Here is a 115,088-nt window from a genome sequence, read left to right as displayed (position 1 = left end):
CCATGATGCTGGTGCTGGCCTGGATTCTGCTGGGCCGCTATGCGATCGGCAGATACTCCGTGGAAGTGGCGGAGAATCGCAGTCCGGCCCGCCGGATGTCCCGCTTGCAGGCCGACCGCACCCTGGTGATGTGGATCGTGCCGCTGCTGTTCGCGCCGCCGCTGTTGAGCAAGGACGTCTACTCCTATCTCGCGCAGAGCGCGATCGGCTTCCGCGGGATGGATCCGTACACCTACAGCCCGATGCGCGGTCTCGGCGTCGATCACCCATTGAGTCTGTCGGTGCCGAACCTCTGGAAGGACACGCCGGCACCGTACGGGCCGCTGTTTCTGTGGATCGGTGAGCACATCACCTGGGTCACCGGCGAGAACATCACCGCGGCGATCGTCCTGCATCGCACGGTGGCCCTGTTCGGCGTGGCGCTCATCATCTGGGCGCTGCCCCGACTGGCCCGTCGCTGCGGGGTGTCGTCGGTGGCCGCCCTCTGGCTGGGCGCCCTGAATCCACTGCTGATCCTGCACCTGGTCGGCGGTATCCACAACGAGGCGCTGATGATCGGAATGATGCTGGTCGGCGTCGAATGGTGCTTCCGTGCCATCTACGACAGCGACAGTCTCTGGTCGCCGCAGCGGCGCCTGCCGTCGCGGGCGGGTTGGCTGCTGCTGGCCGGCTGCGCGGTGATCGCCGCCTCGGCGATGGTCAAGGTCACCTCCCTGCTCGCGCTCGGTTTCGTCGGCGTCGCCCTCGCGCGGCGCTGGGGCGCGACCCTGCCCGCGCTGCGCAACGCGCCGTGGCGCCAATGGTGGTCGCGCTCGCGGCAGACGGTGCGGGCATTGGGCGGCGCAGCGCTCCTCACCGGAGCGGTCGCGATCGGCGTCGTGGTGGCGATCTGCGTCGGCACCGGACTCGGCTTCGGCTGGACGTCGACCACCACCACCGGCGGCATCGTCCGCTCCTGGATGTCCATGCCCACCCTGCTGTCGGTGGTGGCCGGGCGCATCGGCTTGTGGCTAGGCCTGGGTGAACAGACCCAGGTGATCCTCGACGTGGCCCGGCCGATCGGTCAGTTCGTCGCGGTGGTGCTCGTGATCCGATGGCTGCTGGCGGTGCTCGCCGGCCGCATCCATCCGCTCGGCGGCCTGGGCATCGCGATGGCCACCGTCATCTTCTTCTTCCCGTTCGTGCAGGCCTGGTACCTGCTCTGGGCCATCATCCCGCTCGCCGCGTGGGCCACGACGCGCTGGTTCCGGGTCGGCACGGTTGTGATCTCCGCGATAATCGCCGTGGTCGTGATGCCCACCAGCTCGGATACTTCACCGATGGTGGTGGTGCAGGGACTGTCCACCGGCCTGCTGATGACCTTGGTGGCCAGCATCGTCTTCTTCATCGACCATCCGACACGTCGGTGGTGGGCCGCCCGCAGGCGGGCCTGACCCGAATACCGTGCTGCGGCGCTCGGGGCCTAGGCTGGGCTACGTGCAGTCCGCTTCTGTTTCGTCCCCGGCCGTCGAGATTCGGGGTCTTCGCAAGCAGTTCGGCGAGGTCACCGCGGTCGACGGTTTGGACCTGGTCCTGCCCCGCGGCCAGATCCTCGCCCTCCTCGGCCCCAACGGGGCCGGCAAGACAACCACCGTCGAGGCCTGTGAAGGCTTCCTCCGTCCCGATGCCGGGCAGGTCCGCGTCCTCGGTCTGGACCCGATCGCCGACAACGACCGCCTCCGCGCGCGGATCGGCGTGATGTTGCAGGGCGGTGGCGCCTACCCCGGTGCGAAGGCCGGCGAGATGCTGGCCCTCTGCGCGGCCTACAGCGCCGATCCCCTCGACCCCGATTGGCTGCTCGACATGCTGGGGCTGCGCGAGAACGTGCGGACGCCGTATCGACGGCTGTCCGGCGGGCAGCAGCAGCGTCTCGCGCTGGCCTGTGCCCTGGTGGGCCGCCCCGAACTGGTCTTCCTCGACGAACCGACCGCCGGCCTCGACGCCCACGCTCGGATCCTGGTGTGGGAGCTGATCTCCGCCCTGCGCGCCGACGGTGTCTCGGTGCTCCTCACCACGCATCTGCTCGACGAAGCCGAGCAGTTGGCCGACGAGATCGTCATCGTGGACCACGGCCGGGTGGTCGCCTCGGGTGCGCCGACCGACCTCACCGGCGCCCAGTCGCAAGACCGGTTGCGACTGGTCACCGCGACGCCGATCGACCCCGACGAGCTCGCCGCCGCCCTCGGCGCGGGGTACCGCTGCGAGCGCGGCACGAGCGGCGCGTACGCGGTGATCGGCGCGCTCACACCGCGGTTGATCGCCGACGTCGCGGCCTGGTGCGCCGAGCGCGACGTGCTCGCCACCGAACTCACGGCCGCGCAGCGCAGTCTGGAAGAAGTCTTCCTCAACCTCACCGGAGCGGAGGTCCGCCGATGAGTACGGCACGTTTCCCGGTCGGGACGTTCACCCCGCGGCCGCAACCGGCGTCGCTGCCCCGGATGCTGGGCGCCCAGACCCGACTGGAACTGACGCTGCTGCTGCGCAACGGCGAGCAGCTGCTGCTGACCATGTTCATTCCGATCACCCTGCTGATCGGCCTCTGTCTGCTCCCCATCGGCACCGCCTCCGGCGATTCGGCCGCCGACCGCGCCGCGCAGTTCGTGCCCGCCATCCTGGCGGTCTCCATCATGTCGACGGCCTTTACCGGTCAGGCCATCGCGGTGGGCTTCGACCGGCGCTACGGCGCGCTGAAACGGCTCGGCGCCACGCCGATCCCACGCTGGGGCATCATCGCGGGCAAGATCTTCGCCGTGATCATCGTGGTGGCGCTGCAGGCGCTGATCATCGGGGCGATCGGCCTGGCCTTCGGCTGGCACCCGGAGGCGGCGGGCCTGGCCATCGGCGCACTGGCTATCGCCCTGGGCACCGCGGCCTTCGCCGCGCTCGGCCTGCTGCTCGGCGGCACCCTCAAGGCCGAGGTGGTGCTAGCGCTGGGCAACCTCATCTGGTTCGTGCTGCTGGGCCTGGCCGGACTGGTGGTGTTCGACGATCAGCTGCCTGACGGGGCACGACTGCTCGTCGAGTGGTCCCCCTCCGGCGCTCTCACGCAGGCGCTCGCGCAGGCGGTGGGTCAGAACGCCTTCGACATCGGCAGTCTTCTCGTCCTTCTCGTCTGGGCCGTCGCCGGCGGTCTTCTCGCAATCAGGTGGTTCAAGTTCGAATGAGTACTTCCGTCACTCCGGCCTCCGGCTGGCTCGGTTTCCGCACGCCCTCGCTGCGGTTCCTCTACGGCTGGGCCGTGGCCAACCTCGCCGCCAACGTCCTACTCGTGGTGACCGGCGGCGCAGTACGGGTGACCGGCTCCGGTCTCGGTTGCCCCACTTGGCCGCAGTGCGGCGACGGCAAGTACACGCCGCCGATGACCTATCACGGCGTGATCGAGTTCGGCAATCGCATGCTGACCTGGCTGTTGGTGGCGATCGCGGTGGCGACCTGGGTCGCGGCCATGCGCTACCGGCCGGTCGATCACGTGGCCCGCCGCCTGGCGACGCTGGTGGCCCTCGGGGTGCCGCTGCAAGCCGTGATCGGCGGCATCACGGTGCTGACCAAACTGAACCCGTGGGTGGTGGCGTTCCACTTCCTGGCGACCATTCTGATCATCTCGCTCGCCACCTGGATGGTGTACCGCACGCGCCCGAACGTCGCGACCGACCCCGATGAGGTGCCGATTCCCCGCGACTCGGTGATCGCTCGGCTCGCCACGGCACTGGCGATCACCGTGTACGCGATCACCTGGACCACGATCTACCTCGGCACCGTGGTGACCGGATCCGGACCGCACTCGGGCGACGAGGACTCCCACCGCAACGATCTGGATCCGGTGCTGGCCACCCAGTTGCACGCGGATGCGGTGTGGGCCCTGCTCGGCACCGGTTTCGCGCTGCTGCTGCTCGCCGTGATCGCACGGTTGGCCATGCAGCGGTCGGCGTGGTGGTTCGCCGGCATTCTGCTGCTGCAGGGCGTGATCGGTTACGTGCAGTACTCCACGGGGCTGCCGGTGATCCTGGTGGTGCTGCACATGTTCGGCAGCGCCTTGCTGATGATCGGCGCGACGGTGCTGCTGCTGCAGGCCGTCGACGCCGATCGGACGCGCGAAACCGCCTGAGTCAGCGGTAGTCGACGACCTTGCGGTTGCGGGCCTTCGGGAAGCGGTGCGAACCGGCGACCCACCCGGCCATCTGACGCCAGTGCGACGGCTGCACCGTCGCCTTGTTGGTGAGGTCGCGGTCCCATTCGGCCACTTCCAGGCCCTCGATGCCGTCGACGATGCGTCGGGCTTCCTCCAGGGTGGGCACCACCCGGTCGGCGAGATCGCCGTCCTGCTCGCCCACCAGCGTGATGCGGACGCCGGCCGCACCCGCGGGCTGCAGGACGGCCTTGGCCGAGCCGCCCTCGGCGGCGACGTACTTGCTGATCGATTCGACCACGCCGTAGGCGGGCGTGGTCGGCGCTGCGGTGTTGTCGGTCATGTGGCTCATCATAACCGCGTGCCACACTGAGCTATGCGAGCGATCACTGTGACGTCCATCGGCGGTCCCGACGTGCTGACACCGGGACCGGCGCCCGATCCGAAGCCCGCTCCGGGGCAGGTCCTGGTACGTGTGGGCGCGGCCGGAGTGAACTTCATCGACACCTACTTCCGCAGCGGCCTCTACCCCATGCCCGTGCCGTACGTCCCGGGCAGCGAAGGCGCCGGCGAGGTCGTCGCGCTCGGCCCGGGCGTGACGGAGCTGTCCGTCGGCCAGCGGGTGGCCTGGTGCGACGTCCCCGGCAGCTACGCCGAGCTCGTCGCGGTGCCGGTGGCCCGCGCCCTGGTGATCCCGGACGGGGTGAGCGACGAGGCGGCCGGCTCCAGCCTGCTGCGCGGGCTCACCGCCCACTATCTGCTCGACGGCGCGGCCGCGCCGCGGTCCGGCGAGACCGTGCTGGTGCAGGCCGGTGCGGGCGGGGTCGGCCTGCTGCTGACGCAGTTGGCCACACGCGCGGGACTGCGCGTGCTGACCACCGTGTCCAGCAACGCGAAGGAGCGGCTGGCGCGGGCTGCGGGCGCCGACGAGATCCTGCGCTACGGCGACGATCTGGCGCAGCGGATCCGCGCCCTCACCGACGGGCGCGGGGTGGCGGTGGCCTACGACGGCGTCGGCGCGGACACCTTCGAGCAGTCGTTGGCGGCGACCGCGGTGCGCGGGCGCGTGGTGCTCTTCGGCGCCGCGAGCGGACCGGTGCCGCCGTTCGATCTGCAGCGACTCAATCCGCTGGGTTCACTGTCGGTGATCCGCCCGACGCTGGGCCACTACATCGCCGATCCGGCGGAACTGGCCTGGCGCGCCGGCGAATACTTCGGGGCACTCGCCGACGGTTCGGTGCAGGTGCGCGTGGGCCAGCGCTATGACCTCCAGGACGCGGCGCAGGCGCACCGGGACCTGGAGGGTCGTCGGACCACCGGGACGACGGTGCTCGTTCCGTAGGAGTACGCGAGAAGTACGAGACGCCTAGAAGTACGAGGCGCCTAGAAGTACGAGGCGATCGTGGGCCAGTCGAGCACGGCGTCGACGGCCAGGCCGCAGAACAGCAGGGCCAGGTACTCGTTGGACTTGAGGAAGATCTTGAGCGGCTTCACGTCGACGCCGCGCCGGGTCTCGATGTACAGGCGCGTCACGTACCAGAGGAACCAGCCGCCGGCGAGGATCGCGACCGCGAAGTAGATCCAGCTCGTCACCGGAATCAGGAACAACGACGTGATCACCGTGAGCCAGGTGTAGATCAGCATCTGGCGGGTGACGTGCTCGGGGGTGGCGATCACCGGGAGCATCGGCACCCCGGCGGCCTCGTAGTCGGCACGGTAGCGCCAGGCCAGCGCCCAGGTGTGCGGCGGCGTCCAGAAGAAGACCACCAGGAACAGCACGAACGGCTGCCAGCTCAGCGAACCGGTGACCGCGGCCCAGCCGACCAGCGCGGGCATGCACCCGGCGGCGCCGCCCCAGATCACGTTCTGCCAGGTCCGGCGCTTGAGGATGAGGGTGTAGACGCCCACGTAAAAGGCGATGGTGATCATCACCAGCACCGGCGGCAGCCACGGGCGGACGTTGCCGTACGCCTGGGTGCCGAAGTACAGGACCAGGAACGACGCAACGGCCAGGACCAGGCCGAAGATCAGCACGTGGCGAACCGGTACCGCGTGGCGTGCCAGCGGTCGGCGCTCGGTGCGCTTCATCTTCTGGTCGATGTCGGCGTCGGCCACCATGTTCAGGCTGTTGGCGCTCGCGGCGCCCAACCAGCCGCCGATCACGGTGATCACGATCAGCCCGATGGAGACACTTCCGCGGTCGGCCTGCAGCATCACCGGGATGGTCGACACGAGCAGGAGCTCGATGACGCGCGGCTTGGTGAGCGCGATGTAGGCGAGCAGCGTGGCCTTCATCCGGGCCGATACCGAGGTGGGCGCCTCAGCGGTGGCCGAAGCGGGCGATGCCTCGCCGCTGGCGGAAGCGCTCGAACTTACGCTTTCCCCGATCCTCAACGACTGGCTCCTTTGTTTCTGCGCAGCACAGCCACGACGACGCGATTGCAGATTCCGAATGCGCACTGGGGCTGATGATTTAAATGGTAACTCTCCCGGCGCTATGCGAAGAATCCGGCCGGTCAGGCAGTGGCGCACGACGCGGTCTCGGCCGGATGCCGGTACATGCCCTAGGCTGGTGGAATCCGCCGTTTCTACCCCACAGGAGATTGCCCGATCGTGGCCGTTACAGATGAGATCGCAGCGCTGACCAAGCCGGTGTACCCCGCTGATTGGACGGAGGTGGACACGCGCGCGGTCGACACGGCCCGCCTGCTGGCCGCGGACGCGGTGCAGCACTGCGGGAGCGGACATCCGGGCACCGCGATGAGCCTGGCGCCCCTGGCGTACACCCTGTACCAGCGCGTGATGCGCCACGATCCGACCGACCCGGAGTGGGTGGGCCGGGACCGCTTCATCCTGTCGTGCGGCCACTCCAGCCTCACCCAGTACATCCAGCTCTACCTCGGCGGTTTCGGCCTGGAACTGTCCGACATCCAGGCACTGCGCACCTGGGACTCGCTGACTCCCGGGCACCCGGAGTACCGCCACACCAAGGGCGTGGAGATCACCACCGGTCCCCTGGGCCAGGGTCTGGCGTCGGCCGTCGGCATGGCGATGGCGGCGCGCCGCGAGCGCGGCCTGTTCGATCCGAACGCCGCGACCGGGCAGAGCCCGTTCGACCATCACATCTACGTGATCGCCTCCGACGGCGACATCGAAGAGGGCGTCACGGCCGAGGCCGGTTCGCTGGCCGGCACCCAGCAGCTGGGCAACCTGATCGTCTTCTACGACCAGAACCACATCTCCATCGAGGACGACACCAAGATCGCCCTCACCGAGGACACCGCCGCGCGCTACGCGTCGTACGGCTGGGACGTCCAGGTGATCGAGGGCGGCGAAGACGTCGTCGCGATCGAGGCCGCCGTGGCCCACGCCAAGAGCGTGACCGACAAGCCGTCGATCATCCTGATCCGAACCATCATCGCCTGGCCGGCACCCACCAAGATGAACACCGGCGCCTCGCACGGCAGTGCGCTCGGCGCCGACGAGGTGGCCGCCACCAAGAAGATCCTCGGCTTCGACCCGGAACTGGACTTCGAGGTCTCCGACGCGGTGATCACCCACACCCGCGCGCTGGCCGAACGCGCCGCCGCCGACCGCGCCCAGTGGCAGGTCGGGTTCGACGCCTGGGCCGCCGACAACGCCGAGAACAAGGCCCTCTTCGACCGTCTCTCCGCCCACGAGCTTCCGGAGGGCTGGACGGATGTCCTGCCGACCTGGGCTCCCGGCGACAAGGCCGTGGCGACTCGCTCGGCGTCGGGCAAGGTGCTGTCCGCACTGGCTCCGGTGCTACCGGAACTGTGGGGCGGCTCGGCCGACCTCGCGGGCTCCAACAACACCACGATGGACGGCGCCGTGTCGTTCGGCCCCGAGTCGATCAGCACCTCCACCTGGACCGCGCACCCGTACGGTCGCACCCTGCACTTCGGTATCCGCGAGCATGCGATGGCGGCGATCCTCAACGGCATCGTGCTGCACGGCCCGACGCGCGCGTACGCGGGCACCTTCCTGCAGTTCGCCGACTACATGCGCCCCGCGGTGCGGCTGGCCGCACTCATGGAGATCGATCCGATCTACGTGTGGACGCACGACTCGATCGGCCTCGGCGAGGACGGCCCCACCCACCAGCCGGTGGAGCATCTGGCCGCGTTGCGCGCGATCCCGGGCCTGGACGTGGTGCGCCCGGCCGACGCCAACGAGACCGCCCACGCCTGGCGGCACCTGCTGACCCGCCGCAGTCAGCCGGTCGGCCTGGCCCTGACCCGCCAGAACGTCCCGGTCCTGGAGGGCACGTCCTACGAGGGCGTCGCCCGCGGCGGTTACGTGCTCGTCGAGCCCACGCAGGCCCCGTCCGTGGTGCTGATCGGCACCGGCTCGGAGGTCTCGCTCGCCGTGGAGGCCGCGGAAACCCTTGCCGCCGAAGGCATTTCGGCACGCGTGGTGTCCATGCCGTCGCTCGAGTGGTTCGACGAACAGGATCAGGCCTACCGCGACTCGGTACTCCCCGCCGGTGTGCCGCGCGTGGTGATCGAGGCCGGCATCGCCATGCCGTGGTACCGCGTGGTGCACGGCGGCGGCGGCATCAGCCCGGCCGCGGGCGAGATCGTCTCGCTGGAGCACTTCGGCGCGTCGGCCCCGTACCAGACGCTGTACACCGAGTTCGGGATCACCGCCGAGGCCGTCGCCGCGGCGGCGCACCGGCTGCTCGAGCGCTGACCCGAGCGACGCTGAAGAGAGAAGGAGACCATTCGATGACGCAGAATGCGAAACTCGCCGACCTGTCCGCCGCGGGCGTCTCGGTCTGGCTCGACGACCTGTCCCGCGACATCATCGACTCGGGCGCGCTGCGCCGCGAGATCGACGAGCACTCGGTGGTCGGCGTGACCACCAACCCGGCCATCTTCCAGGCGGCCATCGCCAAGTCGTCGATGTACGACGACCAGATCGCCGCGCTCGCCGCCCAGGGTGCCGACGTGGACGCGACGCTCACCGCGATCACCACCGACGATGTCCGGTCGGCGTGCGACGTGCTGGCCGCGGTCGCCGTCGACTCCGACGGCGTCGACGGTCGCGTCTCGATCGAGGTGGATCCGCGGCTGGCGCACGACACCGACGCCACCGTGGCGCAGGCGATCGAGCTGTCCAAGATCGTCGATCGCCCCAACGTGCTGATCAAGATTCCGGCCACCAAGGCGGGGCTGCCGGCGATCACCCGCGTGCTGGCCGAGGGCATCAGCGTCAACGTGACCCTGATCTTCTCGGTGGAGCGCTACCGCGAGGTGATGGAGGCGTTCCTCAACGGGCTCGACGCCGCGCTGGAGAACGGGCACGACGTCGCCGACATCGTCTCGGTCGCCTCGTTCTTCGTCTCCCGCGTGGACACCGAGATCGACAAGCGCCTGGATCAGATCGGCACCCCCGAGGCGCTCGCGCTGCGCGGCAAGGCCGGTCTGGCCAACGCCCGCCTGGCCTACGCGGCCTACACCGAGGTCTTCGATCTCGGGGTGCGCTTCCCCGACCTGAAGGCGCACGGCGCACGCCCGCAGCGGGCGCTGTGGGCGTCGACCGGCGTGAAGAACCCGGAGTACCCGGACACGCTGTACGTCAGCGAACTGGTCGCACCCGACACCGTGAACACCATGCCCGGCAAGACCATGCTGGCCTTCGCCGACCACGGCTGGGTGAACACCGAGTCGATCGTCGGCCGGGACGCGGAGAGCCGCGGCGTCTTCGACGCGCTCAGCCGCGTCGGCATCGATCTCGGCGACGTCTTCGCGCTTCTCGAGACCGAGGGCGTGACCAAGTTCGTCGATGCCTGGGACGAGCTGCTGACCGCGACGGCGGCCCAGCTCACGAGCGCTAAGGCCTGACCCCGATGGCTCCCGCGGCAGGCTCGGGCGACGGTGCGTGGACCAATCCCCTCCGGGATCCGCACGACCGGCGCCTGCCGCGGATCGCCGGGCCGTCGGCGCTGGTGATCTTCGGCGTCACCGGTGACCTGTCCCGCCGCAAACTGATGCCGGCGGTGTACGACCTGGCCAACCGTGGTCTGCTGCCGCCCAGCTTCGCGCTGGTCGGCTTCGCCCGCCGCGAATGGAGTGACCGGGACTTCGCCGACACCGTCCGCGACGCGGTGAAGGAGCATTCGCGCACCCGCTTCGACGAGGAACGCTGGGAGCGACTGGCCGAGGGCATCCGCTTCATCGAGGGCAGCTTCGACGACGACGACGCCTTCGACCGCCTCACCACCACGCTCGCCGAGCTGGACCGCGAGCGCGGCACCGACGGCAATCACGCCTTCTACCTCGCGATCCCGCCGAACAGCTTCCCGACCGTGCTCAACCAGCTCAAGCGCACCGGGCTGGCCGCCCCGGGCACCGACGGATCCTGGCAGCGGGTGATCATCGAGAAGCCGTTCGGCCACGATCTGGAATCCGCCAAGGAACTGAACACCCTGGTCAACAGTGTCTTCCCGGAGGAGTCGGTGTTCCGCATCGATCACTACCTGGGCAAGGAGACAGTCCAGAACATCCTGGCGCTGCGGTTCGCCAACCAGCTCTTCGAACCGCTGTGGTCGAGCCACTACATCGATCATGTGCAGATCACCATGGCCGAGGACATCGGTCTGGGCGGGCGCGCGGGCTACTACGACGGCATCGGCGCCGCCCGTGACGTGATCCAGAACCACTTGCTGCAGTTGCTCGCGCTGATCGCGATGGAGGAGCCCATCTCCTTCTCCCCGCGGGAGCTGCAGGTGGAGAAGATCAAAGTGCTCATGTCGACCCGGAATCTGCTGCCGATCGACGAGAACTCCGCGCGCGGCCGCTACGGCCCCGGCTGGCAGGGCTCGGAACCGGTGCCCGGTCTGCTCGACGAGGGCTTCCAGGCCGACTCGACCACCGAGACCTACGCGGCGATCGCCGTGGAGGTGGACACCCGCCGCTGGGCGGGAGTGCCGTTCTACCTGCGCACCGGCAAGCGTCTGGGGCGTCGGGTCACCGAGATCGCGCTGATCTTCAAACGGGCTCCGCACCTGCCGTTCGACGACTCGATGACCGCCGAGCTCGGGCAGAACGCCCTGGTGATCCGGGTGCAGCCGGACGAAGGCGTCACCCTCCGCTTCGGTTCCAAGGTGCCGAGCACCGGCATGGAGGTCCGCGACGTCAACATGGACTTCTCCTACGGCGAGGCCTTCACGGTCAGCTCGCCGGAAGCCTACGAGCGTCTCCTGCTCGACGTGCTGCTCGACGAGCCGTCGTTGTTCCCGGTCAACGAGGAAGTGGAACTCAGCTGGCAGATCCTCGACCCGGTGCTCGCCGAGTGGGCCACTGAGGGCGCACCGGAGACCTACGACGCAGGCACCTGGGGCCCCGCCGACGCGGACAAGATGATGGAACGCACCGGCCGGACCTGGCGGCGGCCCTGAGGAGGCAGCGATGATCGTCGATCTTCCCGACACCACCACGCTCGACATCAGCAAGAAGCTCGTCCGCATGCGCAACTCCGGCGGCGAGGTGACCATCGGGCGGGTACTGACCCTCGTCATCGACACCGATGCCGGGGAGGAGGCCGAGGCCGCGGTCGACGCCTCCAATCAGGCCAGTCGCGAGCACCCGTGCCGCGTGATCGTGGTCAGTCGCGGCGACCGGAACCAGGCCACCCAGCTCGACGCCCAGATCCGCGTGGGCGGCGACGCCGGCGCCTCCGAGGTGGTGGTGCTGGATCTGCACGGCGAGCTCGCCGACCACCCGCACGCCGTGGTGACGCCCTTCCTATTGCCGGACACCCCGGTGGTGACGTGGTGGCCCGGACGCGCGCCGGCCCGCCCCGCCGCCGACCCGCTCGGTCGGCTGGCCTCGCGCCGTATCACCGACGCCCGGTCGGCGGCCGACTGCGGCGGCGCGCTCGCTGCGCGACGTCTCGGGTACAGCGCCGGCGACACCGACCTGGCGTGGAGCGCGACCACGCCGTGGCGCGCCATGCTGGCCTCCGCGCTGGACCGACCGCCGCACGCACCGGTGGACTCCGCGTCGGTGTGCGGACCGGCGCACATCCCGGGTCTGGACCTGATCGCCGGCTGGTTGGCCCACGCCCTCGGGGTACCGGTCACCCGCCGCGTCGGGGACTGGCGGGTCAGCCTCGAGCGCAGTGACGGTGCCGTGGAACTGGTCATGGACGACGCCGGCGGCGGCAGCCTGCACTTCCCCGGCCGCCCCGACGGCCGGATGCCGTTCAAACGTCGCACCACGGCTGAATGCCTCGCCGAGGAACTCCGCCGTCTGGATGCCGACATCGTGTATCGCCATGCGCTGGAAGGACTTTCCAGCGTCACACAAGAGGACTGACGGTTGATGAGTGAACTCGAAACGCTGATCTTCGACGACGCCCCCGCGCTGCTGGAGACCGCCGCCGCGCGCTTCGTCGACGCGGTGACCCGCGCGCAGCAGGAGCGCGGACGCGCCGTGCTCGCCCTGACCGGCGGCTCCAACGGCATCGGGCTGCTGCGCGCCCTCGCCGCAGCCCCCGCCGGCATCGACTGGAGCCGCGTCGACCTGTATTGGGGCGACGAGCGGTTCCTGCCCGCCGACGACCCCGAGCGCAATGAGTGGCAGGCGCGGCAGGCTCTGCTGGGCCGGGTACCGTTGGATCCGGCGCGGGTGCACATGATGCCCGCCAGCGACGGTGAGTTCGGCGACGATCTGGCGGCCGCGACGCGCGCCTACGCGAAGCTCATCGACGACGACCTCGTCTTCGACGTGCACCTGCTGGGCATGGGCGGCGAGGGCCACATCAACTCGCTGTTCCCGCACACCGCCGCGACCGCCGAGAACTCCGCGCCGGTGGTGGCGGTGTCGGATTCGCCGAAGCCGCCGCCGCGCCGCATCACACTGACCTTCCCGGTGATCAACCGTTCCCGCGAGGTGTGGTTCCTGGTGTCCGGCGCGGAGAAGGCCGAGGCCGTCGCCGCCGCCCACCACGGTGCCGATCGTGCCGACTGGCCGTGCGCCGGAGCACACGGCACCGAGCGGACGGTCTGGTTCGTCGACGCGGCCGCTGCCACGGACCTGGCCTGAACGCCGGCAGCTCAGCCGTCCGGTAGGCGCGCGTCGTCGCGCACCCGCATCTCGCGGGTACCGAGCATGTGCCGATCGAAGCGGTCCGGCTTCGCCGCGACGGCCGGCGGCGGCGCGTCGTCGTTCTCCCGCGCCAGCACCGCTTCCACGGCGCGGTCGGCGAGGGCCTCGCCGGCGCCGGCGTACAGGCGGATCACCACGTCGGTGCCGAGCTCGGTCAGCTCCGCCACGTCCTCGCGGTAGAGCGCGACCGAGGCCACCACCGCTCCCCCGTGGCCGATGCGCTGCAGTTCGCGCAAGGCCTCGATGTTGGCGTATTGCGCGGGCAGCGCGAGCAGGATCATCTTGACGCCGCTACCGGTGACCACTCGGGTCCAGAAGTCGTAGTCGGTGGCATCGCCCTCGATGATCTGGAAGCCCTGCCGTACGAGGTCGCGAATACGGTTCGGGTCGTGTTCCACGCCGAGGGTCTTGTAGCCGCATTCCTCGGTGAGCTGGCGATACACGGCCGAGCCGACCCGTCCCATGCCGAGCACCACGGCCTCGGCGTCGCCGACGTCGATGGGCCGGTCTTCGGGGTGGATCTTGTCCGGCGGGCGGGGGCAGGCGCCGCGTCAGCCGGGAGATACCCGAGACGCTGGTCGGGTTCACGAGACCGGCGATCACGAAGCTGCCCGCCACGGCGATCACCAGGGAGAGCAGCCATTTCTCCGACAGCCAGCCGTCCTCGCTGCCGATCTCCGCGATGATCAGGGCGAACTCGGAGTCGTTCGCGAGAGCGAAGGCCGCGAGCAGCGACGTGCGGTTGCGCAGGCCGAGAAGCCACAGCAACCCCCAGTAGAGGAAGGCCTGAATCGGCAGGAGCAGCAGCAGCGCCAGCCCGATGACCACGTTCTCCCAGGTGGGGATGCCGTGGAAGCCGATGGAGACGAAGAATCCGACGAGCAGCAGATCCTTGATGCGGAACAGGTCGTTCGACAGGCGTTCGGCACTCGAATGGCGGGCGAGAACCACGAGGGTCAACGCCCACAGACTCGGCGCCTCGCCCCGCGAGATCGACATCAGCACCACCGCACCGATGTCCTGCACCACGAGCACGCCGATCACGATCCGGCGTTACAGCGACTGCTCGTCGCCGCGTTCCTGCAGGATCTTCACCGCGACGATGGTCCTGGAGAAGGACAGTACGAACGCGATCGCGGCCAGCACCGTCAAGGATTGCGGGCCGAGGCGCCGAGCACCCCCATCATCGAGAGGAATCCGATGCCGATGCCGGTCATCACCGCCATATGCGCCCCGGCGTCGAACCAGACCTCCTTCTTGATCAACGTCCGCAGATCCAACTGCAGGCCGATCGCGAACAGGAGCGGCGTGACGCCGACCTCGGACATCACGTCGAGGCCGCCGAGCATCTCCACGTCGGCCGCCTTCAGGATGAATCCGGCCGACAGAAGCCGATGAGTGGAGGGAGACGAATGAGTTTGGCGATGAGTCCGCAACCGAAGACTACGGCGAGGTAGACGGCCAGCAGAGTCATGCGGTCAACCTTAGTGAGGCCTCGGGCGGACCTCGAATACGCCGTCGTTACTGCTCAACCGCTATTGCGCAGCGCGGTGGCCAGACCGTTCATCGTCAGCTGGATGGCACGGCGGATCTGGGGCGAGTCCTGCCCGGAGCGGAACCGCCGCAGCAGCTCCACCTGCATCAGATTCAGCGGCTCCAAGTACGGGAACCGGTTGTACACCGAGCGCTTCAGGGCGTCGTTGTCGGCGAGCAGGTCGTCGGTCCCGGTGATCGCCGCGTACATGTCGAGGGTGCGGGCGTGTTCGTCGACGATCATCCCGAAGACACGCTCGCGCAGGTCCGCGTCGGGCACCAGTTCGGCGTAGCGAGCAGCCAGGCCCAGATCGGACTTGGCCAGCACCTGCGCCATGTTCGACATCACCGAGCGGAAGAACGGCCAGCGCCGGTAGTAGTCGGCCAGCTGCGCCAGGCGGTCCGGGTCGTCGCCCACCCAGGCGGCGAAGGCGCTGCCGGTGCCGTACCAGCCGGGCAGCATCACCCGGCACTGCGTCCACGACAGCACCCACGGGATGGCGCGCAGATCGGAGATCGCCGTCGTCTGCTTCCGGGAGGTGGGCCGGCTGCCGATGTTCAGCGCGCCGATCTCCGACAGCGGCGTGGAGTCGGTGAAATACTCGACGAAGCCGGGCGTGCGGTGCACCAGGTCGCCGTAGGTGCTGCGGGCCAGCGCCGCCAGCTCGTCGAGCACCGCGTACGCGGCGGCCGAGTCCTCGCCCAAGCCCTCGGTGTCGAGCAGCGTCGATTCGAGGGTCGCGGCCACCAGGGTCTCCAGATTGCGGCGGGCGCTGATCGGTTCGGCGTACTTCGCGGCGATGATCTCGCCCTGTTCGGTGAGGCGCAGCGACCCCTGCACCGCGCCGGGCGGCTGCGCGAGGATGGCGTCGTAGCTGGGGCCGCCGCCGCGTCCCACGGTGCCGCCGCGACCGTGGAACAGCCGCAGCGCGATGCCGGCCGCGGCGGCGGCTGCCACCAGGTCGAGCTCGGCCCGGTACAGCGCCCAGTTGGCGGCGAGGTAGCCGCCGTCCTTGTTGGAGTCGGAGTAGCCGAGCATGATCTCCTGCACGCCCTGCTGGACGTCGATCAGCGCGCGGTAGAAGGGCAGTTCCAGTGCGGCGGTGAGGATCGCGGCCCCGGCCTGCAGGTCCTCGATGGTCTCCAGCAGCGGTACCACGCGCACGGTGCACACCGGGGCGCCCTCGGCGTCGAGACCGTAGAGCCCGACCTCCTTGAGCAGCAGCAGCGCTTCCAGCAGATCGGACACCGAGGTGCACATGCTGATGATGTAGGTCGGCACGGCGGCGGGTCCGAACCGGGCCACCGCGGCGGCGGCTGCCTCGAGTACGCCGAGTTCCTTGACGGCGAGGTCACTGAGGTCGGCGCCGGCCTGCAGCAGCGGGCGCCGGGAGGTGAGCTCGGCCGACAGCAGGGCGACGCGCGCGGCCTCGTCCAGGCTCCGGTAGTCCGGGCAGGCGCCCGCCCACGCCAGCAGTTCGGCGATCACCTCCTCGTGGGTCTCCGAGTTCTGGCGCATGTCCAGGCCGGACAGGTGAAAGCCGAAGGTGCGGACGGCTTCGCGAAGGGCGCCGAGACGGTTGTCGGCGATCGACGCGTCGACCGCGGCCCGCAGGGCTGCGTCGACCACGTCGAGGTCGGCGGACAGTTCGGCGGGGTCGGCGTAGGCGCGGGCGGCCTGGGCCCACTCGAGTTCGGTCGCCGTCAGGAAGTCGGTGCCGAGCAGCGTCTGTCCGGTGGCCGCCAGCCGGGCGCGGACCTCGCGGAGCGCGCAGCGGAAGGGTTCGTCGTCGTCGAGACATTCCGGCCCGCCGAGCCGACGCAGTTCGTCGGTGATCGGACCGACCAGGCGCGCGGACATCGCCAGTTCCTGCCGCAGCTCGTGCACCTCGTCGAGGTGATGGCGCAGCGCGGCCGCGGCGGCGGCCGACGTCGCCTCGGTCACCACCTCGCCGGTCACGAACGGGTTGCCGTCGCGGTCGCCGCCGATCCACGAGCCCATCGTGATGATGGACAGCTCCTCGAGATCGGCCGCCGGGTAGGTCTCGCTCAGCATGCGGCGGACGTCGCGGTTGAGCCGCGGCACCACCTCGAAGAAGGAGGCATCGTAGTAGCGCAGCCCGGTGGTGATCTCGTCGCTGATGGTCAAGCGCCGCAGCCGGATCAGTGCGGTCTGCCACAGGCGCAGGATCTGCTCGCCGATCTCGGCGTCCAGGGCCGCCGCCTCGGCGGGCGTCAGTTCGGTGCGCGCGCGCACCCGCATCAGTTCGGTGATGCGGTTCTGGGCGTCGAAGACGCTGCGGCGGCGCGTCTCGGTGGGGTGTGCCGTGATCACCGGGATCACCGCACCGTGGGCGAGCGCGGCGCCCACCTCGTCGTCGGTGCAGTCCGACGCGGCGAGGGCGGCGAGGCTGGCGGCGAGACTGGAGGGCTGGGGCGGATCACCGGCCAGCAGGTGGATACGGCGTCGTCGTTCCCGATGCAGGTCTTCGGCGAGGTTGGCCAGCAGCGCGAAGTTGGAGAACGCCCGGATCACCGGAAGCAGTTGGGCTACACCGGGATCGGTGTAGCGAGCCGCGAGCACATCGCGGGAGAGTTCGCGATCCCGAACGGCGAACGCGTCGCGACGCGAATCCTCTACCAGGGCAAAGGTTTCCGCGCCGGCATGGTCGGCGATCACCTGCCCCAGCAGACCGCCGAGAAAGCGGATGTCTTCGCGTAAGGGTTCGGTGGCAGCCCGTCCGGTGTCGTCTACGGCCAGGCGGCTGATCATCGGCAGAGTGCTCATGCCGAAGGGTATGGCTTAGGAGTACTTGATGTCCAGGCCGACGCCGACGATGAAGATCAGCCAGATCAGACCGACGAAGATGGTCAGTCGGTCGAGGTTCTTCTCGACCACCGACGAACCGGACAGACTCGACTGCACGCCGCCACCGAAGAGGGACGACAGGCCGCCGCCCTTGGCGCGATGCAGCAGCACCAGGACGATCAGCAGCAGGCTGGTGATGATCAGGCCGATGTTCAGCGCGAGAGTCACGAGGGGAGAGTCCGTTCGGTCAAAAGAACTGTGGCAGGTCGCTCAGAGAGCAACCTGCCACAGTCTACGCGATGGTCCTGCCGATCAGAGCAACGGCCCGCCCGCCGCGATGGCGGACAGTTGCGCGAACTCGTCGGCCTTCAGCGACGCGCCGCCGACCAGTGCACCGTCGACGTCGGGCTGCCCGACGATCTCGGCCACGTTCTTGGCGCTCACGCTGCCGCCGTAGAGCACCCGGACGCCGGCCGCGGTGGCCGGGTCGGCGATCTCGGCGAGCGCCTCGCGGACGGCCGCGCAGACTTCCTGCGCGTCCTCGGCGCTGGCGACCCGGCCGGTGCCGATGGCCCAGACCGGTTCGTACGCCACCACGAGCTTGCTGATCTCCGCGGCAGAGAGTCCGGCCAGGGAGGCCTTCAGTTGGGCCACGTTGTAGGCGACGTGGTCGCCTGCCTCGCGGATGTCCAGCCCCTCGCCGATGCACACGATCGGGGTGAGGCCGTGACGCAGCGCCGCCTTGGTCTTGGCCAGCACCACCTCGTCGGTCTCCCCGTGCAGGGTGCGACGCTCCGAGTGCCCGACGGCCACGAAGCTGACGCCGAGCTTGCTCAGGAAGGCGCCGCTGATCTCGCCGGTGTACGCGCCCGAGTCGTGCTGGGAGACGTCCTGCGCACCGTAGGTGAGCAGGAGCTTGTCGCCGTCGACCACGGTCTGCACGCTGCGGATGTCGGTGAACGGCACCAGCACGGTGACGTCGACCTTGTCGTAGTACTTCTCCGGCAGCGCGAACGCGACCTTCTGCACCAGTGCGATGGCCTCGAAGTGGTTGAGGTTGCACTTCCAGTTGCCCGCGATGAGCGGCTTACGCTGCTGTGCCATGGACTAACCCTCCGTTTCGAGAACAGCGAGACCGGGCAGTTCCTTGCCCTCGAGGTACTCCAGGGAGGCGCCGCCGCCCGTGGAGATGTGCGAGAAGGCGTCGTCGGACAGACCGAACGACCGCACCGCAGCCGCCGAGTCGCCGCCGCCGACCACGCTGAACGCGCCGTCCGCGGTGGCCGCGACGATCGCCTCGGCCACGCCGCGGGTGCCCGCGGCGAACTTCTCGAACTCGAACACGCCCATCGGGCCGTTCCAGAACACGGTCTTGGCCGAGCGCAGCACCGCGGCGAACCGCTCCACGCTGCCCGGACCGATGTCCAGACCCATGCCCTCGGTGAAGCCGTCGCTGGTCATCGCGATCGACGTCGCGGCGTCGGGCGCGAACTTGTCGGCCACCACGATGTCGTGCGGCAGGTGGATCACATCGCCGAACCGCTCAAGGAGGTCCTTGCACGTGTCGATCATGTCTTCCTGCAGCAGCGAATCGCCGACCGGGCTGCCCTGCGCCTTGATGAAGGTGAAGGCCATGCCGCCGCCGATCACCAGGGTGTCGACCTTGGGCGCCAGCGCCTCGATCACGGCGAGCTTGTCGGACACCTTGGAGCCGCCGAGCACCACCGCGTACGGCTGCTCGGTGTCGGTGGTGATCCGGGTCAGCACATCCAGTTCGGTGGCCACCAGGTCGCCGGCGTACGACGGCAGCAGCTTCGCCACGTCGTAGACCGAGGCCTGCTTGCGGTGGACCACACCGAAACCGTCGGAGACGAACGCGCCGTCGTCGCCGACCAACTCGACGAGCGCCGTGGCGAGCTTGGTGCGCTCGGCGTCGTCCTTGCTGGTCTCGCGCGGGTCGAAGCGGATGTTCTCCAATAGCAGGATGTCGCCGTCGGTGAGGCCCTCGGCGCGCGCGAGCGCGTCCGAGCCCACCACGTCGCCGGCCAGCTGGACGTTGCGGCCCAGTTCGGTCGACAGGCGCGCGGCGATCGGAGCCAGCGACAGCGCGGCATCCGGCTCACCCTTGGGGCGGCCCAGATGCGCGGTGACGATCACCTTGGCGCCGGCGTCGAGCAGCTGACGGAGCGTGGGAACGCTGGCCAGGATGCGACCGGCATCGGTGATCTCGCCGCCCTCGAGCGGGACGTTGAGGTCCGACCGGACCAGCACGCCCCGACCCGAAACACCTTCGGCGAGAAGGTCTTTGAGAGTGCGTACAGCCATCGTCGGTTACAGCGACTTCGCGACGAGGGTGATCAGGTCGGCGAGGCGGTTGGAGTAGCCCCACTCGTTGTCGTACCAGGAGACCACCTTGACCTGGTTGCCCAGGACCTTGGTCAGGCCGGCGTCGAGCAGCGACGAATGCGGGTCGGTGACGATGTCGCTGGAGACGATCGGCGCCTCGTAGTACTTCAGGATGCCCTTCATCGGGCCGTCCGCGGCCGCCTTCATCGCGGCGTTGATCTCCTCCGCGGTGGCGTCCTTCTCCAGTTCCACGGTGAGGTCGGTGACCGAGCCGGTGGGGATCGGCACACGCAGGGCGTAGCCGTCGAGCTTGCCCTTGAGCTCGGGCAGCACCTCGCCGATGGCCTTGGCGGCACCGGTGGAGGTCGGGACGATGTTGATCGCGGCGGCGCGGGCGCGACGGAGGTCGCCGTGCGGCGCGTCCTGCAGGTTCTGGTCCTGGGTGTAGGCGTGGACCGTGGTCATCAGGCCCTGCTTGATGCCGAAGCTGTCGTTGAGGACCTTGGCGATCGGGCCGAGGCAGTTGGTGGTGCACGAGGCGTTGGAAATGATGTTCTGGCTGCCGTCGTACTGGTCGTCGTTGACGCCCATCACCACGGTCAGGTCGGGGTCGCCGGCCGGGGCCGAGATGATGACCTTCTTGGCGCCCGCCTCCAGGTGGCCCTTGGCGGCCTCGCGCTTGGTGAAGATGCCGGTCGACTCGACCACGACGTCGACGCCGAGCTCGGCCCACGGCAGTGCTGCCGGGCCCTCGCGCAGGGCGAGCGCCTTGATGCGCTGGTCCCCGACCACGATGTACTCACCGTCGACGCTGACGTCCTCGGGCAGACGGCCCAGGATCGAGTCGAACTTCAGCAGGTGGGCGAGGGTGTTGATGTCGGTGAGGTCGTTGACCGCAACGATCTCGATGTCGGCCAGACCGGCCTTGTTCTGTGCCGCCACGGCACGGAAGAAGTTACGGCCGATACGACCGAATCCGTTGATACCTACCCGAACTGCCACTGTGAACTCCTATTACCAGGGTGAAGAGCCGGTGGGAATGTCCGGCCCGCTGACTTCCAGCCTAATCGTCGCGTCTACGCGCGTCAGCACAAGGCCCCGTTGCGGGCCGACGCGAGGATGGTCCCCGCCGCGCCCATCGTGGACTCGGCGTCGAAGTAGGCGGCCAGGTGCAGGACCCCGCCGTCGGTCGCGGCGATGCCGTACAGAGCGGGCACGCGGGCGTCCGGCGCCTCCTCGGCGAGCCGGTAGCCGACGTACTGGGCGTTCTGATAGCGCCATCGGCGGACGTCGAAACGCCGTTCCGCCGATTCGGCGGGCAGACGATCGACGTATTCGGCGGGGCTGCTGCCGTCCGGGAGGTCCCAGAGGTTGAGCCACAGCGTCAGTCCCGGCCGCCACAGCACCAGCGCCCCGTCTTCCATCCGGCGGTTCATCGGTTGCGGCAGGGTCAGCGACCAGTGCTCGGACAGTTGCGTGTGTCCCTGCGCCACCGGGTAGTCCGGGTGCAGGCCCGGCGGCACCGGTGACGGCGGGGGCATCGGTGACGTCGGGGGCGCGGACTCCACCGCGAAGCCCGTCGCGGTGCGCACCAGGGCGGTGCCGACCGGCGCCTGCAGGTGCGCGGCGATCCAGGGGTCGCGCTCGAGGAGGTCGTGCAGCGCGACCACCGGGAGGTTCGCCGGATCGTCGACGTACTCCTGCGTCTCGTCGCCGGCCAGGAAACTCCACCCGAGTTCGTCGCGCACCATGTACCCGACCGGCCGTCCGTCGGCGAGGATGCGCTGCGAGACGTGGCAGGTGGCGTTCTCGGTGTTCTCGGCGGTCACTCAGGCCTCGTCGAGCAGTTCCGCGGTGACCGCGGACTCGGTGTCGGGCAGTCCCTCGAGGCGCGCCTTCTTGTCGGCCATCGAGAGCAGTCGGCGGATGCGGCCGGCCACGGCGTCCTTGGTCATCGCGGGTTCGGCGAGCTGGCCGAGTTCTTCCAGCGAGGCCTGACGGTGCTCCACGCGCAGGCGACCGGCGGCGAGGAGGTGGTCGGGCACTTCGTCACCGAGGATCTCCAGGGCGCGTTCCACGCGGGCGGCCGCGGCGACGGCGGCGCGGGCGGATCGACGCAGGTTGGCGTCGTCGAAGTTGGCGAGTCGATTGGCGGTGGCCCGGACCTCGCGACGCATCCGCCGTTCCTCCCACACCAGCCGCGTCTCCTGGGCGCCCATGCGGGTGAGCAGCGCGCCGATGGCCTCACCGTCGCGGATCACCACGCGATCGCTGCCGCGCACCTCGCGCGCCTTGGCCACCACGGACAGCCGGCGGGCGGCGCCGACGAGGGCGAGCGCGGCCTCCGGGCCCGGGCAGCTGACCTCCAGCGACGACGAGCGGCCCGGTTCGGTCAGCGAGCCGTGCGCGAGGAAGGCGCCGCGCCAGGCGGCCTCGGCATCGCTGACGCTGCCGCCGACCACCTGCGCGGGCAGGCCGCGCACCGGTCGACCGCGCGGGTCGAGCAGGCCGGTCTGACGGGCCAGCGCCTCGCCGTCCTTGCCCACGCGCACGATGTAGCGGGCGCCCTTGCGCAGACCGCCGGAGCGGAGCACATGCACCTCGGACCCGTAGCCGTACAGGTCGTGGATCTCCGACCGGAGTCGACGGGCCACGTTGCCCATGTCGACCTCGGCCTCGACGACCACTTTCCCCGCGACGATGTGCAGTCCCCCGGCGAACCGCAGCAGCGCTGACACCTCTGCCTTCCGACTGCTGAGCTGCGCTACCGCGAGCCGACTCAGCTCGTCTTTGACCGCCCCTGTCATGGCCAAATCGACCAAGCCTCCTTCGTGATGGATCGCTCTAGGTTACCGCGGCGTCAGTTTCGTGTCCCCGCCCCCAGGAAGCCGTCGAGCGCAATCGCCGACTTGACCGGATCGTGCACGTCCGGCCGATCGGGATGCACCAGGTCGACGCTGCGCAGCTGGGCGCCGAAGAGCTGGGCGGCGCGTTCGAGGTGTTCGCGTTCGCGACCGGCCGGCACGGAGGCGGCGTCGACCACGATGTCGTCGATCGGCAGCGAGCCGGAATGCGCGTTGAGCACGTGCAGATGGCGCTCGAGCGAGAACCCGGTGGTCTCCCCCGGCTCCGCGACGAGGTTCACGAACAGCACCTTGCGCGCCGCGGTGGTTCGCAGCGCCTCCAGCTGTTCGGGTACCAGCACGTGCGGGATCACGCTGGAGAACCACGACCCGGGGCCGAGGGTCACCACGTCGGCCGCGGCGATCGCGGCGAGCGCCTCCGGGCACGCCGCGGGCGCCTCCGGGGTGAGTCGCACCCGCCGCACCACGCCCGGCGTGGTCGCCACGGCGACCTGGCCGCGGATCACCCGGCTCATGCGCGGGTCCTCCTCCAGGCCGGTCACGTCGGCCTCGATCACCAATGGTTCGGTGGACATCGGCAGCACGCGGCCGTCGATGCCGAAGAGGTCAACGAGCTCGTCGAGGGCGGACACGAGGTCGCCGCAGTACTCGTCCACTCCGGACAGCAGCAGATTGCCCACCGGATGACCGGCGAGGGCCCCGCTGCCGCCGAGGCGGTGCTGCAGGATGCGCGCCCACCGCGCGTGGCGCTCAGCGGCCGCCGGGTCGCTCGCGCGACAGTCCTCCAGCGCGGCCGGCGCCGACAGCAGGGCGGCCAACGCCATCCGCAGGTCCCCGGGCGGAATGCGACCGAGCTCGTGCCGCAGGCGTCCCGATGATCCGCCGTCGTCGGCGACGGTCACCACCGCGGTGACGTCGGCGGTCAGATAGCGCAGCGCGGTCAGCGTGTTGTACAGGCCGTGGCCGCCGCCGAGCGCGACCGCGCGCAGATCCCGCCGCGCCGGCGGCGTACCCGCGGCGGCGCTCACTCGCGCCCCAGATCGCGATGGCCGGCCTCGACCACGTAGCGCGGATTGCCGTCGTCGTCGGCAACCGCGGTGAGGCGCCGGGTCAGTTCCTCGGTCATCGCGACGCTGCGGTGCTTGCCGCCGGTGCAGCCGATGCCGATGGTCATGTACCCCTTGCCCTCGCGGAGGTAGCCGCGCGCGACGATGTCCACCAGGTCCACGTAGCGGTCCAGGAAGTCGTCGGCGTCGGGCTGGCCGAGCACATAGTCGCGCACCGGCGCTTCGAGTCCGTTGTGGTCGCGCAGTTCCGGGATCCAGTAGGGGTTCGGCAGGAAGCGGACGTCGGCCACCAGGTTGCAGTCGATGGGCAGCCCATACTTGAACCCGAACGACTGCACCGCGATGGTCAGGCCCTGGCTCTCCGAGGACCGGAACACGCTGGAGACCATGGTGCGCAGGCGGGTGGCCGACAGGTCCGAGGTGTCGATGACGGTCTCCGCGTCGGCCTTCACCGCCGCCAGCATCTCGCGTTCGGCGGCAATCCCCTCGGAGAGGGTGCCGGTGCCCTGCAGCGGGTGGCGACGTCGCACGGCCTCGAAGCGGCGGATGAGCACCGGATCGGAGGCGTCGACGAACAGCAGGTGCGTCTGCGCACCGCCGGCCGCCAGTTCCTGGCGCAGGTGCGTCAGATCGGCGGCGAAACTCGGGCCGGTGGGGCGAACCACCATGGCGATCTTCGGCGGTGTCCCGGCCGTCGCCGGCACGCCGTCGATCACCTGACCGATCACCGCGACCGGGACGTTGTCGGCCACGTACCAACCGTCGTCCTCCAGGACGTTCGCCACCGAGGTCCGTCCGGCACCCGACATGCCGGTGACGAACAGGACCGTCGACGGGGTGTCCGCGTCGCTCATTGGGGAGACCTCACTGGGTAGACCTTTCTGCTGGGGCGGGCTGTACTGCCGGGGTGGGTTGCTCGTCGCGCAGTGCCTCGTAGACGCTGCGCGCGGTGGTCGCTCCGATGCCGGGGACCTGAGCGATCTCGTCGATGTCGGCTTTCTTGAGGTTCGCCACGGACCCGAAATGGGTCACCAGCGCGGTGCGCCGGGTGGCGCCGAGACCGGCGATGCCGTCCAGCGCCGAGGCGGTCATCCGCTTGCTGCGCTTGGACCGGTGGAAGCCGATCGCGAACCGGTGCGCCTCGTCGCGAATGCGCTGCAGAAGAAACAGCGCCTCGGAGTTACGCGGCAGGATCACCGGTTCATCGTCGCCTGGAACCCAGACTTCTTCCAGCCTTTTCGCCAGACCGATGATCGCGACATCGGTCACGCCCAGTTCGTCCAGGACCGCGGCCGCCGCATGCACCTGCGGCTGCCCGCCGTCGACGACGAACAGGTTGGGCGGGTAGGCGAACCGGCGCGGTCGGCCGGTGGCCGGATCGAGGGCCGCCTCCGGTGCCAGGTCTCCCCCGTTGCCGGGCTGCTCAGCGGCCTGCTCGGCCTGGTCCGCGGCGAGATCGGTGCGGTGGCGCTGGAAGCGGCGCCGGGTGACCTCCGCGATGGAGGCGACGTCGTCGGAGTGGCCGTCGCCGGCTGCCTCGCGGATCGAATAGTGCCGGTAGTCGGACTTGCGCGGCAGGCCGTCCTCGAAGACCACGAGGGACGCGACCACGTCGGTGCCCTGCACGTGCGAGATGTCGATGCACTCGATGCGCAGCGGCGCGTCGTCGGTGCCGAGCGCCTCCTGCAGTTCGGTCAGGGCGGCCGACCGCGTGGTCAGGTCGCCCGCCCGCTTGAGCTTATGGCGGGTCAGGGCCTCGCCGGCATTGCGTTCCACGGTCTCGGCGAGGGTGCGCTTGTCGCCGCGCTGCGGCACGCGCAGCGAGACGCGGCTGCCGCGCCGCTGCGACAGCCATTCGGTGAGTTCGTCGTGGTCGTCGGGCAGCACCGGGACCAGCACCTCGCGGGGCACGCCGGAGCTCATCTGTAGTTCGTCGCCGTAGAACTGCAGCAGGAAGGCCGCGACCTGCTCGCCCGGGGTGGCGTTCTCCTGGACCTCCACCACCCAGCCGCGCTCGCCGCGGACCCGACCGTCGCGGACGTGGAACACGGCCACCGAGTTCTCCAGTTCGTCGCCGACCATGGCGATCACGTCGGCGTCGGTGCCGTCCCCGAGGACCACCGCCTGCTTCTCCATCGCGCGGCGCAGCGCGGAGACGTCGTCGCGCAGGCGTGCGGCCCGCTCGAAGTCGAGTTCCTCTGCGGCACTGGACATTTCGCGTTCGAGGCGGCGGATCAAGGTGTCCGTCTTGCCGGCCAGAAAGTCGCAGAAGTCCTCGGCGATCCGCCGGTGCTCGGCGGCGTCGACGCGGTCCACGCACGGGGCCGCACACTTGTCGATGTAGCCGAGCAGACACGGTCGACCCATCTGCGCGTTGCGTTTGAACACGCCGTTGGAGCACGTCCGCACCGGGAACACGCGCGTCAGTAGATCGACGGTCTCCCGGATGGCCCAGGCGTGCGCGTACGGCCCGAAGTACCGGACGCCCGGCTTGCGGGCGCCGCGGTAGACGAAGACCCGCGGATACTCCTCGTTCATGGTCACCGCGAGCATCGGGTACGTCTTGTCGTCCCGGTAGCGGACGTTGAACCGCGGATCGAACTCCTTGATCCAGTTGTATTCGAGCTGCAGCGCCTCCACCTCGGTGCCGACCACGGTCCACTCCACCGAGGCCGCGGTGGTGACCATCTGCCGGGTGCGCGGATGCAGCGTCACCAGGTCGGCGAAGTAGGTGGTCAGCCGGGCACGAAGATTCTTGGCCTTACCAACGTAGATGACCCGCCCGTGTGCGTCGCGGAACTTGTAGACGCCGGGATCGGTCGGAATAGTGCCCGGAGCCGGGCGGTAGGTCGTCGGATCGGCCACGACTCCAGGCTAGTCGTCGGTGCGGACGGCTCCGGCCGACGGGAGGGCGAGGAGAGTGTCCGGTCGATGAGGTAGCTGCCACAGAGTGTGAGGTTGTGGTGCCTGGAGCACCACAACCTCACACTCTGCCGAGCATCATCAGCGCGGCACCTTCGCGGTGCCGAAGACGCGCAGGGAGCGGTAGTCCAGGCGGAAGTCGGCGCGGGTGGTCGGTTCCCCGGCTTCGCCGTCGTGGGCGACGCGGATCGGCTCGGCCGACTCGATGGTGAACTCCGGGACCTGGGCCTCCTGGTACAGGTGGGAGTTGCGGATGCGGCCGGACAGCAGCGAGGCCGCGAGGCGCAGCCGCTCGAAGCGGTGGCCGGTGGTGAGGTACCGGACGTCGATCAGGCCGCCGTCGAGGCGCGCACGACGCCCCGGGAACAGGCCGGGCGCGCCGTACCGACCGTTGCCCAGGAAGAAGAACAGCGTCGACACCTCGGCGCCGTTCATCGTCACGGTCACCGGCGAGCTGTGCCGCAGCACGTGCAGGGCGGCGCGGAACGCGGCGACGGGTTTGCGCGCGGAGTTCTGGTAGCGCTCGCGCATGCGGACGAACTCCGGGTAGGCCCCGATACTCGCAGTGTTGAGGATGACCGTCTCCTCGTTGAGCAGGAGCACATCCACCTGCGCGGCGCGCCCGTCGCGGACGGCTGCCACGGTGGCCTCGGCGGTGGCGGTGCCGACGTCCTTGGCGAAGTGGTTGAAGGTCCCGGCCGCGAACACCGCCAGCGGGAGACCTGCGGCGAGTGCGTGCCGAGCGACGGTCGCCACGGTGCCGTCGCCGCCGGCCACTCCGAGCACCTCGGCGCCGGCCGCGGCGTCGGCGGCCAGTCGGTCCAGATCGTCGGCCTCGGCCACCTCTACGATGCGGGCAGCGGGCAGCGCCTCCGTGATGTGGTCGAGGACCCGAGCCCCGGTGCCGTCCCCGGAGGCCGGGTTCACCAGGACCGTGACGCCGGCGCCGCGCGGCCGGGGCGGTTCGACGGCCGGGCTGGGCGGCGCCAAGATGAGTATGTTCTCGTCGACCGGCGGCACCAGTCGAGCGCCGAGCACGGCCAGACCGCTACCGAGGAGGAAGCCACCGAGCACGTCGCCCGGGTAGTGCGCGCCGGTGGTGATGCGCGAAAGACCCACCGCCCCGGCCAGTAGTCCAAGGGCGAAACCGACCGGCCGGTTCTCCGTGGCCACCGCGGTGGCGAAGGCTGCGGCGCTGGCCGAATGCCCGGACGGGAACGAGCTCGACATCGGCTGCCGACGCAGACGCTCCACGGTGATGCGACTGGCGTTGGGACGCCGTCGCGGATACAGGCGTTTGCCGACCTGATTGGCCAGCAGACTCGCCGCACCGAGGGTCACCACGCCTCGGACGGCTGCCCGCTGGAGATCGGTACGCCGCGTCAATGCCATGCCGCCGGCCAGCACGAACCAGAGACGTCCGTGGTCGGCAGACGCCGACAGGGGTCGCATAGTGGCGTCCAGAAGCGGGCTGGGCGCATGGGCGATGGCTTCGAAGACACGGACATCCAGGTCGGACAGGCCTTCGGTGAACGGCAGTCGGATCATTGCTCCACGGTAACGGCGGACCGCGGTCGTGTCTGCCGTGCGCGACTACTCTGAGCCCATGAGGCGCCGGATGCTGGTGTGGCTGATCGTGGTGGCCGGGCTGGTGACCGGCTGCACGTTGAATGCCGGCACGGAGTTCGCCGCCGAGTACGAGAAGTACCTCGTCACCCGCGACGACGTGGCCGACTACGACGTCCGCGGCTACAACAACCTGCCTGGTCAGGGCAATGCCGACACCCGGGTGGACCTGCGAGACGGTCTGACCGACGACCAGATCGCCACCGCGATCAGCGAGATTGCGCGGTACCGGACCGACCAGAAGGTCAACCACCACAATCTGTCCGTCTTCGTCACCACCCCGAACGGCAGTGGCGCCCCGGCGCGCGTCTCGGTGTTCGTCCGGACCGGCGACGAACCGGTGCAGGACACCGATCCGGCCGCGTTACGCGAGCGCGTCCAGCTGGTGCGTGCGTACGCCGTCACCGATCCCGGACTGATCGAGATGTGGGCGTCGGCCGGCGATCTGGACGCGCGGACCTCGGGTGACCCGTACGCGAGCGCCGACGCGCTGGTGGCGTACGCGCAGACCCGACCGCCGACTGTCCGGCGCCTCTCAGCACGCAGCGGTCACGTCGGGTCGTTGGGCGTGGTGAGCCTCGATGCGGACGGGTCGGTCCAAGCCCTGCGCCCGATGCGCCTGATTCTGGCGGCCTTACCGCCCGACGTCACCCCGCGGCGGTGGCGGGCGACGTCGCAGGAGCCGGTCGACGCACCACAGTTCGAGCTGGATCTGCCCGCGGGTACCGATCCTGCCGTGCTCGCGGCCGTCGAGCAGCGGGCCGCCGCGCTGGGTGTACCGCTGCGGGCGATCATCGCGCGCTGAGCGACTCGGTCAGTCCTTGCGCTCGGTGGGGGCGGCCGTCTCCGCGGGCGGGGTCTTCCCGGTGGGGTCCGTCGCGTACTGCACCTGCAGTTCGCGGAATCGTCGCATCGCGGCGACGGCGGTAGCGCCGTCGCGTGCCTGCACGGCCATCACCGGGATGTGCTCGTCGTAGGCGAAGTCGAGGCGGCCCCACTGGGCCTTCTCCGGGTACGACAGCCCCTTGACCGCGTCCCATTCGTAGAAGCGCTCGGAGACCAGGTTGCGCACGCCGACACCCTCCGGTCCGACGCGCAGCCGGGAACGGGTGAACAGCAGCAGGGAGCAGCAGATCACCACGCCGATGCCGATCAGCGCGATCTGGTCGCCCCACCCGATGTTGACGCCGGTGTAGGAGATGGTCAGCAGCAGACCGAACGTGATGTGGATGGCGAGCACGACCAGAATCGCGATGATCACGATCCGCACGATCCCGGACGGCCGATAGACCATGTCCCAGTCGGTGGGTTCCTCGGCGGTCATCGCTGCGCGAGCTCCCGCAGCGTCAGCGCCGAGGCGAGGGCCGCGGTCATCGCCTGCGCGCCCTTGTCCTCCGACGACTCGGGCAGTCCGGCGCGGTTGAGCGCCTGCGCCTCGTTCAGGGTGGTGAGCACGCCGTTGCCGACCGGGGTCGACTCGTCGAGCGAGACCCGAGTCAGACCGGCGGTCACGGCATCGCAGACGTACTCGAAGTGCGGGGTCTCCCCCTTGATGACGACGCCGAGGGCGACGACGGCGTCGTGCGTGCGGGCCAGCGCCTGCACGATCACCGGCAGTTCGATGGCTCCGGCCACGCGCACCACGGTCGGGTCGGTGACGCCCGCGGCCGCGGCGGCGTTGGCGGCGCCGTCGAGCAGCGCGGTGCAGATCACCTCGTGCCATTGCGAGGCCACGATCGCGACCTTCAGTGCGCCGGCGTTCGCCAGCTCCAGGGTGGGTTCTCCGTGACCGCTCACGCGCCGGTTCCTTCCGTGTCCGGACCGTCCTCGAGGCCGGTCAGCTCGTGACCCATGCGGTCACGCTTGGTCTGCAGGTAACGCAGGTTCTCTTTATTGGCGCGCACCGGCATCGGCACCCGCTCGAGGATTTCGAGGCCGTAGCCGTCGAGGCCGATGCGCTTGGCCGGGTTGTTGGTGAGCAACCGCATGGAGCGCACACCGAGATCCACCAGGATCTGTGCGCCGAGTCCGTAGTCGCGGGCGTCGGCGGGCAGGCCCAGCGCAAGGTTGGCGTCGACGGTGTCGGCGCCGCCGTCCTGCAGCTGGTAGGCCTGCAGCTTGTGCAGCAGGCCGATGCCGCGGCCTTCGTGTCCGCGCATGTAGAGCACCACGCCGCGGCCCTCTTCGGCGACGGCGGCCAACGCCGCGTCGAGTTGCGGACCGCAGTCGCAACGCAGCGAGCCGAAGACGTCGCCGGTGAGGCACTCCGAATGCACGCGCACCAGCACGTCGCTGCCTTCGCTGACATCGCCCATCACCATCGCGACGTGCTCGACGTCGTCGTAGGGGCTGGAGTAGCCGACGGCGGTGAAATCGCCGTGCGCGGTGGGGATGCGGGCTTCGGCGACACGGACCACGTGCTTCTCGTTGCGGCGACGCCAGGTGATCAGGTCGGCGATCGAGATGAGCGCCAGGTCGTGTTCGTCGGCGAAGACGCGCAGTTCGTCGGTGCGCGCCATCTCGCCCTCGTCCTTCTGGCTGACGATCTCGCAGATCACGCCGGCCGGACGCAGGCCGGCGAGGCGGGCGAGGTCGACGGCGGCCTCGGTGTGGCCGGGCCGACGCAGCACGCCGCCCTCGCGGGCACGCAGCGGCACGACGTGGCCGGGGCGCGTGAAATCGTGTGCGGCCGTGTCGGTCTGGGCCAGCTTTCGGATGGTGACCGCCCGGTCGGCGGCGCTGATACCGGTGCCGATTCCCTCGCGGGCGTCGACGGTCACGGTGTAGGCGGTGCCGTGCTTGTCCTGGTTCACCGAGTACATCGGCGGCAGGCCCAGGCGGTCGCAGTCGACGCTCTCCATCGGCACGCAGACGTAGCCGGAGGTGTAGCGCACCATGAAGGCGACCAGTTCCGGGGTCGCCTTCTCGGCGGCGAAGATCAGGTCGCCTTCGTTCTCGCGGTCCTCGTCGTCGACCACGACGACGGCCTTGCCGGCGGCGATGTCGGCGAGCGCACGTTCGACGGTGTCGAGGGGAACCTTCGGGGTGGTGTCGTCGGTCATGTCGCTCATTCGCCTTCTCCTGGCGCGCGATGCCCGCGCCCGTCAGCCGCTCTACGTATTTTGCGATCACATCCACCTCGAGGTTCACCGGGGTACCGACCTGAGCCAAGCCCAGGGTGGTTTCGGCGAGCGTGGTGGGGATCAAGGAGACTTCCAGCCAAGCTTGATCGTTCTCGTGGCCGATGGCCGAGACCGTCAGCGACGTGCCGTCGAGGGTGATCGAACCCTTCTCCACGACGTACCGCTCCAGGTCCGCGGGCAGTCCGACGCGCACGACGGTCCAGTTCGGGGTCGGCGAGATCGCCAGGACGGTGCCGACGCCGTCGACGTGGCCCTGGACGATGTGTCCGCCGAACCGGCCGTCGGCGGCCATGGCGCGCTCGAGATTGACCGGCGCGCCCGCGGCCAGCTCGGCGAGCGAACTGCGCTGGAGGGTCTCGGCCATCACGTCGACGGTGAAGACGCCGTCGACGTGTTCGACGACGGTCAGGCACACGCCGTTGACGGCGATCGAGTCGCCGTAGGAGGCGTCACTGGTGACCAGGGGTCCGCGGATCGAGAATCGAGCGGCTTGGTCGAGGTCTTCGCGGGCGACGATCTCGCCGCGCTCCTCCACGATTCCGGTAAACACTTGTCTCCTTTGGCGTCCGCGCTCGGGGATGACAAGTGACGACCGGGCGCCGCACTGCCGTTCTCTCGCTTCCGGACTATGACCGTCGGCTCCGGGATCACACCGGAATCTGCTGTCCCCGCGCACAGCGCGGGCGCTCGCGGGCTCGAATCAGTGTGGTACCGATCCATTACCGCCGGTGGGGAATTGCACCCCGCCCCGAGAACTCATCATCGACGCTAGCACGACGGCGTGTCGGCGTGTCGGCGCGGCATCGGTCCCCGGCGATTTCAGCGCGGCGACAGGGTGATGAGCAGGTCCTCACCGAGCTCGGTGACCGACTCTCGACGCAGGTGATGGGCCTGCGACAGCGTCGTGACGGTCGCATCGTGGACCGCGGAGTAGCCCGCGCCGAGGATGGTCGGCGCCAGATACACCTGCACCTCGTCGACGAGTCCAGCCGCCAGGAAGGCGCCGACGATGCCCGGGCCGCCCTCGACGAGGATCCAGAGCGCGTCGGGCAGCGCGGCCAGGACGTCGCGCGGATCGTGGGAGTGCACCTGCACCAGCGGTGCCGCGCCGTCGCGCAGTCGTGCGTCCGGTGGCAGGTCCCGGGTGCCGAGCACCACGCGCGTCGGCTGGTGCGTGTGCAGGGTGCCGTCCGGGCGGCGGGCGGTGAGCGACGGGTCGTCGGCCAGCGCGGTGCCGGTGCCGATCACGATGGCGTCGAGCTGGGCGCGGCGGGCATGGGCGTGCTCCCGCGACTGCGGGCCGGTGATCCACTGGCTGGTCCGGTCGGGCGCCGCGATACGGCCGTCGAGGGTCGCCGCGATCTTGGCGGTGACGAACGGCCGCCCGTGTTCTTGGCGAAACAGCCAGTGCCGCAACGGCCCTCGGCGGGCGTCGGCCTCGCCGAGACCGCCGGCGACGGTGACGCCGGCCGCGGCGAGGGCGGCTGCTCCCCCGGACGCCTGCGGGTTCGGGTCGGCCACGGCGTAGCGCACCTCCGCTACTCCGGCGTCGAGCAGGGCTTGCGCGCAGGGGCCGGTGCGCCCGGTGTGGTTGCACGGTTCGAGGGTGACCACGGCGGTCCCGCCGCGGGCGGCCGGGCCGGCCTGGCGCAGCGCCATCACCTCGGCGTGCGGTCCGCCGACCGGCTGGGTGTGCCCCACCCCGACCACGGCGCCGTCGGCGTCGAGGATCACCGCGCCGACGGGCGGGTTGGGCGAACTGACGCCGACCGCCGCCTGCGAGGCGGCGATGGCGGTCGCCATCGCCTGCTCCCGCATCAGCGTGCGGCGGTGGCCAGCGCGCGCAAGGAGGCCACGCGGGCGGCGGGGTCGTCGCCGCCGTAGACCGCCGAACCGGCCACAAAGCAGTCCACGCCGGCTACCGCGGCCTGCTCGATGGTGTCGGTGGCGATGCCGCCGTCGATCTCGACGATCAGCTTGAGCTGCTCGGCGTCGATCTTCGTGCGGAGTTCGCGGACCTTGTCGAGCACCTCGGGCATGAACTTCTGGCCGCCGAAGCCGGGCTCCACGCTCATGATCAGCAGGGTGTCGAACTCGGACAGGATGTCGAGGTACGGGGCCAGCGCGGTGCCCGGCTTGATGCCGAGTCCGGCCTTGCCGCCGGCGGCGCGGATGTCGCGGGCGACGCTGATCGGATCGTCGGTGGCCTCGGCGTGGAAGCTGACGTTGTAGGCGCCGGCCTCGGCGTAGGCGGGTGCCCAGCGGCCGGGATCGGTGATCATCAGGTGGCAGTCCAGCGGGATGTCGGTGGCTTTCAGCAGCGACTCGACCACCGGCAGCCCCAGCGTCAGGTTGGGCACGAAGTGGTTGTCCATCACGTCCACGTGCACCCAGTCGACGCCCGGGTCGACGTCGGACGGACCGACCTTGGCGATCTCGTCGGCCAGATTCGCGAAGTCGGCGGACAGAATCGAGGGCGCGATCATCGGCGCGGGGCGTTGGCACATGGGGACGAGTCTACGACCCCGCCGCGAAACGGCCCGCCCGCTCCGCTCGTGGCCACCGGAGAAGCCACTGGAAAATCCGCCGACAAGTCATGGAAATAGACCGCCTCGAATGCTTGTTCTATTAGGTAGATCGGCGTAACGTGGAGTTAGTACACCAGAACGATCGGTGTGGCTGACTCGCTTGGGGAGGTGAGTAGGCATGACGAAGCTCGCTGCTTCCGCCTGGCCGAAGGCGGACTTGGCTGCCGTCGGCATGCCCTCGTCCAGCGTTTCTCTCGCAGAACTGTCGACCGGCGACCTCGCCGAGGCCGTCCACGCGATCAAGAACGGCCACTGCTACCTCGATTGGCTGCTGTTCCAGTTCGCGCTCTCGATGTTCGACCACGTCCAGGCCGTCAGTAAGAACGTCGCGGTGACCCAGCGGTCGATCCTCGATCTCGAGGCTCAGACTGCGCTCGAACTGCAGATGAGTCTGGACAGCACCGATCACTTCGCCCACGCCTTGCTCGACGACGCCGTCTGCGCCCGCGATCGCCTCCCGGCGGTGTTCTCGACGATGCGACTCGGGCTCATCGATCGGGCCCGGTTCCACCGCATCGTCAACGAGACCCAACTCGTCCGCGACGACGAGACCATGGCACTCATCGACCAGACCCTCGCCCTGCAGATCATGGGCCTACGGGGTGGGGTGTCGTCGATGTCGATCACCAAGACCGGCGCCATGGCACGGAGGCTGGTCGCCGAGTACGACCCAGACGCCGAGAAGCTCGACCGCGACCGCGCCAAAGCCGCCCGCACCGTGGGTTTCCAAGCCCTCGACAGCGGCATGGCGCAGATCTCCATCACGGCCACCGCCGAAGACGTGCGTTTGGTACGGCAGATGCTCGACGCGGTGATCGCCGGCCTCTGCCCGGACGATCCACGGACTAAGTCGCAGGCCCGCTCGGACGCGGCGATTGCTCTGCTGCAGCGCATCCCATTCACCTGTCGGTGCGACAGCGACGGCTGCACCGCACAGATCAGCGACGTGCAGCTCGACGCGCGTGCTGCACGGATCGTCGTGCACGTCTTGTGTGACGCCACCACGTTGGACGGTGGCGATCAGTGCGGCTACCTCGATGGCTACGGCCCGATCTCCGGTGACCACGTCCGGCAGATCGCCGAGCGCGAGGACGCCGTGATCCACCAGCACGACCTGAACGATCTCCTCGAACCCGATCCCGCAGCCGATCCGAACGACGACGACGATCTCGACGAGGCGGCGGTCCACCGAAAAGGACCCCGCCCCGACAGCCCGGACGAGTGCCGGGCCGATGGCGCACGCCCCGACCCGGAAAACGACGAAAACAGCACTCCCGCAAGCGAATCCGCCGCCGGAACCGAGCCGCCGCCACGCTTCCTGATCGCGAAAACCGCGTTCCCGAGCGATCCGTATCGCCCGAACCTGCTCACCGACCTCGTCGCGCGGTTCCTCTGGGGCACCTGCTCGATCCCCGGCTGCGAACGGGCCGCTTTCGCGTGCGATCTGGACCACGTCGCCGAGTTCGACAACATCTGCCCATCGCAAGGTGGCCCTACTTGCGTTTGCAATCTATTGCCCAAGTGCCGGTTCCATCATCTGATGAAAACCCATCTGACCGGCTTCCTCGACGACCTCTGGATCGACGACCACGGGCGCTACCACTCGTCGGTGACCACCCCGGGCGGTATCACCGTCGAGCTGCTCGCACCGAACCAGTGGTTGTTCCCTCGACTCGCCGACCTGCGGTGCCGCCACCAGCTCGGTCAGCACGGGACCGCGACGAGCAGCATCGAGGACTCGCCGCAGCGAGCTCGCACGCGGACGGCGGCCAAGCATGCCCGGCGGCGCGCGGAGCGCCAGGCCAACCACGAACAGCGCGCCGTCGACCAGGCACGACGGCAGGCCGCCGAGGAAGCCGCCATCTGGGACGACTACGAGGCGAAACGGGCGATGGGGGAACCGCCGTTCTAGTGGACTAGACGGTGCCGGAGACGTAGCGGGCGCGGGAGCCGACTACTGCCAGCAGCGCGTCGTGCAGTTCCGGTCCGTATTCCTCCAGCGGCGGCCAGTCCACCAGGACCAACCCGCAGTCGGTGCGGGCGTAAGCGATGTTGCGGATGTCCCAGTCACCGATCGGCGCGGTGAATCCGCACGACGGGCACTCCTCGACCGGCTCGTCGCCGCCGTCCCACCACTCGTGCGGATCCCACTGATCCAGCAGTTCGTGGCACTGCGGGCATTCCGGCGGCGCACTGTCGGAGAACGCGCTCACCGTGGCGCCCGGGCCCAGATCCACCGAGATCGCGGCGCGTTCGTCGAGCGGCAGCGGCACGCCGTCGCTCGCCCCCTGGTGGGCGATCGCCAGGATCTCCACGAGCGCCTCGGCGTCGACCTCCTGCTGGCCGGCCTCCACCGGATCCTCGTCCGGATCCGCGCTGAGGACCAGCCGCACCGCCTCGGTGAGCTGCTGCTCAGCCACGGCGCCCGCGTCGCCGAGCGAGAAATAGAACTGCACGAACTGGCTCACGGCGCGTCCTTGCGCAGCGCGGCCACGAACATCGCGTCGGTGTCCTGCCGGTGCGGCCACAACTGCACGTGCGGGCCGGCGCCGAGACTCTCCGGATCGAAGACGTCACCGGCGACGAACGGGCGCGCGTCGAGCTGCTGCACGTCGGTCTGCTCGGCCAGCACCGCAGCCACCACCTCGGTGGTCTCGGCCAGGTTCGGCGAGCACGTCGAATAGACGACGACGCCGCCCGGCCGCACCAGCTCCAGGGCCGCGGTCAGCAGTTCGGTCTGCAGCTGCACCAGGGCGGGCACCTCCTCGGGGGTCCGCCGCCAGCGGGCCTCCGGTCGCCGACGCAGCGAGCCGAGCCCCGAGCACGGCGCGTCGACCAGCACGCGGTCGAAGCCCGGCTCCAGACCACTGTCCCGGCCGTCGGCGACGTGCACCTGCACGGGCAGTCCGTCGACGATCTTCTCGATCAGCTGGGCACGGTGCTCGGACACCTCGACCGCATCCAGGTGGGCGCCCTGCAGGTCGGCGAGCGAGCCGAGCAGTGCGGCCTTGCCGCCCGGGCCGGCGCACAGGTCCAGCCAGCGGCCGGTGTCCTCGCCGAGCACCTCGGCGCGGTCGACGGCCAAGGCCACCAGCTGGCTGCCCTCGTCCTGGACTCCCGCGAAGCCTTCGCGCACCGCATCGAGCTTGCCCGGGTCGCCCTCGGGCAGGTACACGCAGTACGGCGAGTAGCGTCCCTCGTCGCCGCCGCTGATCAGGGCCAACTCCTCGGCGCTGATCTGGCCCGGCCGCGCCACCAGGTGCACGATGGGCCGCTCGTCGTCGGCGGCGAGTGCGGCTTGCAGCTCCCCTGCGGACCGTCCGAGTGATTCGAAGAAGACCTCCGCGATCCACCGCGGATGCGCGTACGACGTCGCCAGATTCCCGATCAGATCCTCGGTGATCGGCGGGGCGATCTGATCCACCCAGTGCGCCTCGTCGCGCTGGGAGACCTTGCGCAGCACCGCGTTGACGAAGCCGGACGGCCCCATCCCCTTCTCGCTGCGCACCAGGTCCACCGAGGTGGAGACCGCGGCGTGCGAACCGATGCGGGTGCGCAGCAGCTGATAGGTGCCCAGCCGCAGCACGTCGAGCAGGTCGCCGTCGATCTCGGCGACCGGTCGGCCGGCGGCCGCGGCGATCACCTGGTCGAGCAGGCCCATGCTGCGGGCCGTGCCGTAGGTGAGTTCGGTGGCCAGTGCGGCGTCCCGGGTGTCCAGCTTGCGTTCACGAAGGAGCTTGGGCAGCAACAGGTTCGCGTAGGCGTCGCGCTCGCGCACGGCGCGCAGCACGTCGCGGGCCACGACCCGTTCGGGGCTCAGATCCTTGCTGCGGAACTTACGGTCGGGGTTGCTCATGCGAAGTGCTCCTCACCCTGCAGGCGCGCACCGCGCGCCCAGTCCGCCGCCGCGAGCGGCTTCTTGCCGGGCGGTTGTACCCAGCCGAGTTGTACTGCGCCCGAAGCGGTTCCGACGTACACGGCCTTCTTGCCGGCCGAGATCTGGCCCGGCGCAAGGTCTTTCGGCGCCACCGAGCCGTTGACCAGCTCGTGGTGATCGGCGACGAGCACCGGCCCCAGCTTGATGCGGGCCTCGCCGAGCTGCGTCCACGCACCGGGCGCGGGCGTGTGCGCGCGGATCGCGCGGTTGATCAGGTGCGACGGCAGGTTCCAGCGCACCTGCGCATCGGCGACGGTGATCTTGGGCGCGTACGACACGCCGTCCGCGTCCTGCGGCACCGGCGACAGCTCGTCGGCGGCGATGCCGTCCACCACGTTGCGGGTGAACACGGCACCGACGTCGGCGAGGCGGTCGAGCAGTTCCCCCGCGGTGTCCGAATCCTGGATGCGTTCGGTGAATGTCCCGAACACCGGGCCGGTGTCGAGTCCGGCTTCCAGCGCGAAGACACTCGCGCCGGTGAGCTCGTCGCCGGCGGCCAACGCGGCCTGTACCGGCGCGGCACCGCGCCACGCGGGCAGCAGCGAGAAGTGCAGGTTGATCCACCCGTACGGCAGTGCGCCGAGCACCGCGGGCGGGATGAGGCCACCGTAGGCCACCACCACGCCGAGATCGGCGTTCCACCGGTTCAGCGCCTCAGTCACTTCCGGGTCGGACATCTTCGCCGGAGTGAGCACTTCGAGCGCGTGCTCGTCGGCGAGCCGACCGATCGGCGAGCGCACCGCGGTGCGTCCGCGACCGGCGACGGTGTCCGGGCGGGTGATCACCCCCACCACCTGGTGCTCGTCAGAATCGATCAGCGCCTGCAACGTCGGCACGGCCGGTTGCGGGGTCCCGGCAAACACCACTCTCATGTCAACCGATGGTAGGCGGGTCCACCTGCACGCGGATACCCGCGGTGTCCTCGTGCCGGGCGTGCCGCACCACCTGGGCCGCCCGCAGCGCCGCCGCCAGCCCCCGGCCGTGTTCGCGGGCGGTGCGCAGCAGCACCCGTTCGATCCCGTCGGTGGGGTCCAGACCGGCCGGTGCACGCACCCCGAGTGGGAGCGGGACCGGGCCGAGTTGCTGCACACCGGCGGGCAGTTCCAGCATGCCGAGGAAGGCCGCGACGGCGGCGGGTGGGCCGTCGATCGACGCCATGGTCACCGCGGGCGGGAAGGCCAGCTCCCGCCGCAGGCCGAGCTCGTGCCCAGAGAAACCGACGGGGTCCCAGCGCACCAGCGCCTGCACCGGCGTCAACGCGGCATCGGCGACGATCACCACCCGTCCGCCGTCGGTGTGCGGCCGCACCAGCGTGGCCACCGCCATCCACGCGCGGACCGCTTCTTCGCCGGCCCGCAGATCCTGCCGGTCCAGCTGCGCCCACGTGTCCAGCAGCACCGCCGCGCCGTAGCCGCCCTCGGCGCGCGGCGCGGCGCCCGGGGTGGCCACCACGACCCGCGCACCGGCCGGGACATCGTCGACGATCTTGTCGCCGGCCGAGGTGAGGACCGGTACGCCGACGAAGGCGCGGCCCAGTTCCTCGGCGGTGCGCTTGTCCCCCACCATCCGGGCCCGGACCACGGTGCCGCCGCAATTGGGACACACGAAGCGGTTCTCCGGGCGACCGCACCAGCGGCACGACAGGTCGCCGCGCTCATTCATCTGCAGCGGACCGTGACACCGACGACAGCGGGCGTCCTCGCGGCACCGCCCGCACGCCACCGACGGCAGGTAGCCGCGCCGCGGCACGCTGAACAGCACCGGCCGGTCCTGCGCCAGCGCACGACGTGCCGCGGCGAAGGCGATGTTCGGGATACGGGCGGAGCGGGCCAGCGGGTCGCCGGCGATGCGCCGGTCGTCGTCGGAGACGCCCTCGATGCGGGGCATGTCGCCGCGGACCACGTCGCGCGCGGCGACCAGGTTGCGCGCCCAGCCGGATTCGACGAGGGCCTGGGCTTCGGCGGTCCGCGCGAAGCCGCCGATCACGAGTGCCGACGCGGTCTGGTGGGCGCGGAGCACCGCCACCTCGCGGGGATGCGGGTACGGCGCGCGCGGCTCGTCGAGGCTGGGATCGCCGTCGTCGAAGATCACCGTGAGCCCGAGATTCCGGACCGGGGCGAAGACGGCGCTGCGCGTCCCGATCACCACGCGCGCCGAGCCGCGCAGCACGCGCAGCCAGCGGCGGTAGCGGGCGGTGGGCCCCAGCCCGGCGGCCAGGGTGACGCACCAGTCGCCGAGCAGCTCCGCGCAGGCGTGTTCGAGCCGGTCCAGATCGCGCTGGTCGGGCACCACGATCACCACGCCCCGCCCGGTCGCGGCCACCACGGTGGCCAGTTCCGCCAGTCGGGTCGCGACGTCCTCGCCGGGGCGCGCCTGCCACGCCACGCGCGGGTGCAGCCCGTCGCGCAGCGCGGTCAGGAAGTCGCCGCCGCCGTCGTAGGCGGTCCACCCGCTCAGCTCGGCTTCGACGGGCTCGGTGGCCGGCGGCGGCACGGGCTCGGCCTTCTCTACGCGAGCGTGGCGCGGTGGCACCGCCAGCCGCACCACGTCGGGCGTGGTGCCCGCATACCGCTCGGCCACCGCATGGGTGAGTTCGACCAACTCCGGGGTGAGCACCTGCTCGGGCGACACGACCCGCTCCAGCCAGGCGAGCTTGCCGCCGTGATCGCTGCTCGCGCGCCGCTCCAGGAGGTAGCCGTCGACCAGCCGTCCCGCGAACCGGATCCGCACGCGAGTGCCCGGCTGGGCGTCGGCGTCCATCGCCTGATCGACGAGGTAGTCGAACGGGCGGTCCAGATGCGCCAAACCGAGCATCGGCAGCACGCGGGCCACCGGATGCTCGGTTGCGGGCAGGCGCTGATTGGTGCTCACGCCTTGCTCCCCGAAAGGGTCAGGCGATGCCTGCGGCCGCGCGCAGCTCGGCGACGCGGTTGGTCTGCTCCCACGGCAGTTCGACGTCGGTCCGGCCGAAGTGCCCGTAGGCCGCGGTCGGCGCGTAGATCGGACGCAGCAGGTCCAGGTCGCGCACGATGGCGGCCGGACGCAGGTCGAAGACCTCGGAGATCGCCTTCGCGATGGTGCCCGGGTCGACGTTCTCGGTACCGAAGGTCTCCACGAACAGCCCCACCGGAGCGGCCTTGCCGATGGCGTAGGCCACCTGCACCTCGATGCGCTTGGCCAGGCCCGCGGCGACCGCGTTCTTGGCGACCCAACGCATCGCGTAGGCAGCGCTGCGGTCCACCTTCGAGGGATCCTTGCCGGAGAAGGCGCCGCCGCCGTGGCGGGCCATGCCGCCGTAGGTGTCGACGATGATCTTGCGGCCGGTCAGACCGGCGTCGCCCATCGGGCCGCCCAGCACGAAGCTGCCGGTCGGGTTCACCAGCAGGCGCGGGTTGGCGGTGTCCAGCGGGGTCGGCAGATCCAGCTCGGCGAAGACCGGCTCCAGCACGTGCTTGGCGATGTCCGGGGTCAGCATGCCGGCGATGTCGATGTCGGCGGCGTGCTGGGTGGAGAGCACCACGGTGTCCAGGCGGACCGGGACGTCGTCGGCGTACTCGATGGTGACCTGCGTCTTGCCGTCCGGGCGCAGGTACGGCAGCAGGCCGGTCTTGCGGACCTCGGTGAGACGACGCGACAGGCGGTGCGCCAGCGCGATCGGCAGCGGCATCAGTTCCGGGGTCTCGGCGGTCGCGTACCCGAACATCAGGCCCTGGTCGCCGGCGCCCTGCAGGTCCAGCTCGTCGGCGTGGGTGCCGGTCTGCTTCTCGTGCGAGTCGGTCAGACCCTGCGCGATCTCCGGCGACTGCGCACCGATGGCCACGTTCACGCCGCACGAGGCGCCGTCGAAGCCCTTGGTCGACGAGTCGTAGCCGATCTCCAGAATCTTCTCGCGAACGATGGTGGGGATGTCGGCGTAGGCGGTGGTGTTCACCTCGCCGGCCACGTGCACCTGACCGGTGGTGACCAGGGTCTCCACGGCCACCTTGGCGTTCGGATCCTGCTCGAGCAGCGCGTCCAGGATGGCGTCGCTGATCGCATCACAGATCTTGTCCGGATGCCCTTCGGTGACGGACTCGCTGGTGAACAGGCGGGACGCTGACGCAGTCATCGGTTCCTCTCGGAATAAAGAAAAAAGCGGAAAAGTACGGGGTGGAGCGCGGCGGAAACAGCCGAACACTACCTATCTGGCACGAGAGCGGCGACTTCGTCAAGGATTCTGCTCGCCATCAATGTCTTTGAGCCATAAGGCAATCCAGTTTCGGTACCATCCGCGCGCAACAGCCATCCGGAGTTGTCGGCGGTGCCGAAGGCGCGGCCGTCGCCGACCGCGTTCACCACGAGGACGTCGCACCCCTTGCGGCGCAGTTTGGCCCGGCCGTGATCGAGAACGCCGCCGTCGGCGTCGCCGGTCTCGGCCGCGAATCCGACGATGACCGTCGACGACGGGATCTGCGCCGCAGTACGCGAGCGCACCAGTCCCGCGAGGATGTCCGGGTTGGTGGTCAGTGCGATGGGCGCCGGACCTTCGGCGCCCTTCTTGATCTTGGCGCCGGCCACGCCGACGGGGCGGAAGTCCGCCACGGCAGCGGCCATGATGATCACGTCGGAGTCGGCGGCGCGAGCGTTCATCTCGCTGCTGAGCTCCACCGCCGAGTCGACGTGCACGATATCGAGCGCCGCGGGAGCGCCGGGTTCGCTGACGGCACCGGAGACCAGCGTGACGGTGGCGCCGCGCTGGGCGGCGACCCGGGCGAGGGCGTAGCCCTGCTTGCCGGAACTGTGATTGCCCAGGTAGCGGACCGGATCCAGCGCCTCGCGGGTGCCGCCGGCGCTGATCAGGACGCGCACCCCGGACAGGTCGTAGGGCAGGGCGTCGGGGCGGGTCAGCAGCAGGTCGCCGAGCAGACCGATCTCGGTCGGCTCGGGCAGGCGGCCCGCACCGGTGTCGGCGCCGGTCAACCGACCCGACGCCGGGGTGAGGACCGTCGAGCCGTGGGCACGCAACGTCGCGACGTTGGCGACGGTCGCGGGGTGCTCCCACATCTCGGTATGCATGGCGGGCACGAACATCACCGGGCACCGCGCGGTCAGCAGCGAGGCGGTGAGCAGATCGTCGGCGCGACCGGCGGCCGCGCGGGCCATCAGGTCGGCGGTCGCCGGGGCGATCACCACCAGGTCGGCCTGCCGACCGAGGGCCACGTGCGCCACCTCGTCGACGTCGTCGAAGACCTCGGTGGTGACGGGATTACCCGACAGCGCCTCGAAGGTGGCGGCGCCGACGAAGTTCAAGGCCGAACGGGTCGGCATCACGCGTACATCGTGGCCGGCTTCGGTGAAATGCCGAATGACCGAACACACTTTGTAGGCCGCGATGCCGCCGCCGACTCCGACGATGACGTGCAACGAGGACTACTCGCCTTCGGTGTGCTCGAGCAGGTCCGCGTGGATCTCGCGCAGCGCGATCGACAGCGGCTTCTCGTGCACGCCCGGCTCCACCAGCGGTCCGACGTACTCCATCAGGCCCTCGGCCAGCTGGTTGTAGTAGTCGTTGATCTGGCGGGCACGCTTGGCGGCGTAGATGGCCAGCGCGTACTTGGACGACGCACGGTCGAGCAGTTCGTCGATGGGCGGATCGGTGATGCCCTGCGGGGTGTCGTAGACGGTTTCTTCGACGAGATCGACGTCGATCTCGGTTTCGGTGCTCACGCTTGTCTCTCCAACGTTCGTTATGTACGGCCCGCAGCGGGGCCGATCAGCAAGTTTAGCAACTGGCGGGCCGAAGCGTCGACATCGTCGTTCACGACGACGTGTCCGAATTCGCCGATGGCGTCCATCTCGACGCGGGCCGTCTCCAGTCGGCGCGCACGGGCCTCCGGGCTTTCCGTCCCGCGGCCCAGCAGGCGGCGTTCCAGCTCCTCCCAGCTCGGGGGCGCCAGGAACACCATGATCGCTTCGGGCATCTGCTGCCGGACCAGGCGGGAGCCGACGAGGTCGACTTCTACCAGCACGGGGTCACCGTGTTCCAGGGCGGCGCGCACCGGCGCGGCCGGGGTACCCGAACGCTGCAGACCCCCGTGGATGTCGGCCCATTCGAGCAGCTCGTCGTTCTCGATCATCGCGTCGAAGGCCGGGCGGGCCACGAAGTAGTAGTCGCGACCGTCCACTTCGCCGGGCCGCGGATCGCGGGTCGTCGCCGACACCGAGAAGACCAGCTCCGGGAGCAGTTCGCGGAGGCGGGCCACCACGGTCGACTTCCCAACAGCCGAGGGGCCGACCAGTACAACCAGTCGGCCCCTCGACGGGGAATCCTGTGCGGATTGCTCAGCGGGCACGCTCAGGAGCTGAACTTCTCGAGCAGAGCCTTGCGCTGACGGTCGCCCAGGCCACGCAGACGACGAGTCGGAGCGATCTCCAGCTCGGTCATGATCTCCTGCGCCTTGACCTTGCCCACCTTGGGCAGCGCCTCCAGCAGAGCGGAGACCTTCATCTTGCCCAGGATCTCGTTCTCCTCGGCGTCGGCCAGGACCTGCTTGAGGTCGGTGCCGCCGCGCTTGAGGCGCTCCTTGAGCTCGGCGCGGACGCGACGTGCCTCGGCTGCCTTCTGCAGTGCGGCCGCACGCTGCTCGTCTGTCAACTGGGGAAGAGCCACGGTTCCTCCGCCTTTCGTTGGTCTTGGTTCGGTGTGGTCCACCGACGCTATACGAGCGCCGGGTGGCTGTGCACCGCGGCCCGGCGGACCGGCGGTACTTCACGACGAGTGTATCCATTCGCGTCATGACCAGGAGCGACGGTACCCCGTCGCGGCGTTCTCGGCGACTACCGCCCCGGGCGCGTCGAACGAACCGCCCGCCGAGTAGCCTCGTGCACCATGCTCGCGTCCGACCTGGCCACACTCGCGCGGGTGCTCCGCGACGACATCGCCCCGCGCACCGCCTCCACCGCGGTGGTCATCGCCGATCACCCGCATGCCCGACTGCTCCGATACGGCTCTGACCAGCAGCTGAACGCCGCACGCGAGGCCGGCGCCGTGCCGGTGCTGCTGGTGCCGCCGCTGGCGGTGCCGGCGCGCTGCTATGACTTGGCGCCCGGCGTGACACCGGGCAATTCGGTCGTCGAGTTCCTGCTGTCCACCGGCACCGTGGTCTACGTGGTGGACTTCGGTGACGTGACGCGCGCCGAACGACACCTGGGTTTCGAGGACTATTTCGACACGTTCGTACCGCGCGCGATCGGCGAGACGATCGACGATTTCGCGTCCGGCGGCGACGCCGTGGACCTGATGGCCTGGAGCCTGGGCGGCACGGTCAGTCTGATGACGGCCGCGCACGACAAGAGTCTGCCGATCCGGTCGGTGATCACCGTCGGCACTCCCCTGAACTACATGCTGCTGCCGCCGTATCCGCTGGTGCGGTCGCTGCTGGCGCCCACCGGCGGCCGCCCGGCCACGTACGCGCTGCGGGCCCTGGCGGGCATTCCCGCGCCCATCGTGCGCGCCGTGTACCGCGGTTTCGCGTGGGAACGCGAACTGAAGAAGCCCTGGTACATCCTGAAGAACCTCGACGACCCGGAGGCGCTGGCGCGCATGCAGGTGATCGACCGGTTCCAGCGGTCGCTGCCCGGCTATCCGGGCAAGGTGGCACAGCAGATGCTGGTGAACTTCATCGTGCGCGACGAGCTGAGCCGCGGGCGCCTCGAGTTCGACGACACGGTGGTGGATCTGACGTCGATCACCGCGCCGATCTTCCTGGTGGGCTCGCACCGCGACGCGATCGCCAGTCATGCGGCGGTACGGCACGGTGAGCAACTCTTCACCGAATCGGCTCATGTGGAGTTCCACACGGTTGAGACCAGCCACCTCGGGCTGCTGACGGGTGCGGCCGCGGCCGCCCAGACCTGGCCGGCGATCGCGGCGTTCCGCGCCCGGCTGGACGCGGAACGCCTGTAGCTCCCTCGCGGGGGTCTCCCCTAACCCAGCGCGGCTTCGATCTCGTCACGGGTGGCGGCCGTGGCCGCGGCCAGGGCCACGGGATCGGGGCCCGCACCCAGAATGCTGCGCGAGGCGGCCGGCAGCAGCCACGTCAGATCGGCGGTGTCGCCGAAGATCGCGGCCAGATCTGCCGCCGTGGCGCCCTGCGCACCCAGCCCGGGCGACAGGATCGGTCCGGCGAGATCGCGCAGGTCCAGGCCGTGCTCGCGGGTCGCGCCGACCACCAGGCCCACGGTCGCCGAGCCGTCGGCGTTGACCGCGGCGGCGGCGTCGACGATCGACTGGGCCACGGTCGCTTCGTCCGCGGTGACCGCGGTCTGCAGCGCCTGCCCGTCCGGGTTGGACGTGCGGGCCAGCACGAAGACCCCGCGATCGGTGGCGCGCGACTGCTCCACGGCCGGAGTCAAGGCGCCGAAACCGAGGTAGGGCGAGACGGTCACGGCGTCCGAGCACAGCGGTGAGGCGTCGTCGAGCCAGGCGGTGGTGTAGGCCGCCATCGTCGATCCGATGTCGCCGCGTTTGGCGTCGGCCAGCACCAGCGCGCCGGCCGCCGTGCACCCGGCGATGGTCTCCTCCAACACGGCCAAGCCGGCCGAGCCGAAGGCTTCGAAGAACGCCACCTGCGGCTTGATGACCGCCGCGGTGGGGCCCAGCCCCGCCACGGCGGCCTCGGCGAAGGCGCGCAGACCGTCGACCGACACCGGCAGTCCCCACTGCTCCAGCAGCGCGGCATGCGGATCGATACCGGCGCAGAGGCGACCGCGGGCGGTCACCGCCGCGCGGTAGCGGTCGGCGAAGCCGGTGCTCACGCCTGCGTCCGCTGCAGTGCCGCGTGCCGACGCTGCAGGGACTCGACGCCCATCGTGGCGCCCAGCGCCGCTTCGATACCCTGCACCGCGGCGCCCGCTCCGGGCACGGTGGTGACGCACGGGATACCGGCGGTGATCGCCACCGCGCGGATCTCGTAGCCGTCCGCACGCGGACCGGAACTGCCCGCCGGGGTGTTGATGATCAGGTCGACGCGCCCGTCCCGGATCATGTCGACCACCGACTCCTCATCGGTGCCGGCCTCGAAGTGCTTGCGCACCTCGGTGACCTCGATGCCGTTGCGCCGCAATACATCCGCGGTGCCGGAGGTGGCGAGGATGGTGAAGCCGAGATCGGCCAGCCGCTTGGTCGGGAAGGCGATGGACGCCTTGTCCCGGTTCGCCACCGAGACGAAGACCGCGCCGCTCGTCGGCAGGGCGTTCGACGCGCCGGCCTGGGCCTTGGCGAAGGCGCGACCGAAGTCGCGGTCGAAGCCCATCACCTCGCCGGTGGACTTCATCTCCGGGCTCAGCAGCGTGTCGATGGCGGCGCCCTCGGGGGTGCGGAACCGGTTGAACGGCAGCACCGCTTCCTTGACCGCCACCGGCGAGTTCACCGGGATCACGCTGCCGTCACCGGACGGCGGGAGGATCCCCTGGCTGCGGAGTTCGGCGATGGACATGCCGAGCATGACGCGCGCGCACGCCTTGGCCAGCGGCACCGCCGTGGCCTTGGACACGAACGGCGCGGTCCGGCTGGCGCGCGGGTTGGCTTCGAGCACGTACAGCACGCCGTCCTTGAGCGCGTACTGGACGTTCAGCAGGCCGCGCACGCCGATGCCCTTGGCGAGGGCCTCGGTGGAGCGACGCACCGCCGCGATCTCCTCGGCGCCCAGGGTGATCGGCGGCAGCGCGCAGGCCGAGTCGCCGGAGTGGATACCGGCCTCCTCGATGTGCTCCATCACGCCGCCGAGGTAGATCTCGGTGCCGTCGTAGAGCGCGTCGACGTCGATCTCCACCGCGTCCTCGAGGAAGCGGTCCACCAGCACCGGACGGTCGTCGGAGATCTCGGTGGCGCGGGAGATGTAGTCGGCCAGGCCCTGCTCGTCGTAGACGATCTCCATGCCGCGGCCGCCGAGCACGTACGACGGGCGCACCAGCACCGGGTAGCCGATCTCGGCGCCGATGTCGCGGGCCTGCTCGAAGGTGGTGGCGGTGCCGAACTTCGGCGCGGGCAGGCCGGCTTCGGTGAGCACCTTGCCGAACTCGCCGCGGTCCTCGGCCAGGTCGATGGCCGCGGGGCTGGTGCCGACGATCGGCACGCCCTCGGCTTCCAGGTGCGCCGCCAGCCCGAGCGGCGTCTGGCCGCCGAGCTGTACGATCACGCCGCGCACGGTGCCGGACTCGGACTCGGCGTGGATCACCTCGAGGACGTCCTCGAGGGTCAGCGGCTCGAAGTACAGGCGGTCGGCGGTGTCGTAGTCGGTGGACACCGTCTCCGGGTTGCAGTTGACCATGACCGTCTCGTAGCCGGCTTCGCTCAACGTCAGCGCCGCGTGCACGCACGAGTAGTCGAACTCGATGCCCTGACCGATCCGGTTGGGACCGGAGCCCAGGATGATCACCTTGGGGCGATCGGGCTGCGGCGCGATCTCCGAGGTGGCCGCGGGATCGAGCTCGTAGCTGGAGTAGTGGTACGGCGTCTTCGCCTCGAACTCCGCCGCGCAGGTGTCGACGGTCTTGTACACCGGGCGCACGCCCAGCCCGTGACGGTGGGCGCGGACCGCGGCCTCGGTGCCCAGGGCGTCGTCGCCGCGCGCACTGCGCAGCGCCGCGATCTGCCGGTCGGACAGACCGGTCGACTTGGCCTCGCGCAGCAGGTCCTCGTCGAGCACGTCGGCGTCGCGCACGCGCGCGCCCATCTCGCCGATGAAGGCGATCTCGGCCAGGAACCACGGGTCGATGGCGGTGGCCTCGTACAGCTGCTCGATGGTCGCGCCGGCCTCCATGGCCTGCATGATCTTGTACATCCGGCCGTCGCGCGGGACGGCGATGTCGGCGAGCAGCGCCGGCAGGTCGATCGTCGCCGGGTCGGGACGGTCGGGTTCTGTCCAGAACCCGGCGGCCTTGGTCTCCAGCGACCGCATCACCTTGCCGAAGGCCTCGGTGAAGCTGCGGCCCAGGCTCATCGCCTCGCCCACCGACTTCATCGTGGTGGTGAGGGTGTCGTCGGCGCCCGGGAACTTCTCGAACGCGAACCGCGGGGCCTTGACCACCACGTAGTCGATCGACGGCTCGAACGCGGCCGGGGTGGCCTTGGTGATGTCGTTGGTGATCTCGTCGAGCGAGTAGCCGATGGCCAGCTTCGCGGCCATCTTCGCGATCGGGTAGCCGGTGGCCTTCGAGGCCAGCGCCGACGACCGCGAGACGCGCGGATTCATCTCGATCACCACGAGGCGACCGTCGCGCGGATCCTGGGCGAACTGGATGTTGCAGCCGCCGGTGTCGACGCCCACCTCGCGGATGATGGCGATCGACTGGTCCCGCATGAGCTGGTACTCGCGGTCGGTCAGGGTCATCGCCGGGGCGACGGTGATCGAGTCGCCGGTGTGCACGCCCACCGGGTCGACGTTCTCGATGGAGCAGATCACGATGACGTTGTCGCGGTTGTCGCGCATGAGCTCGAGTTCGAACTCCTTCCACCCGAGGATGGATTCCTCGATGAGGACGTTCGCGGTGGGCGACGCGGCCAGACCGCCGCCGGCGATCCGGTTGAGGTCGTCCTCGTCGTAGGCCATGCCCGAGCCGAGCCCGCCCATGGTGAACGACGGGCGCACCACCACCGGGTAGCCGAGTTCGGCGACGGTCGCACGGACCTCGTCCATGGTGTGGCAGACGGCCGAGCGGGCGCTTTCGCCACCGATCTTGGTGACGATGTCCTTGAACATCTGGCGGTCTTCGCCGCGCTGGATGGCGTCGATGTCGGCACCGATGAGCTCGATGCCGTGCTTGGCGAGGATCCCCTGCTCGTGCAGGGCCACCGCGGTGTTCAGCGCGGTCTGGCCGCCGAGGGTGGCCAGCACGGCGTCGACCGGATGGCCGGCGGCGGCTTCGGTCTCGAAGACCTTCTCGACGAACTCGGGGGTGATCGGCTCGACGTAGGTGGCGTCGGCGAACTCCGGGTCGGTCATGATCGTGGCCGGGTTGGAGTTGACCAGCGAGACGCGCAGGCCTTCGGCCTTGAGCACGCGGCAGGCCTGGGTGCCCGAGTAGTCGAACTCGCAGGCCTGACCGATGACGATGGGGCCCGAGCCGATGACCAGGACGTGGGAGAGATCAGTACGGCGTGGCATTAGGACTTGGTCCCTTCCATGGCGGCGACGAACTTGTCGAAGAGGTTGGCTGCGTCGTGCGGCCCGGACGCGGCTTCGGGGTGGTACTGGACGGAGAAGGCGGAGCCGTCGATCAGCTCGATGCCCTCCACCACGCCGTCGTTGGCGCAGACGTGGCTCACGCGGCCGCGGCCGAAGTCGGTGTCGAACTCGTCACCGGCCTCGCCTTCGAGCGCGAAACCGTGGTTCTGCGAGGTGATCGCCACCGCGCCGGTGGCGACGTCGAGCACCGGGATGTTGATGCCGCGGTGGCCGAACTTGAGCTTGTAGGTCTTCAGGCCGAGCGCGCGGCCGAGGATCTGGTTGCCGAAGCAGATACCGAAGGTCGGCAGTCCGGCCTTCAGGACCGCGCGGGTCAGTGCGACGGCGCCGTCGGCGGTGGCGGGGTCGCCCGGGCCGTTGGACAGGAAGAAGCCGTCCGGTTCGATGGCGAGCACGTCGTCGATCGTCGCGTCGGAGGGCAGGATGTGCACCTCCACGCCGCGTGCGGCGAGCATGCGCGGGGTGTTGGCCTTGATCCCCAGGTCCAGGGCGGCGACGCGGAACTTGGGCTCGCCTGCGGCCTCGACCACATACGAGTCCTCGGTGCTGACCTCGGCGGCCAGGTCGGCGCCGGCCATCGGGCTCTGCGCCCGTACCTGGGCCAGCATGTCCTCGGCGGTGGTGACGGCCGCGCCGGAGAAGATGCCGGCGCGCATGGCGCCGACCTCGCGCAGTTGGCGGACCACCGCGCGGGTGTCGATCCCGCCGATACCGACGACGCCCTGGGCGATCAGTTCGTCCTCGAGGCTGGAGGTGGCGCGCCAGTTGGACACGCGCACCGTGGGGTTACGTACGGCGTAGCCGGCCACCCAGATCTTGCCCGGGTCCTTGTGGTCGATGAAATCCGCCGACCAGCGCACCTGCGAACGCTTGCCGAGCAGGCTCTCGCCGTCCTCGGTGTTCCAGCCGGTGTTGCCGATCTGCGGGGCCGTGGAGATCACGATCTGCTTGTGGTAGCTCGGGTCGGTCAGCATCTCCTGGTAACCGGTCATCGCGGTGCAGAAGACCGCTTCTCCCAGGGTGACGCCTTCGGCGCCGAAACTGCGCCCGGTGTGAATGTTGCCGTTCTCCAGCACCAATACCGCTTTACTCATGCTTTCTTCCTCTTCGTCTCGGTGCCTACCGCGTCAGCGGCGTCAAGTTCGGTGCGTGTGCGTTCGGTGATGTCCGCGTAGGCCGTGGTCCAGGCCGGGTAGACGGACTTGTCGTCGCCGCGGATGCCGGAGTCCACTTCCACCCCGGACGGCAGTCGCCAGCGGATGGCCAGCAGGCCGTCGCGGCTCATCACCTTTCCGGCCAGGCCGCTCTCGGTGCGGACGGCGGTGATCGCCTCGGTCGGGATCCAGATCGGCGACGCGCCGGTGCGGTCGAGCAGAATGCCCTCCGCGTAGCGCGAGTAGTGGACCAGCGCGCGGTCGCCGAAGTCCTTCACCGCCACGCGGGTGGCCCAGGTCGGCGCCAGGGTGCTGCCGACGTACAGGCCGGTGTCCGGTCCGTCGAGGACCTCGCCGAGCTCGTCCGGCACCACGGGCAGCTCCCCCAGCTGGTCCGCCTGGGCGCGGCCGCGCTTGCGCCAGCCGCGCAGTCCCAGCCAGATCAGGAACAGCCAGAACAGCGCCACGCCGCCCACGATCAGGACGTCGACCAACCACGGGCTCATTCGGCGGTCACCGTGCCGCGCAGCACCGTCAGCGCCACGCGACCGGGCAGGGTCATCGCCGCGTACGGGGTGTTGCGGGACTTGCTGGCCAGCTCGTCCGGCTCGACCGTCCATTCGGCGTCGGGATCGACGACGGTGAGGTTGCCGGGCTCGCCGACGGCGATCGGCCGACCCTGGTCGTCGAGTCCGACGATCTGCGCCGGACGTTCGCTCATCACGCGGGCCACCCCGCGCCAGTCGAGCAGACCCGGGCGGACCATGGTCTCCACCACCACCGACAGCGCCGTCTCCAAGCCCAGCATGCCGGGCTTGGCCTGGGAGAACTCGCAGCACTTCTCCTGCGCGGCGTGCGGCGCATGGTCGGTGGCGACGCAGTCGATGACGCCCTCGGCCAGGGCCGCGCGCAGGGCCAGCTTGTCGCGGTCCTCACGCAGCGGCGGGTTGACGCGGTTCACGCCGTCGTACGTCTCCAGCCGGGAGTCGTCGAGCAGCAGGTGGTGCGGGGTCACCTCGGCGGTGATGGCGATGCCCTGCTCGCGCGCCCAGCGCAGCAGCGACACGGTGCCCTCGGTGGAGGCGTGCGCCACGTGCACGCGGGCGCCGGCGTCGCGGGCGAGCAGCGCATCGCGCGCCACGATCGACTCTTCGGCGGCGCGCGGCCAACCGGCCAGGCCCAGGCGGGCGGCGGTCGGGCCGTCGTGCGCCACGGCGCCCTCGGTGAGCCGCGGATCCTCGCTGTGCTGGGAGATCAGCACGCCCAGGCCGGAGCTGTACTCCAGGGCGCGCTTCATCAGCACTGGGTCGTGCACGCACTTGCCGTCGTCGCTGAACAGCTTCACCTTGGCGGCGCCGTCGGCCATCATGCCCATCTCGGCGAGTTGGCGGCCTTCCAGTCCGACGGTGACCGCACCGACCGGGTGCACGTCGACCAGACCCACCTCCTGGCCGATCCGCCAGACGAGGTCGGTGATGGCCGCGTTGTCGGCCACCGGACTGGTGTTGGCCATCGCGAAGATCGCGGTGTAGCCGCCGCGGGCCGCGGCCGCCGAACCGGTCGCGATGGTCTCGGTGTCTTCGCGGCCGGGTTCGCGGACGTGGGTGTGCAGGTCGACGAAGCCGGGCAGCAGCACGCCGCCGCGGCCGTCGACGGTGCGAGCCCCCTCCGGGGCCGGCAGACCGGTCCCGATCGCGGTGATGACGCCGTCGGTGACGGCGACGTCCACCGGGTCGCCTTCGCCGTACGGCCGGACATCGGTGAGCAGGATGGAACCTGAGACCGTCACTGTTGCGCTCCTGTCGACTGATGGTGGGCGGGCGCCTCGGCGCCGCCGCTGGCGAGTAGCCGGAACAGCACGGCCATGCGGACGTGCACGCCGGCGCGGACCTGCTGCAGGACCACCGACTGCGGGGCGTCGGCCACATCGAAGCCGATCTCCATGCCGCGCAGCATGGGGCCGGGGTGCAGGATCAGCGCGTCCTCCGGCAGTAGTGCGCGCCGGGCGTCGTTGAGGCCGTAGCGGACCGAGTATTCGCGGGAACTCGGGAAGAAGCCGCCGTTCATGCGCTCGGCCTGCACGCGCAGCATCATGACCGCGTCGCTGCCGGGCAGTTCGGCGTCGAGTTCGGTGCTGACCCGCACCGGCCACGTCTGCACCCCGGTGGGCAGCAGCGTGGGCGGCGCCACCAGCGTCACCTCGGCGCCCAGCGTGGAGAGCAGGTGCGCGTTGGAGCGGGCCACCCGGGAGTGCAGGACGTCGCCAACGAGGGTGATCCGGCGGCCGTCGAGCGAGCCGAACTTGGACCGCAGCGTGTAGGCGTCGAGCAGCGCCTGGGTGGGATGTTCGTGCGTGCCGTCGCCGGCGTTGATCACCGACGGGCCGGTGGTGAGCGGCCGTTCCTGGCCGGGCGCCAGGTCGGGCAGGTCGGAGCCGTCGTTGGTCCAGCGCGCGATCTGCGCCGCCGCCCCGGAAGCCGGGTGGCGCACGATCAGGGCGTCGGCGCCGGCGGCCCGCAGGGTCTTGGCGGTGTCGCGCAGCGACTCCCCCTTGCTGACCGACGACGAGGAGGCGCTGACGTTGATCACGTCGGCACTCATCCACTTGCCGGCCACCTCGAAGGAGACGCGGGTGCGGGTGGAGTTCTCGTAGAAGACCGTCATCACGGTGCGGCCGCGCAGCGTGGGCAGCTTGCGGACTTCGCGACCGGCCAGGGCCTGTTCGAAGCGGGCGGCCTCGTCGAGCAGTTCGACGGCGTCGTCGCGGCTCAGGCCTTCGGTGCCGAGGAGATGCTTCACTGTGCCGCCTCCACCGTGGTGCGCACGACGACCTCGTCGACGCCGTCGTGTTCGGCCAGGTGCACGTCGACGTCCTCGTCGCGCGCGGTGGGGATGTTCTTGCCCACGTAGTCGGCGCGCAGCGGGAGCTCGCGGTGACCGCGGTCGACGAGGACCGCGAGCTGGACGGCGGCCGGGCGGCCCAGGTCGCGCAGCGCGTCGAGGGCGGCCCGGACGGTGCGGCCGGAGAAGAGGACGTCGTCGACGAGGATCACCAGGGCGCCGTCCACGCCCCCGGTCGGCACCAGGGTGCGTTCCAGGGGGCGGTGGGGCTTGTCGCGCAGATCGTCGCGATAGAGCGTGATGTCGAGGTAGCCGGTGGGCACCTGCACGCCGGTGAATTCCTCGATCTTCGCGGCCAGCCGCTGCGCGAGCGTGGTACCGCGGGTCGGAATGCCGATCAGGACCACCGGTTGCGGGTGGTCGCCGTCGAGCGCCGTCTTTTCGATCACCTGGTGGGCCATGCGGGCCACCGTCCGACCGACTTCCGACGCGTTCAACAAGGTGCGGGTGCGAGTCGTCACACCGACCTCCTTCTCCGCCTCACGGGACGGATCGTTAAAGGATGTGCCGGTGAGAACTCTACTCCGACGAGCCCGCCGCGCGCACGTGGGGGGCCAACGCCGAAATGCGGTCCAAAACCCCGTTCACAAAGGCCGGAGAGTCGTCGGTGGACAGCTCCGTGGCGAGCTTCACAGCTTCGTCGAGGACCACTTTGATGTCGACGTCGGGCGCGTACAGCAGTTCCCACGTACCCAGACGCAGAATCGCGCGATCGACGGCCGGCAGGCGGTCGAACGACCAGTTCTCGAGGTGCGAGGAGATGATGGCGTCCACCTGACCGGAGTCGGCCACCACGCCCTCCACCGCACGCACCGCGTAGCCGGTCATCTCGCCGACGCTGTCGTCGGTGGCGAAGACCTCGCGACGCTGCGCGATCAGGTCGGTGGCCGGCACGCCCTTGGCTTCGGCTTCGAAGAGCAGATCCACGGCGCGACGGCGTTGGCGGTGCCGGCCGCGCGGCTCTCCCGCGCGATCAGCTGTTGACACGGCCGAGGTAATTCCCGTCGCGCGAGTCGATCTTCAGCTTGTCGCCGGTGTTGATGAACAGCGGCACCGCGACCTCGGCGCCGGTCTCCAGAACGGCCGGCTTGGTGCCGCCGGTGGAGCGGTCGCCCTGCAGGCCCGGATCGGTCTGCGTGACCAGGAGCTCGACGGTCACCGGGAGCTCGACGAACAGCGGCACGTCCTCGTGGGTCGCGACCTGCACGGACATGTTCTCCAGCAGGAAACGGGAGCCGTCGCCCATCACCTCCGGGGTGATCGCGACCTGGTCGAACGTGTCGGCGTCCATGAACACGAAGTCGGAGCCGTCGTTGTACAGGAAGGTCATGTCGCGACGGTCGACGTTGGCCGTCTCCACCTTGACGCCGGCGTTGAAGGTCTTGTCGACGTTCTTGCCCGAGACCACGTTCTTGATCTTGGTACGCACGAAGGCGGGGCCCTTGCCCGGCTTCACGTGCTGGAACTCGACGATCTGCCACAGCTGATTGTCGATCTTGAGCACGAGGCCGTTCTTGAAGTCGGCGGTAGTCGCCATGGGAAGTCTCCTTTGAAATCCGCTACAGGATCAGCAACGCCCGGGGGGCGTTCGTCAGCGACCGCGGCCCGGCATCGGAGACAACGAGCGTGTCTTCGATGCGGACCCCACCGCGGCCAGGCAGATAGATGCCCGGCTCCACGGTGACGATCGCACCGTCACGCAGTGTACCGCGCGCCGCGGTCCCGATCCCCGGCGCTTCGTGGATCTCGAGTCCGACGCCGTGCCCGAGGCCGTGCACGTACTGCTCGCCGTATCCGGAGGCGGCGATCACCTGCCGGGCGGCGGCGTCGATCTCGGCCAGCGCGGCCCCGGGCACCAGGGCCGCCCGACCGGCGGCCTGCGCCTGGCGCACGATCTCGTAGATCTCCCGCTGCCACGGTGCGGGCTCGCCGAGCACCACGGTGCGCGTCATGTCCGAGTGGTAGCCGTCGACCACGGCACCGAAGTCGATCTTGACGAAGTCGCCGGTCGCCAGGACGTCCGACGTCGGACGGTGGTGCGGAACCGCGGAGTTCGGGCCGGCGGCCACGATGGTCTCGAACGCGATCGCCGCCGCGCCCCGCGCATACATCTCCCATTCGAGGTCGCGCGCCACCTCGCGTTCGGTGCGGCCGGGCGCCACCGCGCCCCGTTCCAGCAGCGCGGCCAGCGCCTCGTCGCCGATTCGGCAGGCTGCCTCGACCAGCGCTGTCTCCCCCGCGTCCTTGACCTCGCGTAGCGCCTGCACCAGTCCGCGGACCGGAACCAGCTCCACCGGCGACGACTCGACGGCCGTGCACAGTTCGCCGAAGTCACCGACCGTCACCGCATCGGCTTCGAAGGCCACGCGCACCGCCGTGCCCGCGGCCCCGGCGCGTTCGACCAGCGCACCGATGGTGTCGCGGGCGAGCACCGCGTCCAGCTCCGGACTCTGTTCAGCCACCTGCGCGGTGTACCGGCCGTCGGTGGCGATGCGGTCGCGCGACGGATCGTCGCGCCAGATCAGCACCGCAGCGTTGCTTCCGGTGAAGCCGGTGAGATAGCGGACGTTGGTCAGGTCGCTGACCACCACGGCATCGGCGCCGTGGGCGGCCAGGGCGGCCGCCACGGCGGCTCGTCGGGCGGGGTGATCGGGAACGGTATCGGGTGCAACACGCATACCGGAGATTGTTGTACACATCTCAGGCCGGTATGTTGACCCCATGCAATCCTGGCTTCTGCGCGGCATCGTCATGTCGATCGTTCAGATCATCGCCCGAGTAGCCCTCGGCTTCGCCATCATCGCCTGGCCCGTCCAGTCGCCCATCTCACGGTGGATCGCCATCATCGCCGTCGTCCTGGTCGCGATCATCTGGGGCGGGTACGACGGCATTCGCGATGCGCGGGCCCATCCGGACCCCGACGACTACGACGATCTCACCATGCGGTGGCTCAAGGCCGGTTTCTTCGCCGGTCTGGTGGCCTGCTTCGTCTGCTGGCTGCTGGGCACCTTCTGGCTCGACGGCATCGGCCAGGCCTCGTTCTGGATCGAGATGATCGCCGGTACCTCGTTCATCACGCTGCTGGTGTACGTGCCCGCCTTCTTCGGCGTCAGCGTGGGCCGCTGGATCGTGCGTCGCGATCAGCGCAAGAACGAGCCCGACGAGGATTGGTCGGTGCACGAGCTGCACAACCAGCCGACCGACGTGGTCGACACCCACGCCTGAACAGCTACGCCGGAAACGCCGCGGACTTCCTCTCGAAGTCCGCGGCGTTTCCGTCTTCCCGCTCGGCCGTGTCGCGACCCTGCTGCCGCCTCGCCGGGAGGGCTCCGCGAGCGACCCGCGATCAGGGTCGCGACACGTGAGCGTGGGCTAGAGCGAGATGGTGGTGGCGGAGGCCCGCTGGCCGCCGATCGCGCCGTAGGCGGCGGCGATCAACGACGGGTCCGGGGCTTCGAGCCGACCCGGCTTGGCCAGGCCGTCGAGCACCACGAAGCGCAGCATGCCCGAGCGGTTCTTCTTGTCGCCGGCCATGTACTGCATCAGCTCGCCGAGCGCGTCCGGGTCGTAGGTGGTGGGCAGACCCACCAGCTCCAGCAGCGTCCGGTGCCGGTCGGCGGTCGCATCGTCGAGACGCCCGGCCAGACGGGCCAGTTCGGCGGCGAAGACCATGCCCACCGAGACGGCGGCGCCGTGGCGCCACTTGTAGCGCTCCCGCCGCTCGACGGCGTGGCCGAGGGTGTGCCCGTAGTTGAGGATCTCCCGGAGCGAGGACTCCTTGAGGTCCGCGGAGACCACGTCGGCCTTCACCTGCACGCTGCGCCGGATCAGTTCGGGCAGCACGGTGCCGGTCGGATCGAGCGCGGCTTCCGGGTCGGCCTCGATGAGGTCGAGGATCGCCGGGTCGGCGATGAAGCCGGTCTTGATGACCTCGGCCAGGCCCGCGATGATCTCGTTGCGCGGCACCGATTCGAGGGTGCCGAGGTCGATGAGGACGGCGTCGGGCTCGTGGAAGGAGCCGACCAGATTCTTGCCGGCGTCGGTGTTGATGCCGGTCTTGCCGCCGACGGCCGCGTCCACCATGGCGAGCAGGGTGGTCGGCACGTGCACCACGCCGATGCCGCGCATCCAGGTGGCGGCGACGAAGCCGGCGAGGTCGGTGGCGGCACCGCCGCCGAGGCTCACGACCTTGTCGTTGCGCTTGAGGCCGATGCGGCCGAAGACCTCCCAGCAGTACGACGCGACCTGCAGGTCCTTGCCGTCCTCGGCGTCCGGGATCTCCAGGCGGTGCGCCTCCTTGCCGTGTTCGCCGAGGAACTCGACGATCTGCTCGGCGGTCTGACGCAGCGGCGGCTGGTAGACCACGGCCACCCGGTCGGCGCCGGCGACGGCCTCGGCCAGGTCGGTCAGCAGGCCGCGCCCGATCGTCACGTCGTACGGTGCGGCCGCGCGGACGGCCACCTTTACCGGCTCGGTCATGAGGGGTTCTCCTGGTTCGGGGGCAATGCGGTGAGGATCTGGGCGACGAGGCGGTCGATCGGCGCGTCGGCGTCGACGGTGTGGGCGGCCACGGCACGATAGGCGTCGACGCGTCCGGCCAGCAGTTCGGCGTAGCGCGCGGCCGGGTCGGGGTGCGCCAGCAGCGGGCGGTCGGAACCGGCGACGCGGGCGAACCCGGTGTCGGCGTCGACCTGCAGGTAGACCACGTGGTGGCCGGTCAGGGCGGCGGCGATGTCCGGGACGGTCACCGATCCCCCGCCGAGGGCGACCACACCGTCGGCAGTGGCCAGGACGTCGAGCACGGTGTCGCGTTCGACGGCGCGGAAGGCCGCTTCGCCGTCGGCGAAGATCTCCGGGATGCTGCGCCCGGCCCGACGCTCGATCTCGGCGTCGGTGTCGAGGTAGTCCACCCCGAGTGCGGCGGCCAGGGCCCGTCCCACCGTCGACTTACCGGATCCCATGAATCCGGTGAGCACGGCGCGGGGCGTCACGGCCGCGGCGGCCGCGCGTCGATCGCGTCGCGGTAGGAACGCAGGTTGGCGGCGGTCTCGCGCGCCGAGTCGCCGCCGAACTTGTCCAGCGCCGCCTGGGCCAGCACCAGGGCCACCATCGCCTCGGCGACGACGCCGGCGGCCGGCACGGCGCACACGTCGCTGCGCTGGTGGATGGCGCTGGCCGGTTCGCCGGTGGACATGTCCACCGTCGACAGCGCGCGCGGCACCGTGGAGATCGGCTTCATGGCGATGCGGACCCGCAGATCCTCACCGTTGGTCATGCCGCCTTCCAGGCCGCCGGCCCGGTTGGTGGACCGCAGCACGCCGTCGGCGCCGGGCACCATCTCGTCGTGCGCGGCGCTGCCGCGGCGGCGGGCGGTGGTGAAGCCGTCGCCCACCTCGACGCCCTTGATGGCCTGAATGCCCATCAGGGCGCCGGCCAGGCGGGCGTCCAGGCGAGTCTCGCCGGACACGTGCGAGCCCAGACCGATCGGCACACCGGTGGCGATGATCTCCACCACGCCGCCGAGGGTGTCGCCGTCGCGCTTGGCGGCTTCGATCTCCTCGATCATCGACGCCTCGGCGTCCTTGCCGAAGGAGCGGACCGGGCTGTCGTCGATCGCCGGCAGATCGCTGTAGCGCGGGGCCGGGCCGGTGTAGTCGGCGCTGTCGCCGATGGAGATGACGTGCGAGAGGACCTCGATACCGAGCACCTGGCGCAGGAAGTTGCGCGCCACGGTGCCTGCGGCGACGCGGGCCGCCGTCTCGCGGGCGCTGGCGCGCTCGAGGACCTGGCGGGCGTCGTCGAAGTCGTACTTGAGCATGCCCGAGTAGTCGGCGTGGCCCGGGCGCGGGCGGGTCAGCGGCGCATTGCGAGCGCTGCCCTCCAGCTCGGCCGGATCCACCGGATCGGCCGCCATCACCTGTTCCCACTTGGGCCACTCGGAGTTGCCGATCTCGATGGCGATCGGGCTGCCCATGGTGAGGCCGTGGCGGATGCCGCCGACGACGGTGAGTTTGTCGGCCTCGAACTTCATCCGCGCGCCGCGGCCGTAGCCCAGGCGCCGACGGGCGAGTTGTTCGGCGATATCTGACGAGGTGACCTCGACCCCGGCCACCATGCCCTCGATCATCGCGATCAGGGCGGGTCCGTGGGATTCTCCAGCAGTAGTCCAGCGCAGCACAGTGACCGATTCTTCCAGAAGCGCGGCGGCGGTGCGTCAGCGGCTCAGCGCCACTGGCCGTAGTCGGCCTTCAGAACCGTGTTGACGTCGACGTTGATGCCGCCGACGGTGCGCTGGCCGGGGATTTGATGCAGGTGAGCGGCCGGATGGAGATAGCCCTTGGGCGTGCCCCAGTCGTGCTGCCAGAACCACCGCGCCAAACCGGTGTTCGACGCCCACTGGATGGCCTGCGCGTTGCCGTACACGCCGACGCGCGCCGGACCGATCACCGAGTTCCACGCCAGCAGGTACGGCGCGATCCGCGTGACGAACTGACTGAAGCTGGGGTCGTCGTCGATCGAGACGTAGATCGGGGCGCCGGCCGGCCCCCCGGCCTCGGTGTGCAGCGCCGCGCCGCGACGCCCGTGCTGCAGGCCCGCGGGATAGCCGCCGAGCCAGTCGGCGGTCTCAGCCTTGCCGAACTGATAGTTGGAGACGACGGTGAGTCCGGCCGCCCGCATCGCGGAGGCCTCGGCGGCCAGCAGTGGCTTGCCGGTCATGTACTCGGCACCGGGCCGACGATCGGACACGTAGCGGATCACCCCGGCGTGCCCGGCAGCCGCGACCGCTTTCGGATCAGGCACTCCGACGGCGTAGTCGAGCAGGGTGCCCAGCGAAGTGCCGGGCGGCAGCGACGGCGGCAGTTCCGAGGACCCGACGGCCTGCGCCGTCCCCGCGGGCACGAGCGCGCCGACGCCGAGGCCGACGGCCCCGGCGGCGACGGTGGACAGGAAACGACGACGAGACAGCTGCACGCCCTCACCGTAGCGGGAGCCACTCCTACAACTCCAGACCCAATAACCTCATGAGTCTCAATAGTTACCGACCGGCACCAGCCACAGCATCACCGTCGCCAGGACGAGGGCCGGACCGTGCGGGACCGCCGACCGGCCCGTGGCCAGGCACGCCGCCGCAGTCAACGCTCCGGCCCCGGCCACCGCCAGCAGCGCGGTCAGCGGGTTGCCGAGCAGGGCGCCGCAGCCGACCGCCAGCTTCACGTCTCCCCCGCCGCAGCCGCGACCGAAGAACCCGATCAGATAGGGCACGGCGGCCGCCACCGCAGCCGCACCCGCCGACGGCTCGGCCAGGATCAGCAGCACCGACGCGCCCAGCAGCGGCACGCTCAGCACATTCCGGATGCGCCCGGTCCGCGCGTCGATCACCGCCAACACCACCAGGTATCCCGCGACGAACCACCCCATGCCCCTCAGCGTGGCCGCCCGAGCCGACGACGCCCCCGCGGCCGTCCACAGGCTCGCCCGCCAGGCGCGGGCTGTCCACAGGCGGGACGTCAGGTCAGCGCGGTCGCCATCGCCGCGCGCGGTGCCGGCCGCCCGGTGAACTGCTCCACCTGGCTGTACGCCTGGTTCAGCAGCATGACGAGGCCGCCCACGACGATGCCGCCGGCCTCGTTCACCGCGCTCGCCAGCGGTGTGGGCCACGGATCGTAGATCACGTCGATCAGGCGACGGGAGGCCCGCAGCGACGCGAGCACCGGGGCCGTCGCGGTGGCCGGAACCGTGGAGATCACCACGTCGGCGTCGGCCGCCGCGGACGCCAACGGCGGACCGTCCTCGAAACCGACCACGGTGCAGGCCAGCCCCAGCCGATGCGCCAGATCCACCGCTCCGGACGCCCGTGCCGCGCTGCGCGCGGAGATCGTCACCTCGTGCACGCCCCAGTCGGCGAGCGCGGCAATGGTCGGCAGCGACGTGCCGCCGGCACCGATCACCACGGCGCGGTCCGCGTCGGCGGGCACCGCCGCTTCCCGCAGGGCGCCCGTCATCCCGTCGACATCGGTGCAATCGGCGCGCCACCGGCCGTCCGGCAGACGCACCAGGGTGTTAGCTGAGCCGATCAACGCGGCCCGCTCGGTGACCTCGTCGGCCACCTCCAGCGCGGCCAGCTTGCCCGGCATGGTCACCGAGAAGCCGACCCATTCCGGTCCCGCCGCGGCGACCCGCTCGGGCAGTTCCTCGGCGGTGGTCTCCAGCCGGTCGTACGTCCAGCCGTCCAGACCGAGCGCGGCGTACGCCGCCCGGTGCAGATCGGGCGAACGCGAATGCCGCACCGGCGATCCGAGCACCGCCGCCTTACGCGCCGTCATCAGCTGCAGCCGGTGGTGATGAACTTGTTCTTGCAGGCCACGTCGCGGTTCTTCTTGTGCCGCTCGTAGCTCTGCGCGAACAGCGTGGTGCCCTGCTTGTCCACGGTCACGAAGTACAGCCAATTCCCCTCGGACGGATTCTCCACCGCGGCCAACGCACGCTCGCCGACCGCGCCGATCGGCGTCACCGGCAGACCTTCCCGCTGGTAGGTGTTCCACTCAGTCTTCGAGGTGTAGGCCTCACCGAAGACATCGATGTTGGTGATGGCGGCCGTGTAGTTGGCTGTGGAATCCATCTCCAGCTTCTGGCCCTTGTCCAGACGGTTGAGGATCACCCGCGCCACCTTGGCGTAGTCGTCGGGCTGGCTCACTTCACGTTCGACGATGGAGGCCACCACCAGCGTGTCGTACGGCAACAGGCCCGAATCGTTGGCGCTGAGCAGCCCCCACGTCTCGAACCGGGTGGCACTGCGCGTGATGAGCGAATTCAGCAGTTCCTTCGCGTCCAACCGGGGATCGACGTCCTCCCACGCTCCGGACGCGATCAGCCCCTCGATCCGGCGGTGATCGCCGTCGAGCTTGGTCAGCGCCGACGTCGCCCACTCGGGCACGCCCAGTTCGGCCGCCGACGACTGCGCCGCCGCCGTCTGCAACTGCTCGACGGTGACGCCGTACGTGCGTCCGTCGGCCTCGAGCGACGTGGCATCGGCGAGCATCTGGAAGATGCCGGGGGTCACCTTGCCGTCGACACCGGTCTTGGAGTCGAGCTGCAGGCCCTCGGGGATCACGACGCGTCCCACGCGGCTCTCGCCGCCGGCGATCCGATCGACCGCGGTCGTGGCCGAGATACCGGTCGGAAGTTCGTAGTAGCCCGCCGACAGCGCCTGGTTCCCGGCGGCGTCGACGAAGGCCCGCTGACTGCCGACCACGCCCGCGTCGGTGAGCAACCGCCCGAATTCGCGCAGGGAGGCATCCTCGGGGACCGCCACCAGCACCATGGCACCGCCGGTGGTGGAGTCGAAGTCCTTGCGCGAGTCGAAGACGCCGAGCTGGCGCATGCCGACCAGGCCCACCGACACCAGCAGCACGAGAACGGCCACCATGGCGAAGATCATCCGACCGCGCTTGCGCCGCGCGGGCATACCGGGGCCCGGCTCCGCGTCGTCGAGCCAATCCGGGTTGTCCGGCGGCTCGATCGGCGGCGCGGGCGCGGCCGGCTCCGCGGCCGGCGGCTCGGCGGCCAGCGGCTCGAGCACGGCGGGCTCGGGCACGATCGGTTCGGCAGCGAGCGGGACGGGACGAACGGTCGGCGGGGCAGCCGCGGCGGGCGCCGTCGCGACCTCGTCGAGAATGTCGAAGGTGGGCGCTGCCTGCGGGCCGTGGAAACCGGCGCCGTAGGCGGGGCCGTGGAAGCAGGCGGCGGTGCCGCGGCGACCGGACGCTGCGGCGGTGCCGCGGGCGGTGGTGTGGGAGCCGGAGCCGCCGACGGCGCGGCCGGGGTCACCGGAGTCCGCGGTGCGGCCGGTTTCGTCGGAGCCGCGGGGGGCTCGGTGAACGTCGAGCCGAACTGCATCTGCGGCAACTCGGTCTGCGAGTAGCGGATCTCCAGATACGGGTTGGGCGACCGCTCGGGCCGTCGGTAGTCCACCGTCGGGTCGGGCATATCCGACGGCGTCCGCACGATCGGGATACTGCCCGTCGTCGTCGGATCACCCGGGGCACGACGACGCCGATGCCGCGTGGGCGGCTCAGCGCGATGCCCCGGAATCGGGCGTTCCGGGCCGTTCTCGTCAGTCACTTGCGTCCCGTCCTTGGTTGCGTCGGGCATCCAGCCATCCCTGAAGGATAGCCACCGCGGCGGCCTGATCGATCACGGCGCGCGCGGCTTTACCCTTCCGTCCGCTGGCCCGCAGCGCACCGGCCGCGGTCACCGTCGTGAGGCGTTCGTCGTGGTACAGCACCGGCACCGGGGCGACGGCCGCGGCCACCTGGTCCCCGAAGTCGCGGGCGGCCTCCACGGCCGGACCGTCGGTGTTGCGCAGCGTGCGCGGCAGACCGACGATCACCTCGATCACTTCGTACTCGGCCGCCAGCGCCGCGACCCGCCGCACATCGGCGTCGTCGGGCGTGCGCTGCACCGTCTCCACCGGCGTCGCCAGGATGCCGTCCGGGTCGCACGTGGCGACCCCGACCCGCACGCTGCCGACGTCGATCGCCAGGCGCCGACCGCGCGGGGCGATCACTGCTCCCCGATGATGTCGCGAATCCGCCGCAGCGCGGCATCGATGCCTGCGGCATCGCTGCCCGAACCCTGGGCCAGGTCCGGCTTGCCGCCCCCTCGACCGGACACCAGCGGCGCCACCTCGCCCACCAGGGCACCGGCCTTGAGACCGCGGTCGCGGGCGGCCGCGGTGGTCGCCACCACGAACGGGACCTTGGCGCCGTCGACGGCGAACAGGGCCACCACGGCATCCCGGTCGGCCACCTTGCCGCGCAGTTCGGTGACGAGGGTCCGCAGACCGTTCGCGTCCACGCCGTCGCCCACCCGGCCGGCCACCACGAGGGTGCCGCCGACGGACTCGGCGTCGTCGATCAGGCTGCCGACGGCCGCGCGGGCCTGCTCGGCACGGACGGCGTCGAGCGCCTTCTCCGCCTCCTTGAGACGCGTGACGAGCTGCTCGACGCGGTCGGGCACCTGCTCGGACGGCACCTTCAGCGACGCCGACAGACCGGCCATCAGGGCCCGCTCCTTGGACAGGTAGCGCAGCGAATCCATGCCGACGTAGGCCTCGACGCGGCGCACACCGGAGCCCACCGACCCTTCGCCGATCACCGTGACCGGGCCGATCTGGGCGGAGGTGCCGACGTGGGTGCCGCCGCACAGCTCCATCGAGAACGGTCCGCCGATCTCCACGACACGCACGTCGTCGCCGTAGTTCTCGCCGAACAGCGCCAGCGCGCCCATCTCCTTGGCCTTGGCCAGGTCGGTCTCGAAGGTGTTGACCGTGTAGTTGGCCGCGACGGCCTCGTTGCTGATCTGCTCGATCTGCGCGCGCTGGTCATCGCTCAGCGGCGACGAGGCGTGGAAGTCGAAGCGCAGGTAGCCGGGACGGTTCAACGAACCGGCCTGGGTGGCGGTGGGTCCGAGGACCTGCCGCAGCGCGGCGTGCACCAGATGGGTGCCCGAGTGGCCCTGGGTGGCCCCGTGCCGCCAGCCGGAGTCCACCGAGGCCAACACCTCGTCGCCCTCGACGATCTCGCCGGCCTCCACCACACCGCGATGCAGCCAGACCTGCTTGTTGAGCTTCTGCACGTCCTTGACGGCCAGGCGCGCGCCGCCGGTGGTGGTGATGGTGCCGATGTCGGCGGTCTGGCCGCCGGATTCGGCGTACAGCGGCGTCCGGTCCAGCACCAGTTCCACCTCGGTGCCCGGGGTGGCCGCCAGCACGCGCTCGCCGTCGGCGACCATGCCGAGGACGCGAGCGTTGCTGACCAGTTCGGTGAAGCCGGTGAACTCGGTGGGGCCGCGATCGAGGAAGTCGCGGTAGGCCGACAGGTCGGCGTGTCCGGACTTGCGGGCCGCGGCGTCGGCCTTGGCGCGTCGACGCTGCTCGGCCATCAGCTCGGTGAAGCCTTCGCGGTCCACCTGCAGACCGGCCTCGGCGGCCATCTCCAGGGTCAGGTCGATCGGGAAACCGTAGGTGTCGTGCAGGGTGAAGGCGTCGTCGCCGCTGATCCGCTCCCGGCCGGCGGCCTTGGTGGCGCTAGCGGCCTCGGCGAACAACACCGAACCCGAGGCCAGGGTGCGGCCGAACGAGGTCTCCTCGGCGACGGCGACGGTCAGGATGTGGTCGTGCTGCTCGGCGAGCTCCGGGTACGCCGGGCTCATGTTCTCGATGACCTTCTCCACGATGGCGGCCATCGTGGGTGCGGTGGCACCGAGCAGTCGCATCGAGCGGACCACGCGACGCAGCAGGCGGCGCAGCACGTAGCCGCGACCGTCGTTGCCCGGGATCACGCCGTCACCGATCAGCATCACGGCGGTGCGCGAGTGGTCGGCGATGACGCGGAAACGCACGTCGTCTTCGGCGTTGCCTGCGCCGTAGACGCGGCCGCTGAGCGCGGAGGCGAGGTCGATGACCGGCTTGAGCAGATCGGTCTCGTAGACGTTGTCGACACCCTGCAGCAGGCAGGCGACACGCTCGATGCCCATGCCGGTGTCGATGTTCTTCTTCGGCAGCGGGCCGAGGATCTCGTAATCGTCCTTGCTGGTGCCCTCGCCGCGTTCGTCCTGCATGAACACGAGGTTCCAGATCTCGATGTAGCGATCCTCGTCGGCCTCCGGGCCGCCTTCGACACCGTATTCGGGGCCGCGGTCGTAAAAGATCTCCGAGCACGGACCGCACGGTCCGGGCACGCCCATCGACCAGAAGTTGTCGGCCATCCCCCGACGCTGAATGCGCTCGGCGGGCACGCCGATCACGTCGCGCCAGATGCCTTCGGCCTCGTCGTCGTCGACGTAGACCGTGGGCCACAGGCGCTCCGGGTCCATGCCGTAGCCGCCCTGCTCCACCGGATCGGTCAGCAGCGACCACGCGAACTCGATGGCCTCGCGCTTGAAGTAGTCGCCGAAGGCGAAGTTGCCTGCCATCTGGAAGAAGGTGTTGTGACGCGTGGTGACGCCCACCTCCTCGATGTCGAGGGTGCGCACGCACTTCTGCACGCTGGTGGCGCGCGGGAAGGGCGGCGTCTGGTCCCCCAGGAAGTACGGCTTGAAGGGCACCATGCCGGCATTGACGAACAGCAGGTTCGGATCGTCCAGAATCAAGGGGGCGCTGGGCACCTCGGTGTGTCCGGCCCGGATGAAGTGATCCAGGAAGCGTTTCCGGATTTCATGCGTCTGCACTGGGCTGAATGTCCTTCGCTCAACAATCGCGGGTAGTCAGCCCGTCAGTCTACCGGCGACCGGTCAACCCGCGCACGATGGCCCGGAGGCGACCCACGCGCGGACCGAGTTCCCGCTCGAAGCCGTGTTCGGTGGGCGCGTAATAGTCGCGGCCGACCAGCGGATCGGGCGGATACTGCTGGGCGACGACGCCGCCCGGGTAATCGTGCGCGTACTTGTAGCCGACGCCGCTGCCCATCGCCTCGGCGCCGCTGTAGTGGCCGTCGCGCAGGTGCGGCGGCACCAGACCGATGCGGCCGCTGCTGACATCGCTCATCGCCGCCCCGAGCGCCGCCACCACGCCCGGCGACTTCGGGGCCGTCGCGAGATGAATGGTGGCCTGCGCCAGGGCCAGCCGCGCCTCCGGCATGCCGACCAGCGCCACCACCTGCGCGGCGGCGACCGCGGTCTGCAATGCCGTCGGATCGGCCATGCCGATGTCTTCGCTCGCGTGGATCATCAGGCGGCGGGCGATGAAGCGCGGGTCCTCCCCCGCGGTGATCATCCGCGCCAGGTAGTGCAGGGCGGCGTCGACGTCGGAACCGCGGATGGACTTGATGAAGCCGCTGATCACGTCGTAGTGCTGGTCGCCGTCGCGGTCGTAGCGCACCGCGGCGCGGTCCACCGCGGCCTCGACGTCGGCCACCGCGATCTCCCGCGGCGCCGTGTCGGACTCGTCGGACTCCTCGCCGCGCAGCACACCGTCGGCGCTGGCCTCCAGCGCCGTCAACGCGCGCCGGGCATCGCCGCCGGCGATCGAGACGAGATGGTCGCGTGCCTCGTCCGACAACGCCACCGCGCCGCCGAGGCCGCGCGGATCGTCGATCGCCCGCTGCAGCACCGTGGCGATGTCGTCGTCTTCGAGGGGCCGCAGCTGCAGTACCAACGACCGGGACAGCAGGGGCGCCACCACCGAGAACGACGGATTCTCCGTAGTGGCCGCGACCAGCAGCACGATCCGGTTCTCCACGGCGTCGAGCAGCGCGTCCTGCTGGGTCTTGGAGAACCGGTGGACTTCGTCGATGAACAGCACCGTCTGCTGGCCCTGAGCGAGGCGGCGGCGCGCGAGGTCGATCACCGCGCGTACTTCTTTGACTCCCGCCGACAGTGCCGACAGCGACTCGAAGCGCCCGCCGGTGGCACCGCTGATCATCGACGCCATGGTGGTCTTACCGGTGCCGGGCGGGCCGTACAGCAGGACCGACGACGCGCCGGACCCTTCGATCAGGCGGCGCAGCGGCGACCGTTCACCGAGCAGATGCTGCTGCCCGACGATCTCGTCGAGCGTCCGCGGTCGCATGCGCACCGCGAGCGGCGGGACCGCCGAACCCGGGTGCGGCGCGGCGGCGGGCGCCGGTGCGTCGTCGCCGGGGGCGGCGAACAGTCCGGGTTCGGGGTCGGTCATCGCGCTCAGTCGAACCAGAAGTGCGCCAGCGCCCGCTCCATCGCGGTGGCCGCCTCGGCGAGTTCGTCGTCGTCGACGGTCCGCGCCGCATCCGCCAGGTCGGCCCACCGGGTCAGCACCACGCGGGCGTCGGTGGTGTGCAACGCCCAGTCGTGGCCGCCGGTACCGCCGGCCACGATCCAATGCGTGCTCAGCCACACCCAGAGGGTGCGCGCGTGCAGGAGCGGACGGACGAGTCCGGCGTCGCGGGTCAGATTGGGCCACAGGCCCTTCACCTCGGCGCGCCACGCGTCGACCAGCTTCCGCTCCAGGTCCGCGCGCCGACTCACCGAGGCCTCGCCGAGGTAGGCCGGGAACGTGACGAGCGCGTAGGCGACGTCCAGCGAAGCATCGCGGAAGGCGGCGAACTCGTAGTCCATGAACTGCACGCCGTCGTCGTTGAGCAGGATGTTCTCCGGCCCCACGTCCGACGGGCTGAACGCGCGCAGGTCCCCGCCGGCGAACAGGCCGCAGCCAGCGGTGAGTTCCGCGGCCAGTCGCGGCGAGAGGTCGATGCCCAGCCGCGCCACCAGTTCGTGCGCGCCATCGCGGGCCGCGGCGGCCTGTGCGGCCACCGCATCGGTACCGCACGCGTCACCGTCGTCGGTCCGGCCGACGGCCTGTCGGAGCAACGCATCGAAGTCTTCTTCACCGCCGACGGTGGCCGCATGCATGCGGCCCAGGGCCTGGCCCCACGCACTCACACCGCGAGCGGCATCGTCGAAGTCCTCAGAGAGCAGTTCGATCATGCCGCGGCCGTGGCCGAGGTCGGACAGCACCAGGATGCGGCGCACCTCATCGGCCGCGAGGAGCTGCGGGCCCGGACGGGACTGACTCGGCAACGCGGTGGCGTAGCGGTACCCCGCCACTTCCCGGAGGAAGGGCGCGGTGGGCGCTCCGTCATCGAGCACCTTGATCACCACGGTGCGGCCCACGCCGAGCGGATTCTCGCCGAGACGAGCGCGGACCACCGTGCTGCGGCCGGTGCCGCCGAGGTCTTCGGGATCGAAGACCTCGACGGTGGACCCTGCTCGCCGAGTCAGCAGCGCCTGCCCGGCGGCGAGTGCCTCGGACAGGAAATGCGCGACTACAGCGGTCATCGGTTGGCGTCGGCCTCGACCTTCTGGCCGGGCTGCTTGGGAGCGGGCTGCTTGGGAGCGGGCTGGGCATCGATGCCCGACTCCTTGCGCTGCTGCGCGGTGATCGGCGCCGGTGCATCGGTCAGCGGGTCGACGCCGCCGCCCGACTTCGGGAAGGCGATCACTTCGCGGATCGACGGCTCACCGGCGAGCAGCGCGGTGATGCGGTCCCAGCCGAAGGCGATGCCGCCGTGCGGCGGCGCACCGTAGGCGAAGGCGTCGAGTAGGAAGCCGAACTTCTCCTGCGCCTCGTCGTGCTCGATGCCCATGATCGCGAAGACGCGTTCCTGCAGGTCGCGGCGGTGGATACGGATCGATCCGCCACCGATCTCGTTGCCGTTGCAGACGATGTCGTAGGCGTAGGCCACCGCGGCGCCGGGATCGGCCTCCAGGGTGTCCAGGCACTCGGGCTTGGGCGAGGTGAAGGCGTGGTGGACGGCGGTCCAGGCGCCGTCGCCCACGGCGACGTCACCGGACGCGGTGGCCTCGTCGGCCGGCTCGAACATCGGGGCGTCGACCACCCAGGTGAAGGCCCAGTCGCCGTCCTTGATCAGGTCCAGCTTCTGCGCGATCTCGCCGCGGGCGGCACCGAGCAGCGCCCGGCTCGCCTTGACGGCGCCGGCGGCGAAGAAGACGCAGTCGCCCGGCTGGGCACCGACGTGGTCCGCCAGCCCCGCGCGCTCGGCGTCGGACAGGTTTTTGGCGACGGGCCCGCCGAGGGTCCCGTCCTCGCCGACCAGCACGTAGGCCAGACCCTTGGCGCCGCGCTGCTTGGCCCATTCCTGCCAGGCGTCGAGCTGGCGACGCGGCTGCGAGGCGCCGCCCGCCATCACCACGGCGCCCACGTACGGGGCCTGGAAGACACGGAACGGGGTGTCGGCGAAGTACTCGGTGCACTCGACCAGTTCGATGTCGAAGCGCAGGTCGGGCTTGTCGCTGCCGTAGCGGCGCATGGCGTCCGCGTAGGTCAGGCGCGGGATCGGCGTGGTGATCTCGTAGCCGATCAGCTTCCACAGCGCGGCGAGGATCTCTTCGGCGAGGGCGATCACGTCGTCCTCGTCGACGAAACTCATCTCGACGTCGAGCTGGGTGAACTCCGGCTGGCGGTCGGCGCGGAAGTCCTCGTCGCGGTAGCAGCGCGCGATCTGGTAGTAGCGCTCCATGCCGGACACCATCAGCAGCTGCTTGAACAGCTGCGGGCTCTGCGGCAGGGCGTAGAAGGAACCGGGCTGCAGGCGCGCGGGCACCAGGAAGTCGCGGGCGCCCTCCGGGGTGGACCGGGTGAGCGTCGGGGTCTCGATCTCCAGGAAGTCGTGTGCGGCCAGCACGGAGCGGGCCGCGGCGTTGGCCTGCGAGCGCAGCCGGATCGCCTTCGCGGGGCCTTCGCGACGCAGATCCAGGTAGCGATGACGCAGGCGCGCCTCCTCACCGGGCTGCTCGTCGAGCTGGAACGGCAGCGGAGCGGACTCGTTGAGCACGATCAACTCGCGCGCGTTGATCTCGATCTCGCCGGAGCTCAGGGCGGCGTTGGCGCTGCCCTCCGGGCGCACCTCCACGTCGCCGGTCACCTGGACGCAGAACTCGGCGCGCAGCTTGTGCGCGGCCTCGGCGACCTGCTCGTCGCGGAAGACCACCTGCACCAGACCGGAACTGTCGCGCAGGTCGATGAAGACGACGCCGCCGTGGTCACGGCGACGCGCCACCCAACCGACGACGGTGACACTCTGGTTGGCGTTCTCGGGACGAAGAGAACCGGCGAGGTGGGTGCGAAGCACTGAGTTCCTTTCAGCGGTGCCGGGTCAGCGATGCCGGACGGCAGGCATGACTCAACCCTTGATCTTAGAGGGCGCGGGCCATTACGGGCATCTCGCGTCCGGTTCGGCTCACTTGCACACCGAAGTCGCCCACGCTCGTGCCATCATGAGCCTTGTGACTTTCCAAGGTAGTGGTGGGCTCGATACCAGCGGCGTCAGCGCGGGCGGCTCCGGCGGCGGAGGCGGATTCGGCGGCGGCAAGATCGCGCTCGGCGGCGGCGCCGGTCTGATCCTGACCATCGTGGCGTTGCTCTTCGGCATCAATCCGGGCGACCTCATGGGCGGCACCGGCAGCAGCGTCTCGCAGCCGTCTGACGTCGGGTCGAACGCCGCGCTGCAGGAGAAGATCGACAACTGCACCATCGAGCAGGCCAACACCGACGACGTCTGCCGGATCGTGGCCACGACCAACAGCCTGAACCGCGTGTGGCCGAAGCTGATGTCCGGCTACACCGCCCCCAAGACGGTGATCTTCTCCGGGTCGATCCAGACCGCGTGCGGCGCCGCGTCGTCGGCGATGGGCCCGTTCTACTGCCCCGCCGACGAGACCGCCTACTTCGATCCGTCGTTCTTCAGCGAGCTCAAGCGCATGGGCGGGTCCGACGGCCCGCTCGCGCAGGAGTACGTGGTGGCCCACGAGTTCGCGCACCACATCGAGAACCTCACCGGCGTCCTCGCCAAGGGCCAGCGGATGGGCAACGAGGGATCGGTCCGCATCGAGTTGCAGGCCGACTGCCTCGCCGGCGTGTGGGCCGCGCACGCCGACAAGGGCCCCGACGCCCTGCTCGCCCCGCTGACCGATCAGCAGATCGCCACCGTGATCCAGAGCGCCAAGGCGATCGGCGACGACACCATCCAGGGTTCGCGCTCCAACCCGGAGAGCTGGACGCACGGTTCGGCCGAGCAGCGCGTGCGCTGGTTCACCATCGGCTACGAGTCCGGTCAGCCCAACCGCTGCAACACCTTCGCCACCAACGACCTGTAGTCGCGAACCGGGCGGCGCCCCGCCGGAACCTCAGCCGAGGTTCAGGCGGGCGCGCACCTCGGCCACGATGCCGTCGAGGGCCACCTTGGTCTGCTGACCGTCGGCGAGGTCCTTGATCTCGATGGTCCCGTCGGCGAGCTCGTTCTCGCCCAGCACCAGCGCCAGGCGGGCACCGGAGCGGTCGGCGGCCTTCATCGCACCCTTGAGGCCGCGGTCGCCGTAGGCGAGGTCGACGCTGACGCCGTGCTCGCGGAGCCGCCCGGCCAGGGCGACCAGTTCGTCCTTCGCGGCTGCGCCGAGCGGTACGCCGAATACCTGGACGCGCCCCTCACCGGCCACCGACACGTTCTCGGCCGCCAGGGCCAGCACCGTGCGGTCGACGCCGATGCCGAAACCGATGCCGGACAGCTCCTGCTTACCGCCGATCGCGGCCATCAGGCCGTCGTACCGACCGCCGCCGCCGATGCCCGACTGGGCGCCGAGACCGTCGTGCACGAACTCGAAGGTGGTCTTGGTGTAGTAGTCGAGCCCGCGGACCAGGCGCGGATTCAGTTCGTAGGGCACGCCGAGCCGGTCGAGATGACGGCGCACCTGGGCGAAGTGTTCCCCCGCCGAATCGCTGAGGTAGTCGATCATCAGCGGCGCGGTCGCGGTCGCCTCCTTGATCTCCGGGCGCTTGTCGTCGAGCACGCGCAGGGGGTTGATCCGGGCGCGTTCGCGGGTGGCCTCGTCCAGATCCAGACCGAGCAGGAACTCCTGCAGCGCCTCGCGGTAGCGGGGACGGCAGGTATCGTCGCCCAGCGAGGTCAGTTCCAGGCGGTACCCGGAGAGTCCGAGACGACGGTAGCCCTCGTCGGCCACCGCGATGACCTCGGCGTCGAGCGCCGGATCGTCGACGCCGATGGCTTCCACGCCCACCTGTTGCAGCTGCCGGTAGCGACCGGCCTGCGGGCGTTCGTACCGGAAGAAGGGGCCGGCGTAGCAGACCTTGACCGGCAGCTGGCCGCGGTCCAGGCCGTGCTGGATCACCGCGCGCATCACGCCCGCGGTGCCCTCCGGACGCAGGGTGACGCTGCGACCGCCGCGGTCGGCGAAGGTGTACATCTCCTTGCTGACCACATCGGTGGATTCGCCGACGCCGCGCGCGAACAGCGCGGTGTCCTCGAAGATCGGCAATTCGATGTGTCCGTAGCCGGCGCGGTGTGCGGCGTCGGTCAGGGCGTTGCGGACGGCCAGGAAGTCGGCCGAGGCCGGCGGGAAGTAGTCCGGCACCCCCTTGGGTGCGGCGAATTCTCCACTCACAGTCCGAAACGTCCCTTCTTGGTCGCGCCCGGCAGATCCTGCAGGAACGGGTTGGCGGCGCGCTCGGCGCCGATGGTGGTCTGCGGGCCGTGCCCGGGCAGTATCAGGGTCTGATCGTCGCGGCCCATCAGGCGTTCGTCGATCGAGTCGAGCAGCTGCTGGTGGTTGCCGCCGGGGAGATCGGTCCGGCCGATCGATCCCTGGAACAGCACGTCACCGCTGAAGCAGACGGCGGCGGGTCCGGCCTCGGTCGGCACGTCGATGGACAACAGCACGCTGCCGCGGGTGTGCCCCGGTGCGTGGTCGACGCTCCAGCGCACGCCCGCCACGTCGACGTCCTCGCCGTCGACGAACTCGATGACCTTCTCCGGCTCGCGGAACTCCATGACACCGATCATCGACGCCAGGACCTTGCCCATGCCCTCGCCGGGATCGACGAGCATGCCGCGATCGTCGGGATGGATGTACACCGGCACCGAGTACTCGTCGGCCAGTTCCTGCGCGTTCCAGGTGTGATCCAGATGGCCGTGCGTCAGGAACACCGCCACCGGCGTCAGACCGTGCTCGGCGAGCAGTTCGCGGACCTGGGGGGCCGCATCCTGACCCGGATCGATCACGACGGCCTCGCGTCGTTCCTCATCGGCGACGACGTAGCAGTTGGTCGAGAACATGCCAGCGGGGAAACCGGTGATCAGCACGGTGGGTGTTCCTCAATTCTGGAGACGGGGCGGGTCGGCGGCACTCCCATTGTCTCAGGGAGGCTCCATTGTCTCAGGAACCGGTCGGAACCCCGTCATCGGCGTGCCAGCCCCCGGCCCACCGACGTTCCTGCGATAGCATGGGGCGCCGATGGGCCGTCGTGGTGTGCACGTCGGCAGACCACCAGGAGGATTCCCCCGCGTGACGAGCAATGAGGAGCGCCGCGAAGCCGCGAAGCGCAAGCTGGAACAGCGATTGGAAGCCGAGCAGCAGCAGGTGCGTCGTCGTCGGCTCATGCTGGGCTCGGCCGCCGGCGTAGTGGTGCTGGTCGCCGCGGCGGTGGGCGGCTTCTTCATCTACCGCGCCTGGGACGACAGCCGCCGTGTGATCTGCACCTACAACGAGGCCGCCGATCCGTTCGAAACCCTGCCCGACGCTCTGCCCGCCAACGTGCCGGACGAGTCGAAGAAGCAGATGCAGGAACTCCTCGACATGTACAAGCAGGGCGAGAAGCAGCAACGCACTTCGCCCACCCCGCAGAACGATCCGCTCAAGGAAGGCACCGTGCAGGTGACCTTCGACACGTCGGTCGGCAAGATCGCGACCACGTTGAATCGTGCGGACGGCCCCTGCAACGTCAACGGCGTGATCTCGCTGGCGCAGGACGGTTACTACGACGACGTGCCGTGCCACGGCATCACCATCACCAAGGACGCCGGCGCCATCCTGTGCGGCGACCCGACCGGCACCGCGGGCACCTCCGGCGGTTGGGCCGGCGGCAACCCGGGCTGGACCATGCCCGACGAGGTGCCGACGAACCTGAAGCCGGTCGGCGAGCCCAGCCCGCTGGATCCGTCGCAGCAGTCGGTGGTCTACCCGCGCGGCACGGTGGCGGTGTTCAACGTCAATACCCCGGGCAACCCGATGCAGATGCAGCAGCCGGTGGCCAACACCGGTGCCGGCAGCCTGTACTTCTTCCTCAAGGACAGCCCGCTGCTGCCCAACTACACGGTGATCGGTTCGGTCGACGAAGGCAGCCTCGGCGTGCTCGACAAGATCACCGAGAACGGCATCGCGCCGGCGCCGGGAACCTACACCCCGAAGCCGGGCGAGGAACTGCAGTCCGGTGTGCCCAAGACCGAGGTGGTCGTCACCGGTGTGGGCGTCCGCGAGGACTGATCCCACCTGACACGCCGACACAGCCGGGCCCCGTTCGCGGGGCCCGGCTGTTCTGGTTTCCGGCTGTTTCTGGCGTCCGAGGGTCGGCGGTCTCAGGCCGCGGAGGTGACGCGGTAGACGTCGTATACGCCCTCCACGTTCCGCACCACGTTCAGCACGTGGCCGAGGTGCTTGGGGTCGCCCATCTCGAAGGTGAACTTGCTGATCGCCACCCGATCGCGGCCGGTCTGGACGCTGGCCGAGAGGATGTTGACCCGCTCGTCGGCGAGGACACGGGTGATGTCCGACAGCAGGCGGTGACGATCGAGGGCCTCCACCTGGATGGCGACCAGGAAGACCGACGACGGACTGGGCGCCCAGTGGACCGGCACCAGCCGCTCCTCCTGCGCGCGCAGCGCGGCGGCATTGGTGCAGTCGTTGCGGTGCACGCTCACTCCGCCGCCGCGCGTCACGAAGCCGAGGATCTCGTCACCCGGCACCGGTGTGCAGCACTTGGCCAGCTTGATGAGGATGTTGTCGACGCCCTCGACCACCACGCCCACGTCGCCGGTCCGTGAGCGTCCCTCGCGCGCGACGGTCGACGGGGTGGCCCGCGCGGCGAGCTCCTCCTCGGCGCGCTCGACCCCGCCCAGGGCGCTGACGAGACGGTGCACCACGCGGCCGGCGGTGAGATTGTGCTCGCCGACCGCGGTGTACAGCGTCTCGACGTCGGCGTAACCGAGTTCTTTGGCGACGGTGTTGACCGACTCCGCCGACAGCAGGCGCTGCAGGGGCAGTCCCCCGCGTCGCACCTCCTTGACAATGGCGTCCTTACCGGCTTCGAGCGCCTCCTCCCGCCGTTCCTTGGCGAACCACTGCCGGATCTTGGCCTTGGCGCGCGGGGAGACGACGAAGCTCTGCCAGTCCTTGCTCGGACCGGCGTTCTCGTCCTTGGCGGTGAACACCTCGATCACTTCGCCGTTCTCCAGCGGCCGTTCCAGTGCCACCAGACGCCCGTTGACGCGGGCGCCGATGCAGCGATGGCCCACCTCGGTATGGACCGCGTAGGCGAAGTCCACCGGCGTGGAACCCGCGGGCAGCGTCACCACGTCGCCCTTCGGGGTGAACACGAAGATCTCTTTGACCGCCAGGTCGTAGCGCAGCGACTCGAGGAACTCCCCCGGGTCCGCGGCCTCCCGCTGCCAGTCGAGCAGCTGCCGCATCCAGGCCATGTCGTCGACGTCGGCGGTGTCGGTTCCCTTGCGCCCCTTGCCTTTTCGGCCTTCCTTGTACCGCCAGTGCGCGGCGATGCCGAACTCGGCGGTGCGGTGCATCTCGTCGGTCCGGATCTGCACCTCCAGCGGCTTTCCTTCCGGGCCGATGACCGTGGTGTGCAGCGACTGGTAGACGCCGTAGCTGGGCTGGGCGATGTAGTCCTTGAATCGGCCGGCCATCGGATGCCAGAGCGAATGCACCACGCCGACCGCGGCGTAGCAGTCCTTCACCTCGTCGCACAGGATGCGCATGCCGACCAGGTCGTGAATGTCGTCGAAGTCGCGGCCCTTGACGATCATCTTCTGATAGATCGACCAGTAGTGCTTCGGGCGCCCTTCCACGGTGGCCTGAATGCGCGACGCGGCGAGCGCGTTGTTCAGGTCGCTGCGCACCCGCGCGAGGTAGGTGTCGCGACTGGGCGCGCGGTCGGCCACCAGGCGGACGATCTCCTCGTAGCGCTTGGGGTGCAGGATCGCGAACGAGAGATCCTCCAACTCCCACTTCACCGTGGCCATGCCCAGCCGGTGCGCCAGCGGTGCGATGACCTCCAGGGTCTCGCGCGCCTTCCGCGCCTGCTTCTCCGGCGGCAGGAAACGCATGGTGCGCATGTTGTGCAGGCGATCGGCCACCTTGATCACGAGGACCCGTGGGTCGCGCGCCATGGCGATGATCATCTTGCGGATCGTCTCGCCCTCGGCGGCGCTGCCCAGCGCCACCTTGTCGAGCTTGGTGACCCCGTCCACCAGGTGGGCCACCTCGGAGCCGAAGTCGGCGTCAAGCTGTTCCAGGGCGTAACCGGTGTCTTCGACGGTGTCGTGCAGCAGGGCGGCGACGAGGGTGATGGTGTCCATCCCGAGGTCGGCGAGGATGGTCGCCACCGCCAGGGGGTGGGTGATGTAGGGGTCGCCCGACTTACGGAACTGTCCTTCGTGGTGGACGGCGGCGACGTCGTAGGCGCGTTGCAGCACCGAGACGTCGGCCTTGGGGTACACCTCGCGGTGCAGCGCCGCCAACGGCTCCAGCACCGGGTCGATCGGACTCCGTGGGCCGGCGGTCATGCGGCGTGCCAGACGCGCACGCACCCGACGGGAACTCAGCGGTGCCGCCCCGGAGTCCTCGGGCCGGCGACCGGTGTCCGCTTCACTCATGCAGCGAGCTTATCCGCTGCACTCGGGTCACCCGGTGCAGAGTCCCCACACCGGTACGTCCGTCCCCAAACCGGCCGACAGGGTGCCGCGCCCGTCGAGTTCGGCCAGCTCCATGACCACGGCGAGCCCGTGCACCCGAGCCTCCATCTGACGCAGCAGACGGGCGGCGGCCAGCAGCGTGCCGCCGGTGGCCAAGACGTCGTCGACGACGGCCACCGACCGTCCCGCGAAGGCGATGCCCTCGGCGGGCAGTTCCAGGCGGGCACTGCCGTATTCCAGCTCGTAGTCGATGCCGACCACCGGCGGCGGCAGCTTGCCGCCCTTGCGCACGGCCACCAGCCCGACACCCAACTCGCGGGCGATCGCACCGCCCAGCAGGAAGCCGCGCGCGTCGACGCCGGCGATCAGGTCGGCCCCGGCGCAGTGCTCGGCGAGTGCTCCCACCACCGCGTCCATTCCGTCGGCGTCGGCCAGCACCGGGGTGAGGTCCTTGAAACTGATACCCGGCGACGGAAAGTCCGCGACAAGCCGGGCATGCCGATCGATCGCCGCCTGCGCGCGCAGCACGGCTGCCGAATCCCACGAGTCGGTCACGTCAGTTCCCATCGATCCATGTTCCAGCCGGTGCCGGTGCGGGCCAGGCCGGGCACCACGCGTGCGACCTGCGGAGTGTGTTCCCGGGCCCGGACGGTGCCGTAGAGCGGGATCGAGGCCAACCGGTCCCACGCCGCTGTCTCCACCGTGCGGATCAGCGGGAGCCGGGTGCTGCCGACGTCGGTCAACGACAGGTCGTTGATGGCGCCGGCGGCCCGCGCATCGTCGAACCCGGACAGGTTCAGCGGATCGCCGCGGAAGAGCGCGAAGGCGTCCGGGAAACCGGAGGCCGTGCCCGCGGCGGCACTGCCGGTGGGCCCGTTGGTGAGGAGCACGTCCACCGACCGACCGAGGTCGCCCGGGGTCACCTCCGGCGAGGCCGCGTCGGTCACGGTGATGTTCGCAGCGCTGCACGACCCGCTGATGTCGGCCACCACGGCCGCAGCCACCGGGTCCGGACCCACGTAGCCGAGGCGGATGTTCACCTTCGGCCGCCGCCCGTTCTCGTCGGTGGGACGCGGGGCGAGCAGGGTGCGGGCCCGACGCACGTCCGCACGCGGGTAGCGGCGGGCGAACTGTTCGTTCAGGGCACCGCTGAGCGAGTCGGCGGGGGCCACCGTTCGCAGCGACCACACCAGCCCGTTGGCGCCGAAGCGCTGCGCCAGGCGGTCGCGGGGCACGCACGACGCGAAGGCGCGGCGCACCAGCGGATCGGCCATCACCCCGCGGGCGGCGGGCACCAGTTCGGTGACCGACAGCGGACGCGGATCCTGCTCGGCCGTGCGGTTCTCCGAACCGTCCAGCTCCGCGGTGGCCCGTCCGGCGACGCGGTCCCCGACGCTCAGGTCGGCGGTGTCGGCGACGTCGATCCGGCCCTCGTCGACCGCCTTGCCCGCGTCGGTGCCGCGCGGCCACACGGTGACGTTCTTGGTCACCGGGGCCTGCGCCCACCACTTGTCGTTCGCGGTCAGTTCCAGGCCGCCGTCGACGGTGTATCGCGCCACGCGGTACGGGCCCGCGGAGACGAAGTCGTCCTGGTTGATCTCCTGGCCGGGGGTCAGGGTGAAACCGGTGTTCCAGGCCGTGGCGATCTTGCCGATCCGGTCCTGATCACGGGAGTCGAGCGCCCCCACGAGGTCGTCCTCGCCGGCCATCCGGGCCACCACGTGCGAGGGCAGCAGGGTGCCTACGCCGAACAGCGCGGGCCACTGGGCGTAGTCACGACCGCGCGCGAAGGTCACCAGCGCGGTCTTCTCCCCCGGCGTGCAGTCGACCCGGGCGATGTCTCGGTATCCGGCGTGGGTCGCCGCGTCGAAACCGCGCAGCCTGCCGCCCATCGCGGCCGCCGCCAAGGCGATGTCGTCGCACGTCATCTGGGTGCCGTCGGAGTAGACCGAGTCCTTGGCGAAGGTGTACCGCAGCGTGAGCGACGGACCCTCTTCCACGGTGACCGATCCGATGTCGTGATCGGGCACCACCTGGCCGTCCGGCCCGAGGTAGCTGAACCCGGGCAGCACGCGGGCCAACGCCATCACCGCGCCGGAGGAGTATCCGTCGACGGTGTTGACGTTGTAGTTGTCGACGCGGGCGTCGATCAGGTAGTTCACCCGGTCGGGACCGGAGTCGCCACAAGCCGCGAGCGACGCGGCGAGGACCGCGGTGAGACCGGCGACGGTGACCCGAGTCCAGCGCCGGGCACGACTCACGCCGCGCTCCGCTCCCGCCGAGCCAGCACCTTGCGCGTGTGCTCGGCGACGTCCTTGCGACGCTCCTTCAACGTCACCAGCAGCGGCGACGCGAGGTAGATCGACGAGTACGTACCGACCACGACACCGACCAGCTGCACCAGCGCCAGGTCCTTCAGGGTGCCGACGCCGAGGAGCCAGACCGCGATGACCATCAGGGCGATGATCGGCAGCACCGAGATGATGGTCGTGTTGATCGACCGCATGAAGGTCTGGTTGACCGCCAGGTTGGTCTGTTCGGCGTAGGTCCGTCGTCGCGTGGCGAACACGCCGCGCGTGTTCTCCTCCACCTTGTCGAAGACCACCACCGTGTCGTAGACCGAGAAGCCCAGAATCGTCAGCAGACCGATCACCATGGCCGGCGTGACCTCGAAACCGACCAGCGAATAGACGCCGGCGGTCACCACGAGGTCGAAGAACAGCGAGGCCATCGCCGCGATCGACATCTCCCGGTCGAAGCGGATCGTGATGTAGATGAACACGACCACCAGGAACACGACCAGCGCGATCACCATCTTGCGGGTGATCTCGTTGCCCCACGTACTGCTCACGTCGGAGCTGGAGACGTCGTTGACCGTGATGGCCGGCGCGAAGGCCTCGGCGAGGCCTTCGGAGACGCGCGCGGTCTGCTGCTGATCGAGGTGCTCCATCCGGATCTGGATGGTCGACGACGGGCCGCTACCCGCGGTCTGCACCTGCTGCGGAGCGATGTCGAGGGCCTCGGTCACCACCTCGTCCACCGAGGAGGTGGTCATCGGCGCCTTGTTGGGCAGCGAGATCTGGGTGCCGCCCTCGAAGTCGATGCCGAGGGTGAAACCGCGGAAGATCATCGACAGGATGCAGATCAACAGGATCAGCGCAGACACCGCGTACCAGTTACGGCGCTTGCCGATGATGTCGAAGGCGCCGGTACCGCTGTAGAGGCGGGAGAAGAAGCCCCGCTCCTTGTCGGCGACGAACGACTCATCGCTGGCGACGGTGGGTGCCGCATCGTCGACGGTCGGGTCGTCGGGCACGTGGTCGGCCGGACTCGAGGGTTGCTGATGGGTCATCGGACCGACTCCTTCGTGGAGCGCTGGCGCGCGGCGGCGCGCCGCTCGCGGGCCACCTCGCTGACCGCGCCGAGGCCGTTGATGCTGGGGCGCGACAGGAACTCGGACCGGGTCGCCAGCTCGACCAGCGGATGGGTCACCAGGAACACCACGAGCACGTCGAGGATGGTGGTCAAGCCGAGGGTGAAGGCGAAGCCGCGGACCTCGCCGACGGCCAGCACGTAGATCACCACGGAGGCGATGAAGCTGACGGCGTTACCGGTCCAGATGGTGCGGCGAGCACTGGCCCAGCCGCGCGGCACCGCCGAGCGGAAACTTCGGCCCTCGCGCATCTCATCCTTGATGCGTTCGAAGTAGACGACGAACGAGTCCGCAGTCATGCCGATACCGATGATCAGACCGGCCATGCCGGCCAGGTCGAGGGTGAATCCGATCCAGCGGCCGAGCAGCACCATGATGCCGTAGACCATCAGGCCGGCCAGCACCAGCGAGCCCGCGGCCAGGAAGCCCAACATCCGGTAGTACGCGAGCGAGTAGATCAGCACCGCGATGAGGCCGATCAGACCGGCGATGAGCGCCGCGCGCATCGCCTGCCAGCCGAGGGTGGCCGACACGGTCTCCGCCTCCGACGAGCTGAACGACAGCGGGAGCGAACCGTACCGGAGCGCGTTCGCCAGTTCGGTGGCCGATTGCTGGGTGAAATCGCCGCTCACCTCGGTGGTGCCCAGGATGGCGACATTGATGCCGGGTGCACTGAGCACGCGGGTATCCAGCGTGAACGCCGTCTGTCGACCCACATTCTCCGTGGTGTACTTGGCCCACGTCGGCCGGGCATCGCCCTCGTAGTCGATGTTCACCACCCATTGGCCCGCCGGATTCTGCGCGGCCTCCGCTTTGGCGACGTCGCGGCCGTCGATGATCATGGGCTCCAGCAAGTACACGTACTCGCCGTCCTCCGAGCAGGCGACGAGATACTGCTTCGGGTCGTCGTGACCGATCAACGGATCGGCGTACTCCGGCGAGCAGTTGACCTTCGACATCTGGGCGCGCAGCTCCTGCAGGCGCTCCGCGCTGGCGTCGGCGGGGGCCTGGCGCAGCTTCCGCTGCTCGTCGATGGCCGCAGACTGCTGCTCGCGGGTCATCTCCGAGGGCTTGGTGCCCGGCTTGGCCTCTTGCTTCTGCGCCAGCTCGGTACCGCCGTTCGGCACGACGGGGCGGACGAACAGGCGGGCGGTCTGGCCGAGCGCCCGCGCCTGCTTGCCGTCGTCGCCCGGAACGGTGATGACGATGTTGTCGCCGTTCAGCACCACTTCCGAGCCGCCGACGCCGAGACCGTCGACGCGCTTCTCAATGATCTGGCGGGCCACGTCGAGCTGTTCGCGCTGCGGCGCCTTGCCGTCGTCGGTGCGGGCGGTCAGCACCACGCGGGTGCCGCCCTGCAGGTCAATGCCGAGTTTGGGCGTCGGTGAACCGCCGCCGGTGAAGAAGACCAGGGCGTAGATCACGCCGAGGAGCACCAGGAAAGCCGTCAACGGCTGCCACGGCGGTACTCCGCGGCGCGCCGTGGACCGGCGCGGACGTGGGGTGGGATTGCTCACGAGCGGAAAGCCTACTTGTCGTTGGAGTGATTGTCGTACAGGCCGGTCGGCGTGGTCATCGGCGACCGGTGAAGGCGTTGGCCAGTGCCTTCGCCTCCTGTTCGGTGAAACTGCCGCTGATCTCCGTCGTCCCGAGGATCTGCGAGTTGATCGCGGCCACGCTGACCACCGTCGCGTCCAGCACCAGGGCCGTGCTGCGACCGATGTTGCGGCCGGTGTAGTCGGCCCAGACGTCACTACCGTCCGGGGTCAACGTCACCAACACCACCCATGCGCCCGCAGCCGTGCGGGCGGCCTCCGCCGACTGCACCGCGGAGCCGTCGAACACGGCGGGTTCGAGAAGGTAGACCGTCGCGCCGTCCTCGTCGCAGGTCACCAGGTATTCGTCGGGTGCTGCGGGGCCGCGGTCCGCGGCGCAGTCCACGTCGGCCATCTGCGACCGCAGACTGCCCAGTGCGGTCTCGTCGGCGTCGGCGCGCGCTTGGAGCAGTCCGGGGCCCTGTGCACCCGGGTCGGCCTCCCGCATGCCGTCGAGCGCCACCGGCCGCATCGCGACGCGTTCCGGCTGCCCGTTCGGCGCCGCGCTGGTCGCGGACGCGGCGGCAGCCGGGGCCTCGTCGTCGGCCGTCGAGGCGATGACGACGAGGACCACCGTGAGCGCCATCACCAGGACAGCCGCGACAGCTGTCAGCGGCTGCCACAGCGGGCGTCGGGTCGGTGCACTCATGGCGAGGGCTACTTGTCCTTCGCGTCGGGGTCGTTCGGCGTGTCCGGCGTGTCCGCAGGATCCTCGCCGGTCTTCTCCACGCCGGGGATGTCCTCGAGGGAGGTGTCGTCGGGCGTGTACTCGGGGGCTTCGTCGGCGATCACATCGCGGATGGCCAGGCGGTTCCACGTGGTGATGACGCCGGGAGCGATCTCCACCTCGACGGACTCGCCGCCGTCGTCGCTGTGCACGGTGCCGAAGAGGCCGCAGCTCAGCTGGATGCGGGCGCCGGGCACGGCCTGCGCTTTCAGTTCGTTCATCGCTTGGGTCCGCTTCTTCTGGTTGCGGAAGCTGATGAAGAGGAACACCACGAGAAGCGCCAGCATCAGCGGCAGCAAAAGTCCGTCCATGCCCCCAGTGTGCCAGGCGCGGGCGCACGGCCCTGTGGTCAGGGTCGGCGTCCGCCCCGTGACGTCCGGCCGCGCTCAGTCCTTGTCGAACAGCGTGGGATCGACGTCGTCGCGGGCGCGCACGCCCAGCGCCGGGTGCAACGCCCCCGGAGGCGGCGTGAGACCGAGGTGATCCCACGCGGCAGCCGTGGCCACGCGGCCGCGCGGGGTGCGCGCCACCATGCCCGCGCGCACCAGGAACGGCTCGCAGACCTCTTCCACCGTGGCCGGTTCCTCCCCGACCGCCACCGCGAGGGTGGACGCGCCCACCGGGCCGCCGCCGAAGCCGCGCACGAGGGCGCCGAGGACCGCGCGGTCGAGTCGGTCGAGGCCTAGCTCGTCGACGTCGTACACGGCCAGCGCGGCCCGCGCCCCGGCCAGGTCCACCCGGCCGTCGCCGCGTACCTCGGCGTAGTCGCGGACGCGCCGCAGCAGTCGGTTCGCGATGCGGGGCGTGCCGCGGGAGCGGCGCGCCACCTCGATCGCGGCCTCGTCGGACAGGGCGATGCCCAGGATCGACGCCGACCGGCGCAGCACGCGGACCAGTTCCTCGGGCTCGTAGAACTCCATGTGCGCGGTGAAACCGAAGCGGTCGCGCAACGGTCCGGTGAGCGCGCCGGAGCGCGTGGTGGCGCCGACCAGAGTGAACGGTGCCACATCGAGCGGAATGGAGGTGGCGCCCGGCCCCTTGCCGACCACCACGTCGACCCGGAAGTCCTCCATCGCCAGGTACAGCATCTCCTCGGCGGGACGGGCGATGCGGTGGATCTCGTCGATGAACAGCACGTCGCCGTCGACCAGGTTCGACAGCATGGCGGCGAGGTCGCCGGCGCGTTCCAGGGCCGGGCCCGAGGTGATGCGGATGGCCGCGCCCAACTCGGCGGCCACGATCATCGCCAGCGACGTCTTGCCCAGTCCGGGCGGGCCGGACAGCAGGATGTGGTCGGGCGTGCGGCCGCGGTTGCGCGCGGCGTGCAGCACGAGTTCGAGCTGCTCGCGCACCTTCGGCTGGCCGATGAAATCGCCGAGCGCCTTGGGCCGGAGGCTGTTGTCGAGCTCGGAATCGCCGGGCACGGCCATGGCGGCCATCAGTTCGGCGTCGTCGAGCCCGTCCCCGCTCATCCGCGCCGTCCGAGTCCGGCCAGCGCAGCGCGCAGTGCGGTCTGCGCATCGGCGTCCGGCTGTGCCTCGAACACCTTCGCGACGGCCTGACCGGCGGCGTTCTCGGTGAAGCCGAGACCGATCAGGGCCTCGGTCACCTGGCCGCCGACGGCCGTCGCCGGAGCGCCGGTCGGCGCGCCCGGAACGCCGGCCGGTGCGGCGACCTTGTCGCGCAGTTCCACCACGAGGCGTTCGGCCACCCGTTTGCCGATGCCGGGCACCGATTGCAGGGCTTTCACGTCGGAATCGGCCAGGGCGCGCCGCAGGTGGTCGGGTTCGAGGACCGCCAGCGTGGCCATGGCCAGCCGCGGGCCGACGCCGGTGACGGTCTGCAGCACGCCGAACAGTTCGCGCGCGTCCGGATCGAGGAAGCCGTACAGGGTCATCGAGTCCTCGCGGACCACCATCGCCGTCATCAGCCGCACGTGCTCGCCGCGGCGCAGCGTGGCCAGGGTCGGCGGGGTGGCCAGCACCCGATAGCCGACGCCCGCGCACTCGACCACCGTGTGATCGAGTGCGATGTCGATGATCTCGCCGGAGACCGAAGAAATCACTGCCCCACCGCTTCCTGTCGTGCTTGTGCCAGCCGTGCCTGCTCGAGTCGCGCCTGCTCCAACCGCCGCCGATGCGCTTCCTGGGCGAGTTTCGCCTGCTCCGCCGCGGCCGCCATCCGGTCGTTGACCGGGCCGCGCCAACAGTGGCAGATGGCCAGCGCGAGCGCGTCGGCGGCGTCGGCCGGCTTCGGCGCCTGCTGCATCCCGAGGATTCGGGTCACCATCATGGTGACCTGCGCCTTGTCGGCGCGACCGGAGCCGGTGACGGCGGCCTTCACCTCGCTGGGCGTGTGAAAGCGCACCGGCACCCCGCGCTGCGCGGCGGCCAGGGCCACCACGCCTGCGGCCTGCGCCGTGCCCATCGCGGTGCTCACCTGGCGCTGGGCGAAGACCCGTTCCACGGCCACCACGTCGGGCGAATGCGTGTCCATCCAGTGCTGGGCGGCCGCGTAGATCGCCAGCAGGCGATCGGGCAGCTCCATCGACGCGGGGGTACGCACCACGTCCACGTCCAGGGCCACCACCGCGCGACCGGCGCCGGACTCCACCAGGGCGATACCGCACCTGGTGAGTCCGGGGTCCACTCCCATCACCCGCACTGCGACACACCTCCGCTACTGACGAACAACTGTTCGATATCGTAGCGCACCGGTGCGACGATCGGTGGGAGCGGCGCGGTCAGTCGTTCTCGAGCTCGGCGAGGACCTCGTCGCTGATGTCGACGTTGGAGTAGACGTCCTGGACGTCGTCGGAATCCTCCAGTGCGTCGATCAACTTGAGCACCTTGCGGGCGCCGTCGGCGTCGACGGGCACCTCCACCGAGGCGCGGAAGTCCGGATCCGCCGAGTCGTAGTCGATGCCGGCGTCCTGCAGCGCGGTGCGCACGGCCACCAGGTCGGTGGGCTCGCAGACCACTTCGAAGTGGTCGCCGAGGTCGTTGACCTCTTCGGCGCCGGCGTCGAGCACGGCCATCAGGACGTCGTCCTCGTCGAGCTCGTTCTTGGGCAGCGTCACCACACCGCGGCGGGTGAACAGGTAGGCCACCGAACCCGGGTCGGCCATGTTGCCGCCGTTGCGAGTCATCGCGATGCGCACCTCGCTGGCGGCGCGGTTGCGGTTGTCGGTGAGGCACTCGATCAGCAGCGCCACGCCGTTGGGGCCGTAGCCCTCGTAGGTGATGTTCTGCCAGTCGGCGCCGCCGGCTTCTTCCCCGGCGCCGCGCTTGCGGGCGCGTTCGATGTTGTCGTTGGGGACCGACGTCTTCTTCGCCTTCTGGATGGCGTCGTAGAGCGTCGGGTTGCCGGCCGGGTCACCGCCGCCGGTGCGGGCCGCGACCTCGATGTTCTTGACCAGCTTGGCGAACATCTTGCCGCGCTTGGCGTCGATGACGGCCTTCTTGTGCTTGGTAGTGGCCCATTTGGAGTGCCCAGACATGGTTGGTGCGCCTTTCTTTAGAGCATCTCGACGAAGTATTGATGGACCCGCAGATCGCCGGTGACCTCGGGATGGAACGACGTGGCGAGCACGTTACCGTCTCGAACAGCGACGATACGCCCCGCCGCAGGTCCGGTCGGCACGGTGGCCAGCACGTCGACGCCGGAGCCGACGTCTTCGACCCACGGTGCCCGGATGAAGACGGCCCGCATCGGGTCGGCGTCGGGCCGGTCGGTGATTCCGGCGAAGGCGAGATCGGTCTCGAACGAGGCCACCTGGCGGCCGAAAGCGTTGCGGCGCACCGTGATGTCCAGTGCGTCGAGGTGGCGGGCATCTGCACGGGTGTCCAGGATGCGGGAGGCGAGCATGATCATCCCCGCGCACGACCCGTACGCGGGCAGCCCGTCGGCCAGGGCCGCGCGCAGCGGTGCGTACAGGTCGAAGACGCCCAGCAGCCGACTCATCGTGGTCGACTCGCCGCCCGGCAGCACCAGGCCGTCGACGGCGGCGAGCTCGGCGGCGCGGCGCACCGGAACGGCCCGCACCCCGCACGAGGTCAGAGCGGTGAGATGCTCGCGCACGTCACCCTGCAACGCCAGGACACCGACGGTCGCCGTCACTGGCCGCGCTTCATGATCGAGACCTGATCGGCGGGCACGTTGGAGCGGGTCAGCCCCTCCTGGGTCACCGCGGCCACCATCGCGCCGGACCGATCGAAGATCCGGCCCTGCGTCAAGGCGCGGCCGGCACCGGCCGACGGCGAGGTCTGGTCGTACAGGAGCCAGTCGTCGGTGCGGAAGGGCCGCAGGAACCACATCGCGTGATCGAGCGAGGCGGTCTGCGTCCGCGCCTCCGGGTGCGGGGTCTTCGACGAGCCCAGGAGCGTCATGTCGCTCATGTACGCCAGAGTGCACACGTGCAGCAGCTGGTCGTCGGGCAGGCGATCGCGGTAGCGGAACCACACGCGCTGCTGCGCGGCGAGCCCGGGCACGGGGACCAGCTGATCGCGCGGCACGATCCGGACATCGAAGTTCTCCCACTCGGCGAACAGGCTGCGCTGCGCCTCGCTCATGGTGTGGGCGTCGTCGGGCAGTTCCTCGGGCGTCACCGCCGACGGCATCCGGTCCTGGTGTTCGATGCCCTCGTCGCCCACGATGTGGAACGACGCCGACATCGAGAAGATGGCCTCGCCGTCCTGGACGCCGGTGACGCGCCGGGTGATGAACGAGCGTCCGTCGCGGATGCGGTCGACGAGGAACATCGCCGGGCGATCGGTCTTGCCCGGGCGCAGGAAGTAGCCGTGCAGGGAATGCACGGCGAAGTTCGGGTCGACGGTCTTGGTCGCCGAGATCAGGGCCTGACCGGCCACCTGGCCACCGAAGGTGCGCCGCAGTCCGCTCGGGAACACTCCGCCCCGGTAGATGTCATCATCGATCCGCTCGACGGCAAGGATCTCCTCGATACTCGGCACCGCTCGATTATCGCACCCGGCCCCCGTCGTTTCCGGATGGGTAGGTTGAAAACCATGACTGCGAACACCGACACCGCCCTGTCCGCATCCCTGCAAGCTGTTCTCGACGGCCGCTGGGCCGACACCCGCAAGGTGGTGCGCGACCATATCCAGGCCGCCGGCCTGGTCCCGCAGTCCGGCGTCCCGCTCGCCGACTACCGGGCCCGCATGCTCGAGGCGATGGCCGCCATGGTGCCGCTCGGCTTCCCCGCCCAGGGCTTCTCGTCCGACGACGCCCCCGGCGATCCGGGTGCGGCCATCACCGCGATCGAGACGCTCGGCTACGGCGACCTCTCCCTGATGGTGAAGGCCGGCGTGCAGTGGGGCCTGTTCGGCGGCGCCGTGGAGAACCTGGGAACCGCAGCCCACCACCGCGAATACCTGTCCGGCCTCATCGACCTCGACGTGCTCGGCTGCTTCGCGATGACCGAGACCGGCCACGGCTCGGACGTCCAGCAGTTGGAGACCACCGCGACCTACGACGCCGCGACGCAGGAGTTCGTCATCGACTCCCCCACCCCATCGGCACGCAAGGACTACATCGGCGGCGCCGCCGAGCACGCCCGCTACGCCGCGGTGTTCGCGCAGCTGCGCACCGCCGGTCCCGGGCAGGACCGGCAGGGGTACGGTGTGCACTGCTTCGTGGTCCCCATCCGCGACGAGGCCGGCCACGATCTGCCCGGCGTCACCACGTCCGACTGCGGGTACAAGGGCGGCCTGCCCGGTGTGGACAACGGTCGCATCGTCTTCGATCAGGTCCGCATTCCGCGCACATCGCTGCTGAACCGCTACGCCGACGTCGACCCCGACGGCACCTACCGCAGCCCGATCGAGTCGGACAACCGACGCTTCTTCACCATGCTGGGCACGCTGGTGCGCGGGCGGGTGACCGTCGGCGCGTCCGCCGGCGCCGCCGGGCGGCTGGCCCTGACCCTCGCGGTGAAGTACGCCCTGCACCGGCGCCAGTTCGAAGGACCCGGCGACGGCGGCGCACTGCTGCTGCTCGACTACCGGACCCACCAGCGTCGTCTGCTGCCGCTGGTGGCGCGCGCCTACGCCTTCGCCCTGGCGCAGAACGCGGTGACCGCGCAGCTGCACGAGGTGCAGTCGGTGCCCGCCGACACCGTCGACCCCGACGCGATGCGACGCCTGGAGTCCCGGGCCGCCGCCATCAAGGTGGGCCACTCGTCGTTGGCCTCGCATGCGGCGATCGAGGCGCGCACCGCGTGCGGCGGCGCCGGGTACATGGCCGAGAACCGCCTGCCGCTGATCCGCGACGACCTGGACGTGTTCACCACCTTCGAGGGCGACAACCTGGTGCTGACCCAGCTGGTGGCCAAGGACCTGCTGACCGCTTACGCGGCCGACGTCGACGACCTCGACACCGTCGGCTGGGTGCGCTTCGCCGCCTCGATGGCCCGCGACGTCGCGCTGGAGAAGACCGCGGTCCGGCAGATCCTGCAGTCGGTCCTGGACTCGTCGGACGAGGCCCCCGAAGACAGCGATCTCACCGACCCGGAGACGCAGCTCGCGCTGCTGACCGGCCGCGAGGACCACCTGGTCCGCACCGTGGCGGCTCGGCTGCGACGCGCGACCGACGACGACGCGGATGCCTTCGAGGTGTTCACCCAGACCCAGGACCACCTGATCAAGGCCGGTCAGGCGCACATCGACCGGCTGGCCCTGGAGTCGTTCCAGCACGCCGTCGAGGAGTTGCCCGCCGACAGCCCCGAGCGCGAGGTGCTCGCGACCGTGCGCGACCTGTTCGTCTACTCGACGCTGGAAGACGACCTCGGCTGGTTCCTGATGCACCGCTTCGTGTCGGTGGAGCGCGCCAAGGCCATTCGCCGCGGGGTCAACGACCTGTGCGAGCGTCTCCGGCCGCTGGCCGAGGACCTCGTCGATGCCTTCGGCGTGCCCGCCACCGCGCTCGACGTGCCGATGCTGCGTCCGTAGCCCCGCGGGATGCGGTCGACCCCGGGGCAGACGCGCCCCGGGGTCGATCGGTCTGGACTATCAGGCGGCCAAGCGAACCAGGACCACGGTGATGTTGTCGTGCCCGCCGCTGAGCAGCGCACACTCGATCAGCGACTCGGCGGCCACGGCCAGATCGCCGTCGGCCCCGGCCACCACGGCCTCCACCTCGTCGTCGGTGAGTTCGCCGTTGAGGCCGTCCGAGCACAGCAGCAGCACGTCGCCGGGCACCGCGCGCAAGGCGAAGTAGTCGGCCTCCGGCGTGGTCATTCCGGCGCCGAGGGCGCGCGTGATGACGTTGCGACGCGGGTCCACGCGGGCCTGTTCCGGGGTGAGGACACCGCTGTCGACGAGTTCCTGGACCTGTGAGTGGTCCACGCTCACGCTGCGCAGCCGGTCGCCGGTGATCAGGTAGGTGCGGGAGTCGCCGATGTTGAACGCCACCCAGTGCGGCTCGTCGTGCTCGGTGGCGAGCACGACGCCGGTGGCGGTGGTGCCCGCACGTCGCGCAGAGTCGCCTTCGAGGGCGCCGATGCGGTTCTGAGCCTTCACCAGCAGGCCCTCGAGCGCACCGGAGGTCTGCGCGAGCGACACACCCACCGGGGCGTCGGCGAGGGTCACGAGGGCCGCCTCGCTGGCGAGTTCCCCGCTCTCGTGTCCGCCCATGCCGTCGGCGAGCAGGTAGCGACCGGGTAAGGCGACCGCCGCGTCCTCGTTGGCCGGGCGCACCCGACCCACGTGGCAGGCCACCGCCCAGTCCAGACGGATGCCGTCGACCTCATCGGTACCACTGGCCGAGGTGTCCCGCAGGATCACCGCTTCGGTCATCGACACGTCCCCTTTACGCCGTCTGCTGCGATATCCGCGGATCACCAGCCGCGCTCAGCCAACCGGTGCGGCTGCGGAATCTCGTCGACATTGATGCCGACCATCGCTTCGCCGAGCCCGCGCGAGACCTGAGCCAGCACATCGGGGTCGTCGTAGAACGTGGTCGCCTTGACGATAGCCGCGGCGCGCTGCTCCGGGTTGCCCGACTTGAAAATTCCCGAACCGACGAACACACCCTCGGCACCCAGCTGCATCATCATCGCGGCGTCGGCCGGGGTGGCGATGCCGCCGGCGGTGAACAGCGTGACGGGCAGCTTGCCTTCGCGAGCCACCTCGGCGACGAGGTCGTACGGGGCCTGCAGTTCCTTGGCCGCGACGTAGAGCTCGTCCTCGGGCAGCGAGCCGAGCCAGCGGATCTGATCGCGCAGCTTGCGCATGTGAGTGGTGGCGTTGGAGACGTCGCCGGTGCCGGCCTCGCCCTTGGAGCGGATCATCGCCGCGCCTTCGGTGATGCGTCGCAGTGCTTCACCGAGGTTGGTGGCGCCGCAGACGAAAGGCACGGTGAACGCCCACTTGTCGATGTGGTTGGTGTAGTCGGCCGGGGTCAGCACCTCGGACTCGTCGATGTAGTCGACACCGAGGCTCTGCAGGACCTGCGCTTCGACGAAGTGCCCGATGCGGGCCTTGGCCATCACCGGGATGGAGACCTGCGCGATGATGCCGTCGATCATGTCCGGATCGCTCATCCGCGACACGCCGCCCTGGGCACGGATGTCGGCGGGCACGCGCTCGAGCGCCATGACGGCGACGGCGCCGGCGTCCTCGGCGATCTTGGCCTGCTCCGGCGTCACCACATCCATGATCACGCCGCCCTTGAGCATCTCGGCCATTCCGCGCTTCACGCGCGCGGTGCCGGTGGCGGGGTGGTGGTGGGCTCGGTGCGTCACGTAGTGACTCCTGAAACTCTGCGGTTGCGGCGGGCTGCCGCCTTCTGGTGACGTGGTCGGGAGATCAGACCTCCCTGAGTGCACGCCGTGCGCAACATTATTGCCGATGCACTCGGACACGCGCGCTGTGGGTCAGCTCGAACTCACTCGTTCGCTGATCTCGAAATAGTCGGGCGGTCGTGCGTGCCCGCCGAGCCGGAGGATCCGCACCATCCGGCGCCCGGCCAGCGTCCGCGCATCCCGGACCGAATCGTTGTAGAAGCGCCGCGCGATGCTCACCCGCGCCTGGGCGTCGGCCAGCTCGGCGGTCAGCGCCGACGGACGGTCCGCGGGGTCGGTCTGCGCCAGCACCGTGGTCAGCGTGTTCTCGGCGAACTCGCGGTCGGCGGTGTCGGCGTCCTCCGCACGGTCGGCGGCGGCCACCAGCGCCGTGCCCAGCTCCGCATCGCTGCTCGTCGACGCGATGGCCCGGGCGACGACGGCCCGGCGGTCCAGCGCGGCCAGCAGCGAGGCGCGCGCCAGGTCGACCCGCACGTACAGGCGGTTGAGGCGGGTGGCGCGGGTGGCAGCCAGAATGCCCAGCCAGATCAGCGCGCCGCCGCCCAGCACCACCGCGGCGACGAGGCCCCAGTCTCCGAGTGTCATCGCGGGCCGCTCAATCCGAGACCACCACGGGACCGGCGCCCAGCGTGACCGATTCGTAGACCTTCTCGATCTCGTCGGCCACTCGCGACCAGTCGTACAGGTCGGCGCGTCGGCGGCCGCGTTCGATCTGCGCTTGACGAGCCGCTTCGTCGTCGAGCAGGCCGATCACCGCGTCGGCGAGGGCACCGGGCGAGCCGGTCTCGACGAGGGTGCCCGCGGAGCCCTCGTCCAAGACGCGACCGAAGGCCACCAGATCGCTGGCCACCACGGCGGCGCCCGCGGCCATCGCCTCCACGAGCACGATGCCGAAGCTCTCGCCGCCGAGGTTGGGTGCCACGTAGACGTCGGCGCTGCGCAGCGCGCTCGCCTTGGTCTGGTCGTCGACCATCCCGAGGAACTCGAGGTGTCCGGCCAGGTCCCCGGCGCGTCGGGTGAGGGCCTTGCGGTCGCCGCCGCCGACCACCAGGACGGTGATGTCCGGATAGCGTTCGACGATGCGCGGCAGTGCGCGCATCAGGACGTCGATGCCCTTGCGGGGCTCGTCGAAACGGCCCAGGAACACCAGCGTGCGGCCGGGCCGCGGGAAGCCGTCGAGCAGCGACGCCTGCGCGAACTGGGCCACGTTGATGCCGTTGGGGATCTCCACGGCGTCGTTGCCGAGGGATTCCATCTGCCAGCGGCGGGCCAGTTCGGAGACCGCGATCTTGCCGGAGATCCGTTCGCGGAACTGGCGGAGCATGCCGTCGAACAACGACAGCCACAGCGATTTGGTGGTGGCGGTGTGAAAGGTGGTGACGATGGGTCCGGTCGCGACCATCAGCGACAGCATCGACAGGCTCGGCGAGTTCGGCTCGTGCACGTGCAGGACGTCGAACTCGTTGTCGGCCAGCCAGCGACGCAGTCGGCGCAGGCCCTTGGGCGAGAAGTTCACCCGGGACACCGAGCCGTTGTACGGGATGGCCAGGGCGGGCCCGGCCGAGTCGACGTAGTCGGGCAGGTCGGTGTCCAGCGCGGCCGGGGCCAGCACGCGCACGTGGTGGCCGCGGCGGATGAACACCTCCGCGAGTTCCACGACATGCGCCTGCACGCCGCCCGGTACGTCGAACGAGTACGGGCAGATCATCCCGATCTTCATCCCAGGCGCTCCCGGCGGGCGGCCGACCAGTCGGCCTCCCACAGCGGCTGCAGCATGTGCCAGTCGGCGGGCGCGGTGGCGATCCCGGCAGCGAAGGCATCGGCCAGGCGCTGGGTGGTGACGGCGACGTCGTCGTCCACCTCGACAGGCGTGAGCACCATCTGGGAGGTGTCCGCGTCCGGGTAGCTGTGGTGCACGGCGACCAGTGCGGCGCCGGTGGAGATCGCGAGTTTGGCCGGGCCCGCGGGAATGCGGGTGCGTTCACCGAAGAAGGTGACGGGCACGCCGTGGTCGGACAGGTCGCGGTCGCCCATCAGGCAGACCACGCCGCCGGCGCGCAGTCGCTGCGCGAGGATCTCGAACGGCGGCTGCTCGCCGCCGGTCAGCGGGAACACCTCGAAGCCGAGGGATTCGCGGTACTGCACGAACTGGTTGAACAGCGACTCGGGCTTGAGGCGTTCGGCGACCGTGGAGAACTGGCCGTGGTGGGCCACCAGCCACACGCCGCAGGTGTCCCAGTTCCCCGAATGCGGCAGCGCGAAGATCAGGCCGCGGCCGGCGTCGACGAGTTCGACGACCAGCGCGGTGTCCTCCGGCGACAGGTACGTCGTGGCGACGATGTCCGCCGGATCGGTGCTCGGCAGCCGGAACGCCTCGCGCCAGTACCGCGCGTACGACTGCAGCGACTGCTCCACCAGCGCGTCCGGCACCTGCTCGGGCGTCGTGCCGATCACTCGCGCCAGATTCTTGCGCAGCTGCTCGGGGCCGCCGCCGCGCGCAGCGAGCGTCCCGACGAGGTCGAAGCTCTTGCGCGCCACCGACTCCGGCGCGTGCCGGACCGCGGCCCAGCCCGCGCGGTAGCCGAGGTCGGCGATCCGCTCCTGCCAACTGGTCACGAGGCCGCCTCGGCGTCGTCTGCCGGCGGCGCCATCGGGATGAGTTCACGAGCGCCGGGCGAGGTGTAGATCGACCACATGCGTTGGCCGACGGTGATCACGCTGGCGACGGCGAGCACCCACATCGCGACATGGATCGCCCAGGACAGGTGCAGTCCGGGCATGTCGGTGAACCCGGCGCCGACCAGCACGATGATGAGGCGTTCGGGCCGCTCGATCAGGCCGCCGTCGCCCTGCAGGCCGGCCGCCTCGGCGCGCGCCTTGGCGTAGGAGATCACCTGCGAGGTGACCAGGCAGATCAGGGTGGCGACCAGCAGCCACGAATGCGGCTCGGCCACGGCGGCCCAGTAGGCCAGGGCGCCGAAGATCGCGCCGTCGGCAATGCGGTCGCAGGTGGCGTCGAGCACCGAGCCGAAGCGGGTGCCGCCGCCGCGCGCGCGGGCCATGGCACCGTCGATCATGTCGACCATGACGAACGCCCAGCAGACCAGCGCACCGATGAACAGGTGGCCCTGCGAGAACAGACCGATCGCGGCGGCGACCGTCACCACGGTGCCGAGGATGGTCATCGCGTCCGGGGTGAGCCCCATGCGGAGCAGGAAACGGCCGATGGGATCGGTCACCTTGGAGACGACGATGCGCCCCTTGAAACTGATCACTCGGACTCCCCCAGCGCCGTCCACGCCTGCGCCAGCAGGGCGCGGGTCTCCTGCAGCAACTGCGGGATCACCTTGGTGCCGCCGACCACGGTGATGAAGTTCGCGTCACCGGTCCAGCGCGGCACGATGTGCTGATGCAGGTGCTCGGAGAGCGACCCGCCGGCCGCCGAGCCGAGATTGAGCCCCACGTTGAACGCATTAGGATGCGACACCGACTTGATCGCGCGGATCGTGCGCTGCGTGAAGCCCATCAGCTCCGCCGATTCGGCGGGCGTCAGCTCCTCCAGGTCGGCGACCTGCCGGTACGGCACCACCATGGTGTGGCCCGGGTTGTACGGGTACAGGTTGAGTACCGCGTAGACCGCCTCGCCGCGGGCGATGATCAGGCCTTCCTCGTCGGACATCAGCGGGATGTCCAGGAACGGATGCCCGGTCAGCGGTGTGCCGTCCTCGGTGGTCCGCGGCGGCGGCGCCGAGGTGATGTAGCTCATCCGGTGCGGTGTCCACAACCGCTGCAGCGGGTCGGTCATCGGCGCTTCCTGGCCACCTCGAGCATGGCCCCCATCGTCTCGGCGGTCGGCGAATCGTTGCGGCGCGACTCCTCCCACTCGTCGATCGCGACGATGGCCTCGTCCACCGGCACGCCGTTGAGCTGGGTGCCGTCGCGGAAGCGGAAGCTCACCGCACCGGCCTCCACGTCGCGCTCGCCGGCCAACAGCATGAACGGCACCTTGGAGGTGGTGTGGTTGCGGATCTTCTTCTGCATGCGGTCGTCGGAGTGGTCCACCTCGGCGCGGACGCGGCGGCCCTTGAGACGATGCACCACCGACTCGAGGTGCGGCGCGAAGGCCTCGGCCACCGGGATGCCGACCACCTGTACGGGGGCCAGCCACACCGGGAAGGCGCCGGCGTAGTGCTCGGTGAGCACGCCGAAGAAACGCTCGATGGAGCCGAACAGGGCGCGGTGGATCATCACCGGGCGCTGCTTGGTCCCGTCGGACGCTGTGTATTCCATCTCGAACAGCTCCGGCAGGAAGAAGTCGAGCTGGATGGTCGACATCTGCCAGGTGCGGCCGAGGGCGTCCTTGACCTGCACCGAGATCTTCGGGCCGTAGAAGGCCGCGCCGCCCGGATCGGGCACCAGCTCCAGGCCGGAGTCCTCGGCGACGGTGCGGAGCGTCTCGGTGGCTTCCTCCCACAGCTCGTCGGTGCCGACGTACTTCTCCGGGTCCTTGGTGCTCAGCTCCAGGTAGAAGTCGTCGAGGCCGTAGTCCTTGAGCAACTGCAGCACGAAGTTGAGCGTGGTGCCCAGCTCCTCGACCACCTGGTCCTGCGTGCAGTAGATGTGGGCGTCGTCCTGGGTGAAGCCGCGGGCGCGGGTCAGGCCGTGCACCACGCCGGACTTCTCGTAGCGGTACACCGAACCGAATTCGAACAGCCGCAGCGGCAGCTCGCGGTAGCTACGGCCCCGCGAGTTGAAGATGAGGTTGTGCATCGGGCAGTTCATCGGCTTGACGTAGTAGTCCTGGCCGGGCTTGCGTACGGTGCCGTCGTCGTTGTACTCCGCGTCCAGGTGCATGGGCGGGAACATGCCGTCGGCGTACCACTCGAGGTGCTTGGACGTCTCGAACAGCTGCCCCTTGGTGAGGTGCGGCGTGTTGACGAACTCGTACCCGGCGGCGGCGTGCTGCTCGCGGGAGTAGTCCTCCATCTCCCGGCGGATGATGCCGCCCTTGGGGTGGAACACCGGCAGACCCGAGCCGAGCGCGTCGGGGAAGCTGAACAGGTCGAGTTCGCTGCCGAGACGACGGTGGTCGCGCTTCTCGGCCTCGGCGAGCAGGTCGAGGTAGGCGTCCATCGCCTCGGTCGACTCCCACGCGGTGCCGTACACGCGCTGCAGGTCGGCCAGGCTCTGGTCGCCGCGCCAGTAGGCGGCGGAGCTGCGGGTCAGCGTGAACGCCGGAATGTACTTGGTGGTCGGCACGTGCGGGCCGCGGCACAGATCGCTCCAGATCACGTCGCCGGTGCGCGGATTCAGGTTGTCGTACGCGGTGAGCTCGCCGGCGCCGACCTCCATGATCTCGTCGTCGTCGGCCGCGCCCTTGTCGTCGATCAGTTCCAGCTTGTACGGCTCGCCGGCCAGTTCGGCGCGGGCGGCGTCCTTGCTGTCGTACACACGGCGGGAGAAGCGCTGACCGGACTTGATGATCTGCTTCATCTTCTTCTCGAGGGCCCGCAGGTCCTCGGGGGTGAACGGCTCCTCGACGTCGAAGTCGTAGTAGAAGCCGTCCTTGATGGGCGGGCCGATGCCCAGCTTGGCGTCCGGGTTGATCGCCTGCACCGCCTGCGCCAGCACGTGGGCGGCCGAGTGCCGGATCACGCTGCGGCCGGCCTCGGAGTCGGCGGTCACCGGCGCGACGTCGGTGTCGACGGTCGGCGCCCACGCCAGGTCACGCAGCGTCCCGTCGGTTTCGGCGACGACGACCACGGCCTGCGGCCCCTTGTTGGGCAGGTCCAGCTCCCGCATGGCGTCGCCCGCGGTAGTGCCGGCCGGGACCCGGAAGGACTCCGGTAGTGCGACTCGTTCGGGCGCGGCTTGGTCGGGCACGGCGGGGACTCCTCGGTGTTCTGCGCTCATCAGCGCGTTCTGCGCTGATAGGGGTGGTCAGGACGACGCCACCGGCGCGGCGACGTCGTTCGGCTTGAATCGTATCGGGTCGACACGGGCCGTCCACCACAGCGTGACAACCAACGTCGCGAGAAACACCCAAAGGTAGGCGCCGGCACCGATCACGGCGACGGCCGTGTCCCATCCGCTGCCGCCCGGCGACCAGAAGAGCCGGTAGCTGCCGAAGCGCCAGCGCTCCACGCCGTCTTCGAGCACGCGGACCCGCCAGGTGTAGCCGATCGCGGCCACCGCCGTCGGCGCCAGCCACCACAGCCACGTCCACGGGCGGTCGCTGCGCGCGGCGTCGGTCGCCTGCACCAGCGCGAGGATCAGCAGCGGCACCAGCCAGATCCAATGATGTCCCCAGGAGAACGGCGAGACCGCGCAGGAGGTGAGGCCGGTCAGCGTGATCGCCAGCATCTCGGCACCGGCCCGGTACGCCCGCCAGGCGACGTAGAGACCGAGCACGGCGAGCACCACGCCGACCGGCAGCCACAGCCAGGTGGGCGCGTGCCAGACGCCGACGGTGCTCATCCGGGCGAAGAAGCCGTTGAACGACTGATTGGCCACCGCGTCGAGCGGACCGATCCGGGAGGTGTCCTGACCGATCCCGGTCCAGAACTCGGCGGCCTGTCCGCGGAGGACGACGAAGCCGAGCGCGACCGTCAGGGCGAAAACGACCAGCGCGGTGACCAACGCACGCCACTGCTTGGTGACCAGGAGATAGCCGGCGAAGAACAGCGGCGTCAGCTTGATGCCGGCCGCCAGTCCGACGCCGATCCCCCGCCAGCGACCGAGCGGCAGGGTGAGGCAGCCGACCACGAGCACCGCCAGGACCAGGTTGATCTGGCCGTTCCAGATGGTGGTGCGCACCGGTTCGAGCAGGGTGGCCGCCACCGTGAGCGCCACCAGCGTGAGCCAGAAGCGGCCGTCGCGGCGGAACCGCAGTGCGCGCAGCGTGAGGAAGATCAGCAGCAGCAGGCAGAGCACGTTCACGGCGTTCATCAGCCGGAACGCCTCGTACGGTCCGAGCAGACCCAGCGGGCTCAGCACCAGCGCGGCGAACGGCGGATAGGTGAACTGCCAGACCTTATAGACCGGCTCGCTGTACAGCGGGGTGTCGTGCAAGACGGCGAGCGCGCCACCGCGGTAGACCTTGGTGTCGACCCCGTTGGTGAACAGCCCGTAGCCGGGTTCGGTGAGCGGGAGGTACCAGAGGTGCCAGGCAACGGCCACGAGGGCGAGCACGCACGCGACCACCACCACCGGGGTGGCGATAGAGCGGAGCGGGCGGGGTGCGCCCGGATCGTCGTGCACCAGCCGAGGATACGCCCGAATCCCGCGACACCCCGCGGGGCGCGCCGCAGTCCGGCCGCGGGCGCGTCATCCCATGATCGGCCCGCGCAGCCAGTGTTGATCGACGCCGAACCACGACGCGGCGGTGCCGATGATTCCGAACAGCCACAGTGGTGGCGTACCCAGTCGTATCCGCGGCGCACCCAGTGGCTGAGCCGCTGTGCCCAGACGAATTCCGACGACAGGACGGCCACGCCCAGGAAGATCAGGATCCAGCCGAAGCCCGGCGTCGGCAGCGGCACCAGGAGGGCGCCGCACAGGATCATCAGGGTGCCGACCGCCCCGACCCCCGCACGATAGGCGCGGTTCCAGTGCGGATTCAGGCGCATCTTGTAGCGCTCCTGGCGGAACCGGATCTTGATCCGCAACCGACGCGAATGGGATCGACGACGAGGCTCTGCCAACGGCTCTGCGCCCGGTGGCGACTCTGCGCTCATCGACTCCCCTGCAATCCTTCTCGTGGAGCCCGACTACACCGGAAAGCCCGCCGTCGCCATTCGGCCCGAAGCCCCCAAAACCGTCCGCACTTCGCTTCGAGAATCCATCGTTGAGCCGACAACGAAACAGCCCCTCCGCAAGCGAGTTGCGAAGGGGCTGTGCACGGTGGTCCCGGCTGGGATCGAACCAGCGACCTTCCCGGTGTGAACGGGACGCTCTTCCACTGAGCCACGGGACCGTGTTGCGTGTTCCGGGTTTGACTCCTTCACACGAGGAACGAGATTACACACCGATCCACCGGCCGCCAAATCCCGTGCTGACGCCCGGCTTGCGGGTCTATTTCGCAGCGGTGTCGCGGCCATTCGGCCGTCGATCGGCGATCACGCTGCAAAAACACATGCATGTAAGTCGCTGACCTCCCGATTTGTGTAACCGACGGTGGGGTGATTAATGTTCTGTTCCGTTGGTGAGCAGCAGTCCACAAGACGAAGTTCACCAGCGTGCGGATGTGGCGCAGCTGGTAGCGCATCACCTTGCCAAGGTGAGGGTCGCGGGTTCGAATCCCGTCATCCGCTCGACAGCGAGCACGTCTCGCTCTGCGAGATCGTGCCCGTACGGTGAAAGAACCGTGGTGACGTGGCCGAGTGGTGAGGCAACGGCCTGCAAAGCCGTGCACACGGGTTCGATTCCCGTCGTCACCTCCAACTGGAGGACAACTTCATCAATCCCGCGCGATTAGCTCAGTGGGAGAGCGCTTCCCTGACACGGAAGAGGTCACTGGTTCAATCCCAGTATTGCGCACCACTTCGAGATCGAGGTCCGGCACCCGCCGGACCTCGATTTTGCTTTCCGGGCCTCGATGTCACTGGACATCGACGGCCGGCCGAGCCCACGCCGCCGCCTTCCCATGGCGATCCTGCGGCGCGGGCTCCTTCTTCGCTATGGACTTCTCAAACAACGCATCGCGTCAGAAGCTCGGCCTCCGACACGTCATACAGGTGGTTCAGATACAGCAACCTCGCCGATCAGCAGACTGATCTTGCCTGCGACGAGTCTCGTGGGCGGACAGGGTCTTCTCGTTCGTAGCGCGCGTCGGCACCGGCCGCGGTCAGGCAGCGCCGGGCAACAACGTCAACGTGCGCCGCGCATTCGATGGGATCGCCTCTCGCCGCCGCTTCGGATGCTCCAGATCCGCGGGCGGGACGAACCACGGGTGCCGGTCGTGCCCGATGAACACCTCCCACCCGCTCTGATGAATCAGCATGTGATGACGGCGGCACAGCAGCACACCGTTGTCCAAACAGGCCTGGCCACCGTGCTTCCAATGCTCCGCATGGTGGGCTACACACATGATCAACTCCGCCGTCCGCGCCGAGATCGGCCCGGCGAAACCGAGCCACGGCACCTGCGCCTCCACGTCGGAGAACGGAATCCGCACCACCCGACACGGCCCGACACCCGCCGCCGAATCGATCGGTTGCCCGTTCACGATCACCGCGGCAGGCACCGACAACGTCACGTGTGGCAACACACCCCCGGACTCCGGCCGCTCCGAATGCGACAGATAGGTCCGAACCACCTGCGTCATGGCGTCAGCTCGCCGCCGCTTCGCCGACCGCTTATCCTCGGAGCCATCCGGCTCACAGATCCACGCGATCGGTGACGTGCGTCAGTCCGGTCACCACCGCATCGGCCTTCTCCGCCGACAGCGCACCATCCCGCATGCCGCGCGTCACCGGCCCCGCGCCCTCGTCCGCCATCGCCTTCCCCAGGCGGACGGCCCGATACGCCACCGCGGGCGCCGCATCGAGTTCGGTCAGGATCGCCGCCGCCGACCGCACGTGCTTCCGAGCGGGCAGCCCCACGGCCTCGATCCCCGCACACACCGCAGCCAGACCGTGGTCGACCACGTTCCGCAGGCGCAAGAACGCGGCGGCGAGCGCCAAGAGTTCCCGGTCGTCGGTCACCGCCCGCAGATGGGCCAAGAAATGTGCGAGGCCGCCCGCCGATTCGGTGCCGGTAGCGACACCGACGGCCAGGTCGTCCGACAACAGATCGGTGAAATCGGTCAGTATTGCTGCGTCCATATCGGACCTCTCCGGGTAGCGAGAAGACAGCGTTTGCGCTGGTCGAGTCACGTCTCTCGTGAAGAAGCGACCACTCAACACATCGAACATCAGTTCGTTAGAAGAAGGTACCGCCGACGTACGACAATCTGGGATCCGAGACCCCGACGGCCCAGTTCACTGTCACCGGCGGGCCCTCCTTGGTCATATTGACCAAGGAGGCCTCGTATATGACAGCGAAACCTCCGCCCACCCCCGGGCGCCGCGTGACTTTGCTCATAATCGCAGCCACTCTCGGTCCCCGCCGTCAAGCTGAGCGCCCGCGGCCGAGTCGGCGATCCCGGCCGGCCTCCGACCCTTCCGGCAAACTTTTCCCAGTTCAGAGAGATTGAACTCACGCCACCGAACCCCGGTTTGCTTTTGCGGACATCACCCCGCTAGTGTTTGTTCTCGCCGGTGAGCAACAAGGTTCACAAGACCGTTCACCGACATGCGGATGTGGCGCAGCTGGTAGCGCATCACCTTGCCAAGGTGAGGGTCGCGGGTTCGAATCCCGTCATCCGCTCGGAGCGAGATTTCTTCGCAGCGAGGATCGAGCAATCCTTTCTCGCGCTTGGTGGCGTGGCCGAGTGGTGAGGCAACGGCCTGCAAAGCCGTGCACACGGGTTCGATTCCCGTCGCCACCTCCACTAAGCAGTAGAATCTGCCTCAGCACAACTGCACAGATCCCGCGCGATTAGCTCAGTGGGAGAGCGCTTCCCTGACACGGAAGAGGTCACTGGTTCAATCCCAGTATTGCGCACCAGAACGAGGGCCCGGACATCCGTCCGGGCCTTCGTCGTCGCTCCCCAAATCAGCAATCAGTGCACAGGCGTACACTGAGATTCATGATCGACGCCACCGAGCAACGCCGCGCAGAAGTCGGCGCTCTCACCGAGCTCGGCCTCACCGAGGCCGCCCAGGCCGCCGCCGGGGTGCACCGAACGCACCGGGCCATCTCCGATCGCGTATTCGCCGCCGTCCGCCGCGGCGTCGGGCCTACGGCGACCCGCATCCAGCGCGTGCACGACCCGATCACCGACGGGATCTACCGCACCATCGACGCCACCGTGACCACCGCCGCCCAGCTCGGCGGCCGGTGGGCCGACCTCCCCCTGTCCACACCGCCCTCGACCACCACCCGCGGCGCCGGGATCATCGGCGTGGTCCACGGCCTCATCGGGGACGAGCTCGACGCCAAGCAATCGACGTTGGCCGCGAACAACCTCTCGGTCCGCGTCGCCGGCCGGGCGGTGACCCCGGACGCCGCGGGCCTGGCACAAGCCTTCCCCCGCGCAACCCGCCGGATCGCCGTCTATCTGCACGGTTTGGTGGAAACCGAGCACGCGTGGCGACTCGGTCAGCGCACGAGCGCACCGTACGAACTGCACCTGACCAACCGCGGCGTCACCAACGTCTTCATCCGCTACAACACCGGCCGCCGCATCTCGACCAACGGCCACGATCTCGCCGAACTGCTCGACGACCTCGTCCGCTTCTGGCCCGTCGACGTCGACGACCTCACCCTCCTCGGCCATTCGATGGGCGGACTGGTGGCCCGCAGCGCCGCCCACCACGGGCGCCAGGCCGGCCATCTGTGGCCGGACCGGGTTCGCACGTCCATCAGCCTCGGCACACCGCACCTGGGCGCCCCGCTGGAGCAACTGGCGCACCACGCGAGCGCCGCCCTGACGACGCAGCCGGAGACCGACGCCCTCGGTCGGCTGCTGCGTCGTCGTTCCGCCGGAATCCGCGATCTGCGGGCGGGATCGTTGCTCGACGACGACTGGCTCGACAGAGATCCGGACAGCCTCGCCGCCGCGGTGGCCGCCGACGTCCCGCTCCTCCCGGGCGCGGACCACTACTTCGTCTGGGCAACCCTGGCGCGCAACCCCCGCAACCCCCTCAGCCGGTCGCTCGGCGACGGTCTGGTCCTGCACCACAGCGCCAGTGGGCGCAACCGCACCCGCAACCTCGGCTTCGACCCGGCCCACGGCTTCCACCGCGCCGGCGCGCACCACATGACCCTGCTGAACGACCCCCAGGTGGCCCACCAGCTCATCTCCTGGATCGACCGCGACTGACGACGGACCCCGAGGCCTTCCGCACTGACAGCTCGGCCAGAATGGAGCCATGCACCACGACGCCGCTCCGGTCATCACCACCGTCACCGATCCGGCGTTGGCCGACGAGATCGCGGCGGTGGCCGCGGCGACGTTCCCGCTGGCCTGCCCGCCGCACATCACCGCCGAGAACATCGCCGTGCACATCGCGAAAGCCCTTAACCCGCAACGGTTCTCGGAGTGGATCGCCGCCGACGACGTCGACGTGATCGTGGCGCAGGCCGGCCCCGACGGCCCGGTGATCGGCTACACCCTGCTGCTGCACCGCCCGCCGGAGGCCGACGACGTCCGGGCCGTGGTGCCCGGCGCGCAGATCACCGAGATCTCCAAGATGTACGTGGTCCCCGACCACCACGGCACGCAAGCCAGCGGGCAGCCCGCCCACCTACTCATGGACGCGGCCCTGGCCGCGGCACGACAGCACGGCTCCACACGAGTGTGGCTGGGCGTGAACCGCGGCAACGAGCGCGCACAGCGCTACTATCGGAAGATGGGCTTCACCGTCGCCGGGCCCCGCACCTTCGATCTGAACGGCACCGTCGAGCACGACTACGTGATGACCCGCACGCCCTGAACGGCGCACACCGCCGGGCTGGAACGAAAAACTACGCGGCGGTCTCGGCGAGGCGGGACAGGGCGAGCAGACGCGAGATGGCGCGCAGGTACTTCTTGCGGTAGCCGCCGGCCACCATCTCGGGCGTGAAGATCTCGTCGAGCTTCACGCCGGAGGTCACCACCGGGATGTCGGCGTCGTACAGACGGTCGGCCAGCGCCACCAGGCGCAGCGCGACGGCCTGATCGGCGGCCGGGTGGACGTCGCTGATGCACACCAGCGTCACGCCGTCGACCAGCGACTTGTACTTGGACGGGTGCAGCTTAGCCAGGTGCGCGGCGAGGTCGTCGAAGCTGTCGAGCGTGGCGCCCGGGGTGGCCTCGGCCTGCGCGACGAGCTCGGCCTCGGTGGCCGGTTCCGGCGCGGGCGGCAGGTCGCGGTGACGGTAGTCGGGGCCGTCGACCCGCACGCTCTCGAAGATCGACGACAGCTTCTGGATCTCCCGCAGGAAGTCCTGGGCGGCGAACCGGCCCTCGCCGAGCTGGCCGGGCAGCGTGTTGGAGGTGGCGACGATCGAGACGCCGCGCGCACTGAGTTCGCTGAGCAGCCGCGAGACCACCATGGTGTCGCCCGGATCGTCGAGCTCGAACTCGTCGATACACAGGACGGTGCGGTCGGACAGCCGCTCCAGCGAGTCGGTGTAGCCGAGCGCGCCGACCAGGTTGGTGACCTCGCCGAAGGTGGCGAACGCCTTGGGGCCGGGCATCGAATGGAAGATCGACGCCAACAGGTGCGTCTTGCCGACGCCGAAACCGCCGTCGAGGTACAGCCCGATGCCCTGCGGAGTCGTGGCCTTGCGGAACAGGCCGCGCTTACCGCTGCCGGCGCGGATCTTGGACGCGCGCGCCACGAAGTCGCGGGCCGCGCCGACCGCGGCGGCCTGGCTCGGCTCATTCGGGTCGGGGATGTACGAGTCGAAGCTGACCTCGTCGAACATCGACGGAGGGACCATTTCGCCGATCAATGCGTCCGCAGCGATCACGGGATTTCGGTCGGAGAGATGAGCCACCATGGGCAGAGCGTAACGAGTGACTCCTTGGTATCCCACTCACAAGCGTGCTAAGCGACTTACCTCACACCGAAGTGCCCCGACCAGCCGCTGTTAGGGTGGCGCCATGGGTTCTGTCGGGGAGGTGGCGGGTGTGCGCACCGCAGCGCAGGCGGCCGAATACGTGGCCGACGACGCCGAGGCGATGGCCTACCGCAGCACCACCGTGCTGACCGACCTGGATCGGGCCGCCGACGCGGTGACCGATCTCCTGCGCGCCCGGATCACCGCGGTGCTGGCCGACCATCCCGGCCCGCCCGGACTGATGCTCTCCGGCGGCATCGACTCCATCCTCGTGGCCGCGGTCTGCGCCGACCTGGGTCTGCAGCCGCAGACCCTCACCGTGGTGACCGACGTCGACGGCGGCCTGGAAGACCTGCGCGGGCGGGACGTGGCCGCGCTGCTCGGCTTCGAGCACCACGTCGTCGACCTCGACAACGAGCGCCTCGCCGAGGCCGCTGCCGCGTGCATCGCCGCGCTGGGCACCTGGGAGCTGTGGGAGATCACCTCGGCGATCCCGGTGCAGGCCGCCTTCGCCCGCTTCGCCGACCTCGGTGTCGGCCCGGTGCTCACCGGCGCGGGCTCGGATGCGCTCTTCCTGGGCGGTTCCCGCCTGGCCGTCGAACCGGACGCACCGGAGGCGATCGACGAACTGCGCACCAGGGTGCGCGCCAAGGTCACCGCCAATTTCACCCGCGAGCGCCTGATCCCGGACTACTACGAGCGGCTGCTCGACGACCGCGCGGAGGAGTTCGTGCAGGTCTTCCAGACCGCGGCGTTCTGGCGGTTCGCGATGGACACCCATCCCACGCTGCTGTGGCGTCCCGGCCCCGACGGCCGCGGCTACGACAAGGCGGTCCTGCGCCACGCCGCCGTCCGACTCGGCATCCCCACCGAACTCGCCTGGACGGTGAAGTCTCCGCTGCAGGTGTCCTCGGGCGTCATCGGCGCCCTCGCCCAGTCCGCGCGCACCGACCTCGCCGCCCAACCCCACCAACTCACCTACGAGGATCCGCGCACCGAACCCCTCGAGCACACGGTGGTCCGCATGTTCCTGCGCGGCCTCAGCGAAGGCGGCCGCTGATGGTGTCCACCCTGTCCCGGACCGAACTGCTCGACGCGTACGCCTGGCCGGCCGGCCCGTGGCTGCGCACCAACTTCGTCTACAGCCTCGACGCGAGCCTCACCCGCGACGGAGTGTCGGCCGGATTGTCCGGCCCCGCCGACAGCGCCGTCCTGCACCGGCTGCGCGGCGGCGCCGACGCCGTGCTCGTCGGCGCGAGCACCGCGGTGGCCGAGAACTACATCGGGGTGAAGCTGCCCGACGCCGAGCAGCAGGCACGCACCGCACGCGGGCAGGGCGGTCCGCCGCCGCTGGTGGTGGTGACCAGGTCCGGGCAGATCGGCGAGCCGTCGCGCTTCCTCACCCACACCACGACCGGCAACTACCTGCTGCTGACCACCGACGACCCCGCCGCCTATGAACGCGCCGCCGGCCACGTCGAACGCTCCGAGGGCACCATGACGCTGCTGCACGCCCCCGACGGCCTCGGCCAGGGCATCGGCCTGCTGCACGAGCGCGGACTGCTCCGCATCCTGTGCGAGGGCGGCCCCCATGTGAGCGGCGCGCTCGCCGCCGAGGGATTGATCGACGAGCTGTGCGTCACGCTGTCCCCCGCGGCTGGCGGCGAAGGGCGCGGCGGCACCACCCCGCAGGCCACCGACGAGTACACGCCCGCGTTCGTGGCCGCCGTCGACCATTTCCTCTTCACCCGCTGGATCCGCCGTCAGGAAGGCGACGCGTGACCGACTTCTTCACCCGCTCCTCCCGAGGGGCGCTGCTGGCCGTGCTGACCTCGGTCACCGTGCTCGCGACCGCCTGCACCGCCGGACCGGCTCCGGGACCGAAGGTGGTGCACGGCGACGGCGGCGACGCCGCAGCGGAGGCCGACGCGAACCGGTTGCCGACGCTCTCCGCTCCCGAGCGCGATCTGAACTATTCCGACTGCGGGTCGAAGCTGGCCGACAAGTACGACGTCGACGCGCCCGACACGGTGCAACTGGACTGTGCGGCGTTCCAGGTGCCGGTGAACCCCGACGACCCCGACAGTGCTCCCCTGCTGATCACCGTGGTCCGCGGCAAGCTCGCCGAGACGCCCGCCGATGCGGCGCCCCTGGTGCTGACCACCGGTACCGACCTGCCGAGCTCGCGCCTCGCCATGAACTTCGGTTCGTCGACCCTGGCACCGCTGCTGGCCAAGCATCCGATCGTGGCGATCGATCGCCGCGGCGTCGGTCAGTCCGCCCCCGTCGACTGCCTCACCTCCGAGCAGCGCTCGACGATCATCAACGACGGCGCGTCCGGCTCCCGGGACGTCGAGGCGCGCACCACCGCGCTCGCCAAGGCCGCCCGGGAGGGCGCCGACATCTGCAACGACACCCTCGAGCCCGACCAGCTCAAGTACGCCACCGTCGACGCGGCCGCCGACATCGAGCAGCTGCGCGCTCGCTGGCAGGTGGACCGCATCGGCATCGTGGGCGTCGGTCAGGGTTCGTCGGTCGCGTTGGCCTACCAGGCGCGCCACCCCGGCAACGTGGGCCGCCTGATCCTGGACTCCCCGATCGGCCTGAACACCCAGGCCGCCCCGGCCGCCGCCGCCACCGCCGCCGGCGTGCAGAACTCGCTGAGCACCTTCGCCCGACGCTGCACGGACGTCGGCTGCTCCCTCGGCTCCGACGGCCGGTCCATGCTCAATCGGCTCATCGCGGCCGGCGCCAGCGGCGCTCTGCCCGGACTCTCCGACACGTCGATCCTGACCGCGATCACCACCGCGCTGGCCGTGGGCCCCACCGATCCGGACGGCCTCAAGAAGCTCGCCGACGCCATCAGCGCCGCCGACCGCGGCAACGCCGACGCACTGAAGGATCTGGCCGCCGCCAGCCGGTCCCTGCGCGACACCGACGGCCAACTGCTCTCCCGGTGCAACGACATGCTCGGCCGCCCGGGCCTGGCCGACATCCCGAAGCTGGCCCGCACCTGGGGCGCCGACGCCCCGATGACGGCCAACTCGGCGGCGCTCTCGCTGGCCCGCTGCGACGGCTGGGGCAATGCCGGTGCTGCGCCCGCACCGTCGTCGTTCCCGATCCCGCCGCTGGTGCTGCTGGGCCTGAACGATCCGATCAACGGCCTCAAATCCGCCGAGGCGCTGACCCCGCTGCTGGTCACCACCGGCGCCGAACCGGTGAGCGTCAGCTGGGACGGTCTCGGGTATTCGGTGCTCACGCGCAGCGAGTGCGCCGCGCAGCTCGTCGTCGACTATCTCGGCGACGAACGCCTCACCGGTCCCGCCGAGCGTGCGTGCCCTGCCTGAGGATGCAGCGACGTGTAGTAGGTTCGCTCAGGTGAGCGTCATGGACCGGTACCTGTATCCGCGCGTGGACACCCCGCGCATCCTGTCAGTGATGCTGTGGCCGGTCGCGGTGATGATGATCTTCCACCGCTCGGTGATCCTGGCGGTCAACGGCTCGCGCACCGACGATTTCAGCACCGTCTACAACGCGGCACTGAACTTCCTCAACCGCAACCCCGTGTACGCCGAGAACTACACCACGGTGGACCCGCACTACCTGTATTCCCCGTCCGGAACCCTGCTGATGGGACCCATCGCGGTCCTCAACCCCGACCACGCGCGCTGGACGTTCATCGCGGTGTCGGTGATCGCCCTCATCGCGTCGGCCTACCTGCTGGTCCGCCTGTTCGGCTACCGCGCCGACTCGTGGGTGTTCCCGGCCGTGCTGTTCTTCTTCTTCCTCACCGAGTCGGTCGCGAACACGCTGATCTTCACCAACTTCAACGCCTTCGTGCTGCTGGGTCTGGTCGGCTTCCTGGTCCTGATCCGCAACAAGAAGGACTACTGGGCGGGCGCCTGCATCGGTCTCACCCTCGCCGTGAAGCCGGTCCTGGCACCGGTGCTGCTCCTGCCGCTGCTGCAGCTGCGTTGGAAGGTGTTCATCACCGCGCTCGGCATCCCGGTGGCGCTGAACATCATCGCGTGGCCGCTGATCGTCGACGCCCGGTCGTACCTCGACCGCACCGTGCCGTACCTGTCGGAGACGCGGGACTACTACAACAGCTCCATCTCCGGCAACGCCCTGTACTTCGGCGTCGCCGACTGGCTGGTCATCGTCCTGCGGATCGCGTTCGTGCTGATGGCGATCTTCTCGCTGTGGTTCCTGTACCGCTACTACGCCAAGACCGACGAGCTGCTGTGGCTCACCACGTCCACCGGCGTCCTGCTGGGCACCCTGTTCCTGTTCGGCTCGCTCGGCCAGGGCTACTACTCGATGCTGCTGTTCCCGCTGATCATGACCGTGTTCCTGTCGGGCTCGGTGATGCGCAACTGGCCGGCCTGGCTGGCCGTCTACGGCTGCCTGTCGTTCGACGTCTTCGCCTCCAGGGAATGGGAACCGTTCGGCCGTTACCTGGAGTACAACAAGGTGCCGCTGGGCTGGTCGCTGCTGATGATCACCGTCTTCTGCGTCCTGCTGTTCCGCTGGCTGGACATTCGCGCCATCGACGACGGGGAGCCCGCCGCCGACGACGCGCCCGTCACAGCTCCGTCGCCGGGCGCAGCGTAAGCGACTGCGCGAGCATGCCCACCGGGCCGTGCTCGTCGTGCAGCGTCGAGCTCGTCAGGCCGAGTCCGCCCGCACCGAACGCCACCCGGGTGTCGTAGCCCACCCAGCGGCCCTCCGGCTGGCGGAACAGGTGCAGGGTCAGGTCGACGTTGGGGTACATCCACTCGTCCGGATCCTGCCGCCAGGAGATGCCGTTCGCCAGGTCCAGGAACTTGGTGTAGTCGCCGAGCGGCGTCGCGGACTCCCCCTCGATCAGTGCGACCTCGGAGCTCGCCCACGCCTGCGCGCGCCCCTGGATGGTCGCGGCGGACTGGACGGCCGTCACGCTGGCGATCATCCCGCCGCGCCACCGCTTGAGCCACGACTCGTCGACGCAGTCGGCGCGGCTCGGCATCGGGTCGCAGGCGTGGCCGGCCGCCGCGGAGGTGTCCGACGACGCGAGCAGCCAGCCGCGGGCCCGCAGCGTGGTGCGGCCGCCGATCACCGCGGTCGCCTCGACCAGCTCGATGGTGCGACCGGGCCGGACCACCTCGATGCCGATCTCGATCTCCGCGCGGGCGATCTGCCCGAGCACCTCGACGCACACCCGGCTGAACACCAGCGCCGGAGCGTTCTCCAGGCGCCAGCGCTCCAGGAAGTCGATCACCAGGCCGGCCACCGGCGCCAGGTGCAGTTCATCCTCGCGCCAGGCGCCGGTGGCGTGCTCGGTCGGCAGGAAGCGGTGGTCGTCGATCCGGGTGAAATAGCTCTGGGCGGTAGCGGTCATGCCCCCAAGCTAACGCAGTGCGATGCGCGCTACCGTGGAGGGATGAGCGCATCGCCGGAATACCCCACCGATCCCCAGGCCCTCACCGACGCCGACTGGCGCGAACGCTTGAGCGCCGCCGAGTTCCGCGTGCTGCGGCAGGCCGGCACCGAGGCGCCGTTCGTCGGCGAATACACCGACACCACCACCGAGGGCGTCTACCGCTGCCGGGCGTGCGGTGCGGAGCTGTTCCGTTCGGACAGCAAGTTCGCGTCGTCGTGCGGGTGGCCGTCGTTCTTCACGCCGCTGGCCGGCGACGCGGTGATCGAACGCCGCGACAACACCTTGGGCATGGAGCGCACGGAGATCCTGTGCGCTACCTGCCACAGCCACCTCGGCCACGTCTTCGCCGGTGAGGGCTACCCCACCCCCACCGACCTGCGCTACTGCATCAACTCGATCAGCTTGACGCTCGACGAGGCCGAGGCCTGAGCCGTCAGGGCAGGGCGTTGACCAGCGCTGCGGTCTCCACGCGCGGACCGGTGAAGAACGGGGTCTCCACGCGCACGTGGTAGCGGGCCTCGGTGGCGCGCAGATCGCGCATCAGGTCGACGATGCGGTGCAGTTCGGGCGCCTCGAAGGCCAGCAGCCACTCGTAGTCGCCGAGCGCGAACGCGGGCACCGTGTTGGCGCGCACGTCCTTGTAGTCGCGGGCGGCCTTACCGTGGTCGGCGAGCATCTTGCGGCGCTCGTCGTCGGGCAGCAGGTACCACTCGAACGACCGCACGAACGGGTAGACGCAGATGTAGTCGCCCGCGGCCTCACCGGCGAGGAAAGCCGGGATGTGGCTCTTGTTGAACTCCGCCGGGCGGTGCAGCGCAGCGCCGCTCCAGAAGGGATCGCTGGCGCGGCCCAGCACGGTGGTCCGCCGGAAGTCGCTGTACGCGGCCTGCAGCTGCTCGATGGTCTCGGCGTGCCACCAGAACATGAAGTCGGCGTCGCCGCGCATGCCGGCGACGTCGTAGACACCGCGGACCACGACGCCAGACTCTTCGAGCCCGGCCAGGAAGCGGTCGAGATCGGCGATCGCTGCGGCGCGGTCGTCGCCCAGTTCTCCCGCGCGGACGCGGAAGACCGAGAACATCAGGTAGCGGACAGTGGCGTTGAGTTCGGTGTAGTCCAAGCGAGCCATGCCCCCCATAGTGCCACTGCCCCGTCCCGCACTCGTCACCAGGTAAGTCGACCTTCCCCACTCGCGGAACCAGATCGACCAGCGACACGAAGACACTGGTCAGCGCCCCGGAACCAGCACCGAAAATTCCTGGAAGTATATTATTTCGAACGCTTGTTCTTATAGTTAGATCGGCGTAACGTGGAGTTAGCACACCAGATCGATCGGTGTGGCTGGCTCGCTCGGGGAGGTGAGTAGGCATGACGAAGCTCGCCGCTTCCGCCTGGCCGAAGGCGGACTTGGCTGCCGTCGGCATGCCCTCGTCCAGCGTTTCCCTCTCCGAGCTCTCGACCGGCGACCTCGCCGAGGCCGTGCACTCGATCAAGAACGGGCACTGCTACCTCGATTGGCGGCTGTTCCAGTTCGCGCTGTCGATGTTCGACCACGTCCAGGCGGTCAGTAAGAACGTGGCGATGACCCAGCGGTCCGTCTTGGACCTGGAAGCTCAGACCGCCCTGGAACTCCAGATGAGCCTGGACAGCACCGATCACTTCGCGCGGTCGTTGCTCGACGACGCCGTGTGCGCCCGCGATCGCCTGCCCGCGGTGTTCTCGACCATGCGGCTCGGGCTGATCGACCGGGCCCGGTTCCATCGGATCGTCGCCGAAACCCAACTGGTCCAGAACGACGAGACCATGGCGCTCATCGACCAGACCTTGGCTCTCCAGATCATGGGGCTGCGGGGCGGGGTGTCGTCGATGTCGATCACCAAAACCGGCCACATGGCCCGCCGACTCGTCGCCGAATACGACCCCGACGCCGAGAAGCTCGACCGCGACCGCGCGAAGGCGTCTCGGAACGTCGGGTTCCAGGCCCTCGACAGCGGCATGGCACAGATCTCCATCACCGCCACCGCCGAAGACGTCCGCCTCGTCCGGCAAATGCTCGACGCCGTGATCGCCGGCCTCTGCCCCGACGATCCCCGCACCAAAGCGCAAGCCCGCTCCGACGCCGCCATCGCACTCCTGCAACACGCTCCGTTCACCTGTCGGTGCGAAAGCGACGGCTGCACCGCCCAGATCAGCGACGTGCACCTCGACGCCCGGGCGGCGCGGATCGTCGTACACGTCCTCTGCGACGCGACTACGCTCCAGGGCGGCGATCAGTGCGGCTATCTCGACGGCTACGGACCGATCTCCGGCGACCACGTCCGACAGATCGCCGAGCGCGACGACGCCGTGATCCACCAGCACGACCTGAACGACCTCCTCGAACCCAACCCGGAGCGGGAAGGCGACGACCTCGACGAGGCGGCGGTCCACCGAAAAGGACCCCGCCCCGACAGCCCGGACGAGTGCCGGGCCGATGACCCACGCCCCGACCCGGAAAAGGACGAAAATGCTACGGCCGCAAGCGAATCCGCGGCCGGATCCGACGCCGAGGCAACCGACGGCGAGTCCCCGCCCCGCTTCCTGATCGCGAAAACCGCGCTCCCGAGCGACCCGTATCGCCCGAATCTGCTCACCGACCTCGTCGCACGCTTCCTCTGGGGCACCTGCTCGATCCCCGGCTGCGAACGGGCCGCCTTCGCCTGCGATCTCGACCACGTCGCCGAGTACGACAACATCTGCCCATCCCAGGGCGGAC

The 115,088-nt window shown here is 69.9% G+C and carries 105 protein-coding genes, 7 tRNA genes, 4 pseudogenes and 1 riboswitch (1 of these 117 cut by a window edge); of the genes and pseudogenes, 32 read left to right on the top strand and 84 right to left on the bottom strand.

From position 1 onward, the window contains the following. The 4 genes in view from mptB to MUG78_RS14375 are tightly spaced (at most 43 nt apart) and all read left to right on the top strand, a layout consistent with a single transcriptional unit that may run on beyond the window. Nucleotides 1-1,433: the 3' portion of a polyprenol phosphomannose-dependent alpha 1,6 mannosyltransferase MptB gene (gene mptB, locus MUG78_RS14390; protein ID WP_246995900.1), read on the top strand. Its footprint begins 331 nt before the window's first position; only the last 1,433 of its 1,764 coding nucleotides appear in the window; its start codon lies off the left edge, out of view; the stop codon is at nt 1,431-1,433. Between the two features lie 43 nt (nt 1,434-1,476). After that, complete coding sequence (locus tag MUG78_RS14385; RefSeq protein ID WP_246995898.1) at nt 1,477-2,415, top strand: ABC transporter ATP-binding protein; 939 nt, start codon at nt 1,477-1,479, stop codon at nt 2,413-2,415. Further along, nucleotides 2,412-3,203: an ABC transporter permease gene (locus MUG78_RS14380; protein WP_246995896.1), complete on the top strand. Its 792-nt coding sequence runs from the start codon at nt 2,412-2,414 to the stop codon at nt 3,201-3,203. The genes MUG78_RS14385 and MUG78_RS14380 overlap by 4 nt, the downstream gene beginning before the upstream one ends. Beyond that, nucleotides 3,200-4,144 (top strand): COX15/CtaA family protein, encoded by a 945-nt coding sequence (locus tag MUG78_RS14375; protein WP_246995894.1) that lies wholly within the window; start codon nt 3,200-3,202, stop codon nt 4,142-4,144. Before MUG78_RS14380 ends, MUG78_RS14375 begins: the two co-directional genes overlap by 4 nt. A 1-nt stretch (nt 4,145) precedes the next feature. Here MUG78_RS14375 and MUG78_RS14370 read toward each other — a convergent pair whose 3' ends face one another. Beyond that, on the bottom strand, nt 4,146-4,508 hold the full coding sequence (locus tag MUG78_RS14370) for a hypothetical protein (protein WP_372493248.1): 363 nt from the start codon (nt 4,506-4,508) through the stop codon (nt 4,146-4,148). A gap of 33 nt (nt 4,509-4,541) precedes the next feature. Here MUG78_RS14370 and MUG78_RS14365 point away from each other — a divergent pair, with 33 nt between their 5' ends. Further along, on the top strand, nt 4,542-5,507 hold the full coding sequence (locus tag MUG78_RS14365; RefSeq protein WP_246995892.1) for a quinone oxidoreductase family protein: 966 nt from the start codon (nt 4,542-4,544) through the stop codon (nt 5,505-5,507). Between the two features lie 41 nt (nt 5,508-5,548). Here the strand turns inward: MUG78_RS14365 and MUG78_RS14360 are convergent, their stop codons facing one another. Beyond that, on the bottom strand, nt 5,549-6,559 hold the full coding sequence (locus MUG78_RS14360) for a heme o synthase (protein WP_281499845.1): 1,011 nt from the start codon (nt 6,557-6,559) through the stop codon (nt 5,549-5,551). Nucleotides 6,560-6,778: 219 nt separating this feature from the next. Here MUG78_RS14360 and tkt point away from each other — a divergent pair, with 219 nt between their 5' ends. From tkt to pgl, 5 genes are read left to right on the top strand one after another with little or no spacing between them, the layout of a single operon-like run. Next, entirely contained in the window at nt 6,779-8,878 is a 2,100-nt protein-coding gene (gene tkt / locus MUG78_RS14355) for a transketolase (RefSeq protein ID WP_246995888.1), read from the top strand. Nucleotides 8,879-8,913: 35 nt separating this feature from the next. Further along, complete coding sequence (tal, locus tag MUG78_RS14350; RefSeq protein ID WP_246995886.1) at nt 8,914-10,032, top strand: transaldolase; 1,119 nt, start codon at nt 8,914-8,916, stop codon at nt 10,030-10,032. A 5-nt stretch (nt 10,033-10,037) separates the two neighbouring features. After that, on the top strand, nt 10,038-11,588 hold the full coding sequence (gene zwf, locus MUG78_RS14345) for a glucose-6-phosphate dehydrogenase (protein ID WP_246995884.1): 1,551 nt from the start codon (nt 10,038-10,040) through the stop codon (nt 11,586-11,588). 10 nt (nt 11,589-11,598) lie between these two features. Further along, nucleotides 11,599-12,507 (top strand): glucose-6-phosphate dehydrogenase assembly protein OpcA, encoded by a 909-nt coding sequence (locus tag MUG78_RS14340; protein WP_246995882.1) that lies wholly within the window; start codon nt 11,599-11,601, stop codon nt 12,505-12,507. 6 nt (nt 12,508-12,513) lie between these two features. After that, on the top strand, nt 12,514-13,236 hold the full coding sequence (gene pgl, locus MUG78_RS14335; RefSeq protein ID WP_246995879.1) for a 6-phosphogluconolactonase: 723 nt from the start codon (nt 12,514-12,516) through the stop codon (nt 13,234-13,236). An 11-nt stretch (nt 13,237-13,247) separates the two neighbouring features. Here the strand turns inward: pgl and MUG78_RS14330 are convergent, their stop codons facing one another. From MUG78_RS14330 to MUG78_RS14265, 14 genes and pseudogenes are all read right to left on the bottom strand, one after another. Beyond that, nucleotides 13,248-13,763, bottom strand: coding sequence for an NAD-binding protein (locus tag MUG78_RS14330; RefSeq protein ID WP_246995877.1), 516 nt, complete (start codon nt 13,761-13,763; stop codon nt 13,248-13,250). A gap of 181 nt (nt 13,764-13,944) precedes the next feature. Then, nucleotides 13,945-14,298, bottom strand: a pseudogene (locus MUG78_RS14325) (cation:proton antiporter domain-containing protein); the annotation flags it as partial. Between the two features lie 149 nt (nt 14,299-14,447). After that, nucleotides 14,448-14,654 carry a hypothetical protein gene (locus tag MUG78_RS14320; protein ID WP_246995875.1) on the bottom strand — a complete coding sequence of 69 codons (207 nt, stop codon included), beginning with the start codon at nt 14,652-14,654 and terminating at the stop codon, nt 14,448-14,450. Nucleotides 14,655-14,827: 173 nt separating this feature from the next. Beyond that, the gene (gene ppc, locus MUG78_RS14315; RefSeq protein WP_246995873.1) at nt 14,828-17,620 is read right to left on the bottom strand and encodes a phosphoenolpyruvate carboxylase; all 2,793 of its coding nucleotides are present in this window, start codon (nt 17,618-17,620) and stop codon (nt 14,828-14,830) included. Between the two features lie 15 nt (nt 17,621-17,635). Further along, entirely contained in the window at nt 17,636-17,869 is a 234-nt protein-coding gene (gene secG / locus MUG78_RS14310; protein ID WP_246995871.1) for a preprotein translocase subunit SecG, read from the bottom strand. 84 nt (nt 17,870-17,953) lie between these two features. Then, entirely contained in the window at nt 17,954-18,745 is a 792-nt protein-coding gene (gene tpiA, locus MUG78_RS14305; RefSeq protein ID WP_246995869.1) for a triose-phosphate isomerase, read from the bottom strand. A gap of 3 nt (nt 18,746-18,748) precedes the next feature. Beyond that, entirely contained in the window at nt 18,749-19,966 is a 1,218-nt protein-coding gene (locus tag MUG78_RS14300; protein WP_246995867.1) for a phosphoglycerate kinase, read from the bottom strand. A gap of 6 nt (nt 19,967-19,972) precedes the next feature. Further along, nucleotides 19,973-20,989 carry a type I glyceraldehyde-3-phosphate dehydrogenase gene (gene gap, locus MUG78_RS14295; RefSeq protein ID WP_246995865.1) on the bottom strand — a complete coding sequence of 339 codons (1,017 nt, stop codon included), beginning with the start codon at nt 20,987-20,989 and terminating at the stop codon, nt 19,973-19,975. Between the two features lie 83 nt (nt 20,990-21,072). Beyond that, nucleotides 21,073-21,816, bottom strand: a complete 744-nt coding sequence (locus tag MUG78_RS14290; RefSeq protein WP_246995863.1) for an immunity protein Imm33 domain-containing protein — start codon at nt 21,814-21,816, stop codon at nt 21,073-21,075. Then, entirely contained in the window at nt 21,817-22,800 is a 984-nt protein-coding gene (whiA, locus tag MUG78_RS14285; RefSeq protein ID WP_246995861.1) for a DNA-binding protein WhiA, read from the bottom strand. A 47-nt stretch (nt 22,801-22,847) separates the two neighbouring features. Beyond that, complete coding sequence (locus MUG78_RS14280; RefSeq protein WP_308221366.1) at nt 22,848-23,879, bottom strand: gluconeogenesis factor YvcK family protein; 1,032 nt, start codon at nt 23,877-23,879, stop codon at nt 22,848-22,850. Next, nucleotides 23,876-24,772, bottom strand: a complete 897-nt coding sequence (gene rapZ, locus MUG78_RS14275; RefSeq protein ID WP_246995859.1) for an RNase adapter RapZ — start codon at nt 24,770-24,772, stop codon at nt 23,876-23,878. Before rapZ ends, MUG78_RS14280 begins: the two co-directional genes overlap by 4 nt. Nucleotides 24,773-24,782: 10 nt before the next feature. Continuing rightward, the gene (gene uvrC / locus MUG78_RS14270; RefSeq protein ID WP_246995857.1) at nt 24,783-26,783 is read right to left on the bottom strand and encodes an excinuclease ABC subunit UvrC; all 2,001 of its coding nucleotides are present in this window, start codon (nt 26,781-26,783) and stop codon (nt 24,783-24,785) included. Between the two features lie 138 nt (nt 26,784-26,921). Beyond that, nucleotides 26,922-28,388, bottom strand: a complete 1,467-nt coding sequence (locus tag MUG78_RS14265) for a bifunctional phosphatase PAP2/diacylglycerol kinase family protein (protein WP_246995855.1) — start codon at nt 28,386-28,388, stop codon at nt 26,922-26,924. A gap of 58 nt (nt 28,389-28,446) precedes the next feature. On the opposite strand from MUG78_RS14265, the gene MUG78_RS14260 reads away from it, so the two are divergent. Then, nucleotides 28,447-29,271, top strand: coding sequence for a hypothetical protein (locus MUG78_RS14260; RefSeq protein ID WP_246995853.1), 825 nt, complete (start codon nt 28,447-28,449; stop codon nt 29,269-29,271). Between the two features lie 9 nt (nt 29,272-29,280). Here MUG78_RS14260 and MUG78_RS14255 read toward each other — a convergent pair whose 3' ends face one another. The 6 genes and pseudogenes from MUG78_RS14255 to rpe all read right to left on the bottom strand — a co-directional run bounded on the left by MUG78_RS14255 (nt 29,281) and on the right by rpe (nt 34,116). Beyond that, nucleotides 29,281-29,790 (bottom strand): PH domain-containing protein, encoded by a 510-nt coding sequence (locus MUG78_RS14255; RefSeq protein ID WP_246995851.1) that lies wholly within the window; start codon nt 29,788-29,790, stop codon nt 29,281-29,283. Further along, nucleotides 29,787-30,263, bottom strand: coding sequence for a 6,7-dimethyl-8-ribityllumazine synthase (gene ribH / locus MUG78_RS14250; RefSeq protein ID WP_246995849.1), 477 nt, complete (start codon nt 30,261-30,263; stop codon nt 29,787-29,789). The genes MUG78_RS14255 and ribH overlap by 4 nt, the downstream gene beginning before the upstream one ends. Beyond that, nucleotides 30,260-31,537, bottom strand: coding sequence for a bifunctional 3,4-dihydroxy-2-butanone-4-phosphate synthase/GTP cyclohydrolase II (locus MUG78_RS14245; RefSeq protein ID WP_246995847.1), 1,278 nt, complete (start codon nt 31,535-31,537; stop codon nt 30,260-30,262). The genes ribH and MUG78_RS14245 overlap by 4 nt, the downstream gene beginning before the upstream one ends. A gap of 25 nt (nt 31,538-31,562) precedes the next feature. Continuing rightward, nucleotides 31,563-32,159: pseudogene (locus MUG78_RS14240) on the bottom strand (riboflavin synthase); the annotation flags it as partial. Nucleotides 32,160-32,214: 55 nt separating this feature from the next. Then, nucleotides 32,215-32,369, bottom strand: a riboswitch (FMN riboswitch). 59 nt (nt 32,370-32,428) lie between these two features. Further along, on the bottom strand, nt 32,429-33,412 hold the full coding sequence (gene ribD, locus MUG78_RS14235) for a bifunctional diaminohydroxyphosphoribosylaminopyrimidine deaminase/5-amino-6-(5-phosphoribosylamino)uracil reductase RibD (protein WP_246995845.1): 984 nt from the start codon (nt 33,410-33,412) through the stop codon (nt 32,429-32,431). A 14-nt stretch (nt 33,413-33,426) separates the two neighbouring features. Beyond that, the gene (gene rpe / locus MUG78_RS14230) at nt 33,427-34,116 is read right to left on the bottom strand and encodes a ribulose-phosphate 3-epimerase (RefSeq protein WP_246995843.1); all 690 of its coding nucleotides are present in this window, start codon (nt 34,114-34,116) and stop codon (nt 33,427-33,429) included. Between the two features lie 199 nt (nt 34,117-34,315). Here rpe and MUG78_RS14225 point away from each other — a divergent pair, with 199 nt between their 5' ends. Then, complete coding sequence (locus MUG78_RS14225; protein ID WP_246995841.1) at nt 34,316-36,109, top strand: HNH endonuclease signature motif containing protein; 1,794 nt, start codon at nt 34,316-34,318, stop codon at nt 36,107-36,109. A gap of 4 nt (nt 36,110-36,113) precedes the next feature. Here the strand turns inward: MUG78_RS14225 and MUG78_RS14220 are convergent, their stop codons facing one another. The 9 genes from MUG78_RS14220 to mihF all read right to left on the bottom strand — a co-directional run bounded on the left by MUG78_RS14220 (nt 36,114) and on the right by mihF (nt 44,783). Then, on the bottom strand, nt 36,114-36,665 hold the full coding sequence (locus MUG78_RS14220; RefSeq protein WP_246995839.1) for a hypothetical protein: 552 nt from the start codon (nt 36,663-36,665) through the stop codon (nt 36,114-36,116). Beyond that, on the bottom strand, nt 36,662-38,053 hold the full coding sequence (locus tag MUG78_RS14215; RefSeq protein WP_246995837.1) for an RsmB/NOP family class I SAM-dependent RNA methyltransferase: 1,392 nt from the start codon (nt 38,051-38,053) through the stop codon (nt 36,662-36,664). Before MUG78_RS14215 ends, MUG78_RS14220 begins: the two co-directional genes overlap by 4 nt. Continuing rightward, nucleotides 38,050-39,006, bottom strand: a complete 957-nt coding sequence (gene fmt, locus MUG78_RS14210) for a methionyl-tRNA formyltransferase (protein WP_246995835.1) — start codon at nt 39,004-39,006, stop codon at nt 38,050-38,052. Before fmt ends, MUG78_RS14215 begins: the two co-directional genes overlap by 4 nt. 1 nt (nt 39,007) lies before the next feature. Then, entirely contained in the window at nt 39,008-40,948 is a 1,941-nt protein-coding gene (locus MUG78_RS14205) for a primosomal protein N' (RefSeq protein WP_246997069.1), read from the bottom strand. A gap of 76 nt (nt 40,949-41,024) precedes the next feature. After that, the gene (metK, locus tag MUG78_RS14200) at nt 41,025-42,242 is read right to left on the bottom strand and encodes a methionine adenosyltransferase (protein WP_246995833.1); all 1,218 of its coding nucleotides are present in this window, start codon (nt 42,240-42,242) and stop codon (nt 41,025-41,027) included. 68 nt (nt 42,243-42,310) lie between these two features. Further along, the gene (gene coaBC, locus MUG78_RS14195; protein WP_246995831.1) at nt 42,311-43,537 is read right to left on the bottom strand and encodes a bifunctional phosphopantothenoylcysteine decarboxylase/phosphopantothenate--cysteine ligase CoaBC; all 1,227 of its coding nucleotides are present in this window, start codon (nt 43,535-43,537) and stop codon (nt 42,311-42,313) included. A gap of 6 nt (nt 43,538-43,543) precedes the next feature. Further along, complete coding sequence (rpoZ, locus tag MUG78_RS14190; protein ID WP_246995829.1) at nt 43,544-43,840, bottom strand: DNA-directed RNA polymerase subunit omega; 297 nt, start codon at nt 43,838-43,840, stop codon at nt 43,544-43,546. A gap of 20 nt (nt 43,841-43,860) precedes the next feature. After that, a complete protein-coding gene (gmk, locus tag MUG78_RS14185) occupies nt 43,861-44,466 on the bottom strand; it encodes a guanylate kinase (protein WP_246995827.1) in 606 nt (201 codons plus the stop codon). A 2-nt stretch (nt 44,467-44,468) separates the two neighbouring features. Next, the gene (mihF, locus tag MUG78_RS14180; protein WP_005939231.1) at nt 44,469-44,783 is read right to left on the bottom strand and encodes an integration host factor, actinobacterial type; all 315 of its coding nucleotides are present in this window, start codon (nt 44,781-44,783) and stop codon (nt 44,469-44,471) included. A 219-nt stretch (nt 44,784-45,002) separates the two neighbouring features. Between mihF and MUG78_RS14175 the strand changes: the two genes are divergently transcribed. Continuing rightward, a complete protein-coding gene (locus MUG78_RS14175; protein WP_246995825.1) occupies nt 45,003-46,079 on the top strand; it encodes an alpha/beta fold hydrolase in 1,077 nt (358 codons plus the stop codon). Between the two features lie 20 nt (nt 46,080-46,099). On the opposite strand, the gene pyrF is transcribed toward MUG78_RS14175, so the two are convergent. From pyrF to MUG78_RS14125, 10 genes are read right to left on the bottom strand one after another with little or no spacing between them, the layout of a single operon-like run. Then, nucleotides 46,100-46,930 (bottom strand): orotidine-5'-phosphate decarboxylase, encoded by an 831-nt coding sequence (pyrF, locus tag MUG78_RS14170; protein ID WP_246995823.1) that lies wholly within the window; start codon nt 46,928-46,930, stop codon nt 46,100-46,102. Then, a complete protein-coding gene (gene carB, locus MUG78_RS14165; RefSeq protein WP_246995821.1) occupies nt 46,927-50,280 on the bottom strand; it encodes a carbamoyl-phosphate synthase large subunit in 3,354 nt (1,117 codons plus the stop codon). Before carB ends, pyrF begins: the two co-directional genes overlap by 4 nt. Then, on the bottom strand, nt 50,280-51,455 hold the full coding sequence (gene carA, locus MUG78_RS14160) for a glutamine-hydrolyzing carbamoyl-phosphate synthase small subunit (protein WP_246995819.1): 1,176 nt from the start codon (nt 51,453-51,455) through the stop codon (nt 50,280-50,282). Before carA ends, carB begins: the two co-directional genes overlap by 1 nt. Then, nucleotides 51,452-52,021 carry a PH-like domain-containing protein gene (locus MUG78_RS14155; RefSeq protein ID WP_246995817.1) on the bottom strand — a complete coding sequence of 190 codons (570 nt, stop codon included), beginning with the start codon at nt 52,019-52,021 and terminating at the stop codon, nt 51,452-51,454. Before MUG78_RS14155 ends, carA begins: the two co-directional genes overlap by 4 nt. Then, nucleotides 52,018-53,304, bottom strand: coding sequence for a dihydroorotase (locus tag MUG78_RS14150; protein WP_246995815.1), 1,287 nt, complete (start codon nt 53,302-53,304; stop codon nt 52,018-52,020). The genes MUG78_RS14155 and MUG78_RS14150 overlap by 4 nt, the downstream gene beginning before the upstream one ends. Continuing rightward, a complete protein-coding gene (locus tag MUG78_RS14145; protein ID WP_246995813.1) occupies nt 53,301-54,314 on the bottom strand; it encodes an aspartate carbamoyltransferase catalytic subunit in 1,014 nt (337 codons plus the stop codon). The genes MUG78_RS14150 and MUG78_RS14145 overlap by 4 nt, the downstream gene beginning before the upstream one ends. Further along, nucleotides 54,311-54,877, bottom strand: a complete 567-nt coding sequence (pyrR, locus tag MUG78_RS14140) for a bifunctional pyr operon transcriptional regulator/uracil phosphoribosyltransferase PyrR (RefSeq protein ID WP_246995811.1) — start codon at nt 54,875-54,877, stop codon at nt 54,311-54,313. The genes MUG78_RS14145 and pyrR overlap by 4 nt, the downstream gene beginning before the upstream one ends. A 58-nt stretch (nt 54,878-54,935) precedes the next feature. Next, on the bottom strand, nt 54,936-55,403 hold the full coding sequence (gene nusB / locus MUG78_RS14135) for a transcription antitermination factor NusB (protein WP_246995810.1): 468 nt from the start codon (nt 55,401-55,403) through the stop codon (nt 54,936-54,938). Continuing rightward, nucleotides 55,390-55,953 (bottom strand): elongation factor P, encoded by a 564-nt coding sequence (gene efp / locus MUG78_RS14130; RefSeq protein ID WP_246995808.1) that lies wholly within the window; start codon nt 55,951-55,953, stop codon nt 55,390-55,392. Before efp ends, nusB begins: the two co-directional genes overlap by 14 nt. A 22-nt stretch (nt 55,954-55,975) precedes the next feature. Further along, nucleotides 55,976-57,094, bottom strand: coding sequence for an aminopeptidase P family protein (locus tag MUG78_RS14125; protein ID WP_246995806.1), 1,119 nt, complete (start codon nt 57,092-57,094; stop codon nt 55,976-55,978). A 43-nt stretch (nt 57,095-57,137) separates the two neighbouring features. On the opposite strand from MUG78_RS14125, the gene MUG78_RS14120 reads away from it, so the two are divergent. After that, entirely contained in the window at nt 57,138-57,641 is a 504-nt protein-coding gene (locus MUG78_RS14120; protein WP_246995804.1) for a B-4DMT family transporter, read from the top strand. Between the two features lie 147 nt (nt 57,642-57,788). On the opposite strand, the gene aroB is transcribed toward MUG78_RS14120, so the two are convergent. From aroB to MUG78_RS14085, 7 genes are all read right to left on the bottom strand, one after another. Then, complete coding sequence (gene aroB, locus MUG78_RS14115; RefSeq protein WP_246995802.1) at nt 57,789-58,895, bottom strand: 3-dehydroquinate synthase; 1,107 nt, start codon at nt 58,893-58,895, stop codon at nt 57,789-57,791. Continuing rightward, complete coding sequence (locus tag MUG78_RS14110) at nt 58,892-59,377, bottom strand: shikimate kinase (RefSeq protein WP_246995800.1); 486 nt, start codon at nt 59,375-59,377, stop codon at nt 58,892-58,894. Before MUG78_RS14110 ends, aroB begins: the two co-directional genes overlap by 4 nt. A 26-nt stretch (nt 59,378-59,403) precedes the next feature. Next, the gene (gene aroC / locus MUG78_RS14105) at nt 59,404-60,612 is read right to left on the bottom strand and encodes a chorismate synthase (RefSeq protein ID WP_281500317.1); all 1,209 of its coding nucleotides are present in this window, start codon (nt 60,610-60,612) and stop codon (nt 59,404-59,406) included. A gap of 26 nt (nt 60,613-60,638) precedes the next feature. Beyond that, nucleotides 60,639-61,388, bottom strand: coding sequence for a DUF1906 domain-containing protein (locus MUG78_RS14100; RefSeq protein ID WP_372493244.1), 750 nt, complete (start codon nt 61,386-61,388; stop codon nt 60,639-60,641). 57 nt (nt 61,389-61,445) lie between these two features. Then, entirely contained in the window at nt 61,446-61,835 is a 390-nt protein-coding gene (locus MUG78_RS14095; RefSeq protein WP_246995799.1) for a prepilin peptidase, read from the bottom strand. A gap of 89 nt (nt 61,836-61,924) precedes the next feature. Further along, nucleotides 61,925-62,740: a shikimate dehydrogenase gene (locus MUG78_RS14090; protein ID WP_246995797.1), complete on the bottom strand. Its 816-nt coding sequence runs from the start codon at nt 62,738-62,740 to the stop codon at nt 61,925-61,927. Further along, nucleotides 62,740-64,011: an endolytic transglycosylase MltG gene (locus tag MUG78_RS14085; RefSeq protein WP_246995795.1), complete on the bottom strand. Its 1,272-nt coding sequence runs from the start codon at nt 64,009-64,011 to the stop codon at nt 62,740-62,742. Before MUG78_RS14085 ends, MUG78_RS14090 begins: the two co-directional genes overlap by 1 nt. Nucleotides 64,012-64,146: 135 nt before the next feature. On the opposite strand from MUG78_RS14085, the gene MUG78_RS14080 reads away from it, so the two are divergent. Further along, nucleotides 64,147-64,338 (top strand): hypothetical protein, encoded by a 192-nt coding sequence (locus MUG78_RS14080; RefSeq protein ID WP_246995793.1) that lies wholly within the window; start codon nt 64,147-64,149, stop codon nt 64,336-64,338. Between the two features lie 192 nt (nt 64,339-64,530). On the opposite strand, the gene ruvX is transcribed toward MUG78_RS14080, so the two are convergent. Genes ruvX through aspS form a run of 5 tightly spaced genes read right to left on the bottom strand, consistent with a single transcriptional unit; the run spans nt 64,531 to nt 72,043 of the window. Further along, nucleotides 64,531-64,983 carry a Holliday junction resolvase RuvX gene (gene ruvX, locus MUG78_RS14075; protein ID WP_246995791.1) on the bottom strand — a complete coding sequence of 151 codons (453 nt, stop codon included), beginning with the start codon at nt 64,981-64,983 and terminating at the stop codon, nt 64,531-64,533. Further along, entirely contained in the window at nt 64,980-67,646 is a 2,667-nt protein-coding gene (gene alaS / locus MUG78_RS14070; RefSeq protein WP_246995789.1) for an alanine--tRNA ligase, read from the bottom strand. The genes ruvX and alaS overlap by 4 nt, the downstream gene beginning before the upstream one ends. Nucleotides 67,647-67,695: 49 nt before the next feature. Continuing rightward, nucleotides 67,696-69,090: a replication-associated recombination protein A gene (locus MUG78_RS14065; RefSeq protein WP_246995787.1), complete on the bottom strand. Its 1,395-nt coding sequence runs from the start codon at nt 69,088-69,090 to the stop codon at nt 67,696-67,698. Between the two features lie 5 nt (nt 69,091-69,095). Next, nucleotides 69,096-70,229 (bottom strand): protein kinase family protein, encoded by a 1,134-nt coding sequence (locus tag MUG78_RS14060; RefSeq protein ID WP_246995785.1) that lies wholly within the window; start codon nt 70,227-70,229, stop codon nt 69,096-69,098. After that, nucleotides 70,226-72,043: an aspartate--tRNA ligase gene (gene aspS / locus MUG78_RS14055; RefSeq protein WP_246995783.1), complete on the bottom strand. Its 1,818-nt coding sequence runs from the start codon at nt 72,041-72,043 to the stop codon at nt 70,226-70,228. The genes MUG78_RS14060 and aspS overlap by 4 nt, the downstream gene beginning before the upstream one ends. A 154-nt stretch (nt 72,044-72,197) precedes the next feature. On the opposite strand from aspS, the gene ypfJ reads away from it, so the two are divergent. After that, nucleotides 72,198-73,067 (top strand): KPN_02809 family neutral zinc metallopeptidase, encoded by an 870-nt coding sequence (ypfJ, locus tag MUG78_RS14050; RefSeq protein WP_246997064.1) that lies wholly within the window; start codon nt 72,198-72,200, stop codon nt 73,065-73,067. Between the two features lie 30 nt (nt 73,068-73,097). On the opposite strand, the gene hisS is transcribed toward ypfJ, so the two are convergent. Then, nucleotides 73,098-74,369 (bottom strand): histidine--tRNA ligase, encoded by a 1,272-nt coding sequence (gene hisS, locus MUG78_RS14045; protein WP_246995781.1) that lies wholly within the window; start codon nt 74,367-74,369, stop codon nt 73,098-73,100. Next, complete coding sequence (locus tag MUG78_RS14040; RefSeq protein ID WP_246995779.1) at nt 74,366-75,067, bottom strand: MBL fold metallo-hydrolase; 702 nt, start codon at nt 75,065-75,067, stop codon at nt 74,366-74,368. Before MUG78_RS14040 ends, hisS begins: the two co-directional genes overlap by 4 nt. Nucleotides 75,068-75,269: 202 nt before the next feature. Here MUG78_RS14040 and MUG78_RS14035 point away from each other — a divergent pair, with 202 nt between their 5' ends. Continuing rightward, entirely contained in the window at nt 75,270-76,247 is a 978-nt protein-coding gene (locus MUG78_RS14035; protein ID WP_246995777.1) for a peptidylprolyl isomerase, read from the top strand. Nucleotides 76,248-76,339: 92 nt separating this feature from the next. On the opposite strand, the gene MUG78_RS14030 is transcribed toward MUG78_RS14035, so the two are convergent. From MUG78_RS14030 to MUG78_RS13970, 13 genes are all read right to left on the bottom strand, one after another. After that, nucleotides 76,340-78,649: a RelA/SpoT family protein gene (locus MUG78_RS14030; protein ID WP_246995775.1), complete on the bottom strand. Its 2,310-nt coding sequence runs from the start codon at nt 78,647-78,649 to the stop codon at nt 76,340-76,342. Between the two features lie 27 nt (nt 78,650-78,676). Beyond that, complete coding sequence (locus tag MUG78_RS14025) at nt 78,677-79,255, bottom strand: adenine phosphoribosyltransferase (RefSeq protein WP_246995773.1); 579 nt, start codon at nt 79,253-79,255, stop codon at nt 78,677-78,679. After that, nucleotides 79,240-80,949: an ABC transporter substrate-binding protein gene (locus MUG78_RS14020; protein WP_246995771.1), complete on the bottom strand. Its 1,710-nt coding sequence runs from the start codon at nt 80,947-80,949 to the stop codon at nt 79,240-79,242. Before MUG78_RS14020 ends, MUG78_RS14025 begins: the two co-directional genes overlap by 16 nt. Continuing rightward, entirely contained in the window at nt 80,946-82,040 is a 1,095-nt protein-coding gene (gene secF / locus MUG78_RS14015; RefSeq protein ID WP_246995769.1) for a protein translocase subunit SecF, read from the bottom strand. Before secF ends, MUG78_RS14020 begins: the two co-directional genes overlap by 4 nt. Continuing rightward, entirely contained in the window at nt 82,037-83,638 is a 1,602-nt protein-coding gene (gene secD / locus MUG78_RS14010; RefSeq protein WP_246995767.1) for a protein translocase subunit SecD, read from the bottom strand. Before secD ends, secF begins: the two co-directional genes overlap by 4 nt. A gap of 55 nt (nt 83,639-83,693) precedes the next feature. Then, a complete protein-coding gene (locus tag MUG78_RS14005) occupies nt 83,694-84,365 on the bottom strand; it encodes a SecDF P1 head subdomain-containing protein (protein ID WP_246995765.1) in 672 nt (223 codons plus the stop codon). An 8-nt stretch (nt 84,366-84,373) separates the two neighbouring features. After that, nucleotides 84,374-84,754, bottom strand: a complete 381-nt coding sequence (gene yajC / locus MUG78_RS14000) for a preprotein translocase subunit YajC (protein WP_246995763.1) — start codon at nt 84,752-84,754, stop codon at nt 84,374-84,376. 75 nt (nt 84,755-84,829) lie between these two features. Then, on the bottom strand, nt 84,830-85,915 hold the full coding sequence (gene ruvB / locus MUG78_RS13995) for a Holliday junction branch migration DNA helicase RuvB (protein WP_246995761.1): 1,086 nt from the start codon (nt 85,913-85,915) through the stop codon (nt 84,830-84,832). Next, nucleotides 85,912-86,508 (bottom strand): Holliday junction branch migration protein RuvA, encoded by a 597-nt coding sequence (gene ruvA / locus MUG78_RS13990; RefSeq protein WP_246995759.1) that lies wholly within the window; start codon nt 86,506-86,508, stop codon nt 85,912-85,914. Before ruvA ends, ruvB begins: the two co-directional genes overlap by 4 nt. After that, nucleotides 86,505-87,107, bottom strand: coding sequence for a crossover junction endodeoxyribonuclease RuvC (gene ruvC / locus MUG78_RS13985; RefSeq protein ID WP_246995757.1), 603 nt, complete (start codon nt 87,105-87,107; stop codon nt 86,505-86,507). Before ruvC ends, ruvA begins: the two co-directional genes overlap by 4 nt. Nucleotides 87,108-87,186: 79 nt before the next feature. Next, nucleotides 87,187-87,942: a YebC/PmpR family DNA-binding transcriptional regulator gene (locus tag MUG78_RS13980; RefSeq protein ID WP_246995755.1), complete on the bottom strand. Its 756-nt coding sequence runs from the start codon at nt 87,940-87,942 to the stop codon at nt 87,187-87,189. A gap of 17 nt (nt 87,943-87,959) precedes the next feature. After that, complete coding sequence (gene pdxT / locus MUG78_RS13975) at nt 87,960-88,562, bottom strand: pyridoxal 5'-phosphate synthase glutaminase subunit PdxT (protein ID WP_246995753.1); 603 nt, start codon at nt 88,560-88,562, stop codon at nt 87,960-87,962. Beyond that, nucleotides 88,559-89,413, bottom strand: coding sequence for an acyl-CoA thioesterase (locus MUG78_RS13970; protein ID WP_246995751.1), 855 nt, complete (start codon nt 89,411-89,413; stop codon nt 88,559-88,561). Before MUG78_RS13970 ends, pdxT begins: the two co-directional genes overlap by 4 nt. Before the next feature lie 54 nt (nt 89,414-89,467). Here MUG78_RS13970 and MUG78_RS13965 point away from each other — a divergent pair, with 54 nt between their 5' ends. Further along, nucleotides 89,468-91,408, top strand: coding sequence for an acyl-CoA dehydrogenase family protein (locus MUG78_RS13965; protein WP_246995749.1), 1,941 nt, complete (start codon nt 89,468-89,470; stop codon nt 91,406-91,408). A 60-nt stretch (nt 91,409-91,468) separates the two neighbouring features. Here MUG78_RS13965 and MUG78_RS13960 read toward each other — a convergent pair whose 3' ends face one another. The 11 genes and pseudogenes from MUG78_RS13960 to MUG78_RS13910 form a co-directional block, all read right to left on the bottom strand. Beyond that, complete coding sequence (locus MUG78_RS13960) at nt 91,469-92,254, bottom strand: PP2C family protein-serine/threonine phosphatase (RefSeq protein ID WP_246995747.1); 786 nt, start codon at nt 92,252-92,254, stop codon at nt 91,469-91,471. Between the two features lie 41 nt (nt 92,255-92,295). Then, the gene (pdxS, locus tag MUG78_RS13955; protein WP_308221365.1) at nt 92,296-93,201 is read right to left on the bottom strand and encodes a pyridoxal 5'-phosphate synthase lyase subunit PdxS; all 906 of its coding nucleotides are present in this window, start codon (nt 93,199-93,201) and stop codon (nt 92,296-92,298) included. 132 nt (nt 93,202-93,333) lie between these two features. Further along, the gene (locus MUG78_RS13950; protein WP_246995746.1) at nt 93,334-93,846 is read right to left on the bottom strand and encodes a LemA family protein; all 513 of its coding nucleotides are present in this window, start codon (nt 93,844-93,846) and stop codon (nt 93,334-93,336) included. 10 nt (nt 93,847-93,856) lie between these two features. Further along, the gene (locus MUG78_RS13945) at nt 93,857-94,981 is read right to left on the bottom strand and encodes a glycosyltransferase family 4 protein (protein ID WP_246995743.1); all 1,125 of its coding nucleotides are present in this window, start codon (nt 94,979-94,981) and stop codon (nt 93,857-93,859) included. Beyond that, nucleotides 94,978-95,877, bottom strand: coding sequence for a phosphatidylinositol mannoside acyltransferase (locus MUG78_RS13940; RefSeq protein ID WP_246995741.1), 900 nt, complete (start codon nt 95,875-95,877; stop codon nt 94,978-94,980). Before MUG78_RS13940 ends, MUG78_RS13945 begins: the two co-directional genes overlap by 4 nt. Beyond that, a complete protein-coding gene (pgsA, locus tag MUG78_RS13935) occupies nt 95,874-96,536 on the bottom strand; it encodes a phosphatidylinositol phosphate synthase (protein WP_246995739.1) in 663 nt (220 codons plus the stop codon). The genes MUG78_RS13940 and pgsA overlap by 4 nt, the downstream gene beginning before the upstream one ends. Beyond that, a complete protein-coding gene (locus MUG78_RS13930) occupies nt 96,533-97,066 on the bottom strand; it encodes an ATP adenylyltransferase (RefSeq protein ID WP_246995737.1) in 534 nt (177 codons plus the stop codon). The genes pgsA and MUG78_RS13930 overlap by 4 nt, the downstream gene beginning before the upstream one ends. Continuing rightward, nucleotides 97,063-99,174 (bottom strand): threonine--tRNA ligase, encoded by a 2,112-nt coding sequence (gene thrS / locus MUG78_RS13925; protein WP_246995735.1) that lies wholly within the window; start codon nt 99,172-99,174, stop codon nt 97,063-97,065. The genes MUG78_RS13930 and thrS overlap by 4 nt, the downstream gene beginning before the upstream one ends. Before the next feature lie 27 nt (nt 99,175-99,201). Next, nucleotides 99,202-100,521, bottom strand: a complete 1,320-nt coding sequence (locus MUG78_RS13920; RefSeq protein ID WP_246995733.1) for a glycosyltransferase 87 family protein — start codon at nt 100,519-100,521, stop codon at nt 99,202-99,204. Between the two features lie 185 nt (nt 100,522-100,706). After that, nucleotides 100,707-100,889 (bottom strand): annotated as a pseudogene (locus MUG78_RS18455) (PGPGW domain-containing protein); the annotation flags it as partial. Between the two features lie 275 nt (nt 100,890-101,164). Beyond that, nucleotides 101,165-101,236: transfer RNA gene (locus tag MUG78_RS13910), tRNA-Val, on the bottom strand. A 264-nt stretch (nt 101,237-101,500) separates the two neighbouring features. On the opposite strand from MUG78_RS13910, the gene MUG78_RS13905 reads away from it, so the two are divergent. The 3 genes from MUG78_RS13905 (at nt 101,501) to MUG78_RS13895 (ending at nt 101,802) form a co-directional block, all read left to right on the top strand. Beyond that, nucleotides 101,501-101,573: transfer RNA gene (locus MUG78_RS13905), tRNA-Gly, on the top strand. A 55-nt stretch (nt 101,574-101,628) separates the two neighbouring features. Further along, a tRNA-Cys gene (locus MUG78_RS13900) sits at nt 101,629-101,702 on the top strand. Nucleotides 101,703-101,727: 25 nt separating this feature from the next. Then, nucleotides 101,728-101,802 (top strand) — tRNA-Val (locus MUG78_RS13895). A 304-nt stretch (nt 101,803-102,106) separates the two neighbouring features. On the opposite strand, the gene MUG78_RS13890 is transcribed toward MUG78_RS13895, so the two are convergent. Both MUG78_RS13890 and MUG78_RS13885 read right to left on the bottom strand, forming a co-directional pair. Next, nucleotides 102,107-102,586: an HNH endonuclease signature motif containing protein gene (locus tag MUG78_RS13890; RefSeq protein WP_246995731.1), complete on the bottom strand. Its 480-nt coding sequence runs from the start codon at nt 102,584-102,586 to the stop codon at nt 102,107-102,109. A 52-nt stretch (nt 102,587-102,638) separates the two neighbouring features. After that, a complete protein-coding gene (locus MUG78_RS13885; protein WP_246995729.1) occupies nt 102,639-103,085 on the bottom strand; it encodes a hypothetical protein in 447 nt (148 codons plus the stop codon). A gap of 471 nt (nt 103,086-103,556) precedes the next feature. Here MUG78_RS13885 and MUG78_RS13880 point away from each other — a divergent pair. From MUG78_RS13880 to MUG78_RS13860, 5 genes are all read left to right on the top strand, one after another. Further along, nucleotides 103,557-103,629, top strand: a tRNA-Gly gene (locus MUG78_RS13880). A gap of 50 nt (nt 103,630-103,679) precedes the next feature. Beyond that, nucleotides 103,680-103,753 (top strand) — tRNA-Cys (locus MUG78_RS13875). A 41-nt stretch (nt 103,754-103,794) separates the two neighbouring features. After that, a tRNA-Val gene (locus MUG78_RS13870) sits at nt 103,795-103,869 on the top strand. A gap of 82 nt (nt 103,870-103,951) precedes the next feature. Further along, the gene (locus MUG78_RS13865) at nt 103,952-105,187 is read left to right on the top strand and encodes an esterase/lipase family protein (protein ID WP_246995727.1); all 1,236 of its coding nucleotides are present in this window, start codon (nt 103,952-103,954) and stop codon (nt 105,185-105,187) included. 49 nt (nt 105,188-105,236) lie between these two features. Continuing rightward, entirely contained in the window at nt 105,237-105,800 is a 564-nt protein-coding gene (locus MUG78_RS13860; RefSeq protein ID WP_246995725.1) for a GNAT family N-acetyltransferase, read from the top strand. 31 nt (nt 105,801-105,831) lie between these two features. Here the strand turns inward: MUG78_RS13860 and zapE are convergent, their stop codons facing one another. Next, nucleotides 105,832-106,851: a cell division protein ZapE gene (zapE, locus tag MUG78_RS13855; protein ID WP_246995723.1), complete on the bottom strand. Its 1,020-nt coding sequence runs from the start codon at nt 106,849-106,851 to the stop codon at nt 105,832-105,834. Nucleotides 106,852-106,954: 103 nt separating this feature from the next. Here zapE and MUG78_RS13850 point away from each other — a divergent pair, with 103 nt between their 5' ends. The 4 genes from MUG78_RS13850 to MUG78_RS13835 are packed head-to-tail and all read left to right on the top strand — an operon-like array spanning nt 106,955 to nt 111,525. Then, nucleotides 106,955-107,971: an asparagine synthase C-terminal domain-containing protein gene (locus MUG78_RS13850; protein ID WP_246995721.1), complete on the top strand. Its 1,017-nt coding sequence runs from the start codon at nt 106,955-106,957 to the stop codon at nt 107,969-107,971. Then, nucleotides 107,971-108,693, top strand: a complete 723-nt coding sequence (locus tag MUG78_RS13845; RefSeq protein ID WP_246995718.1) for a dihydrofolate reductase family protein — start codon at nt 107,971-107,973, stop codon at nt 108,691-108,693. The genes MUG78_RS13850 and MUG78_RS13845 overlap by 1 nt, the downstream gene beginning before the upstream one ends. Continuing rightward, nucleotides 108,690-110,258, top strand: a complete 1,569-nt coding sequence (locus MUG78_RS13840) for an alpha/beta fold hydrolase (protein WP_246995716.1) — start codon at nt 108,690-108,692, stop codon at nt 110,256-110,258. Before MUG78_RS13845 ends, MUG78_RS13840 begins: the two co-directional genes overlap by 4 nt. 31 nt (nt 110,259-110,289) lie before the next feature. Then, nucleotides 110,290-111,525 (top strand): glycosyltransferase family 87 protein, encoded by a 1,236-nt coding sequence (locus MUG78_RS13835; RefSeq protein ID WP_246995714.1) that lies wholly within the window; start codon nt 110,290-110,292, stop codon nt 111,523-111,525. On the opposite strand, the gene MUG78_RS13830 is transcribed toward MUG78_RS13835, so the two are convergent. Beyond that, nucleotides 111,497-112,291 carry a thioesterase family protein gene (locus tag MUG78_RS13830; protein WP_246995712.1) on the bottom strand — a complete coding sequence of 265 codons (795 nt, stop codon included), beginning with the start codon at nt 112,289-112,291 and terminating at the stop codon, nt 111,497-111,499. The genes MUG78_RS13835 and MUG78_RS13830 overlap by 29 nt on opposite strands. 42 nt (nt 112,292-112,333) lie before the next feature. Between MUG78_RS13830 and msrB the strand changes: the two genes are divergently transcribed. Beyond that, complete coding sequence (msrB, locus tag MUG78_RS13825; protein WP_246995710.1) at nt 112,334-112,762, top strand: peptide-methionine (R)-S-oxide reductase MsrB; 429 nt, start codon at nt 112,334-112,336, stop codon at nt 112,760-112,762. 4 nt (nt 112,763-112,766) lie between these two features. On the opposite strand, the gene hemQ is transcribed toward msrB, so the two are convergent. Continuing rightward, nucleotides 112,767-113,462: a hydrogen peroxide-dependent heme synthase gene (gene hemQ / locus MUG78_RS13820; RefSeq protein ID WP_246995708.1), complete on the bottom strand. Its 696-nt coding sequence runs from the start codon at nt 113,460-113,462 to the stop codon at nt 112,767-112,769. Nucleotides 113,463-113,701: 239 nt separating this feature from the next. On the opposite strand from hemQ, the pseudogene MUG78_RS13815 reads away from it, so the two are divergent. Further along, nucleotides 113,702-114,658, top strand: a pseudogene (locus tag MUG78_RS13815) (DUF222 domain-containing protein); the annotation flags it as partial. Between the last annotated feature and the right edge of the window lie 430 nt (nt 114,659-115,088).

The organism is Gordonia alkaliphila, from assembly GCF_023017165.1.
In the GTDB taxonomy this organism is placed as follows: domain Bacteria; phylum Actinomycetota; class Actinomycetes; order Mycobacteriales; family Mycobacteriaceae; genus Gordonia; species Gordonia alkaliphila.
The sequence above is the reverse complement of the archived record's forward strand: the minus strand, read 5'-3'. Positions and strand labels throughout refer to the sequence as shown.

Bases quoted from the DNA above. Each gene is read 5' to 3' on its own strand.
- fmt (WP_246995835.1), bottom strand. From the start codon at position 39,006: ATGAGAGTGGTGTTTGCCGGGACCCCGCAACCGGCCGTGCCGACGTTG.
- MUG78_RS14060 (WP_246995785.1), bottom strand. From the start codon at position 70,229: ATGACCGCTGTAGTCGCGCATTTCCTGTCCGAGGCACTCGCCGCCGGG.
- MUG78_RS14215 (WP_246995837.1), bottom strand. From the start codon at position 38,053: ATGAGCAACCCCGACCGTAAGTTCCGCAGCAAGGATCTGAGCCCCGAA.
- MUG78_RS14380 (WP_246995896.1), top strand. From the start codon at position 2,412: ATGAGTACGGCACGTTTCCCGGTCGGGACGTTCACCCCGCGGCCGCAA.
- MUG78_RS14255 (WP_246995851.1), bottom strand. From the start codon at position 29,790: ATGACCGCCGAGGAACCCACCGACTGGGACATGGTCTATCGGCCGTCC.
- MUG78_RS13830 (WP_246995712.1), bottom strand. From the start codon at position 112,291: ATGACCGCTACCGCCCAGAGCTATTTCACCCGGATCGACGACCACCGC.
- carA (WP_246995819.1), bottom strand. From the start codon at position 51,455: ATGAGTAAAGCGGTATTGGTGCTGGAGAACGGCAACATTCACACCGGG.
- MUG78_RS14110 (WP_246995800.1), bottom strand. From the start codon at position 59,377: ATGGGATCCGGTAAGTCGACGGTGGGACGGGCCCTGGCCGCCGCACTC.
- MUG78_RS14030 (WP_246995775.1), bottom strand. From the start codon at position 78,649: ATGAGTGAAGCGGACACCGGTCGCCGGCCCGAGGACTCCGGGGCGGCA.
- tpiA (WP_246995869.1), bottom strand. From the start codon at position 18,745: ATGGCACAGCAGCGTAAGCCGCTCATCGCGGGCAACTGGAAGTGCAAC.
- MUG78_RS14205 (WP_246997069.1), bottom strand. From the start codon at position 40,948: ATGCTCGGTTTGGCGCATCTGGACCGCCCGTTCGACTACCTCGTCGAT.
- MUG78_RS13945 (WP_246995743.1), bottom strand. From the start codon at position 94,981: ATGAAGATCGGGATGATCTGCCCGTACTCGTTCGACGTACCGGGCGGC.
- MUG78_RS13865 (WP_246995727.1), top strand. From the start codon at position 103,952: ATGATCGACGCCACCGAGCAACGCCGCGCAGAAGTCGGCGCTCTCACC.
- rpe (WP_246995843.1), bottom strand. From the start codon at position 34,116: ATGTGCCAACGCCCCGCGCCGATGATCGCGCCCTCGATTCTGTCCGCC.
- MUG78_RS14300 (WP_246995867.1), bottom strand. From the start codon at position 19,966: ATGGCTGTACGCACTCTCAAAGACCTTCTCGCCGAAGGTGTTTCGGGT.
- MUG78_RS13890 (WP_246995731.1), bottom strand. From the start codon at position 102,586: ATGACGCAGGTGGTTCGGACCTATCTGTCGCATTCGGAGCGGCCGGAG.
- carB (WP_246995821.1), bottom strand. From the start codon at position 50,280: ATGCCACGCCGTACTGATCTCTCCCACGTCCTGGTCATCGGCTCGGGC.
- yajC (WP_246995763.1), bottom strand. From the start codon at position 84,754: ATGGACGGACTTTTGCTGCCGCTGATGCTGGCGCTTCTCGTGGTGTTC.
- MUG78_RS14330 (WP_246995877.1), bottom strand. From the start codon at position 13,763: ATGGGACGGGTCGGCTCGGCCGTGTATCGCCAGCTCACCGAGGAATGC.
- MUG78_RS14005 (WP_246995765.1), bottom strand. From the start codon at position 84,365: ATGAGTGCACCGACCCGACGCCCGCTGTGGCAGCCGCTGACAGCTGTC.
- MUG78_RS13980 (WP_246995755.1), bottom strand. From the start codon at position 87,942: ATGTCTGGGCACTCCAAATGGGCCACTACCAAGCACAAGAAGGCCGTC.
- MUG78_RS13950 (WP_246995746.1), bottom strand. From the start codon at position 93,846: ATGACACTCGGAGACTGGGGCCTCGTCGCCGCGGTGGTGCTGGGCGGC.
- MUG78_RS14175 (WP_246995825.1), top strand. From the start codon at position 45,003: ATGCTCGCGTCCGACCTGGCCACACTCGCGCGGGTGCTCCGCGACGAC.
- MUG78_RS14370 (WP_372493248.1), bottom strand. From the start codon at position 4,508: ATGACCGACAACACCGCAGCGCCGACCACGCCCGCCTACGGCGTGGTC.
- ribD (WP_246995845.1), bottom strand. From the start codon at position 33,412: ATGGCGACCGCCATCGCCGCCTCGCAGGCGGCGGTCGGCGTCAGTTCG.
- MUG78_RS14095 (WP_246995799.1), bottom strand. From the start codon at position 61,835: ATGGGGTGGTTCGTCGCGGGATACCTGGTGGTGTTGGCGGTGATCGAC.
- MUG78_RS14225 (WP_246995841.1), top strand. From the start codon at position 34,316: ATGACGAAGCTCGCTGCTTCCGCCTGGCCGAAGGCGGACTTGGCTGCC.
- zwf (WP_246995884.1), top strand. From the start codon at position 10,038: ATGGCTCCCGCGGCAGGCTCGGGCGACGGTGCGTGGACCAATCCCCTC.
- MUG78_RS13845 (WP_246995718.1), top strand. From the start codon at position 107,971: ATGGTGTCCACCCTGTCCCGGACCGAACTGCTCGACGCGTACGCCTGG.
- aroB (WP_246995802.1), bottom strand. From the start codon at position 58,895: ATGACCGAGCCGGTAAAGGTGGCCGTCCGCGCGGCCGCACCGTACGAC.
- MUG78_RS13885 (WP_246995729.1), bottom strand. From the start codon at position 103,085: ATGGACGCAGCAATACTGACCGATTTCACCGATCTGTTGTCGGACGAC.
- tal (WP_246995886.1), top strand. From the start codon at position 8,914: ATGACGCAGAATGCGAAACTCGCCGACCTGTCCGCCGCGGGCGTCTCG.
- secF (WP_246995769.1), bottom strand. From the start codon at position 82,040: ATGACCCATCAGCAACCCTCGAGTCCGGCCGACCACGTGCCCGACGAC.
- MUG78_RS14155 (WP_246995817.1), bottom strand. From the start codon at position 52,021: ATGAGCCCGTGGTTGGTCGACGTCCTGATCGTGGGCGGCGTGGCGCTG.
- MUG78_RS14265 (WP_246995855.1), bottom strand. From the start codon at position 28,388: ATGATCCGACTGCCGTTCACCGAAGGCCTGTCCGACCTGGATGTCCGT.
- MUG78_RS14125 (WP_246995806.1), bottom strand. From the start codon at position 57,094: ATGCGTGTTGCACCCGATACCGTTCCCGATCACCCCGCCCGACGAGCC.
- hemQ (WP_246995708.1), bottom strand. From the start codon at position 113,462: ATGGCTCGCTTGGACTACACCGAACTCAACGCCACTGTCCGCTACCTG.
- MUG78_RS14365 (WP_246995892.1), top strand. From the start codon at position 4,542: ATGCGAGCGATCACTGTGACGTCCATCGGCGGTCCCGACGTGCTGACA.
- metK (WP_246995833.1), bottom strand. From the start codon at position 42,242: ATGACTGCGTCAGCGTCCCGCCTGTTCACCAGCGAGTCCGTCACCGAA.
- MUG78_RS14120 (WP_246995804.1), top strand. From the start codon at position 57,138: ATGCAATCCTGGCTTCTGCGCGGCATCGTCATGTCGATCGTTCAGATC.
- efp (WP_246995808.1), bottom strand. From the start codon at position 55,953: ATGGCGACTACCGCCGACTTCAAGAACGGCCTCGTGCTCAAGATCGAC.
- MUG78_RS13860 (WP_246995725.1), top strand. From the start codon at position 105,237: ATGCACCACGACGCCGCTCCGGTCATCACCACCGTCACCGATCCGGCG.
- msrB (WP_246995710.1), top strand. From the start codon at position 112,334: ATGAGCGCATCGCCGGAATACCCCACCGATCCCCAGGCCCTCACCGAC.
- MUG78_RS14245 (WP_246995847.1), bottom strand. From the start codon at position 31,537: ATGAGCGACATGACCGACGACACCACCCCGAAGGTTCCCCTCGACACC.
- MUG78_RS14025 (WP_246995773.1), bottom strand. From the start codon at position 79,255: ATGGGAACTGACGTGACCGACTCGTGGGATTCGGCAGCCGTGCTGCGC.
- rapZ (WP_246995859.1), bottom strand. From the start codon at position 24,772: ATGAGCGACGCGGACACCCCGTCGACGGTCCTGTTCGTCACCGGCATG.
- thrS (WP_246995735.1), bottom strand. From the start codon at position 99,174: ATGAGCGCAGAACACCGAGGAGTCCCCGCCGTGCCCGACCAAGCCGCG.
- ppc (WP_246995873.1), bottom strand. From the start codon at position 17,620: ATGAGCACTCTGCCGATGATCAGCCGCCTGGCCGTAGACGACACCGGA.
- zapE (WP_246995723.1), bottom strand. From the start codon at position 106,851: ATGGTGGCTCATCTCTCCGACCGAAATCCCGTGATCGCTGCGGACGCA.
- MUG78_RS14340 (WP_246995882.1), top strand. From the start codon at position 11,599: ATGATCGTCGATCTTCCCGACACCACCACGCTCGACATCAGCAAGAAG.
- MUG78_RS14375 (WP_246995894.1), top strand. From the start codon at position 3,200: ATGAGTACTTCCGTCACTCCGGCCTCCGGCTGGCTCGGTTTCCGCACG.
- pgl (WP_246995879.1), top strand. From the start codon at position 12,514: ATGAGTGAACTCGAAACGCTGATCTTCGACGACGCCCCCGCGCTGCTG.
- ruvB (WP_246995761.1), bottom strand. From the start codon at position 85,915: ATGAGCGGGGACGGGCTCGACGACGCCGAACTGATGGCCGCCATGGCC.
- MUG78_RS14065 (WP_246995787.1), bottom strand. From the start codon at position 69,090: ATGACCGACCCCGAACCCGGACTGTTCGCCGCCCCCGGCGACGACGCA.
- MUG78_RS13965 (WP_246995749.1), top strand. From the start codon at position 89,468: ATGACTGCGAACACCGACACCGCCCTGTCCGCATCCCTGCAAGCTGTT.
- MUG78_RS13850 (WP_246995721.1), top strand. From the start codon at position 106,955: ATGGGTTCTGTCGGGGAGGTGGCGGGTGTGCGCACCGCAGCGCAGGCG.
- MUG78_RS13960 (WP_246995747.1), bottom strand. From the start codon at position 92,254: ATGACCGAAGCGGTGATCCTGCGGGACACCTCGGCCAGTGGTACCGAT.
- MUG78_RS13930 (WP_246995737.1), bottom strand. From the start codon at position 97,066: ATGACCGACCCGCTGCAGCGGTTGTGGACACCGCACCGGATGAGCTAC.
- MUG78_RS14260 (WP_246995853.1), top strand. From the start codon at position 28,447: ATGAGGCGCCGGATGCTGGTGTGGCTGATCGTGGTGGCCGGGCTGGTG.
- MUG78_RS14090 (WP_246995797.1), bottom strand. From the start codon at position 62,740: ATGACGGCGCGTAAGGCGGCGGTGCTCGGATCGCCGGTGCGGCATTCG.